Below are 115343 nucleotides of genomic sequence, written 5' to 3' on the forward strand. Positions count from 1 at the left end.
ACCAGGTGCAGGTGGCGGCCGAGGTGGCGGGGCGCATTACCCGTATCGCGTTCGAGTCGGGGCAGACCGTCACGGCCGGGCAGGTGCTGGTGCAGCTCAATGACGCCCCGGAGCAGGCCCAGCGCGTGCAGTTGCGGGCCAAACTGCGCAACGCCGAAGTGGTGTTGCAGCGCAGCCGCAAACTGCTGGCTATGCATGCCGTTTCGCAGGAACTGTTCGATAACGCCGCCACTGCCGTGGATGTGGCCAGTGGCGAGTTGCAGCACGTCGAGGCGTTGATCGCGCAGAAGGCCATCCGGGCGCCGTTCGCCGGCAAGCTGGGTATTCGCCGGGTGCATCAGGGCCAATACCTGGGCGCTGGCGAGACCATCGTCAGCCTGGCAGATACCCGACAGTTGCACGTCAACTTTTCCCTGGGCGAGCAGGCCGCGCCCGACGTGCAGGTGGGGCAGGTGCTGGCACTGGGTGTGGATGCCGTGCGCGGCCAAGGCTTCCAGGCCCAGGTAGTGGCGGTCGACCCGGTTGTCAGCAAGGCGCGCCTGGTGCAGGTGCAGGCCGCCTTGGCGAACCCGGACGGGCAGTTGCAACCGGGCATGTACGCCAGCGTGCGCCTGGACGCGGCACAGCCATCGACCGTGCTGGCCGTGCCGGAAACCGCAATTACCTACACCGCCTATGGGCAGACGGTGTTCGTCGCCACCCGGGATGCGGAACACGGCACCCGTGTGAAACGGGTGCAGGTCACCACCGGTGAGCGCTGGCAGGGGCGGGTGGAGGTGACCTCTGGTCTTGCGCCGGGTGATCAGGTGGTGGTCTCTGGCCAGCTGAAACTGAACGATGGCATGTCTGTCGAGCCGGTGGCCCAGGACAGCCTGCAGGCCAGCCAGGGAGGGCGGCAATCGTGAAGTTCACTGACGTCTTCGTGCGCCGCCCGGTGTTGGCGCTGGTGGTCAGCAGTCTGATCATCCTGCTGGGGCTGTTTGCCATGGGCAAACTGCCGATCCGCCAGTACCCGTTGCTGGAAAGCTCGACCATCACCATCAGCACCGAGTACCCCGGGGCCTCTGCCGAGCTGATGCAAGGCTTCGTGACTCAACCGATTACCCAGGCGGTGTCATCGGTGGAGGGCATCGACTACCTGTCCTCGTCCTCGCAGCAGGGGCGCAGCCTGATTACCCTGCGCATGGTGCTGAACCGCGACTCGACCCAGGCGCTGGCCGAGACCATGGCCAAGGTCAACCAGGTGCGCTATCGCCTGCCGGAAAAAGCCTACGACCCGGTGGTGGAGCTGTCGGCAGGTGACTCCACTGCCGTCGCTTACGTGGGCTTTGCCAGCGATACCTTGTCGATACCCGAGCTGAGCGATTACCTGTCGCGGGTGGTGGAGCCGCAGTTCTCCGGCATCGACGGCGTGGCCAAGGTGCAGTCGTTCGGCGGTCAGCGCCTGGCGATGCGCCTGTGGCTGGACAGCGAGCGCATGGCCGGGCGCGGGGTGACGGCAGCCGATGTGGCGCAGGCAGTGCGTGCCAACAACTACCAGGCGACGCCCGGCCAGGTGCGCGGCCAGTACGTGCTGGCCGATATCCAGGTGGACACCGACCTCACCCGGGTCGAGGACTTTCGCGAACTGATCATCCGTAACGCGGGCACCGACCTGGTACGCCTGCGCGATGTCGGCACCGTCGAGCTGAGTGCGGCGGCCACCCAGACCAGTGCCACCATGGATGGCAAACACGCCGTGCACCTGGGCTTGTTCCCCACGCCAACCGGCAACCCGCTGGTGATTGTCGAGGGCATTCGCCAGCTGCTGCCGCAGGTTCAGCAGACCCTGCCACCGGGCGTGCATGTGGCGTTGGCCTACGAGACCGCACGCTTCATCGACGCCTCCATCCACGAGGTGCTGCGCACCCTGGTAGAGGCGATGCTGATCGTGGTGCTGGTGATCTGGCTGTGCCTGGGTTCGCTGCGCAGTGTGTTGATTGCAGTGGTGGCCATCCCGTTGTCGATGCTCGGCGCTGCGGGCCTGATGCTGCTGTTCGGCTTCAGCCTCAACCTGCTGACCTTGCTGGCGATGGTATTGGCCATCGGCCTGGTGGTGGACGATGCCATCGTGGTGGTGGAGAACGTGCACCGCCATATCGAAGAGGGCAAGTCGCCGGTTGCTGCGGCATTGGCCGGGGCACGGGAAATTGCCGGGCCGGTGATTGCCATGACCCTCACGCTGGCGGCGGTGTATGCACCCATCGGGCTGATGGGCGGGCTGACCGGCACGCTGTTCCGCGAGTTCGCCCTGACCCTGGCGGGGGCGGTGATCGTGTCTGGCGTGGTGGCGCTTACCTTGTCGCCGGTGATGAGCTCACTGCTGCTGCAACCTGGTCAGCAGCACGGCGCAATGGCCAACCTGGCGGACCGGTTGTTCGGGGCGCTGACCGGGGCTTACGGGCGGGTGCTGGCTTACACCCTGTCTCATCGCTGGATCAGTGGCGGCGTGGCACTGCTGGTGTGCCTGAGCCTGCCCTGGCTGTACCTGCTGCCACAGCGCGAACTCGCCCCTCCCGAGGACCAGGCGGCTGTGCTCACGGCTATCAAATCGCCGCAGCATGCCAGCCTGGAATATGCGGAACGCTTTGCGCTGAAGCTCGACCAGGTGATGAAGTCCATTGCCGAAACCACCGACACCTGGATCATCAACGGCACCGACGGCCCGGCCGCCAGTTTCGGCGGCATCAACCTCAGTGCCTGGCAGGCTCGCGAGCGCTCTGCTGCGCAGGTGCAGGCGCAGCTTCAACAGGCAGTTGCGGACATCGAAGGCAGCAGCATTTTCGCCTTCCAGGTGGCCTCGCTACCGGGTTCCAGCGGAGGCTTGCCGGTGCAGATGGTGCTGCGCAGTGCCCATGACTACCCCGAGCTGTACCAGACCATGGAAGCCCTCAAGCAGCGTGCCCGCGACAGTGGTTTGTTCGCCGTGGTGGACAGTGACCTGGACTACAACAACCCGGTGGTGAAGGTGCGCATCGACCGGGCCAAGGCAGCCAGCCTGGGCATCAGCATGCAGGCCATCGGCGAGTCGCTGGGTGTGCTGGTGGGCGAGCAGTACCTCAATCGCTTCGCCCTGTTCGGGCGCTCCTACGACGTGATTCCGCAGAGCATTCAGGACCAGCGCCTGACGCCTGCGGCGCTCAACCGCCAATATGTGCGCGCCGAGGACGACAGCCTGGTGCCGCTGGCCACGGTGGTGCACCTGGATATCGAGGTTGCGCCTAATCGCCTGCTGCAATTCGATCAGCAGAATGCCAGCACCTTGCAGGCGATACCGGCGCCGGGTGTGTCGATGGGCAATGCCGTGGCATTTCTTGAGCAACTGGCCAGTGAGCTGCCGCCAGGCTTCAGCCACGACTGGCAATCGGAATCACGGCAGTACGTGCAGGAGGGCTTTGCCCTGATGTGGGCGTTTCTTGCCGCGTTGGTGGTGATCTATCTGGTGCTGGCGGCGCAGTACGAAAGCCTGGTGGATCCGCTGATCATCCTGGTGACCGTGCCGCTGTCGATCTGCGGTGCGCTGCTGCCGCTGGCGCTGGGCTGGGCCACGTTGAACATCTACACGCAGATCGGACTGGTGACGTTGATTGGCCTGATCAGCAAGCACGGCATCCTGATGGTGGAGTTCGCCAACGAGATCCAGGTGCGTGACAACCTTGATCGGGCGGCGGCTATCGTCCGTGCTGCGCAGATACGTTTGCGGCCTGTGCTGATGACCACGGCGGCGATGACCTTTGGCGTGCTGCCGCTGCTGTTCGCCAGCGGTGCCGGGGCCAACAGCCGCTTCGGGCTGGGAGTGGTGATTGTGTGCGGGATGCTGGTGGGCACCTTGTTCACGTTGTTCGTGCTGCCGACGGTGTATGGGTTGCTGGCGCGGGATCATCGGGTGGTGTCGGTGCGGAGTCAGCAGTTGCTGGAGGCTGAACGGGTTTTGGGTATGTGAAACGTAGGCACAGGGCTGCGCGTTGTGTTTGTCGGTCAGGGCCATTGGGGCTGCTTTGCAGCCCATCGCCGGCAAGCCAGCTCCCACAGGGACCGTGCCTGGCTTGAGGGCTGTGCAGTCCCTGTGGGAGCTGGCTTGCCGGCGATGGGCCGCACAGCGGCCCCAATCGTTTGATCAGGCGGGCGACCGGTCGCGTCGCATCTGGGTGACCAGGGTAAAGCGGTCATCCGGGTGCACGGTTTCGGAAACCGCCATCAAATCGCCGTTTTCCTCGCGATAATGGCGAATGATCTTCAACCCCGGTGAACCTGCATCGGCCTTCAGCGCCCGGGCCATTTCCGCCGTCAGCAACACCGCCCGCACCTGCTGGTCGACCACCGCGATCGCCCGGCCATAGTGCTGTTCGATCAACCCGGCAATCAGTTGGTCGGGGTGCTCGCGGGCCAGTTCGATGACATCGGCGTAGTCCCGCTGCGCATACACGTCGGTCCAGCACAGGGGCGCCGCATTGTGCAGGCGGTCGACGCGGATGCTGGACACGCAGAAGTAGTGCTCACCCGGTACCAGCCCCAGCCGCGCCGCTTCGCTCAAATCGGCAACGAAGTGCCGCACGTCCTGAATTTCCCGCTGCTGGGTTTCGGCCAGGTGCGCAAGGTCGGCCACGCTGGCCAGCGATTGCGAGTAGCCACCGCGCGGGCTGCTGGCTTCCACCCGGGTACCCACGCGCTTGCGCCGCGACACCAGCCCCTGGTTGAGCAACTGGTTGATGGCCGCGCGCACCGTGTGCCGGCTTACATCGTAAAGGTCGCACAGCTCGAACTCGGTCGGCAGCAGGCTGCCCACCGGGTAACGGCCGCTGGCGATGCCTTCCATCAAGTCCTTTGCCACGGTGGTGTAGCGCGTCGGGTTCATACCTTTGGTCTGTCTCGCAAATTTCATCGGTTGACAGTGTAACAGCGACAGGGCAAGAATTATGTACGGACATAAACAATATGTCCGATCAAAAACAACATTTCAGGATCCCTGCCCATGTCCACCACCGTTTTCGATTCCACCCTGTTCCGCGACATGTTCGGCACCGCCGAAATGCGTGCGGTGTTCTCCGACAAATCGCTGATCGAGCGTTACATCGAAGTGGAAGTGGCCTTGGCCAAGGCCGAAGCCCGCTGCGGCGTGATCCCTGCCGAAGCCGCCGTGCAGATTGCCGAGCTGTCGCGCTACGAAGCGCTGGACCTGGCACTGATGCAGCACGAGACCGAGATCGTCGGCTACCCGATCCTGCCCTTGGTCGAGCAGTTGTCGAAGCTGTGTGGCGAGGCGGGTCGCTACGTGCACTGGGGTGCCACTACCCAGGACATCATGGACACTGCCGTGGTATTGCAGGTGCGCGCCGCACTGGCCATCGTCGAGCGCGACATCCAGGCCGTGCGTGGCCTGCTGGCCGAGCTGGCGCTGCGCTACCGCGACACGCCAATGGCCGGCCGTACCCACCTGCAGCACGCGTTGCCGATCACCTTCGGCTACAAGTGCGCGGTGTGGCTGAGCATGTTCGACCGCCATGCCGAGCGCCTGGTGGAACTGCGCCCGCGGGTGGAAGTGGGGCAGTTTGCCGGTGCCGCCGGTACCTTGGCCTCGCTGGGCGACAAGGGCCTGGAAGTACAAGCCGCGCTGATGGACGAACTGGGCCTGGGCGTGCCGCAAGCCACCTGGCACGTGGCCCGTGACGGCCTGGCCGAAACCTTGAATTTCCTGGGCCTGGTCAGCGCCTCGTTGGGCAAGGTGGCGCTGGATATCATGATGATGATGACCAGCGAGCTGGGCGAAGCCTACGAGCCGTTCGTCAAGGGCCGTGGCGCCAGCAGCACCATGCCGCAGAAGCGCAACCCGATTTCCTGCGAGCTGATGTACGCCGCCGCCAAGGGCGTGCGCCAGCAGGCCGGGCTGATGCTCGACGCCATGATCCAGGACTTCGAGCGCTCCACCGGCCCGTGGCAGGCCGAATGGATCGCCATCCCCGAAGCCTTCGCCCTGACCGGTGCCTCGCTGGCCCAGGCGCGCTTCATGCTGGCCGGCCTGGATGTACGCACCGAGCGCATGCGCAAGAACCTGGACATGACCCAGGGCCTGATCGTGGCCGAGGCAGTGATGATGGGCCTGGCCCCGACGCTGGGCCGCCAGGTGGCGCACGACGTGGTCTATGCCGCCTGCCGTATGGCCAACGACCAGGGCATCAGCCTGTTGGACGCCTTGAAGGCCCAGGGTGAGGCCACTGCGCGCCTGGACCTGGCGACGCTGGAGCAACTGTGCGACCCGACCAACTACCTGGGCCTGGCGCCGCAGATGGTCGACCAGGCCCTGGCCCGCCCGGGTGCCGTTGCCCGCTGATACGCCCGGTGCCCGGCATGCCTGGGCCCCGACCTGTGCATACGTACAATAACAATGAGAACGCTACCATGGCTTCCACTTCGAAAAAGCCGCTGTACAAGGACCTGACTTTCCAGGTGCTTGCCGCGATGCTGCTGGGCATCGCTTTCGGTTTCCTCGCCCCCGAGCTTGCTGCCAAGTTCAAGATCCTCGGGGACATCTTTCTCAAACTGATCAAGACCGCTGTTGCGCCGTTGGTGTTCTTCACCGTGGTGCACGGCATTGCCTCGGCCGGTGATATCAAGCGGGTCGGCAAAGTGGGCTGGCGTGCGCTGGTGTACTTCGAACTGCTGTCTACCCTGGCGCTGGCGCTGGGCCTGCTGTGGGGCAACCTGATCAGCATTGGTTCGGGCATGCACGGGGCACACGCCAGCAGTGCCGCATCGGCCGCGGCCAGCGCTGCGGTCGCCAAAGGCCATGCGCCGACCTCGACCATGGATTTCATCTACAACATCTTCCCCGACAATTTCGTGGGTGCCTTTGCCGGTGGCCAGTTGTTGCAGGTGCTGGTGATCGCCGTGCTGTTCGGCTTTGCCTTGCTGGCCTTGAAGCATGATCGCCGGGCGGTGATCGAGGACGGCCTGAACCGGGTGTCGGAGTGCTTCTTCGAGTTCATCAACCTGATCATGAAGTTCGCCCCGCTGGGTGCGTTCGGCTCGGTGGCCTACGCGGTAGGCAGCAATGGCTCGGCGGTGTTGATGTCGCTGGCCAACCTGGTGCTGATGTTCTACGTGGCGGTCGCCTTCTTCCTGTTCGTGGTGCTGGGTGCAGTGTGCCGGTTGTCGGGGTTCAGCCTGTGGCGCTTCCTGAAGTACATCAAGGACGAGATTTTCATCGTGTTGGGGACCGCTTCGTCCGAGAGCGCACTGCCGCGCTTGCTGCAAAAGCTCGAACGCTTCGGCTGCTCGAAGCAGAGCGTGGGCCTGGTGCTGCCGACGGGTTATGCCTTCAACCTGGATGGCACCTCGATCTACATGTCGATGTGCGTGCTGTTCATTGCCAATGCCTACGGCGTGCCGTTGGGTTGGGAGCAGCAACTGGGCATTTTGGCGATCATGCTGGTGACCTCCAAAGGTGCGGCGGCGGTGTCGGGTGGCAGCTTCGTTGTGTTCGCTGCGACGGTAACGGCCATTGGTGTGCTGCCGGTTGAAGGGCTGGCGCTGCTGTTTGGCGTTTACCGCTTCATGTCGATGGCCATGGCTACCTGCAACACCATCGGCAACAGCGTGGCGACGGTGGTGGTGGCCAAGTGGGCGGGGGAGTTTACCGAACAGAGTGCGCGTGAAGAATATTCGCGGGTGCTGGGCCGCGCGCCCGGAGCGGCACTCTAAGCACATAGGGGCGTTACTTATTACCTTGTGGGAGCGGGCATGCCCGCGAAACAGGCGCCGCGGTGGATGGCACGGGCTGCGCCCGTGTTCGCGGGCATGCCCGCTCCCACAGGTACCGCGTAATCCGGTAGTTTGGTATCAAGCCTGCTGCCTGGTCCGCAACAGCAACGCCGCCAGTGCGCACCCGACCAACGCCAGGCACGCAAGGTAGAACGCATCACTGTAAGCCATCAGGTAAGCCTCCCTGCGAATGGTCCCCGCCAACCCTTCCAACACCTGCTGCTGGTGCGGCAACCAGCTCTGCACTGTCTGGTTGATACGTTCCTGCACACCAGGCTCGAACACCGTCACCTGCTCGTGAATACGCTCACTGTGAAAGCGCTCACGGGTCGCCACCAGTTGCGTCAACCCGGCCGTGCCAATGGCGCCCCCCAGGTTGCGCAGCATGGAGAACACCGCCGAGGCCGAGCCGGCCTCGCGCTTGTCCAGCCCGGCCACCGCCAGCACCGACAGCGCTACCATGATGAACGGCTGGCCAATACCCCGCACCACCGTGGACGGGATGATCACGTTGTCGGCACTGTCGGCGCTCAGGCTCGTCCCCAGCCAGCAACCCAGCGCCATGATCAGAAAGCCACTGGCGACCATGAACTTGGCGCTGGTCCAGCCCATCAGGCGTGGCATCAACGGCGCCAGCAGCAGCTGCACCACACCATAGGCAATCAGCGCCACGCCAACGTCGTGCGCGCTGAAGCCCTGCAACTGCGACAGGTAGTTGGGCACCAGGAACACCAGGCCGAATGTGGCGGCGCCAAAGATGAACATTGCCACGCTGGCGACACCGAAGTTGTAACGGCCAAGCAGCCGCAGGTTGATGAAGGTACGCTGGCCGAACAGTTGCGTTACCACGAACACCACCAGTGCGATACCGGCGATCACGCTCATGCCGACAATGAACGGCGAGCCGAACCAGTCCAGCCGGCCGCCTTCTTCCAGCACGATCTGCAGGCCACCCAGGCCGACCACCATGGCCGCGATACCCAGCCAGTCACCCTTGCGCAACAGTTCGAGCCTCATCGGTTTGGCCTCGATCGACCAGGCGATGGCGCACAGCAGCGCAATGCCGGGGAACAGTTGCAGGTAAAAGATCCAGCGCCATGAATAGGCGTCGGTCAGCCAGCCACCAATCGACGGCCCGGCCGCTTGCGCCACGCTGTTGGCCAGGCTGAACAGCGCCATGCCCATGGCCATCTTGCTGGCTGGCAGCTCGGTGATGATCAGCTGGAACGACAGCGGGATCAGCACCGCCCCCGCAGCGCCCTGGATAACCCGAATGGCAATCATCGCCTCCAGGTTGGGGGCCCATGAGCAGGCCACCGATGCCAGCAGGAAAACGAACGACCCCGTCCACATGACCCGGCGCAGCGAGAACACCTCCACCAGCCAGGCGGTCAGCGGAATCATCACGATTTCCGCCACCAGGTAGGCGGTGGAAATCCACGAGCCTTCCTCGAAGCTGGCGCCCAGCGAGCCGCGGATTTCCGGCAGGGCAGCGCTGGTGACGTGCACGTTCATGCCGGCCATGAAGCAGCCGAACAGGCCACCCAGCACCGCCACCCAGGCACGCAGCGAGACCGGTTGTTCAGTACGCATCGGTAACCTCTGCGGGGCGGGTGTCGACGGTGGTGACCACCGACATGCCGGGCAGCACCTGTGGGCCATCCAGCGGTTTGTCGAGCAGGATGCGCACCGGGAAGCGCTGGACGATCTTGGTGAAGTTGCCGGTGGCATTGTCGGACGGCAGCAGGGCGAAGACATTGCCGGAGGCTGGCGAGAAACTGGCCACATGACCGTGCAGTGGCTGGCTGGCGAAGGTGTCTACACGTATTTCTACCGGTTGCCCGGCGCGCATGTGGGCCAGTTGGGTTTCCTTGTAGTTGGCCACCACATAGGCCTGCTGCAGGGGCACCACGGCCAACAGTGGCTGGCCCGGCACCACATACTGGCCGGCGCGTACGCGGCGCTGGCCAACCACACCGTCGATGGGGGCGCGGAGCACGGTGTCCTGCTCATCCTGTTCGGCCAGTCGCTGGCGGGCCAGCGCGTGGGCCAGCGCTGCTTCTTTCTGTTTCAACGTGGCGTCGGCCTGGGCGGATCGTGCCTTGGCCATGGCCAACTGCGCGCGCTGTTCGCGCAATGCGGCCCGCGCGCCCTGCAGTGCGGCCTGGGCCTGCGAGGCAGCGGCACTGGCGCTTTCCAGGCGCTGTACCGTTGCGGCATCGTCACGCACCAGGCCACGGTAGCGTTGCATGTCCAGCTCGCTGCGCCGATGTTCGGCTGCAGCGCCCTGCACGGCGGCTTCTGCCTGCAGGATGGCGTGCTGCTGTTGGTTGATGCGCTCGGCCGCCACCTGCTGGCTGGCCTGGGTGGCGGTCAGCGCCGCCCGGGCTTCGGCCACGCCGGCCTGGGCCTGGTCGAGGCGGGCCTGATAGTCGCGGGCTTGCAGGCGCACCAGTACATCGCCGGCTTTTACCGGTTGGTCGTCATCGACCTCGACCTTGGCCACGTAGCCGGCGACGCGTGGGCTAAGGGCCACCCAGTCGGCGCGAATGTAGGCGTCGTCGGTGGTTTCCAGGTAGCGGCCGGTGGTGAGCCAGTAGCTGGTGGAGGCCAGTAGTGCGATTACTGCGAGGCTGCCACCTGTGATGTATGCCAGGCGGCGACGGATTTTGGACTTGGCCTGCTGCTCATCGGCAGTAGGTACGATTTGTTCTGCGGCAACATTCATGTTCGGTTATCACTCTTGAATAGTGGGGCTGCTGTGCAGCCCATCGCCGGCAAGCCAGCTCCCACCTCGACCTTGTTGATGTCACGACATGCTTCAGCCCATGGAACAACCATCAGGCATCCAGAGGCCTGCGCGGTCTCTGTGGGAGCTGGCTTGCCGGCGATGGGCCGCACAGCGGCCCCTGGGTTCTTGTTGGCTACCACCGCCCGCCCAAGGCGCGGAACAGGTTGACCTGTGCTTGTGCCAGGCGCCCTTGGGCCAGGACATGGCTACCCCGCAAGCGGATCAGTTCACGCTCGCTGTCGAGCAACGCCAACCCGTCCACGGTGCCGGCCCGGTAGTTGCTTTGGGCCAGGGCAAAGCCGCGCTGGCTGTGCGCCAGGGCCGCGTCCAGTGCCTGCAACCGCTGTCGCTCGCCGTCGTAACGCGCCAGCGTCTGGCGCACGTCTTTCAGTGCCCGCAACGCCACACCTTGGTAATGGGCCACCTGCGCTTGCTGCAATGCTTCGGCTTTGCCGACCCGAGCGCGGTTGGCCTTGACGTTGGGGAACTCCCAGCGGATCAGCGGGCCGATGCCGAACATCACCGCACGGCTGTCGCCCAGGTTGGCAAGGTGGTGGTCCGAGGACGTCAGCGACGCGCCGAAGCTGACCTTCGGGTACAGGTCGGCCCGGACGATTTCGGTCTCCAGCGTGGCAGCTTGCAGTTCCCGTTCGGCCTGGCGCACATCCGGGCGGCGTGCGAGTAACTGCCAGCCGTCGCCAACCGGCAAGGGCGCCGACAGCGAAGGGATGGACGTGCAGGTGCTGGCCTCGGCCAAAGAGGCCTGGCCGCTGAGCATGCCCAGCTCGTACAGCGCCATCTGCCGTCGGGCCTCCAGTATCGGCAACCGCGCCCGCACCTGTTCGCGCAGGCCCAGCAGGCGTTCGCTGTCCAGGGCCGTGGCAACGCCGGCCTGGTGCTGGCGCTCGCTGAGTTGCACGCTGTGGTCGAGGGTTTGCAGAGACTGGCGGGCTTCGACCAGGCGAGCCGTGTAGATGCACTGGTCGATATAGGCCCGGCTGGTCTGGGCCACCACCTGCAGGCGCAGCAGGTCCAGCGCGGCCTGGGTGGCTTCAGCCTGCACCTGTGCTCGCGCAATGGCGGCGCGTACCTGGCCCCAGACATCCACCTGGTACGCCAACTCGATGCCCGGGTTGAATTGCCATTGTGATGGCGCGTGGCTGTCAGTCGCTTCGGCCAGGGTCTGGTCATCGGCGCTCTTGCCGTACGTCGCGGCAAGGCCCACGGAGGTGGACGGCCAGCGCCTGGCATCGAATTCGCCGATGCCCGCCAGCATGGCCTGCACATTCGCTTCGGCCTGCTTCAGGTCCTGATTGTGCGCCAGGGCTTGCTGCACCCAGTGGTTGAGCTGTGAATCCCGGAACAGTGCCCACCAGCGCTCCGGCAGAGGTTGCTTGCTGGTGCCAGCCGGCAGGCTGGCCAGCGGGTCCGCTTGCAGTGCGGTGGGTGGCTCGGCCGGTGTGGGTTGCCGGGCGCAAGCCGCCAGCACGCTCAGCATGCCGATGGCGGCGCCAAGCCGGGCAGGAAAAGGGAATGATTGCAGTAGAGGCATCACACACGTCGCTTCAGGGGTGGTGATGCGAGGTTAACGATGGCGAGGCAGGCCTCGCTGCCGCAAGCAGGACAACCCTGCGCGCAAGTGGGACAACCTGTCAGTCAGTACCCGCGCGCGCAGCCGTTCTGCCAGTCGCTGGGGGCGTAACCGAGGATGCGCTTGAACATGGCGGCAAAGGCGCTGGCGCTCTGGTAGCCATGTTCCAGTGCCACATTCAGGATGGGCTGGCCGTTGGCCAGGCACTGCTGGCTGAGCATCACCCGGGCCCGGGCGCGCCATTCGCCATACGACATGCCCACCTCGCGCTGGAACAGCCGTGCCACGCTGCGGGCACTCATGTTCAGCTGTGCGCCGCATTGTTCCAGGGTCAGGTCCTGAGCCGGGTCCTGCAAGAAGCGCTCGCACCAGGCACGCAAACGCGCCTGGTGCGGCAGTGGCACAAAGGCATCGATGCGCCTGGCAGTGGCCAACTCACACTGGATCAACGCCCGCACGTGTTCGCCGTCTCGCAGGTCGAGCAGGCGCGCTGCAGCCAGGATCAGCTCGTGCAGCAGGCCGGACACCACGATCACCTGGCAATGCGCGACGCGTGCCTCAAGCAACAAGGTGCGCATGCTGACCACGCCCTCCATGCGAATGGCATGGCTGACACCGGCGGGCATCCATAACGCATGCCCGCCGGGGATCACCCAGCTACCGCCCTCGCTGCTGACCCGCATCACACCGCTGGCGGCGTAGATCAGCTGGTCTTCGGCGTGGCAGTGGCTGGCGACTTCATCACCGTGCCGGTAATCCATTCCCAGTGCTTGCATGTGGGCATCCTCGGTAGTGGATCCGAGTATACGGTGGTTGAGTGGTGCCCGGTTGCGAAGGGTTGCCGCATATTGGAAGTGGATTGTGCTTATGTTGCTATTTTTTTGTTAAATAAGACTTAAAATTGTTGGCGCGTAGGGATCTGCGAGTTTTCGTAGCAAAGAGTCCGACGCATTTGATGCGGCGTCTGTGAGATCGAGCGCCACGCGGGCGGCGCTCGTTTTCACAGGCGCTGGAGATGTTGTGGCAAGCATCTGCTGCGCGAAGGCGATATGGAGGACGACCACAAGTTCCTGGGCGCTGCCGATTAGCTCACAGCGTTGGCCAAGGCTTTGATGAACGAAATAGAGCTGACCAAAAATACCTTGCGCTGAACTGCTTTCCTTACGGCAGCAGCCTTGTCGGGGCCGCGTTGCGGCCCTTTTTTTTCACAAGGTGAGACCCCTTGCAACGCGTGCGTCGCAGTCACACCCTGTTGGGCAAGCCCATGTGCAGCAAGGGGAATGGCCGGCCCTCGCCATCCAGCGGCGAACGGCCTGTCTGGATGAAACCGTAATGCCGGTAGAAGCCCACAGCCTGCGGGTTTTGCTCGTTGACGTCGACACTCATTGAATGGCGCGATTGGCGGCCGAAGTCCAGCAGCGCGCGGCCAATGCCTTGCCCATGAAGGTCGGGGTCGACGAAGAGCATTTCCACGTGCTGCTCGTTGAAGCCGATGAAGCCCAGCGGCTGGTCATCCGTGTCGACTGCTACCCACAGCTCGACGGCCGGGAAGTAGATATCGCGCAGCTGTGGCAGCAATGCGTCGATGTCGGCGGGTTGCAGAAAGTGGTGCGTAGCGCGCACGGCGCGCAGCCAGATGTCCAGCAGCTGCGGGTAGTCGGCAGCGATGCCTTGGCGAATGATCATGAGGTCATCCTGAGTGGATTGATGGCGGGTGGGCGCGCCTGTGAGTGGCGGCCATGCAGGTGTCGGCATCATGAATGACCGCTTCGCGAATCAACGCCTGGGCGGTGCACGGCAGGGGAGGCCGGAAGGGAAGAGTGGGGAGGGTACCCGGATTGGGTTGTCTGGGCCAGCACCGGCGATACAAGTCTGCGCCTTTGACTCGGTCAGGATTACTGTCAATGCTGCAATTGAACCCGCAAAACAAGCATGGCCCCGGGAGCGCCAATGAACCGAAACGAACTGCGCAAAGCCGATATCAACCTGATGGTGGTGTTCGAAGCCCTGATGCAGGAGCGCAACCTCACCCGTGCGGCAGAAAAACTGTTCATCGCCCAGCCCACGGTCAGCGCCGCGCTGGCCAGGTTGCGGGCGATGTTCAACGACCCGTTGCTGATCCGTGTGGGCAACCGCATGGAACCGTCGGCCAGGGCCGAAGAGGTGATCAAGTACCTCACCCCGGCGCTGGATGCGATGTCCATCGCTCTCAGCCTTTCCCATGACTTCGACCCGGCGACCAGCAACATGACGTTCCGCATCGGTTTGTCCGATGACGTGGAGTCGGGCTTGCTGCCGCCACTGCTGCGGGCCCTGCGGGTGGAGGCGCCGAACGTGGTGGTGGTTGTGCAGCATGTGGATTACTGGCGCATACCGGATTTGCTGGCAGCAGGCGATGTTACGGTTGGCATCAGCCAGACCAGAGGGCTGCCAGCCAACGCCAAGCGCAAGGTGCTGCGCACCATGCAGGGCAGGGTGGTGCGGGCCGACAAGTCAGCCACCCCTCTGACACTGGATGAGTTTTGCGCCCGCCCGCACGTTCAGGTCTCGCCCACCGCCAATACGCAGGGCGTGGTCGACGACTGGCTGAAAGAAATCGGCCGTGAACGCAAGGTGGTGTTGTCGGTGCCGCAGTTCAGTTCATTGCCGGCAATTCTGGCCGGCACCGACCTGCTGGCCTGCTGCCCGGACTATGCCGCGCACGGCATGGAGCGCTGGGGCAACCTTCAGGCCGAGGCGCTGCCGTTCGAGGCCGCCGCGCTGGAATTGGCCATGGTCTGGTTGAGCACCACCGACAGCGACCCTGCCGAACGCTGGTTGCGCAGTCGCCTGGAGCAGTACATGGGCGGCGAGCGTGAGGTGGCCATCGGGCTCTGACTGCGACTGCCGGAATGTGGGGCCGCTTTGCAGCCCCAGTCAAATCAGCATTTGGCCTTGAACGCTGCCTGTGCCAACCCCTCGATCCAGTCCTGGTGACCATTGATCATGGGGTTGGGCTTGGTGCGGGCCAGCTCCGCAGCCGGTTTTCCTTTCTGCGTTTCTTGCGTGAGGATGCGCACCCGGTTGCCGGGCAGGTCTTCGATCAGCCAGGCGTGATGCACGTCCAGGCGCGTGTCGGCATCGCCCTCGACCCAGCCATGCCAGGCCACGCGTGCGGGTTGGCCTGGAGCAGGTGGCACATGCTCGGTAACTTGAGCCTCGACCGGGAAACCGAACGTGGTGAAGCGAAAGCGTGCGCCGTTGCTCAGGTTCGGGCCGGAGCCATCATGAAAACGGATGTCCGCTGCATTGCGGTAGTACGTTGGCCACGCCCGCGTGTCATCCAGTTGTTGCCAGACGGCTTCGGCAGTGAGGCCGGCGATGAAGATTTCGTTCGAGGCAAAGTTCTCGGTGGTGCCGGGCAGGTATTCGTCTGGCCATTCGATGTGATGCATGGTTGATCCTCGGGTAAGGGGCGCCTTGGCGGCTTTGACGAAACCATGGTGCGCGGCCACAATCCATAACGCCAATCACATCTCCTGAGCTAACCCATAAGCATGCGTAATATCAGGAACCTCGACCTGAACCTGCTGCGCACGCTCGATGCCTTGCTCGACGAAGGCAGCGTCACCCGAGCAGCAGAGCGTCTGGCGCTGACCCAGCCTGCGGTCAGCGGCATGTTGACCCGCTTGCGCGACAGCTTCGACGACCCGTTGTTTGTCCGTTCCCAGCGCGGACTGGTGCCCACTGCCCGTGCACAGGCGCTGGCCATTCCGATCAAGCGTGTGCTGGGCGAAATTGAAGGCCTGCTGCAACCGCCCGACTTTGACCCTGCCCAAGCCAGCCTCACACTTGCCGTGGCCGCCACCGACTATGCCCAGCGGACTTTGCTGATGCCTTTGCTTGCCGCGTTGCGCGATCAAGCCCCCGGTATACGCCTTGCCGTGCGTGCAATCGAAGAGCCACGGGTCGCTCAGCAGATGGCATCAGGGGAACTGGACATGGCCATCCTCACCCCCGACAGCGTCAGCCCGGGTTTGCAGGCCATGCACCTTTACGATGAGCAGTACGTCTGCGCCATGCGCGTTGGGCACCCAGCCACCGGGCACCTGGACCTCGACACCTTCTGTACGCTGGAGCACGCAATCGTCTCGCTGGGCAGCGGTGCCTTTCACGGCGTCAGCGATGAAGCGCTGGCGCGTATCGGCAGGGCGCGGCAGGTATGCCTGTCGGTGCCGAGCTTTCTGATGCTGCTGGAGGTGTTGCGCAGCAGTGACCTGATCGGTGTACTGCCCAGCCGCCTGGTGCAGCCGGGGGATGGCCTGCAGCTGGAGGAGCCGCCGCTGGCCATTGCGGGGTTCAGCAAGGTGCTGGCTTGGCATGAGCGCACGCATCATCACCCGGCGCATCGATGGGTGCGGGCGTTGCTTGCGAGTATCGGCGAGCAACATCAAGGCCTCATGCGTAGTTGAGAATTGTTAGCAACAAGTGATACCGTGCCGCCCATTACTCCGCCGCTGCGCAGGATGCTTGGCGAATGCCGCAAGATCGCGACCCTCTGACATCGACATTCCTGGACAACCGCGAAGCGCTGAAGGCTTACCTGGTGCGGCACTTCGGCAGTGCCACGATTGCTGACGACCTCACCCAGGAAACCTGGCTGCGCGTGGCCAGCCGCAAGGTAGGCGAGCGTATCGGCAACCCGCGTGCCTATATCTTCCGCATTGCCCGCAACCTCGGCATGGACATCCGCCGCCGCGAGGCCTTGGGCATCGAGGTGCAGGCCGACCCGGTGCTGGTTGAAGGTGTACCCGATGCCAAACTGGACCCGGCCCGCAAGACCGAGTTGAGCCGCGAGTTGCAACAGGTCATGCAGGTGATCGCCGAGCTGCCGCCGCGCTGCCGCGAAGTGTTCATCCTGTGCCGTATCGATGGCCTGGACCACCAGCAGGTTGCCGAGCGCCTGGGCATTTCCAAAAGCACCGTGGTTTCGCAGATGGTCAAGGCGATGCAGCGCATCGAGAAGGCAATGTCATGAAAGGCTGGTTACACTGCGCGCGTTTTAACTGCCACCTGCCTGCACTTGCATGATGAACGAAAACGACTCGCATACCCCCCTGGACCAGGCGCTGGAGTGGTGCGTGCGCCTGCAGGACGCGGGCGTGACAGCGGCCGAGCGCGAAGCATTCGCACGCTGGCTTGCCGCCGACCCCAGCCACCCGGCTGCCTGGCAGCGTGCCCGGCAGGTATGGGGGGTAGCCGGCGTGGCGGGCCATGCCCATGTTGCCGCCAGCCACACCCCGCTTCGGCGTTTGCCCCGGCGTAGGTTTGTAGGCCTGGCAACCGCAGCGGCGTTACTGCTGGCCTTTACGGTATTTGCCTCTTCTCCCGCACGTTGGGCGGATTACCGCACCGAGGTGGCTCAGGTGCGCAGCTGGACCTTGGACGACGGCTCGATCGTGCAACTGGCGCCGCACACTGCGTTGGACGTGAGCTTCAGTGCCGATGAGCGGCGGCTGCGCCTGTACCAGGGGGAGGCCTGGTTCAAGGTGGCGCCCAACCCGGCGCGGCCCTTTATCGTCGAGGCCGCAGGCGGTGATGTGCGCGCCTTGGGTACCGCGTTCGGCGTGCAGGTGCTGGAGGACGGCGCGAACGTAACGGTGACCGAGCACAGTGTGCGGGTCAGCCGTGCGGGGCAGCAGGCCGAAGCCGGGGAGGGCCAGGCACTGCACTACGACGCGCAGGGCATTGGCGCATTACGGCATGTCGACCCCGGCCAACAGTTGGCCTGGCGCGAGCAACGCCTGGTGTTTCGCGATGAGCCGCTGACGCAGGTGTTGCAGCGTCTGCAACCCTATTCCCGCGCGCACCTGCTGCTGACGGACAGCAGCCTCGCCCAGTTGCGGGTTACGGCTGCGGTGCAAGCGCGTGAAGCCGACGCGGCGTTGCAGAGCTTGCAGGTCATTCTGCCGATTCGTGTCACCACGGTGGGCCCGTGGCTGACCTTGGTACGCCCCGTACAACACTGATTGAAAAAAACTTGAAAACCGCGTCGTTGTGTTTGGCCGGTGGTCCGTCATTAGTCTTGATCGCAAACGAGAATGAATTGCGAGTATTGCCATCAGGACGGACTGGAAATTCGAATGCCCACCCCTAGCACCCCCATCAAACCCCTGCTGTTGGTCAGCGCCCTGAGCTGCGTTTTCACGCTCGCCGCCCTGCCGCAAGCACACGCGGCCAGCACCACCCAGGCGCAAACCCGCACCTACAGCATTGCCGCCCAGCCGCTGGAAGGCGCGATTGCGCAGTGGTCGGCCAGCAGCGGTATCCAGCTTTTTGCCGACGGCGCGCTGACCCGCGGCAAGACCAGCAGCGCCGTGAGCGGCCAGTACACGGCCAGCGCTGCACTGCAGCAGCTGCTGGCCGGTACCGGTCTGGGCTTTGTCATGGCCGATGGCAACCGCGCCTACCTGCAGCAACGCAATGACAACGAAACGGCAGTGCAGTTGGGTGCAACCACCATCCAGGGGCAGGGCCTGGGCATGACCAGCGAGCACACCGGCTCGTACACCACCGGTGCCATGCAGACGGCAACCAAACTGCCGATCTCACTGCGCGAAACCCCCCAGTCGGTTTCGGTCATTACCCGGCAGCGTATTGAAGACCAAGGCATGACGACGCTCAATGATGTGGTGAGGAACGCACCGGGGCTGACTTTGACCCAATGGGGCGCCGAACGGCCGCGTTTCAATTCCCGTGGCTTCGGCATCGAGAACATCATGTTCGACGGGCTGCCCGTCGCGTATGAAGAGGCGTCCTTGTCCACCGGGGCGCTGGCCATGTACGACCGGGTCGAAATCGTTCGCGGTGCGGCGGGTCTCATGGAAGGGGCCGGATTGCCCTCGGGCTCGATCAACCTGATCCGCAAGCGCCCTACGGTTGAGCCGCAGGTCATGGTGACGGGCAGCCTTGGTAGCTGGGACAATCGTCGTTTCGAGCTTGATGCAGGTTCTGCGCTCAATAGTGACGGTACGCTGCGAGGCCGCACGGTGTTGAGCTACCAGAACAAGAACGCGTTCACCGACGATTCGGGCAATGAACGTACTTTGCTGTATGGCATTGTTGAAGCCGACCTGAATGACGACACTACGGTCAGCCTTGGCTTGTCCTACAGCGATGAAAACAACCCCGGTGCCGACTGGAACGGCCTGGGTACCTACCCTGACGGCAGCTTCCTGCCCATTTCCCGCTCCGACCGCATGAGCCCGTCCTGGTCCTACTGGAACAAGGAAAGCAAAACGGTTTTCGCCGATATCGAGCACCGTTTCGACAACGGCTGGAAGGCCAAAGGCGCGGCCACCTACATCACCAGCGAAATGAACATGATGGGCACCTTCCTGGCCAACCCTACGGTTGATGCCAGCGGCAACCCGAGCATGTCGCTGCGCGGCGGCAAGTACGATTACGAGCGTAACCAGTCCAGCGTCGATGGCTACCTGACCGGCCCGTTCGATTTTGCCGGGCGGACCCATACGCTGGTGGTCGGCGCCAGCCATCGTGAAAGCGACTGGGATGACCGTGGCGGGCCGTTCGTGACCAATGGCAATTACGAACTGGTGCAGTTCAACCCCATTACCTGGGACCCGGGCTCGGTGGCCAAACCGGTCGGTGTCGACATGTCGCTCTACAACCGCCAGACCGAGGTTGAACAGAGCGGGGTCTACAGCACGGCACGCTTCAGCCTTGCCGAGCCATTGACGCTGATCGTCGGAGGGCGTGTCGACTGGTACGAGCAAGAGATCAAGAACACCTCGCACTTCAAGGCAAACCGTGAGGTCACGCCCTATGCCGGCCTGGTGTACGACCTGAACGATACCTACTCGGTGTATGCCAGCTGGACCCGGATCTTCCAGCCGCAGAACCTGGAGACCGCAAGCGGCACCCTGCTGGAACCGATTCAAGGTACCAACTACGAGGTCGGCCTGAAGGGCGAGCATCTTGGCGGCCGCCTCAATACCAGCGTGGCACTGTTCCAGATCGACCTGGAGAACCTGCCCGACCAGCTTCCGGCCAGCCAGTGCCAGGGTGGCACTACCTTGTGCTATGAGTCGGCAGGTGAAATCCGTAGCCGTGGTGTCGAGTTTGAAGTCTCCGGGGCGCTGACCGAGAACTGGCAGATGTCGGCCAGTTACACCTACAACACGGCCGAGCGCGTCAAGGATACGACCTACAGCCCGATTGGCTCGTTCACCAAAGGCAAGCGCTACGGCACCAACCTGCCCGCCAACCTGTTCAAACTGACCACCAGCTATCAATTGCCGGGTGAACTGGACCAGTGGCGGGTGGGCGGCGCGGTGCGGTCCCAGAGCCAGACTTACACCCAGTACGGTGTGCAGCAAGGCGGCTACACGCTGTATGACGTGTTCACCCGCTATGACGTGACCGCCAACCTGCAGGTCAATTTCAACCTGAACAACGTGTTCGACAAACGCTACTACTCGTCGGTCAGCTCCACGACCGGCAGCAACTTCTTTGGTGAGCCACGTAACTTCCTGGCGACTGCCCGCTACAAGTTCTGACGGCTCAGCTAAAAGGCGTACGCGTTTTCAAGGCGTTGTACAAGAAGACCGGAGGCTTCCATTTCAGTCAATACGGCGCGCAGCCGTCCAAGAATGCGCTGCGCAACAGGGTAATGGCTTCGTCCACTGAATACCCTTGTATCGCCGGTGGTTCAGGGCGCTCACAAAACTCACGCCAGACGTATAGCGTCAACTCGGCGCCGTCGGTTTGCGGTTGCACGCTATCGGTCCAGCCGAATGCCTGCAGCGCCCGGTATCGCTCGTCTGCCCAGAACAGCGCTTCGACCCAAGGGTAAACAGGGATGAAATGGAAGTGGATGGCATATCCCGCGTCATGGCCATACCGGCCCATGTACAAACGCGCCGGTTGCAGCCGTGCCTCCATCACCTGCTGCGTACGCGCCATGAGAATGCCCAGCTCGGCCTGGGCCTCCACGGGCAGGGCCGCCAGTGAGTTGACCGGCGCCCGTGCGCTGAGCATCAGGTAACCGGGCAGGGCGCTGTTCATGCGGTGGTTCAGCACCCAATGCCGGGTTTCGTGGATGATGAAGCGGGAGGGGATGTCCATATGGCTTTCCATGCGCGCCTTCGTCGCATCCTTTCAGGCCCCGAGGGCAAGGCAGTAAGGCTACAGCAATGCTGATGCTTTTCGCGATGCCCTGGTCGGTCAGCCTCAGAACGCCCCTTGCAACGTCACCATGAAGTTACGCGGTTCGCCATAGAAGTTGCCCCATGCCGGCGCGCCGATGGTGGAATAGTACTTCTTGTCGAACAGGTTGTTGCCGTTGAGGGCGACGGTCCAGTTCTGGTCAAGCCGGTATTGCACGCGGCCGTTCCACACGGTGTAGCCCGCCTGCTCGACGCGAGTGCCGCGCGTGGTGCGGAAGTTTTCGCTCTGGCTGTTCAGGCCGGCGCCGAGCGTCCAGCGTTCAAGTGCGCCGCCCAGTTGGTAGTCACCCCACACCTTGAGCATGTGCCGCGGGATGAAGCTGGAGGTGAAGGTCAGCTCGGTGGGGTCGGTGTCCTCGATGGTTTTCAGGTACTTGGTCTGGGTGTAGGTGTAACCCGCCAGCAGCTGCAGGCGCTCGATCGGCGAGCCGCTGATTTCGGCTTCGAAGCCCTGCGCACGGACCTTGCCGCTGTCGGTGTAGCAATAGCCGTCGCCTGACGGGCACGTCCCGACGAAATCGGTTTCCGCGCGGTGGTTCTCGATCGTGCGGAACAGGTTGAACGCCGTATTCAACGCACCCTCAAGCAGCTCGCCCTTGATGCCAATCTCGTAGTTGGCACCGGTCTTGGGCTGAAGTGACTGTTTTTCGGCGTTCTTCTTTTCGCTTTGCGGCTGGAAGATGTCGGCGTAGCTGGCGTAGGCGGTCCACTGGTCGTTCAGGTCATACAGCACGGCGGCGAACGGCGTGACCTGGCCGTTTTCCTGGCTGCGATTGTTTACCCAGTTTTCATAGCGCTGGGTGTAAGAATCGCTCTTGTTGCGGTACCAGCTGACTCGGGTGCCCAGTACCAGGGTCAGTGGTTCTGCCAGCTTCAGGCGCAGGTTGGCGTAGGTGCCATATTGGGTCGTGGTGGAGTCGGTGGGAATGCTACCGCCTCGCAGGGGGAGGACGAGGTAATCATCTTTGGACGGGTGCGGGAAGTCCGCCGATGGGGCGAACGGGTTCTGGCTACCGCTCAACCCCATCAGCGCGAAGTAGTCATGGGTTTTCTGACGGCTGGCGTTGGCACCGATGATCAGCTCGTGCTGCAGGCCGAAGGCTTCGAACTTGCCATCGACGTAGCTATCGAAGCCATAGTCGTCCTGGTCGTAGTCGAAACGGCCGGCATAGCGGCCGATGTTGGCGCTGGTGGCGCCGACCGGTACCGAACCTTCGGAATAGCCGTATTCGATGTTCTGGTTGTTGTGGGTGTAGACCGAGGCGAAGTTCAGCGTCCAGTCATCGTTGAAACGGTGCTTGAGGTCGGCAAAGCCGGTAATGCGCTGGCTTTGCAGGTCGTTCCAGCTAGCGCCCAGGCAGGTGGAGCGGGACAGCTTCAGGTCGCTGCCATCGGCATAGCGTGGCAGGCCGTGGTAGCACGGTGTGGCATCGACATCCTCGTAGGCCAGGCCAAAGCCCAGGGTAGTGTCGGGGTTGACATCCCAGTCGATGGCGCCGTACAGAATCTGGTCCTGGCGCTTGGCAATGTCATAGAAGTACTGGCGGTCCTGCAGCGCCGCTACGGCCCGGCCACGCACCGTGCCGGATTCGTTGAGCGGGCCGCCCACATCGACCTGGCCGCGGTAGTTGTCCCAGCTGCCGGCAGACAGGGTGACGGTGGTAGCGGCTTTTTCCTGGCCGCGTTTGCGCACGAAGTTGACGCCACCGGCGGAGGAGCCGGAGCCCTTCATCATGCCAGCCGCGCCCTTGAGAATTTCGACGCGGTCATAGAAGGCCATGTCGCTGGAAAAGCTGTTGGCCTGCACGTAGTTGCCACCCACATCCAGCGGCACGCCGTCGTACTGGTACTGGCCGTCCAGGTTGAAGCCGCGGGAATAGAAATACTTGCCGCCCATGGGCGAGTCGTACACGGTGATGCCCGGGGTCTTGTCCAGCACCTGTTCCAGGGTGTTGAGGTTCTGGTCGTCGAGCATCTTGCGGGTCATGACGGTGACCGACTGCGGGGTTTCCTTCAGCGTGTGCACACCCTTGCCGATGGTCACGGCGCGGGCGGTGTAAGACTGAGTGCCCTCGCTGGTCGCATCCAGCCGGTTGGCATCGATGTTCAGTGGCCCCAACTCCATTGCCGAGCCGTTGTCTGACGGCACCAGCACGTAACCGCCATTGCCCTGGCGCTGTGCCCGAAAACCACTGTTGCCCAGTAGGCGCACCAACCCTTCCTCAATGCTGTAGCTGCCCTCCAGGCCTGCGCTGTTCAGGTTGCGGGTTTGTTCGGTGTCGAACGAAATGGTGACGCCCGCCTGCACGCCAAACTGGGTGATGGCGTTGCCCAGTGGGCCTGCTGCAACATGGTAGGCGGTCTGACTCTGGGCCATTGCCTGGGCAGGCATCAGCAGCAGGCCTGGCGCGCTGGCCAGGGACATGCCGAACAGAACCAGGCGCACGGCCTGGCTCAGCGTGGTAGGGGTGGGGTGCAGGTGAGGCATTGGGTGATCCTTCCGTGTCATGGCAGAAAGTCGCTGTCGTCGCGGCTTGTGTCAGGGACGGACGAGAATCAAAATCAGCAAGATTTGAGCGAAAGTTTTTTCACCAGCCGTTCAGGCAGGTTCCACATTCACCCAGTAGCGGCTGAGGTAGCGCACCTTTACAGGCAGGGTTTTCGGCAGGTTGGCCAGCGCGATATCGGTATCGTCGATACGGAATGCGCCGGAAATGCTCATGGCCCGGATTGATGAGGCGCAGCGCAGCACGCCCGGCCGATAGCGGCCCAGCTCTTCGATGAAGTCGCCCAGGCGCCAGTCGTTCACGCTCAGCATGCCCTGTAGCCAGGCCGTGGAGTCGGCGGGCAGGGCATGGGCAAGGGTGAAGTCTTGCTGGTCAAAGCTGGTTTGCTGCCCGGCCTGCACGTGCAGCACCCGGTCAGGATGGCGCTGCGGGCGTACATCGACGCTGGCCTGCAACACGCCCACGCGTGTCTGCTGCGCCAGTTTGCGAACGCTGAACTCGGTACTGCGGGCCAGCACGCTGCCGTCGTCGGTGTGCACGATGAACGGGCGCTGCTGAATGTCGCTGGCCGGGCGCACGAGGATCTCCCCCTGGTACAGCTGGATTGCCCGCACTTTTCTGTCAAAGCGCACATCCAGCGCCGTACCCACGTTCAGTTCCAGCTGCGAGCCATCCGCCAGCTCTACAGCGCGCCGCTCGCCGGTACCGGTACGTTGTTGCGCCATCAAGGCGCGATAGGGCACCTGCTCGGTTGCCAGCCAGCCACCGCCGCCCATGGCCAGCAGCAGGCTCAGCACTTTCAGCACATCGCGCCGCTGCGTCTGCGCCGCGCCCAGGCTGGACAGCGCCGCGTGTGGCGGCACCATGGCCCATTGTTGCTGAAGCTTTTCAACGCGCGCCCAGGCAGCGGCATGCTGAGGGCTGGCCTGCAGCCACTGGCGCCAGGCGTGGGTGCGGGCTTCATTGCTGTCGCCATCGTTGAGCTGCACGTACCAGGTGGCAGCGGCTTCCAGGGTTTTGACGTCCATGCCGTTCAGCCTTCGACTGCCAGCAGGCAGCGGGTCATGGCCTTGATCAGGTGATTCTTCACCGTGGTGACCGACACACCGAAGCGCTCGGCCGCAGCACCGTAGGTCAGGCCTTCCAGTTGCACGGCGAGAAAGATGGCACGGGTCTTGGGGCCGAGTTCGTCGAGCAGGCTGTCCACGGCCATCAGCATTTCGATGATCGACAGGCGAACCTCGGGTGATACCTCCACCGGCTCCGGTCGCAGGGCCAGGGCTTGCAGGTAGGCTTTTTCGATGGCGCGGCGGCGCACTTTGTCGATCAGCAGGGAGCGGGCGATGGCGCTGAGGTAGCTGCGCGGTTCGCGAATGGGGAGCTGGCTGCGGGCCGTCATCACCCGCAGGAACGTATCGTGCGCCAGGTCGGATGCATCGGCTGCGTTTCCCAGGCGGGCGCGCAGCCAGCCTTTCAGCCAGCTGTTGTTTTCGCTGTATAGCTGGTGAAGGGCCTGGTGATCGAGCGTCGACATGGCGTCAAATTCGCAATATGAATAGGAATTGATCGCATTGTCGCGATGAGCCAAGGTGATTGCAAGGAGGGTTTGTCCATTGGGGCTGCGATGCAGCCCCAAGCACTGAGATTAGAACCCCGCCTCCAGGCCCAGCAGGTCCTGCACGGTCTGCCGCCGGCGAATCATGCGCAGCGCCCCTTCCTCGATCAGGAGCTCCGGCAGCAACGGCCGGCTGTTGTAGTTCGACGACATCGACGCGCCATAGGCCCCGGCATCGTGAATCACCAGCAAGTCGCCCACCTGCGCCTGGGGCAGGTCCTGTGGGGTCAGCTCCTGGTCGTCCTGGGTAAACACATCCCCTGACTCGCACAGCGGCCCGGCCACCACGGTCGGCTGGCGCGGGCGGTCCACTGGCTGGCCGTTGGCATCGAGCAGGGTCATGCCGTGGTACGCACCGTACATCGCCGGGCGCATCAGGTCGTTGAAGCCGGCGTCGATCATCACGAAGGTATTGCGCCCCACCTGCTTCACGGCGCGCACTTCGGCCACCAGGTAGCCGGATTCCGCCACCAGGAAGCGACCAGGCTCGATCTCCATGCGCACCGGGTGGCCGAGCATCGCTTCGATTTCCTTGCGTGCCACCGCCCAGGTCTGGGCGTAGCGCTGCAGGTCGACCGGTTTGTCGGTGCTGCGGTACGGGGTGGAGAGCCCGCCGCCGATGGAAAACGCTTCGATGTCCACGCCCAGGCGGCCAATCAGCTCGATCATCGAGCGAGCCACCTGCTCCAGGTGCTGGTAGTCCACACCGGAACCAATGTGCATGTGCACGCCCACCAGGTGCAGGCCATGGGCCTTGATGCAGGCCAGTGCCTCATCCAGCTCTTCGTGCCAGATGCCGTGCTTGCTGTTCTCGCCGCCGGTGTTGGTCTTGCGGCTGTGGCCATGGCCAAAGCCCGGGTTGATGCGGATCCACACACGGTGGCCGGGCGAGCGTTCACCCAGCTGGCGCAGCATGTCGATGGAACCCGCGTTCACTTCGATCTTCTCTGCTACCACGCGCTCCAGGGTCGGCCGGTCCAGCGCGTCGCAGGTCAGCACCACGCCGGCGGGGTCGCCGTCCACACTCGCACCGGCGGCAAAGGCCCGCTCCATCTCACCCAGCGACACCGCGTCCAGCACCAGGCCATGGGCACGCATCAGGCGCAGCACATGCAGGTTAGGGTTGGCTTTCTGGGCGAAGCGTACGGTGTCGAACACCTTCAGCTGCTCGACACGTTCGGCGATGGTGCTGGCGTCGTACGCCCACAGCGGCGAGCCGTGCTGGCGGACAGCTTCGGCCAGGAGGGAGAAAGGTGCGGTCATGGTGGCGCTACTCATATAAGGATGACCACGAGGATGAGCCAAACAAGGAATTCAGAAAAATAGCTATTTTTCTGACGGTCATTCATATCTGATATACCAATTGCTGACTTTGCCGGGTACTGCTGTGAAACTCTCCGTCCGCCATATCGAAGTGTTCCGCGCCATCATGGCCGCTGGCAGTGTGACCGGTGCTGCGCGCCTGCTGTTTACCTCGCAGCCCACTGTCAGCCGCGAGCTGGCGCGGCTGGAGCAGGTAACCGGGCTGAACCTGTTCGAGCGCGAGGGTGGGCGCCTGGTGGCGACTGCCCAGGCGTTGCTGTTGATCGAAGAGGTCGAGCGCGCCTACGTCGGGCTGGAGCGGATCGACCGTTTTGCCCAGGCCATTCGCAATTTCGAGCAGGGGAGGCTGGCCATCACGTGCCTGCCGCTGTTCTCCCAGACGTTGCTGCCCAAGGCTTGCCAGCGTTTCCACCAACAGCATCGGGGCGTGAGCGTGAGTATCCTGGCGCAGGAATCGCCATTGCTGGAAGAGTCTCTGGTGGCCCAGCAGCACGACCTTGGCCTGACCGAGGTCGAGCAGATACCGCGCGGTGCCTATGGCGAGCTGCTGTTCAGCGCCAACATGGTGTGCGTGCTGCCCGCGCATCACCCGCTACAGGCAAAAGCCGAGCTGGAACTTGCCGACTTTCATGAGGTGGACTTCATCAACCTGGCCTGCCTGGACACTTACCGCCAGCGCCTGGACCAGCACTTTCGCGCGGCGGGGGTAAACCGCCGCACGGTGATCGAGACCACCAGTGCCGCCTCGGTGTGTGCCATGGTCAGGCAAGGGTTGGGGGTGGCGATCATCAACCCGTTGAGCGGGCTGGAGGCGGCGCAGGGCGGGTTGCCGATTCGCAGGTTGCGGGTGTCGGTGCCGTACCAGGTGATGCTGATACGGCCGGATCACCGGCCGGCATCGGCGGCGGTGGAGCCGTTTTGCGAGGCGTTGCGGGTGCAGGCTAAAGAGATGCAACAAGCGTTGGCTTGAACCTTGTGGGAGCGGGCAAGCCCGCGAAGCAGGCGACGCGATGGATGGCACCGGCTGTGCCGGTGTTCGCGGGCACGCCCGCTCCCACAGAGACCGCGCTTGTGTTCAGGTAATCACAGCTCGCAGACGAAGGTCCCGGTCCCGGCCAGGATGTTCTCCAGGGTTTCTTTCACTTCATCCAGGTCGCTCAGGTCGCTGGTCAGGTTGATTTCCAGCACCTCATCCCCCTTCAGCGCATCGCGGTCGCCGGCGGCCACTTCAATCAGCAGGCGCTTGGCGCTCAGGGTCACTTTCAGCCCGTCCAGCGTCGATGGCTCGTCATCCAGGGTCAGGTCGACGGTGTCTTCGTCCGGGTAGCGGGTAAGCAGAAACATCTGGCCCTTGTCGCTGTGGCAGCACAGGGTCGCCATGTTGTCTTCCTCGTCATCGCAAGGGGTGGCGAAGAGCAGGGCGGTGTTGATTTGCATGAGCGGGCTCGGATCAAAGTGAATGGAAGGGAATTCTGACAGTCTTGCGTACAGGCATAAACGTAAAGTTACCGCCCCTTGACCGAAATTGTCGCAGCGCTGCAAGCCTTGATGACCGATCAGTCGTTAAGCTTCGGCGAGCCCTGGGCGTGCCCGCGCACGTTCAACGCCTGGTTTTACCGTCCGCCTTGCCACGGGTTGGCTATCGTTGATCCGTACACGGCGCACGCAGCGACGCTTCAACTATTACAAAGCCCAAGCGGAGTACCACAGATGGCGTTCTTCACCGCAGCCAGCAAAGCCGACTTCCAGCATCAACTGCAAGCGGCCCTGGCGCAGCACATCAGCGAACAGTCCCTGCCACAAGTGGCGCTGTTCGCCGAGCAGTTCTTCGGCATCATCTCTCTGGACGAACTCACCCAGCGCAGGCTTTCCGACCTGGCCGGCTGCACCCTGTCAGCCTGGCGCATCATCGAACGTTTCGACCCCGAATACCCGCAAGTGCGGGTATACAACCCTGATTACGAGCGCAACGGCTGGCAATCGACCCACACCGTGGTCGAGGTGCTGCACCACGACCTGCCGTTTTTGGTCGACTCGGTGCGCACCGAGCTCAACCGCCGTGGCTACAGCATTCACACCCTGCAAACCACCGTGCTCAGCGTGCGCCGTGGCGCCAAGGGCGAGCTGCTGGAACTGCTGCCCAAGGGTACCCAGGGCGAGGGCGTGCGCCACGAGTCGCTGATGTACCTGGAGATCGACCGCTGCGCCAATGCCGCTGAGCTGACCGTGCTGGCCCGCGAGATCGAGCAGGTGCTGGCCGAGGTGCGGGTGGCAGTCGCCGATTTCGAGCCGATGAAGGCCAAGCTGCGTGACGTGGTGGCCGAGGTGGAACAGACCGCCTTCGGCCCGGCGCAACACGAAAAGGGCGAGGTCAAGGCCTTCCTCGAGTGGCTGCTGGACAACCACTTCACCTTCCTGGGCTATGAAGAGTTCACCGTCAAGGGCGACGCCGATGGCGGCCAGATGGTTTACGACGAGCAGTCGTTCCTCGGCCTGCCGCGCCGCCTGCGCGTGGGCCTGACGGCTGAAGAGCTGCGCATCGAAGACTACGCCGTGGCCTACCTCAACGAGCCGCTGCTGCTGTCGTTCGCCAAGGCCGCGCTGCCTAGCCGCGTGCACCGCCCGGCCTACCCGGACTACGTGTCGATCCGCCAGCTGGACGCCGACGGCAAGGTCATCAAGGAACACCGCTTCATGGGCCTGTACACCTCGTCGGTGTATGGCGAAAGCGTGCATGCCATCCCTTACATCCGCGTCAAGGTAGCCGAAGTCGAGCGCCGCTCGGGCTTCGACCCCAAGGCCCACCTCGGCAAGGAACTGGCCCAGGTGCTGGAGGTGCTGCCGCGCGACGACCTGTTCCAGACGCCGATCGACGAGCTGTTCACCACCGTCATGGCGATCGTGCAGATCCAGGAGCGCAACAAGATCCGCGTGTTCCTGCGCAAGGACCCGTACGGCCGCTTCTGCTACTGCCTGGCGTACGTGCCGCGGGAGATCTACTCCACCGAAGTGCGACAGAAAATCCAGCAAGTACTGATGGAGCGCCTGAAGGCCAGCGACTGCGAGTTCTGGACCTTCTTCTCCGAATCGGTGCTGGCCCGTGTGCAACTGATTTTGCGGGTAGACCCGAAAAACCGCATCGACATCGACCCGCAGCAGCTGGAACGCGAAGTCATCCAGGCCTGCCGCTCGTGGCATGACGATTATTCGACGCTGGTAGTGGAGAACTTCGGCGAAGCCCAAGGCACCAACATCCTCGCCGATTTCCCCAAGGGCTTCCCGGCCGGCTACCGCGAACGCTTTGCCGCGCACTCGGCCGTTGTCGACCTGCAGCATGTGCTGGGCCTGTCGGAAAGCAAGCCGCTGGCCATGAGCTTCTACCAGCCGTTGACCCAGGTGGGTGAGCGCATCCTGCACTGCAAGCTGTACCACGCCGACACCCCGCTGGCGCTGTCCGACGTGTTGCCGATCCTGGAAAACCTCGGCTTGCGCGTGCTGGGCGAATTCCCGTATCGCCTGCGCCATGCCAGTGGCCGCGAGTACTGGATTCACGATTTTGCCTTCACCTACAGCGAAGGCCTGAGCCTGGATATCCAGCAGCTCAACGACACCCTGCAGGACGCCTTCATCCACATCGTGCGTGGCGATGCCGAGAACGATGCCTTCAACCGTCTGGTACTCACCGCTGGCCTGCCTTGGCGTGACGTGGCGCTGCTGCGCGCTTACGCCCGATACCTGAAGCAGATCCGCCTGGGCTTCGACCTGGGTTACATCGCCAGCACCCTGAACAACCACACCGACATCGCCCGCGAGCTGACCCGGTTGTTCAAGACCCGCTTCTACCTGGCGCGCAAGCTCACCCAGGATGACCTCGACGACAAGCAGCAGCGCCTGGAGCAGGCCATCCTGACTGCGCTCGACGACGTGCAGGTGCTCAACGAAGACCGCATCCTGCGGCGCTACCTGGACCTGATCAAGGCCACCCTGCGCACCAACTTCTATCAGCCGGATGCCAACGGCCAGAACAAGTCGTACTTCAGCTTCAAGTTCAACCCCAAGCTGATCCCCGAACTGCCCAAGCCGGTGCCCAAGTTCGAAATCTTCGTTTATTCGCCTCGGGTCGAGGGCGTGCACCTGCGCTTTGGCAACGTCGCCCGTGGCGGCCTGCGCTGGTCTGACCGTGAAGAAGACTTCCGTACCGAAGTGCTGGGCCTGGTCAAAGCCCAGCAGGTGAAGAACTCGGTCATCGTGCCGGTCGGCGCCAAGGGCGGTTTCCTGCCGCGCCGCCTGCCACTGGGCGGCAGCCGGGACGAAATTGCCGCCGAAGGCGTGGCGTGCTACCGCATCTTCATTTCCGGCCTGCTCGACATCACCGACAACCTCAAGGACGGTGGCGTGGTGCCGCCGGCCAACGTGGTGCGTCACGACGATGATGACCCGTACCTGGTGGTGGCGGCCGACAAAGGCACTGCCACCTTCTCCGACATCGCCAACGGCATTGCCATCGACTATGGCTTCTGGCTGGGCGATGCCTTCGCCTCGGGCGGCTCGGCCGGTTATGACCACAAGAAGATGGGCATTACCGCGCGCGGCGCCTGGGTGGGCGTGCAGCGCCACTTCCGCGAGCGCGGCATCAACGTGCAGGAAGACCCGATCACCGTTATCGGCGTGGGCGACATGGCCGGCGACGTGTTCGGCAACGGCCTGCTGATGTCCGACAAGCTGCAACTGGTGGCGGCATTCAACCACCTTCACATCTTCATCGACCCCAACCCCGAGCCTGCGTCCAGCTTTGCCGAGCGCAAGCGCCTGTTCGACCTGCCGCGTTCGGCCTGGAGCGATTACGACACCAGCATCATGTCTGAAGGCGGCGGCATCTTCCCGCGCAGTGCCAAAAGCATCGCCATCAGCCCGCAGATGAAAGAGCGCTTCGCCATCGAAGCCGACCGCCTGACCCCGACCGAGCTGCTCAACGCGTTGCTCAAGGCCCCGGTCGACCTGCTGTGGAACGGCGGCATCGGTACCTACGTGAAAGCCAGCAGCGAAAGCCACGCCGATGTCGGTGACAAGGCCAACGACGCGCTGCGGGTCAACGGCAATGAACTGCGCTGCAAAGTGGTGGGCGAGGGTGGCAACCTGGGCATGACCCAGCTTGGCCGGGTGGAGTTCGGCCTGAACGGCGGCGCCACCAACACCGACTTCATCGACAACGCCGGCGGCGTGGACTGCTCCGACCACGAGGTCAACATCAAGATCCTGCTCAACGAAGTGGTGCAGGGTGGCGACATGACCGAGAAGCAGCGTAACCAGCTGCTGGGCAGCATGACCGACGAAGTCGGCAACCTGGTGCTGGGCAACAACTACAAGCAGACCCAGGCGCTGTCGTTGGCGGCCCGCCGCGCCCGCGAGCGGATTGCCGAGTACAAGCGCCTGATGGCCGACCTGGAAGGCCGTGGCAAGCTGGACCGCGCCATCGAGTTCCTGCCGTCCGAAGAACAGTTGGCTGAACGCCTGGCTGCCGGCCAGGGCCTGACCCGCGCCGAGCTGTCGGTGCTGATCTCGTACAGCAAGATCGACCTCAAGGAGCAACTGCTCAAGTCGCTGGTGCCGGATGATGACTACCTGACCCGCGACATGGAAACCGCCTTCCCGCCGTCGCTGGTCAGCAAGTTCGCCGAGGCCATGCGCCGCCACCGCCTGAAGCGCGAAATCGTCAGCACCCAGATCGCCAACGACCTGGTGAACAACATGGGCATCACCTTTGTCCAGCGCCTGAAGGAGTCGACCGGCATGAGCCCGGCCAACGTGGCCGGGGCCTATGTGATCGTGCGCGACATCTTCCACCTGCCGCACTGGTTCCGCCAGATCGAGGCCCTGGACTACCAGGTGCCGGCAGAAATCCAGCTCACCCTGATGGACGAGCTGATGCGCCTGGGCCGCCGTGCCACCCGCTGGTTCCTGCGTAGCCGCCGTAACGAGCAGGACGCCGGGCGCGACACCGCGCACTTCGGGCCGAAGATCGCGCAGTTGGGGCTCAAGCTGGACGAGCTGCTGGAAGGCCCGACCCGCGAACGCTGGATGGTGCGTTACCAGAGCTTTGTCGACGCTGGTGTGCCGGAGTTGCTGGCGCGCATGGTGGCCGGTACCAGCCACTTGTACACCCTGCTGCCGATCATCGAAGCCGCCGACGTTACCGGCCATGAGCCGGCGCAGGTGGCCAAGGCGTTCTTCGCCGTGGGCAGCGCGCTGGACCTGACCTGGTACCTGCAGGAAATCAGCAACCTGCCGGTGGAAAACAACTGGCAGGCCTTGGCCCGCGAAGCGTTCCGCGATGACATTGACCTGCAGCAACGGGCAATCACCATCTCGGTATTGCAGATGGCCGATGCACCGGAAGACATGGACGCCCGCGTGGCGCTGTGGGCCGAGCAGCACCGGGTGATGGTGGAGCGCTGGCGCGCCATGCTGGACGACCTGCGCAATGCCACGGGCACCGACTATGCGATGTACGCGGTGGCCAACCGCGAGCTGGTCGACCTGGCCATGAGCGGGCAGGCGGCGGTGGTGCCGTCCTGAGCTTGAGTTGAAATAAAAAGCCCCGGCAGTGATGCCGGGGCTTTTTTGTATTACCTGTTCTGGCCCTATCGCCGGCAAGCCAGCTCCCACAGGTCATCCGCAGGTCTTGATAGCTGTGGAGAACCTGTGGGAGCTGGCTTGCCGGCGATAGGGCCAGGACAGGCTTACTTGAACCTGCGCTCCACGCCTTTCTCCACCAGAATCTTCGCCGAAATCTCCTCCACCGAAAAATGCGTGGAATTGATGTTGGGAATGTTCTCCCGGCGGAACAGGTTCTCCACCTCACGCACTTCGAACTCGCACTGGGCAAAGCTGGAATAGCGGCTGTTGGGCTTGCGCTCGTGACGGATGGCGGTGAGGCGATCGGGGTCGATGGTCAGGCCGAACAGCTTGTTGTGGTGCTTTTTCAGCACCGCCGGCAGCTGCAGGCGCTCCATGTCGTCCTCGGTGAGCGGGTAGTTGGCGGCGCGGATGCCGAACTGCATGGCCATGTACAGGCAGGTAGGGGTCTTGCCGCAACGCGACACGCCAACCAGAATCAGGTCGGCCTTGTCGTAGTAGTGGGTACGCGCGCCGTCGTCGTTGTCCAGGGCGAAGTTCACCGCCTCGATGCGTTCCATGTAGTTGGAATTACCGCCAATCGAGTGCGATTTACCCACGGAATACGACGAATGGGCGGTCAATTCCTGCTCGAGCGGGGATAAAAATGATGAAAAGATGTCGATCATGAAGCCATTCGACGTCGCCAGGATCTCACGGATGTCCTGATTGACGATGGTGTCGAAGATGATCGGGCGCACCCCGTCACGCTCGGCGGCGGCGTTGATTTGCTGGACCATGGTCCGCGCTTTGTCCGGCGAATCGATGTACGGGCGGGTAAATTTGTTGAACGGAATGCTCTCGAATTGCGCGAGCAAACTCTGGCCCAGGGTTTCGGCAGTGATACCGGTGCCGTCGGAGATGAAGAACGCGGTTCGTTTCATTTGCGATCTGGGCCTTAAGCTGATGACGTTTCTTGGATATGATAAGTTCGGTTTGCCGAATGCGGCTGTCGGCATTCTCACTTATTTTCCAGGTACAGGCCACAAACGCCCGGCCAAGTCACAGAAGACAGGCGGGCGCCTTTTTGAGCTTTTCCAACACAGTTAGTGGAGAGATCACCTTGGTAGAGTACGTAGTTTCCCTCGATAAGCTCGGCGTCCATGATGTGGAGCATGTGGGGGGCAAGAACGCATCCCTGGGCGAGATGATCAGCAACCTTGCCGGTGCTGGTGTATCGGTGCCGGGCGGCTTTGCCACTACGGCGCAGGCGTACCGCGATTTTCTCGAACAGAGTGGTCTCAACGACCGGATCCATGCCGCCCTCGACGCGCTGGACGTGGATGACATCAATGCCCTGACCAAGACCGGCGCGCAGATTCGCCAGTGGGTCATGGAAGCCGAGTTCCCGGCGCGTCTGGATTCGGAAATCCGAACCGCCTTCGCCGCGATGGCTGCCGGCAACGACAACATGGCGGTTGCCGTGCGCTCCTCGGCCACTGCCGAAGACCTGCCAGACGCCTCGTTCGCAGGCCAACAGGAAACCTTCCTCAACATCCGTGGCGTCGACAACGTGATCCGCGCGGCCAAGGAAGTGTTCGCCTCGCTGTTCAACGACCGCGCCATCGCCTACCGCGTGCACCAGGGCTTCGACCACAAGCTGGTGGCCCTGTCTGCCGGTGTGCAGCGCATGGTCCGCTCCGAAACCGGCACTGCCGGCGTCATGTTCACCCTCGACACCGAATCGGGCTTCCGCGACGTGGTGTTCATCACCGGCGCCTACGGCCTGGGCGAAACCGTCGTGCAGGGTGCGGTCAACCCTGACGAATTCTACGTGCACAAGAACACCCTGCAGGCCGGCCGCCCGGCCATCCTGCGCCGCAACCTGGGCAGCAAGGCCATCAAGATGGTCTACGGCGAAGAAGCCAAGGCCGGCCGTTCGGTCAAGACTGTGGAAGTGGACCGCGCCGAGCGCGCACGCTTCTGCCTGAGCGATGCCGAGGTCAGCGAGCTGGCCAAGCAGGCCATGATCATCGAGCAGCACTACCAGCGCCCGATGGACATCGAGTGGGCCAAGGACGGTGACGACGGCAAGCTGTACATTGTCCAGGCCCGCCCTGAGACCGTGAAGAGCCGTTCCAGCGCCAACGTCATGGAACGCTACCTGCTGAAAGAAAAAGGCACCGTACTGGTCGAAGGCCGTGCCATCGGCCAGCGCATCGGTGCCGGCAAGGTCCGCGTGATCAACGACGTTTCGGAAATGGACAAGGTCCAGCCGGGCGACGTACTGGTTTCCGACATGACCGACCCGGACTGGGAACCGGTGATGAAGCGCGCCAGCGCCATCGTGACCAACCGCGGCGGCCGTACCTGCCACGCGGCGATCATCGCCCGTGAGCTGGGCATTCCTGCTGTAGTGGGTTGCGGCAACGCCACCCAGGTGCTCAAAGACGGCCAGGGCGTGACCGTGTCCTGCGCCGAAGGCGATACCGGCTTCATCTTCGAAGGCGAGCTGGGCTTTGACGTCAAGCAGAACTCCGTCGACGCCATGCCGGAGCTGCCGTTCAAGATCATGATGAACGTCGGCAACCCGGACCGCGCCTTCGACTTCGCCCAGCTGCCCAACGCCGGTGTCGGCCTGGCGCGCCTGGAGTTCATCATCAACCGCATGATCGGTGTGCACCCCAAGGCGCTGCTGAACTATGCCGGCCTGCCTGCCGACCTGAAAGACAGCGTCGACAAGCGCATTGCCGGTTACAACGACCCGGTCGGCTTCTACGTCGAGAAACTGGTCGAAGGCATCAGCACCCTGGCGGCGGCCTTCTACCCGAAAAAGGTCATCGTGCGCCTGTCGGACTTCAAGTCCAACGAGTACGCCAACCTGATCGGCGGCAAGCTGTACGAGCCGGAAGAAGAAAACCCGATGCTGGGCTTCCGTGGCGCTTCGCGTTACATCAGCGAATCGTTCCGTGACTGCTTCGAGCTCGAATGCCGTGCCCTCAAGCGCGTGCGCAACGAGATGGGCCTGACCAACGTCGAGATCATGGTGCCGTTCGTACGCACCCTGGGCGAAGCCAGCCAAGTGGTCGACCTGCTCGCCGAAAACGGCCTGGCCCGTGGCGACAACGGCCTGCGCGTGATCATGATGTGCGAACTGCCGTCCAACGCCATTCTGGCCGAAGAGTTCCTGGAGTACTTCGACGGCTTCTCGATCGGCTCCAACGACCTGACCCAGCTGACCCTGGGCCTGGACCGCGACTCGGGCATCATCGCCCACCTGTTCGACGAGCGTAACCCTGCCGTCAAGAAGCTGCTGGCCAATGCCATCGCCGCGTGCAACAAGGCCGGCAAGTACATCGGCATCTGCGGCCAGGGCCCATCGGACCACCCGGACCTGGCCAAGTGGCTGATGGAGCAGGGCATCGAAAGCGTGTCGCTGAACCCGGACTCGGTACTCGAAACCTGGTTCTTCCTGGCCGAAGGCCAAGGCGCGGCCTGATGCAGTAAAACGCGGGGGGACGTCTGGCGTACCCCCGCCTGGTTTTTTCCAGGGCGAGTTCCAGCAATGGATCCCGCCCTTTTTTGTGCACCAAGCAACCTATGCAAAGCAGCAGCACTCTATTCCCCGTGGCCCTGCTCAGTGCCGAGCGCCGCGGCGACCTCAGCGAAGACGTGTACCGGATCAAGGCCGGCAACGGCCCGGACCCCAGCGTCGAGCTGGCCATCACCCGCCTGGGGCTGGCCGACCATGGCCGTGCCCAGGGCGTGCCGGTCATTCTCCTGCACGGCAGTTTTTCCAACCGGCGTTTCTGGTATTCGCCCAAAGGTATTGGCTTGGGCGCCTACCTCGCCCGTGCCGGTTTCGATGTGTGGATCCCGGAAATGCGCGGTCACGGCCTGTCGCCGCGCAACCATGCCTGGCAGCACAACAGCGTTGCGGCCTATGCCCGTGATGACCTGCCACTGATTGCCGCGTTCGTGCGCGAACAGTCGGGCCAGGCGCCGCACTGGGTTGGCCATTCCTTGGGCGGCACCACCCTGGTGGCGGCGCTTGGGGGTGGTTTCCTGGCTGCCGAACAGGTGGCCAGCGTGGCGCTGTTCGGCACCCAGATCAGCCGTGTCTACTGGCCGTTGAAGGTGCCACCGCTGGTGTGGGGGGCGAAGCTGGTGCTCAAGCGCTGGGGGCAGATATCCGGGCCACGCTTCAAGCGTGGGCCGGAAGACGAGCCGATTGGCCTGGCGCTGGAAAGCATGCGCTGGCATGGCCTGTTCGGGCGCTTTGGCGACAAGCAGCACGACTGGTGGGCGGGGCTGGCAGAGGTGGATGTGCCGCTGCTGGCGGTGGCCGGCGCGGGGGACTTCCAGGACCCGGTGTGGGCCTGCCGCAAGCTGTTCGAGCAGTTGGGGGGCGAGCGCAAGCAGTTCCTGCGGCTGGGGCGTGAGGAAGGTTTTGATGCCTTTGGGCATGTCGACATGCTGGTGAGCAAGGCTGCGCAGGCGCAGGTATGGCCGTTGGTGGAGCGCTGGTTGCGGGATCCATCGCTGCCGGTGCATGAATCCACGGTGGCTGTGGAGCCAGTGGCGGTCAGTTAATTTTGTATTGCCTGTAATGGCCCTATCGCCGGCAAGCCAGCTCCCACAAGTTCTCCACTGACCTCAAGGCCTGTGGTGTACTTGTGGGAGCTGGCTTGCCGGCGATAGGGCCGGTACAGGATGAATACAAATGACTGCCCGGTCCCGGATGACTGCAATGGCCTCCAAGGTGTAGCCTTGGCCGATACCCGCTTTCGTTGTGACTGACAGGAGCTTCCCATGCAGCATTACGTAACGCCCGACCTGTGTGACGCCTACCCCGACCTGGTACACGTGCTGGAACCCATGTTCAGCAATTTTGGCGGCCGCGATTCGTTCGGCGGCCAGATCGTCACCATCAAGTGCTTCGAGGACAACTCGCTGGTCAAGGAGCAGGTCGAACTCGACGGCAAGGGCAAGGTCCTGGTGGTCGATGGTGGTGGTTCGCTGCGCCGTGCGCTGCTGGGTGACATGCTTGCGGAAAAAGCCGCCAAAAACGGTTGGGAAGGCCTGGTGATCTATGGCTGCGTGCGTGACGTCGATGTGCTGATCCAGACCGACGTCGGCGTGCAGGCCCTGGCCAGCCACCCGATGAAAACCGACAAGCGTGGTATCGGTGACCTAAATGTGGTGGTGACCTTCGCCGGCGTGACCTTCCGCCCGGGCGAGTACGTGTATGCCGACAACAATGGCGTACTGGTTTCGCCAAGCCCGCTGAAAATGCCGGAGTGATGCGCCCCACGCGCTGATGGAGCTTTGATGTTCGAGGAAGACAACGCGCAGTGGGGGCTGGTGCATGCCTTGGTGCTCGATGGTAAAGGCGGCGCGCACTCGATTGCCCGTACCGAACTGGACAGCTTGCAACTGCAACCGGAGCAGAGCCTGTGGCTGCACTGGGACCGCAGCCATCCGCAAACCCGTACCTGGTTGCTGCAGGACAGTGGCCTGAGCGAGTTCGCCTGCGAGCTGCTGCTGGAGGAAAACACCCGGCCGCGCCTGCTGCCCATGGCGGACGAACAGCTGCTGCTGTTCCTGCGCGGGGTCAACCTCAACCCGGGTGCCGAGCCTGAAGACATGGTTTCGGTACGTATTTTCGCCGAGGCACAGCGGGTTATCTCGTTGCGCCTCAGGCCGTTGCGTGCCAGTGACGAAATTCTCCAGCAACTGGAACAGGGCAGGGGGCCGAAATCGGCCTCCGAACTGTTGCTGTTGATGGGCGAACTGCTGACTGAAAAGGTTCAGGGACTGGTGAGTGACCTGGCCGAACTGGTCGACCTGGAAGAAGAAAAGGTCGAAACCGACGAGCGGTACACCCCTGAGCATGGCAGCCTGCAGCAGATCCGCCGACGTGCCGCCGGCTTGCGCCGTTTTCTTGCTCCGCAACGGGAAATCTACGCCCAGTTGTCGCGCAGCAAATGGAGCTGGTTCGCCAATGCCGATGCCGATTACTGGAACGAGCTCAATAACAGCCTGATCCGCTACCTCGAAGAACTGGAGCTGACCCGCGAGCGCGCTGCGCTGGTGCTGGAAAGCGAAGACCGGCGGCGCAGCGAGCGGATGAACCGCACCATGTACCGTTTTGGCATCATCACCTGCATCTTTTTGCCCATGAGCTTCATCACCGGGCTGCTGGGCATCAATGTCGGCGGTATTCCGGGGGCGGATAACCCGTTGGGCTTTCTGTTCGCCTGCATCGTCGTGCTGGGGCTGGCGGTGGGGCAGTGGTGGCTGTTCCGGCGGTTGCGATGGGTTTAGGTGTGTATTTTGAAACATTCGTACCAATGGGATGTGTGACCCATTGCCCGGCCATCTCGTCTCTTGCTGACACTGCGCGAGGTGCCCATGCACGATCCGTTTGAAGAATCCCTGCGCGACCTGCTCAAGGCGTCACCCTCCGGCAATGACCGGGACGACCGGGACGACGCCGCTTGCCTGGGTCGCGTACTGAAAACCGCCAACCGCCAGGTTGGCGCGGGTGATCTGTTCAGCCTGCTTGGCCGCTGGAGCCAGGCGCTGCTCATCGCCGTCAATAATGGCTCGGCGCATGTCGCGCCGGTGCGTCGACACTCTTCCCGCAACGCTGCCACCGGCAGCAAAGCAGATAAGGCCGATTGAATATGGAACTCGATCTCTGGACCCAGAGCCTGGTCACCGCAATGACTGCCCTTTGGACCAAGGTAGCGAACTTCATCCCCAACCTGTTCGGCGCGCTGGTCGTGGTGCTGCTCGGTTTCGTGGTGGCCAAGCTGCTCGACACACTGCTGTCCAAGCTGCTGGCCAAGTTTGGCCTGGACCGCCTGATGGCCGGCACCGGCCTCACCAAGATGCTTGGCCGGGTCGGCATTCAGGTGCCGATCTCGACCCTGATCGGCAAGATCGTCTACTGGTTCGTGCTGCTCATCTTCCTGGTCTCGGCCGCCGAGTCGCTGGGCCTGGAGCGGGTGTCGGCCACCCTCGACATGCTTGCCCTGTACCTGCCCAAGGTGTTCGGCGCGGCCTTGGTGCTGCTGGCCGGCGTGCTGCTGGCACAGGTTGCCAATGGCCTGGTGCGCGGCGCTGCCGAAGGCATCGGCCTGGAATACTCGGCAGGGCTTGGGCGCATTACCCAGGGCCTGGTGATCATCATCAGCATCTCGGTGGCCATCAGCCAGCTGGAGGTGAAAACCGACCTGCTGAACCACGTTATCGTCATCGGGCTGATTACCGTTGGTCTGGCCGTTGCCTTGGCCATGGGCCTTGGCAGCCGCGAAATCGCCGGACAGATCCTGGCCGGCATTTACGTGCGCGAGCTGTATCAGGTCGGCCAGCAGGTGCGGATTGGAGAGGTTGAAGGGCACATCGAGGAAATCGGTACGGTCAAGACAACGCTGCTGACCGATGATGGCGAACTGGTGTCGCTGTCCAACCGCGAGTTGCTCGAGCAGCGTGTCAATAGCCGCTAACCGCACAAAAGCTGTTAATGTATGCCGCCGCGAAATTCGACCCACGGGGTCGCGCGGCGACATTGACCTGACTGTCGGCCAGATCCGTTTTGAATAAAGTTCATTCGCCGCCCATGCGTTATGACCCCCGCGAGCTCACCGACGAAGAGTTGGTGGCGCGTTCGCATGAGGAGCTGTACCACGTTACCCGCGCCTATGAAGAGCTCATGCGGCGCTACCAACGGACCCTGTTCAACGTCTGTGCGCGTTATCTGGGGAACGACCGGGACGCGGACGATGTCTGTCAGGAAGTGATGCTGAAAGTGCTGTACGGCCTGAAGAACTTTGAAGGTAAATCCAAGTTCAAGACCTGGCTCTACAGCATCACCTACAACGAGTGCATTACCCAGTACCGCAAGGAGCGCCGTAAACGCCGGTTGATGGATGCCTTGAGTCTGGACCCTGTCGAAGAGGCGTCCGAAGACAAGGCCCCGAAGCCGGAAGAAAAAGGCGGGCTGGACAAATGGCTGGTGCATGTGAACCCGATTGACCGGGAAATTCTGGTGCTTCGTTTTGTCGCAGAACTGGAATTTCAGGAGATTGCCGACATCATGCACATGGGCCTGAGCGCGACGAAAATGCGCTACAAGCGCGCGCTAGACAAGCTTCGGGAGAAATTTGCCGGCCTCGATGAAACTTAGTGGCGTGTAAATATCTCTAACGAATCGGCGAGTTCTGCTAGACTTGCCGTCGAGTTGTCCCCCGTGTTTGTGGTGGGACTGCTTAACTATCACCAGATGGGGATTTAACGGATGAAATTGAAAAACACCTTGGGCTTGGCCATTGGTTCGCTCGTAGCCGCCACTTCGATTGGCGCTATGGCACAAGGTCAAGGCGCCGTCGAGACCGAAGTTTTCTACAAGAAAGAATTCTTCGACAGCCAGCGCGACTTCAAGAACGACGGCAACCTGTTCGGCGGCTCGATCGGTTACTTCCTGACCGACGACGTTGAACTGCGTCTGGGCTACGACGAAGTACACAACGCTCGTGGCGAAGACGGCAAGAACATCAAGGGCTCGAACACCGCCCTGGACGCCGTTTACCACTTCAACAACCCGTACGACGCTATCCGTCCTTACGTTTCCGCTGGTTTCTCGCACCAGTCGCTGGGCCAGACCGGCCGTGGCGGTCGTGACCACTCCACCTTCGCCAACGTTGGCGCTGGCGCCAAGTGGTACATCACCGACATGTTCTACGCCCGTGCCGGCGTAGAAGCTCAGTACAACATCGACCAGGGCGACACCGAGTGGGCTCCAAGCGTTGGTGTTGGCCTGAACTTCGGCGGTAGCCCGAAGCAAGCCGCAGCCGCTCCGGCTCCAGTTGCTGAAGTCTGCTCCGACTCCGACAACGACGGCGTTTGCGACAACGTCGACAAGTGCCCAGACACCCCGGCCAACGTTACCGTTGACGCCGACGGCTGCCCGGCTGTTGCCGAAGTCGTTCGTGTTGAGCTGGACGTGAAGTTCGACTTCGACAAGTCGGTCGTCAAGCCAAACAGCTACGGCGACATCAAAAACCTGGCTGACTTCATGAAGCAGTACCCACAAACCACCACCGTGGTTGAAGGTCACACTGACTCCGTGGGTCCAGACGCTTACAACCAGAAGCTGTCCGAGCGTCGTGCCAACGCTGTCAAGCAAGTGCTGACCCAGCAGTACGGCGTAGAATCCAGCCGTGTTGACTCGGTAGGCTACGGCGAAACCCGTCCGGTTGCTGACAACGCCACCGAAGAAGGCCGTGCTATCAACCGTCGCGTTGAAGCTCAGGTAGAAGCTCAGTCCAAGTAATTGGCCTGATGTTTCATGAAAAACCCGGCCTCGGCCGGGTTTTTCTTTGCCTGAAGTTTTTCAGTCTGCGCGCACTCTGTGGGAGCGGCCTTGTGTCGCGAAAGGGCCGCTACGCGGCCCCACGGTTTCAGCATTGCTGCAACAGGGGCTGCTGCGCAGCCCTTTCGCGACGCAAGGCCGCTCCCACAGGTGTTCCAGCCACTTCACCGATTACTAACACCGCCGGGCTACGCAAACCAAATCCCTGCGCATCTTCGACCATCCCCCGCACATCGCTCCTGCACTCTCGCTGCTGCGGCAATGAGGCATTCTCGATCATCGCCACTGGCATTCCGGGTGCCATGCCACCCTCCAGCAACCCCTGGCGAATCTGCTCCAGTCGCGCAACCCCCATGTACACCACCAACGTTGTCCCGCCCTGGGCCAAGGCTGCCCAGTTCAGCTCGCTGTCGTCCTGCGTATGCGCCGTTACCAGCGTCACGCCTCGGCTCACCCCGCGTGAGGTCAGCGAAATCCCGCATTGCGTGGCGCCTGCCAGGCCCGCCGTGATGCCGTTGACCAGCTCCACTTCGATACCATGCCCCTGCAGCCACAACGCTTCTTCGCCGCCGCGACCGAAAATGCACGGGTCGCCGCCCTTGAGCCGTACCACGCAGCGTCCTTGCCGAGCATGGCGCAGCATCAGGCGCTGGATGAACGCTTGTGGCGTGGAGCGGCAGCCGCCACGCTTGCCCACGGCAATCACCCGGGCCTGCGGGCAATGCTCCAGCACTGCCGGGTTGACCAGGTCGTCGATCATTACCACTGCCGCTTGCTGCAAGGCACGCACGGCCTTGAGGGTGAGCAGTTCAGGGTCGCCAGGGCCGGCGCCTACCAGCCAGACTTTTGCATTCATCGGGTATTCCTCGTTGGCAGGGTGCGCTCAGCCTTTGAGCAGGCCAAGCAGCAGGATCAGGTTGAGTAGCAACGACAGCAGTGCCAGGGTGCGCCATACCTTCAACGGCTCGCGTTCCAGCAAGGGGCGTGGCCTGTCAGGCAGCTCTTGGCGGTCGCCACGCTCAAGCAGCAACAACCAGTGTTCGGCCGTTTCGAAGCGCTGCGCCGGATCGGCCGCCACCGCCTGCTGCAGGTTGTGCTGCAGCCATTCCGGCAAGTCGGGGCGGTAGCGTGCAGCGTTGACCGGCTGACCGAAGCGCGGGCGCTGAAAGGCTTCCACCTCGCCATACGGGTAGTGCCCGGTCAGCAGGTGATACAGCGTCACGCCCACGGCATACAGGTCCTGGCGCGGGCTGGGTGGTTGGCCGTCGAACGCTTCCGGGGCGATGTACGAGGGCGTGCCGGGCACGTCGTGCGGCGAGTCTTCGGAAAGGCCGGGGCAATAGGCCAGACCGAAATCCAGCAGGCGCAGCTGGCCATCGCTGCCCAGGTGCAGGTTGTCTGGCTTGATGTCGCGGTGCAGCAGGTTGCGCCGGTGCAACACGCCAACCGCCTGCAGCAGTTGCCGGGCCATCTCCAGCCACTGCGGCAGGGGCAGCGGGCCGTGCTCGGCCAGCAGGGTGGCAAGGCTTTGGCCGGGGTACTCGCGCATCACGTAGTACAGGTGTTGCCGCTGGCTGGCCGCATGCAACTCGGGGAAGTGGCGGCCTGCAACCCGGCGCAGGAACCACTCTTCGAGCAACAGCGCTTGCGCAGCACCGGGCTCTTGTTCGCGTTCGGCAGGCAGGGTCTTGAGAAGCCAAGGTTGGCCTTGGCTGTCGCGCACCCGGTACAGCAGCGACTGGCGGCTTTGTGAAAGCAGGCAGTCGGCCTGCCAGTCATCGATCACTTGGCCTGTTCGCAGCGCGCCGGGTACCGGCCACTGCTGCAATTGCGCCAGGGTATCGCCCAGGTTGGCGGTGCCCAACTGCTCGACGTGCACGAGCAAGGCACTGGCGTTGTCCTGGCTGCCATTGAGGTGCGCGCTGGCAACCAGTGTGTCGACGGCCAGTTGCAGGTTGGTTTGTTCGCGCAGCACGGCCTGGATGTGTTGGTCGCCCAGGCTGGCCCAGACCCCGTCGCTGAGCAGCAGGAAGCACTCACCCGGTTGCAGTTCGCCTTCGAGGTAATCCACCAGCAGGTGTTGGTCCAGGCCCAGCGCGCGTTTCAGCACATGCTGCATGCCCGGTTGATCCCACACATGGTCTTCGCTCAGGCACTGCAGGCGCCCGGCGTACCAGCGGTAAACCCGGCAATCACCCACATGGGCCAAGGTGAAGCGCCGGCCACGTAACACCAGTGCGCTGAGTGTGGTCAGCAAAGGCTGGCCGCTGCCCTGGGCGCGCAACCAGCGGTTCTGAGCCAGCAACAGGCGGTCCAGGGCCTGGGCCACGCTCCAGGTGGCGGGGGTGGCGTAGTAGTCCAGCGCCAGTGCCTGCAAACTGGCGCGTGCTGCCAGGCCACCATCGGCGCATTGGCTGACGCCGTCGGCGAGGGCGAACAGGTAGCCCTTGCTGGCGGCCAGCTCCGGCGCCGGGGTGACCAGGCGCAGGGCATCCTGGTTTTCCTCGCGAGGCCCGGTGGCGCTGGCTTGGGCGAACTTCAGTTGCAGGCTCATGGGTGTCCCTCAGACCCGTGCAGCGGTCGCGGCTGCCGAGCCCCAGGTGGTGCGCCAGCGTTGTTTCACGCCATGCAGGCCGAACCAGGCCAGCAGGCCCAGGCTGGCGAACAGCCACAACCCCAACTGGTAGTCACCGGTGTGCTGCTTGATGGTGCCAAGCCCGGCCGCCAGCAGGAAACCACCGATACCGCCGGCCATGCCGATCAGGCCGGTCATCACACCGATCTCCTGGCGGAAGCGCTGTGGTACCAACTGGAATACCGCACCATTACCGGCGCCCAGGCCAAGCATGGCGCTTACGAACAGCGCCAGTGCGGCGGCTGCGGACGGCAGGTTGAAACCGACTGCCGCAATGCAGATGGCTGCCACGCTGTACATGCCCAACAGGGTGCGGATACCGCCGAAGCGGTCGGCCAGGGCGCCGCCGAGCGGGCGCATCAGGCTGCCGGCGAATACGCAGGCGGCGGTGTAGTAGCCGGCGGTGACCGGGCTCAGGCCGTACTGGTCGCTGAAGTAGCCGGGCAGGGCGCTGGCCAGGCCGATGAAGCCGCCAAAGGTGACGCTGTAGAAGAACATGAACCACCAGCTGTCACGGTCGCCGAGGGCCTTGAGGTAGTCGGCCATCGCTTTTGGCTTGGGGCGTTGTGGCGCATTGCGCGCCAGCAGGGCGAACACCACCAGCGCCAGCGACAACGGAATCAGCGCGAAGCCGAACACATTGTTCCAGCCAAAGCCGGCAGCCAGCGCCGGGGCCAGCAGGGCGGCGAACACGGTGCCGGAGTTGCCGGCACCGGCGATGCCCATGGCCTTGCCCTGATGCTGCGGCGGGTACCACTGTGAAGCCAGCGGCAACGACACGGCAAACGACGCACCGGCAAAGCCGAGGAACACGCCCAGTAGCAGGGCCTGTTCGTAGCTGTGCACCCCCAGGTGCCAGGCGCACGCCAAGGCGACGATGACGACCACCTGGCCGATCAGCCCGGCTGTTTTGGGTGACAGGCGGTCAACCAGCACGCCCATGGCAAAGCGCAGGATCGCCCCGGCCAGGATCGGCGTGGCCACCATCAGGCCCCGTTGTTGTGCACTCAGCTGCAAGTCGGCGGCAATCTGCACCGCCAGCGGGCCCAGCAGGTACCAGACCATGAAGCTGAGGTCGAAGTACAGGAACGCGGCGAACAGCGTGGGCACATGCCCGGATTTCCAGAAGCTGGTACTCATCGAACACCTCACTCGGCAATGCAACGGAACGAAAAAGACGCCGCCACCCGCTCCACGGTTGTGGAGGGGAGAGCGACGTCTTTGTCGGGATTTAAGTGGGGCAACCGCCGTTGGCTACCGGTGATGTTTGTTCAGCAAGAGATGGGCCAACTTGGCCCATGCGGGAGCGTTGTCAGCCTAGCATTTCGTGCATGGCAATGATCTGCTCGGCCACCTGGATCAGCTTCTGCTGCCGGCTCATGGCCTGGCGGCGCATCAGGGTGTAGGCCTGTTCTTCGTTGCAATCCTTCATCTTCATCAGCAAACCCTTGGCCTGCTCGATACGCTTGCGCTCGGCCAGCTGCTGGTCGCGCGCCAGCAGCTGCGCCCTAAGCGCCTGGTCACTTTCAAAGCGGGCCATGGCCACATCCAGAATCGGCTGCAGCCGGGCAGCATGGATGCCTTCGACGATGTAGGCACTGACGCCCGCCTGGATCGCCTGGCGCATCACGCCAGGGTCGTGCTCGTCGGTGAACAGCACGATGGGGCGCGGCTGGTCGCGGCTGACCAGCACCACCTGTTCCATCACGTCGCGGTCCGGTGAGTCGGTATCGATCAGCACCACATCCGGGCGCACCGTTTCGACGCAGGCGGGCAGGTCGATAGTCAGGCCTGGGGCTTCGGTAACCTCGAAGCCGGCCTCGATCAACGCCGCCTTGAGGCGGCCGAGTTTGTTCTGGGTGTCGTCGATCAGCAGAATGCGCAACATGTTGGTCCCCCTCACGCGCCGACGCGGGCATCGGGCAGGTCGCCCAGGGCATGCAGGCTGAAGCTGCGGGCATAGCCATAAGGATCGCTGCCGTCCCAGCGGATGCCATCGATCAGCAGGCTGTTGCGCATCGGCTGTTCGGGGCACGCGACGCCCAGGCTTTGCGCCGCCTCGCTGTACAGCCCCAACTGCTGAACCTGCCGAGCCACACCGAGGTAGTCGGGGTCTTCGCGCAACAGGCCCCAGCGGCGGAACTGGGTCATGAACCACATGCCGTCGGACAGGTACGGCAGGTTGGCCCGGCCCTGGTCGAACAGGCGCAGGGCGTGCGGGTCTTGCCACTGGTTGCCTAGGCCATCCTGATAGTGGCCGAGCAGGCGGGGCTCGATGCTGTCCAGCGGGGTGTCCAGGTAGGCGTTGCCGCTAAGCAGTTGCGCAGTGCTGCGGCGGTTTTCGGGGCTTTGCTCGATGAACCGGCTGGCGGCGAGGATCGCCTTGATGAGCGCGCGGGCGCTGTTGGGGTAGTGTTCGGCGAAGGCGCGAGCACACGCCAGCACCTTTTCCGGATGGTCTGGCCATATCGACTGGCTGGTGGCCAGGGTAAAACCCTGGCCCTTGGCCACAGCATCGGCGGCCCAAGGCTCACCCACGCAGAAGCCGTCGATGCGCCCCGCCTGGATATGCGCGGCCATCTGGGCTGGCGGCACCACGACGCTGTCCACGTCGCGCAGCGGGTGGATGCCCTGGCTGGCCAGCCAGTAATACAGCCACATGGCGTGGGTGCCGGTGGGGAAGGTCTGGGCGAAGGTCAGGCGTGCGCCATGCTGGTGCACCAGGCGCGCCAATGCTTCAGGGTTGGTCACGCCTTTGCGCTGCAAGGCAGGGGAGAGGTTGATGGCCTGGGCGTTCTGGTTCAGGCCCATGAGCACCGCCATGTCACTGGCCGGTACGCCACCGATGCCCAGGTGCACGGCATAGACCAAGCCATACAGGCAGTGCGCGGCATCCAGCTTGCCGCTGACCAGCTTGTCGCGCAGCCCGGCCCAGGAGCCTTGGCGCTTGAGGTTGAGGGTAAGGCCGTATTGCTGGGCGAAGCCCTGGGTGGCGGCGACCACCACCGAGGCGCAGTCGGTCAGTGCCATATAGCCGATGTTCAGGCTGGGCTTTTCCGGCGCGTCACTGCCATTGACCCAGGCCAGGGGCGTTGCTCGGGGTACGGTGTTCACAAGGTTCCTCGCCTGTACTGATAAGGCTGTGGGCCAAACCGGTGCAACCGATGTGCCAAGGGTGGCCGGGGCGCGTAGCGGCCCCACGATTTGCTGTCCTGCCAGCCCCAGGCTGGCTATAATCGCCCCCTCACTCACCCCGAGCCTTGCCCGCCCATGTATACCCTGGCCCGCCAGCTGCTGTTCAAGCTTTCCCCGGAAACTTCCCACGACCTGTCCCTGGACCTGATCGGCGCCGGTGGCCGTCTTGGCCTCAATGGCGTGCTGTGCAAGCAGCCGGCGGCATTGCCGGTTTCGGTCATGGGCTTGAACTTCGCCAACCCGGTGGGCCTGGCCGCAGGCCTGGACAAGAACGGCGCGGCCATCGACGGCTTTGCCCAGCTGGGCTTCGGCTTTGTCGAAATCGGCACCGTCACCCCGCGTCCGCAACCGGGCAACCCCAAGCCACGGCTGTTCCGCCTGCCGGAAGCGACGGCCATCATCAACCGCATGGGCTTCAACAACCTGGGCGTCGATCACCTGCTCGGCCGTGTGCAGGCGTCGCGTTACAACGGCGTGCTGGGCATCAACATCGGCAAGAACTTCGACACCCCGGTCGAGCGCGCCGTGGATGACTACCTGATCTGCCTGGACAAGGTGTACACCGCCGCCAGCTACATCACCGTCAACGTCAGCTCGCCGAATACCCCGGGCCTGCGCAGCCTGCAGTTCGGCGATTCGCTCAAGCAGTTGCTCGATGCCCTGGCCGAACGCCGCGAGCAACTGGCGGCTACCCATGGCAAGCGTGTACCGCTGGCCATCAAGATCGCCCCGGACATGAGCGACGAAGAAACTGCGCTGGTGGCTGCCGCGCTGATGGCGTCGGGCATGGATGCGGTGATCGCCACCAACACCACGCTGGGCCGTGAAGGTGTCGAGGGGCTGCCGTATGGCGGCGAGGCGGGTGGCCTGTCGGGCGCGCCGGTGCTGGAAAAGAGCACCCACATTGTCAAGGTGCTGGCAGGCGAGCTGGGCGGCAAGTTGCCGATCATTGCTGCAGGTGGCATTACCGAAGGCCGTCACGCTGCCGAGAAGATCGCTGCCGGTGCGAGCCTGGTACAGATCTACTCGGGCTTCATCTACAAGGGGCCGGCATTGATTCGTGAAGCGGTCGATGCCATTGCGGCATTACCGCGCGGTTAAACGGCAGGCATAAAAAAGGGCCCCGTCAAGGGGCCCCTGGGCCGCAGCCCGCCGCCCGGATAGGGCGCGCATGGTGACTCGAATTCAGTGTCCTCGTTCAGCCAAAGGCGTGATTTTCGGAGAGCCTGTGGATGCCAGCGATGCCGGTCTCGCCGGCGCACCTGGCATCAAAACCTTCTCGCCAGCCATTATTCCAGTTGAATTGTTTTTCACCCTCGTAAGGGCAAAGCTCTTTGGATTTGCCGGCCATCCCGTACAGGAAACCACGTTTATAAGCTCTTTCCAACGGATCACGCTTAAGTCTTCTCATAGGGTGCTGCCCTCACTTGTTGACTGTAATGTCCCGTCGGCCTCTCCGAGGCCGGGCAGAATCTTTCTGCCGGTGTGCGCCCGCTGCCGGCGTGGCGGGCTGAAGGTGCCGCCTCGTTGCGAAGCGACCTGAGACCAGTTCTAACGAATGCGAGTCACGGTGTGAATGATCGATTTGTCATAAGCACGTAACCTTTCCTAGGGTGAGGGGATAAGTAAATAAATGCGACTCAACCTTGTTTGGCGTTGAGCCCGCTGTGATCGGGGTTTGCTGAACATTGACGTCATTTCGCCAGCGTTGCTTGCGGATGACAGAAATAATTTGAAATGCGACGAAGGGTCACATCGCCCCGGTTATCGCCAGAATTTTTCATACTGCCTGATGATCTAAGCTGTCTTGGCCACCGGGCTGAGTGCAGATCGGTCAGGTGGCCTGGCCTTTCGCGGCACGTTCATGTGCCAGGAAGGGCCACCCGCACGCCTGCTGGAAAGGCCTGCGGGCAAACATCGCGGGGTGATGCGTCGCCTCGTCAGTCAATAGCCCAAGGCTCTGGAATACTCATGTCGGACCGTTTCGAACTCTACCTCACCTGCCCCAAAGGCCTTGAAGGCCTGCTTGCCGAAGAGGCCAAAGGCCTTGGCCTGGACGAAGTGCGTGAGCACACCTCGGCCATTCGCGGCGCCGCCGACATGGAAACCGCCTACCGCCTGTGTGTCTGGTCACGCCTGGCCAACCGGGTGTTGCTGGTGCTCAAGCGCTTCTCCATGAAGAACGCCGACGACCTTTACGATGGCGTGCACGCGGTCGACTGGGCCGACCACCTGGCAGCCGATGGCACCCTGGCGGTGGAGTTCAGTGGCCATGGCTCGGGCATCGACAACACTCACTTTGGTGCGCTGAAGGTCAAGGACGCGATCGTCGACAAGTTGCGCAACCGCGAAGGCCTGCGCCCGTCGGTGGAAAAGATCGACCCCGACGTACGCGTGCACCTGCGCCTGGACCGTGGCGAGGCCATTCTCTCCCTCGACCTGTCCGGCCACAGCTTGCACCAGCGTGGCTACCGCCTGCAGCAAGGCGCTGCGCCGCTGAAGGAAAACCTGGCGGCTGCGGTGTTGATCCGCTCCGGCTGGCCGCGCATTGCCGCCGAAGGTGGCGCGTTGGCCGACCCGATGTGCGGTGTGGGTACCTTCCTGGTCGAGGCCGCGATGATCGCCGCCGACATTGCGCCCAACCTCAAGCGTGAGCGCTGGGGCTTCAGTGCCTGGTTGGGCCATGTGCCGGCGCTGTGGCGCAAGGTGCATGACGAAGCGCAGGCGCGTGCACAGGCTGGCCTGGCCAAGCCGCCGCTGTGGATCCGTGGCTACGAGGCCGACCCGCGGCTGATCCAGCCGGGCCGCAACAACGTCGAGCGTGCCGGCCTGGGTGACTGGGTGAAAATCTACCAGGGCGAAGTCAGCACCTTCGAGCCGCGCCCGGACCAGAACCAGAAAGGCCTGGTCATCAGCAACCCGCCCTACGGCGAGCGTCTGGGTGATGAAGCCAGCTTGCTGTACCTCTACCAGAACCTCGGCGAGCGCCTGCGCCAGGCCTGCATGGGCTGGGAGGCAGCGGTGTTCACCGGTGCGCCGCAGCTGGGCAAGCGCATGGGCATTCGCAGCCACAAACAGTACGCGTTCTGGAACGGCGCCTTGCCGTGCAAGCTGCTGCTGTTCAAGGTGCAGCCTGACCAGTTCGTCACCGGCGAGCGTCGCGAAGCACAACCTGAGGGCGCGCAAACCCGCCAGCAACCCGCCGTTGCCAGCGAACCGGCACGCCTTTCGGAAGGCGCGCAGATGTTTGCCAACCGGTTGCAGAAAAACCTCAAACAACTGGGCAAATGGGCTCGCCGCGAACAGGTCGACTGCTACCGCCTGTACGATGCCGACATGCCCGAGTACGCGTTGGCTGTTGACCTGTACCAGGACTGGGTACATGTGCAGGAGTATGCCGCGCCACGCTCGATCGACCCGGACAAGGCCCAGGCACGCCTGCTCGATGCGTTGGCAGCCATCCCGCAGGCGCTGGGCATTTCGCCGCAGCGCGTAGTGCTCAAGCGCCGTGAGCGTCAGAGCGGCACCCGCCAGTACGAGCGCCAGGCGACCGAGGGCCGTTTCCAGGAGGTGAACGAAGGTGGCGTCAAGCTGCTGGTCAACCTCACCGACTACCTCGACACCGGGCTGTTCCTCGACCATCGCCCGATGCGCATGCGCATCCAGCGCGAGGCGGCCGACAAGCGCTTCCTCAACCTGTTCTGCTACACCGCCACCGCCACCGTGCATGCGGCCAAGGGCGGTGCGCGCAGCACCACCAGCGTCGACCTGTCGAAAACCTACCTGGACTGGGCGCGGCGCAACCTGGCGCTTAATGGCTTCTCTGAGCGCAACCGCCTGGAGCAGGGTGATGTGATGGCGTGGCTGGAGGGTAACCGCGACAGCTACGACCTGATTTTCATCGACCCGCCCACCTTCTCCAACTCCAAGCGCATGGAAGGCGTGTTCGACGTGCAGCGTGACCACGTTCAAATGCTGGACCTGGCCATGGCCCGTCTGGCGCCGGGCGGTGTGTTGTACTTCTCCAACAACTTCCGCAAGTTCCAGCTGGACGAGCACCTGATGGCGCGTTATGCGGTGGAGGAAATCACCGCCCAGACCCTGGACCCGGACTTCGCCCGTAACAACCGGATTCACCGGGCCTGGCGCCTGCAGCTGCGCTGAACCGACGAGGTACATTGCGCGGCTAATGGCCAATAGCTATAAATGTGGGCAGGGCAAGATAATCCGCAGGACGCTGACGTGACGAGATGGGTGTATGTCAAAGTGTGGCGTGCGTGCGCGGTTATCTGGCCTGTGCACAGAGACGGTGTCCGCGTGGGCGGTGGCGCTGGTGGCCTTGGTGGCGGGCGGTCTGTTGACGGCCGCCTTGGCACTGGCCGCGCAGGCGTTTTACAAGCAGCAGTTGCGCCAGCGCTTCGAGTTGCTAGCCAGCGAACGCTACAGCCGTATTGCCGAGCGTTTTGATGAACAACAGCAGCGCCTGGATGGCCTGCGGCGGTTCTTCAGCTTTTCCAACGAAGTGACACCACGCGAATTTGACGGTTACGCCCGGCCGTTGCTGCAGCGTACCTTGGCCTACGCCTGGGCGCCGCGTGTGGAAGCCGCGCAGCGTGCCGAGTTCGAGCAGCATGCCCGCGAGCATTCCGGCCCGGGCTATGTGATCCGTGACCAGGATGCGCAAGGCCAGTGGCACCCCGCGCCGTTGCGCGACCATTACTTCCCTGTGTTGTATACCCAATCCGGTGAAATGCCCGGGCTGCCCTATGGGCTGGATCTTGCCGGCCAGGGTGAGCCCCAGGCTGCCCTGGCGCGGGCGCTCGGGCCTGGCAGCATGGCGGTGTCCGAGCCCTTGGCCATGTACGATATTCCTTCCTATGCGCGCGGCCTGGTGCTGGTAGCCCCCGTGTTTTCCGATGCCAACCCGCATGGCGCTGCAGTGGGCTATGTGGTGGCGTTGTTGAGCATGCGCGAGATGGTCAGCGATGGACGCCCTGTGGCAGCGGATGACAACCTGGTGGTGCGTATCGTCGACCCGTCCGGGTTGCAAGGGCCGCAAGTACTGTACGACTCGCAGAACCAGGTTGCCCCGTTGTCGCTGAGCAGCAACCAGCTGCTGCACCTGGCAGACCACCACTTCCAGCTGAGCATCCTGCCGAGCCAGGCCTTCGTGCGGGCCAATCGCTCATCGGCGGTACTGGCGGTCGGGCTGCTGGGCGGGTTGTTGAGCCTGCTGCTCAGTGCCTTGCTCTACAGCCTGTTCAGCCAGCGCCAGCGTGCCCTGGCCCTGGTCGAGCAGCGTACCGCCGAGTTGCGGGTCAGCGAGCAGTCCTTGCGCGGCACCCATAATCAGTTGCGCAGTGTATTGGAGGCCGCGACCCAGGTGGCCATTATTGCCACCAACCTCAAGGGCGAAGTCAGCACGTTCAACACGGGGGCCGAGCGTATGCTGGGTTATCCGGCCAACCAGGCCATCGGCCAGTTGCGCCTGGAGGACCTGGTGCTGCAGGACGAATTGAGCCTGCGTGCGCATGCGCTCAGCCAGCGTTTTGGCCGGCACATTGCCGGTGGACAGGCGCTGTTTGCAGAAACCGTTTACGAGCGAGGCGCCGAGCCGGGTGAGTGGACCTTGCTACGCGCCGATGGCAGCCAGTTGGTGGCCAACATGCTGGTCACGGCCATGCTTGACGAACAGGGCCTGTGGGTTGGCTACCTGGCCATCTGCATCGATGTCACCGAGCGGCGTCGGGTACACGAGGCACTGGCGGCGCGCGACCGGCTGCTGGAAAAGCTCAGTGCCGAGGTGCCGGGCGGTATTTATCAGTATCGCCTGGATGCCGATGGGCATTCGTGTTTCCCCTATGCCAGCAAAGGCCTTTACGACATCTACGAAGTGGACCTGCAGCAGTTGCGCGAAGATGCCTCGGTGGTGTTCGAGCGTATCCACCCCGATGACCTGGAGCGCGTGCGCCGTTCGGTACGTTACTCGGCCGAGCACCTGGCACCCTGGCGCGAGGAATACCGGGTGTGCCTGCCACGTGCCGGCCTGCGCTGGGTGCGTGGCGAAGCGACGCCGGAAGTGGGTGAGCAGGGCTGTACCTTGTGGCATGGCTACCTGACGGACATCTCGGACCTCAAGGGTGTGGAGGAAGAGTTGCGGGCGCTGTCGGTGACCGATTCACTGACCGGCATTCATAACCGCCGGTACTTTCAGGAACGGCTCAAGGTCGAACTGGAGCGGGCTCAGCGTGATGGCTTGGCGCTGGCCGTGATCATGCTCGATATCGATCACTTCAAGCACATCAACGACCGCTTCGGCCATGCCGTCGGCGACCGGGTGCTGCGCAGCCTGTGCCAGCGTATCGGCCAGCGCTTGCGGCGCACCGATGTATTCTGCCGGTTGGGCGGAGAGGAATTCATGGTGCTGTGCCCGGGCAGTGATGCCGAGCAGGCGCGGCTGCTGGCACTGGAGTTGTGGCATGGGCTACGCAATGTGCCGGTGGACGGCGTGGGCAAGGTGACGGCCAGTTTTGGTGTGGCGGGATGGCGGCCGGGGGAGGGCGCCGATGCCCTGTTGTTGCGGGCGGATGCGGGGGTGTATGCAGCCAAGCAGGCTGGGCGGGACAGGGTGGAGGGCGAGTCAGCCTGACAGCTGACGCGGTCGTTGTGGGAGCGGCCTTGTGTCGCGAAAGGGCCGCATAGCGGCCCCCAGGATTCGGCATCAACGCCGAAATTGATGGGGCTGCTATGCAGCCCTTTCGCGACGCAAGGCCGCTCCCACAGTGGCAGTGTATGGCTGCAGGATCAGTTGGCTGCAGTGCTGCCCGCCAGCTTCGGCTGGCGATACAGGTCCAGCAACACCTGGTCGAGCACCTGCGAAGCCCCCCATGGTTTCGGGTCGTTGAGGATTGCCGCCACCGCCCAGGTATGGCCGTTGCTGTCACGGCTGAAACCGGCAATCGCCCGCACGGTGTTCAGCGTGCCGGTCTTGATGTGCCCTTCGCCGGTCATGGCTGTGCGCTTGAGGCGCTTGCGCATGGTGCCGTCCATGCCCACCAGCGGCATCGAGCTCATGAACTCGGCGGCGTAGGGGCTCTTCCAGGCGGCCTGCAGCATCTCGGCCATTTCCCGGGTGCTGACCCGTTCGGCACGCGACAGCCCTGAGCCGTTTTCCATCACCAGGTGCGGCGCGGTAATGCCTTTCTTCGCCAGCCACTGGCGGACCACGCGTTGCGCGGCACGGGCGTCGTCGCCGTCGGCATCGGTGCGGAACTGCGCGCCAAGGCTCAGGAATAGCTGCTGGGCCATGGTGTTGTTGCTGTACTTGTTGATGTCGCGGATCACTTCCACCAGGTCTGGCGAGAAGGCGCGGGCCAGCAGGCGTGCACCTTTGGGCACGTTCTCGATGCGGTCGCCACCCTGGATGTTGCCACCCAGCTCGTTCCAGATCGCGCGCACGGCACCGGCGGCGTAGGTCGGGTGGTCGAGCAGCGACAGATAGGTCTGCGAGTTGCAGCCGTCACCCAGCTGGCCGCTGACGGTGACGCTGATGCCATCGGCCTGAGGTACCGGGTTGTAGCGCACATCACCCGTGCACTGCTTGGACGCCACGGCCTTGACCTGGTTGTCGATGCGAATGCTGGCAATAGGGGGTTCGACCGCGATGGTAACCTTGCCACCATCGTTGCGGGCCACGAAGCGCAGGGCCTTGAGGTTGACCAGCAGCGAGTCGGGTTTGACCAGGAACGGCTTGTTTTCATCGCCGCCGTCATCGTTGAACTGCGGCAGGTTGGGCTGCACGAAGTGGCTGCGGTCCAGCACCAGGTCACCGGTGATGGTGCGCACGCCATTGGCGCGCAGGTCACGCATCAGCAACCAGAGCTTTTCCATGTTCAGTTTCGGGTCGCCGCCACCTTTGAGGTACAGGTTGCCGTTGAGCACGCCATTGCTCAGGTTGCCGTCGGTGTAGAACTCGGTTTTCCACTGAAAGGTGGGGCCGAGCAGTTCGAGGGCGGCATAGGTGGTAACCAGTTTCATGGTCGAGGCCGGGTTCACCGAAACATCGGCATTGAACACGGTCGGGGTACCTGGCCCGTCCAGCGGCAGCATTACCAGTGACAGCGCTGTGTCCTGCAGCTTGTTGGCTTTGAGCGCCTGCTGCACTTTGGCGGGCAGGGTGGTATTGACGGCGGCGGCGTGGCTGGGCAATGCGAGTGGCAACAGCAGGCCGGCAAGAACGAGGGGACGAAGCGTTTTGATCATAATGAATAAATACCCTGCAGCGAGGGGAAAGGGCATAGGGGCTGTAAGAGATGATGGCCCCAGGACGAAAGAGTACGCATTATGCCCCAAGCGCAGCGACGATGCGCCACGTTCGACGGAAAAGCATGGCGGATAAAAAGCATCGGCAATAAAAAAGGCCACCCATGCGGGTGGCCTTTTCAGCGATCAGACAGGCACGTATCACTCAGCCTTGTTGATCGGCTTTTCCGGGTACCAGGCGTCCAGCAGCGGGCTGACTTCGATTTTGGTCAGTTCGCTGCGGCCCTTGAGCCAGGCTTCTACGGCGGCGCGTTGTTCTTCGCTGACCGAACCGCGCTTGACCGAGCACACCAGGCCGAAATCGTCACCGCCTACATAGTCCAGGCCGTTGGCGTCCATGGCTTCTTCCAGGAACGCATCGAGGAAAGCATCGATTGCCTGGTCATCCAGATCTTCCTTGAATTCCAGGTTCAGCTCGAAGCCCAATTCCTGAAACTCGTCGACACACAGCTTCTTGCGCAGACGACGGGAGCGGTTTGTGGCCATGAAACAATCCTCTTAGGTAATAACGCCGCGCAGTCTACCAGTTGTAGCTCACCTCGGCCACGACAGTACGCCCCTCACCCATGTTGCAGGCCAGGGCGAAGAAGCAGGATGCCACGTAGTACTTGTCGGTGATGTTCTTCAGGTTCACGCTGGCCTTGACGCCTTGCAGGCTGGCGTCCAGGTGCCCCAGGTCATAACGCACGGCGGCGTCGTAGAGGGTGTAGGAGGGCACCTTGAAGGTATTCATGCTGTCGCCGTAGCTGAACCCGGTGTAGCGCGCGCCCATGCCAATGCTCAAGCCTTGAAGTGGATCGAACGGCACGCTGTAGTCAGCCCACACCGAGGCCAGCCGGGCTGGCACTTTGAACGGGTGCTTGCCCTCGTCGCCGCCATTGCTCTTGGTAACCTCGACGTCGCTGTACGACAGAGAGCCGATCAGCTTGAGCTGCTGGGAGACGCTGGTGATGGCTTCCAGCTCAACACCACGCGAACGGGTTTCCCCTGTCTGAATGCTGTAGCTGGTGTTCTGCGGGTCGGTCGTGGTTGCGTTCTGTTTGCGCAGGTCATAGACGGACAGGGTAACCTGCGTGTCGCTGCCGGGCGGCTGGTAGCGCACGCCCACCTCATACTGCTTGGCGGTTTCCGGATCGAACGGCTTGCTGCCTCGGGCCGGGGAGGTGCTGCCGCTGACGGGGTTGAATGACTCGGCGTAGCTGATGTAGGGCGCCAGGCCATTGTCGAACAGGTAGACCAGGCCTGCCCGGCCCGTGAAGGCATCCCAGTCCTGGTCCGCGGTTTCCTGGCCTGTCCAGCGGTCGGTGGTACGGGTTCTGGCGCGGTCCTGGCGGCCGCCCAGGGTCAGCACCCATTGCTCGTACTTCAGCTGGTCCTGGAAGTAGTAACCCAGCTGGGTGGTGCGTTGCCGGGTATTGACCCAGGCGGTGTAGGCCGAGGTGTCCACCGGTGCGCCGTAGGCCGGGTCGAAGACATTGATCGGCGTGGCGTTGCCCCATTTTTCGTTGCGTGTCGATTTGCTCCAGCTGTAGTCGACGCCAAACAATGCAGTGTGTTCGACCGGCCCTGTAGCGAAGCGGGCCTGCAACTGGTTGTCCAGCGCCAGGTGGTCACCGTAGGCGTGGCGGAGCTGGTAATTGCGGTTGATCGAGGCGTTCGGTACGCCGTCGCTGCCAGTGACCAGGCCGCTGACCCTGGCCAGGTAGTTTTCCTGGTTGTCGTAGGTGCTGTACCGGACGTTTTGGCGCACGGTCCAGACTTCGTTGAAGTCATGCCGGAATTCGTACCCCAGCGAGCTGCTTTCGACCTCTTCGAAATCGAACGACGGTTCACCGATGAAGCGGTCCATCGGTACCCGGCCATAGGGGCTGCTGCCGTTCACTGCCGCCCACGGGATGTTGCTGGGGGCCAGGGCCTTGTTTTTCTGGTAGGCCGCCAGCAAGGTCAGGCTGGTGGCATCGTTGGGTTTCCACGTGAGGCTGGGTGCGACATAAGTGCGGTCGTCAGCGGTGTGGTCGTACACGCCATCCGCTTCACGGCCAAGGGCAACCAGGCGGTAGCTGAGTGTTTCGCTCAACGGGCCGCTGCTGTCGAAGGTCAGCTGCCGGCGGTGGTCGCTACCGAATGACACGCCAACCTCGCCGCGGGCGTAATCGGTGGGGCGCTTGGAAACTGTATTGATCAACCCGCCAGGCTCGCTTTGGCCATACAGGATCGAGGACGGGCCTTTGAGTACTTCCACGCGTTCCAGGCCGTAGGGTTCTTCGGCGAACATGCCGAAAAAGCCCAGCGGGCGCAGGCGCAGGCCATCCTTGTAGGTGAAGGACACCGCATAGCCACGCAGGAAAATGTTGTCTGCGGCGTTGTTGGCGCCGCCAGAGTCGGAACGCACGCCTGAGGTGTAACGCAAGGCTTCATCCAGGCGTTGCACGCCCATGTCGTCCAGGCGCTCGCGGGTTACCACCGAGACGGCCTGGGGCGTTTCCAGAAAGGCACTGTCGGTTTTGGTGGCCGTGGTGCTGCGGCGAGCGATGTAGCCGTCACCGGGGCCAAAGGGGTCATCCCGATAGCTGTCAGCCTGAACGCTGGTGGCGTCGAGTTCCAGTGCGCCGGCATCATTCGCCCGTACAACGAGCCGATAACGCCCGGCACCGGTCATCACCGCTTGTAACCCGGTGCCCTCAAGCAACAGGGCCAAGGCCTGGGCCACCGGGTAGTGCCCTTTCAGGCCTGCGGTGCGCAGCCCCTGTGACAGTTGCGAGTCGACCGCAACCATCACGCCGGCCTGTTGGCCAAATTGCCCCAGCGCGTTGTCCAGTGCGCCGGCCGGAATATCGAAAGCGCTGGCAGCACTGAGCTCGGCTTTGGCTTCTGCTGCCAGTAGCGGCGGTGTGATCGCAGCCAGGGTGAGGCCGAGCAGTAAGGGGCGCATGGCGGCGGCGAGCGGGGTAGGGGGGCTGTACATCGAGACAATCCTTGGCGGGTGGGGGGCTTCACGCTGTGGAGTCAGCGCCTTTCCCTTGTCTTGATGCATGAGTGGGCAAAACCTGCCTGCAATTTTGAAAAAATCATGCAGGCAGTACGTTTGCCCAGTAGCCGAAGACCTTGTTTACGCGCACAGGCAGCACCTTGGTCAGCAAGTCCAGGCTTGCCTCTGGTTGATCGATGGAAAACGCGCCGCTGACCAACAAAGGCGCAATGGCCGGGTCGCAGCGCAAGAAACCAGGGCGGTAGCGGTCAAGCTCGGCCAACAGCTCGCCAAGCGGCATGCGCTCGGCAAGCAACTGCCCGTGAACCCAGGCACTGGCAGCGGCGGTAAGGGGCGTGGCTGGGCCTGCCTGGTCAATGCCGAATGCCTGCTGCCAGCCGCCACTCAATTCGAAGCGTTGCCCTTGTGCCTGCTCGACCAGCGCCTCGCCTTGCAGCAACTGCACGCGGGTATCGATCACGCCGGGCAGGCCATGACTGATCATCAGCTGCGACCCACCTGCAGGCTGGATCGATACTTCGGGTGTGACCACGCGCACGGATGCTGACGCATTCAGCGTCAGCAGTATCCGGCCACTGTTGAGGGTCAGTAGCCTGCCATTGGCAAGCAATTCGCTGTCCAGGGCGGTGCGCGTGTCCAGCTTCAGGTCCAGCCCCCCGGGCAGGGCCCAGCTGCGGCGTTCACCTGTGGCGGTGGCATAGTCGCTGAACAGGCTCGGCAACAGGCTACGTTGGTGTATGGCCTGGCCTGTGGCGAGCACGACGGCAACCCCGGCCATGCCTTTGAGTACACTGCGTCGCGACAGGTGGGTGCGTGCGTTCAGCAACTGCCGTGCATTGGGTGCGGCAAGCGCATGGGTGCTTTCACGCAAGCCTTGGCCAATACCGTTCAGGCGTTGCCAGGCCCGCTCGTGCTCGGCGTTTTGCTGGCGCCACTGCTGGCAGGCCATCTGTTCGTCCTGGCTGCTCAACCCGGATTGCATGCGCACCATCCACAACATGGCTTGCTCCAGCACCTCGGGGTCGAGCGCCTGGGCATCGCTGCAAGGCTGCGTATTCATGGGCCGTACACGGCAGCGTAGCAATGCCGGTAGGCCTTGAGCATGGCCTTCTGCACGACGTTGGTGGTCAGCCCGAGGTGCTCGGCGATTTGCGGGTAGGTCCAGCCGTCGAGTTGCGAAAGCAGGAAAATTTCGCGCACCTTGCTGCCAAGCCCGTCCAGCACCTGGCCCACTGCATCCAGCGCCTCCAGTACCAGGAGGCGCGTTTCTTCGTCGGGCTGATGCTGCGGTTCCAGCAGTGCCAGGCTGTTCAGGTAAGCCCGTTCCAGTGCTTGCCTTCGAAAATGCTGAAGGCATAACCGGTTGGCCACTGTGCCCAGGTAGGCCCGGGGCTCGCGCAGCAACGAGGGCATCTCGCTGCGTAACAGCCTGACAAAGGTGTCCTGGGCCATGTCCAGTGCCTGGTCGCGGTTGCCCAGTTTGCGCCGGAGCATACTCACCACCCAGCTATGGTGCTGGATGTAGAGCTCGCCGATGTCGTGCGGGCTTGGCATTTGCTGAGACTCTCAGGGAAAGGGTTGAAAATGCCAGCATGCTAATGCTTCTCATTAGAAAATCAAACTGCTTGTCGTCTCTCCTGCGAGGTCCCTGGAAAGCGCCAGCTCCACCCGCCGCATATGCCGCGCCAGTGCCTGACGCCGCAGGCGCAACTGGGCAGTAGGCAAGCCACCAGGCTCCAGTGCTTCGCAGGCGGCCATCAGGTCGGGCGCTTCGAGCATGCGCGCGGCGCTGAGCACTTTGTGGGCCTGTTCGGCAATGGCATCGGCGTCGTGCTCTGGGTGCAGCGCCATCAAGGTGGAAAAATCGGCCTGCAGGCTCTGCTGCAGAGTCTGCAGAAAACGTCGTCGGTCGGCGGGGTCATGCCCGACCACTGCAGCCAGGCCATCCAGGTGATACAGGAGGCGTCGGCGCTTGCGCTGCCGGCGCGGGTTGATGCCGGCCAGGCGCTGGCTGAGGGTGCTCAGGCTGATGGGCTTGAGCAGGCAGTCGTCCATGCCGGCGCTCAGGCACTTGCGGCGTACTTCTGGCTGAGCGTTGGCGGTATAGCCAAGAATGGTGCAGCGTGGCCGGTTGCCATGGCGCTCTTCGGTGCGCACGGCTGTCGCCAACTGGTAGCCGTTCATGTGCGGCATGTTGCAGTCAAGTACCAGCACATCGAAGTTGCCCGCCCGCCAGGCAGCCAGGCCTTCACGACCATCGCGGGCGCTGGCGTGTTCCAGGCCCAGGTAGGCAAGCTGCTGCGCCATCAGTTGCAGGTTGGCCGGATGGTCGTCGATCACCAGCACGTTCAGCCGCGGGTCGGGCACATCAAGTTTTTCGATCAGGGGGGCCGACTGCACTTGCGCATCAACCTGTTGCAGCGGCATTTTCAGGCAGACTTGGGTGCCGACCCCTTCGAGGCTTTTGAGGGTCAGGTCGCCACCCATCATTTCGCACAGGTTGCGGCAGATGGTCAGGCCCAACCCGGTACCCGCGCGCGCGCCCTGGCTATGCGGGTTGGCCTGGACGAACGGGGTGAACAGGCGTTGCAGGTCGTCGGCGTGGATGCCGATGCCACTGTCACGCACTTCCAGTTGCAGTACGGCGGGCGTGCTGGTGCCGGTGTCGGTGTCCCGCAGGTCGGCGCTGATACGCACCTGGCCATGCTCGGTGAACTTGATGGCGTTGCTGAGCAGGTTGGACAGCACCTGTTTGAAGCGCAGGGGGTCGAGCAAGGCATGGCAGCGCGCGGCCGGCGTGATCATCACCTCAAGTGCCAGACCTTTCTGGCGCGCCTGGCCCTCGAAGATACGCCCCACCGACTCCACCAATGCGGCCAGGTCTACGGCCTCCGGCGCCAGGGTCAGGTGCCCGGACTCGATGCGCACGATATCGAGGATATCGCCGATCAGGCCCAGCAGGTCTTTGGCCGAATGGTGGGCAAGCTCCAGTGCGCTACGGTCCAGCCGACCTTGGTCGGCGCGTTTCACCGCCAGTTCGAGCATGCCGATCACGGCATTCATCGGCGTGCGTATTTCGTGGCTGATGGTGGCCAGGAAGGTGCTTTTGGCGCGGTTGGCATCGTCGGCCTGTTGTTTGGCCTGGCGCAGCTCCAGCACCAGCTGGCGGCGATCGCTGATGTCGATCCAGCCGCCGATGATGCCCTGGATTTCTCCCAGTGAGTCGCGGTACGGCAGAATCCAGTGATAAATGGTCAGCTCGCGTCCCTTGATCCGCAGGGGGCGGTCCATGATCAACGGCGACCCGGCGGCCATGACTTTCAGGTAGTCGGCCTGGATTTGACGGGTTTGCTCGGGATTGGCGAACAGGCTGTTTTCGAGCTGCTTTCCAATAACCTCATCGGCCCGGGCCTGCACGGCTTCCAGGTAGCTGTAGTTGCAGCTTTTCAGGCAGCCCTCGCGGTCACGCACATACATGGGGTGGGGGGTGCCGTTGAGCAGTGCGCGCATGAATGCCAGTTGGTCGTTCAGGGCGCGTTCGGCGCGGTGGCGCTGGCGAATCTGCAGGCGCAGGCGAGCGTTCCAGAGCAAGGCCAGCAGCAGAAGCACGGCAGTGCCCAGCACCACCTGCAGGGCGAGGCGGCTGTAACCCTTGGCGTTGCTGTCTTCGTGCCGGCCAAACCCGCGCCAGCGGTTGTTGATAACCCCCAGCTCCTCCGGTGAGATGCTGAGCAGTGCCTTGTCGAGGATCGACAGCAGGGCCGGTGAAGGGGCCATGGTGGCCATGGCGAAGTTGGCGGGTTCGCTGCCCACCGACGAGCGGATCACCAGGTCCGGGTTGCTGGCCAAGGCGTGGTTGGCATCGATCAGGGTGGTAATCACTGCATCGACGGCACCACTGTTGAGCAACGCCATGGAGTAGAATGCGCTTTCGGTCTCGACCCAGCCGATCTGCGGATAGTACCGGGACAGCATGGCATCCATGGCGCTGTAGCGGGTAATGGCGATGCGATGCCCTTGCAGTTGTTCCAGCGAGCCCAGTGCCTTGTTGTCCTTGTGGCTGACCAGTACGTAGGCGCTTTCCAGGTAGGGGCGGCTGATTAGCATGTCGTCCCCCGCCGCCCCGGCGCTGGCCAATGCGGCGATGACATCGGCCCGGCCATCCTTGAGGCGGGCAATCATGTCGGCAATGCCACTGGCACGTTGTACTTCGAAGCGCAACCCCGTGCGCAGGCGGATGAGCTCCAGCAGGTCGGCAGTGATGCCGCGAAAATGCCCCGAATCATCGAAATAGGAAAGTGGTGCAGCCGTGTCATCAATCGCCACGCGCATCACCGGGTGCTGCTGCAGCCACTGTTGCTCGGCCTCGCTCAATTGCAGTTGGCGGTCGCTCAGCAGTTGGTCGCTGCCAGCGCTCCAGCGCTTGAAGATGCTGGTGCGCATGGCCGGGGTCTGGCTGTCGAGGACAACGTTCACCAGCTCCAGCAGCAGTGTGTCTTGCTGGCGCAAGGCAAAGCCGAAGCCGATGGCCTCGTGCTTGCCGAAGTTGGCCATGCGCAGGCGTGGCAGGTGGCCGCGATTGAGCTGGTAGTGCGTGGAGATGGTGTCGCCGATGAACACGTCGGCCTGGCCGAATGCCACGGCATTCAGTGCCTGGCTGGAAGAGCCGAAGGCCAGCAGCTCGGCCTTGGGGTAGGCGCTGTGGACTTCCTGTTTGGGCAGGTAGTGGTAGAGCATGCCCAGGCGCATGCCGGTCAGGTCCGTGTCCATCGCCCGGTTTTCATCTTCGCGCGTTACCAGTACCGGTTGGTCGATGGCATAGGGCTGTGACAGCGCCAGGCCGTCGTTGGCTGCTTCGTAGCCATTGGCGCTGCCGAGCAAATCGATATCACCCTGCCTGAGCGCCTCCACCGCCGCCTGCCGGCTGGAAAAGCGCAGTACCCGGACGGGTAACTGCAGGGCCTTGCCGACCAGGCTTGCATACTCGGCAGTCAGGCCTTGGTAGTCGCGGCCGCCACTGGTGATGTCGAACGGCGGGTAGTCGGGTGCCGACGTCCCCAGTACCAGCTCCTGACGGCCTTCAAGCCATAACCGTTGTTCGGGCGTGAACAGGAGCTGGGCTGGCCCGGCCGATGACCGTGCCAGCAACGTGTAGGACGATGCTTCGCGATTGGTAGCGTGTGTCGCGCCGCTTGACAGCAGCAGGGCGAGCAGCAGGCGGGCGATAGTGCGGCCCATGGCCACCTTCAGACAAGCGCGTTGCGCTTGGCCATCTCGATCAGGTCCACCAGCGTGTTGACCTGAAGCTTGTGCATGAGCCGCTTTTTGTAGGTGCTGACGGTTTTGCTGCTGAGGAACATGCCTTTGGCAATTTCCTTGTTGCTGCGGCCTTGGGCGAAGAGTTGCAGTACCATCAGTTCGCGGTCATTCACCTGGCGGAAAAGTTGCAAGTCGGTACCGGTAGTCGGGTTGTTATTGATGGCCTGGCTGGGGAAATAGTTATATCCAGCCAGAACCGCCTTGATCGCACTGAGCAGTTCACCCAGGTCTTCTTGCTTGCACACGTAACCCGCAGCACCTGAATGCATGCAGCGCACGGCAAACAATGCCGGAGACTGTGCAGTCAATACCAGAACCTTCAAGGGCAGGGCCATCGACTGAAAACGGGCAAGTACCTCCAGGCCGTCTAACTTGGGGATGCTGATGTCGAGGATGACCAGGTCGGGGTTGCTCTCCCGGATCATCTGCATGGCGTCCACGCCGTTGTCCGACTCGCCGGCAATCTTGCAGTTCTGGTTTTCCAGCAGCATACGGACGGCCAGGCGAATGACCGGATGGTCGTCAACAATAAATATGGAGTGCATGTTCAACTTCCCTGCGGTCGTTTGGGGTGACAGGTGGCACCTTATCGCAGTTGGAAGTCGCCGGGCATGCGAGGATGGGCTGTTAGCCCTATATGGGAAATGGCTTACAAGATAAAACAAAACCGGCTACGAAATGGGTATGTTTAACTCGATGTCAAAGCACATTTGGTAACTTTTCATTGATTTTTATTCGTGTTGTTTAATTTGCCGTCAGTATATGTAGGAAGTTTCCTGCAATGAGCGGTGCAGCCGAGGCAGGCTGCACCGAAAGCTCAACTCACGTAGGGCTGGAGCGCCCGGTCATTTCGCTGGCCATTTCGCTGGCGTAGCTGTCGGTCATGCCAGCGATGAAGTCGATCATGCGCAGGAAGGCACTGTGCAACGAGGCATGGGGGTCTGGAGCATTGTTGCCGATCAGGTCCAGCACCCGGCGGCTCTTGAACGATGGCGTGCGCCCACCGTGCTGTTCAAGGGCTGCACCGCAGAAGGTGTTCAGCAGAATCTCCAGGGTGGTGTAGGCACCGATTTCATGCAGGGTCTTGCGCTTGTCCTGGAAGATCTTGTTGCGCGCCATGTCCTTGGCCTGCAGCACGCAGCGCTTGGCCGGGCCGTGCATGTGCTCGACCAGGTCGCCCGCCAGTTGCCCGGCCAGCAAGGCGTGTTGCTGCTCGACGAAGGCGTGGGCGGCAGCGTTGGTCAGGTGCTCGATGGCCTTGCCACGCAGAATGGCCAGCTTACGCCGGCGCGAGTCGCGTGGGCCTAGCTGGCGGTAGGTTTCCGGCAGGTCATCACCGACCAGGTCGAGCAGCAACGCTTCGACTTCGGCGTATTGCAGCAGCTCCATTTCCAGGCCGTCTTCGAGGTCGATCAGTGCATAGCAGATGTCGTCGGCAGCCTCCATCAGGTACACCAGCGGGTGGCGTGCCCAACGTTGGTCTTCCAGTTGTGGCAGCCCCAGTTTGCGGGCGATCTGTTCGAGCAGGGGCAGTTCGCTCTGGTAGCTGCCGAACTTGTGCTTCTTGTAACCCATGGCATCGGCGTGGCGGGCGCTCCAGGGGTACTTGAGGTAGGTGCCGAGGGTGGCATACGTCAGCCGGGTGCCGCCGTCGAACTGGTGGTACTCCAGCTGGGTAAGCACGCGAAAACCCTGTGCGTTGCCTTCGAAGTTGAGGAAGTCGGCCCGCTCGTCGTCGTTCATGTCGTCCAGCCAGCCACGCCCGGCGGCTTGCTGGAACCAGTGGCGAATGGCGTCTTCGCCGGAGTGGCCGAATGGCGGGTTGCCTATGTCGTGGGCCAGACAGGCCGACTGTACGATCATTCCGAGATCACTGGGGGCGCACCAGTCCGGCAGGCTGTCGCGCAGGGTTTCGCCGACGCGCATGCCCAGCGAGCGACCGACACAGCTGACTTCCAACGAATGGGTCAGACGCGTGTGGATATGGTCGTTGCTGGAAACCGGGTGTACCTGGGTCTTGCGCCCAAGGCGACGGAAAGCGCCGGAGAAGATGATGCGGTCGTGGTCTTTGTGGAAGGGGCTGCGCCCGAGTTCATCGGCGCTATAGAGGGCTTTGCCCAGGCGTTCGCGGGTGAGCAGGGTGTGCCAGTCCAAGGCGCGGTCTCCTGTGGATCGAAGGCTTTAGCTTCCCGTGTCGTGTTCATCTGCGCAAGGGGCAGGGTGGTACCGCCCCTGGGTGGGGGCGGGTCATTCAAAACTCAGGGGCGGCGGCTGCCTTGCAGGTACAGGCGCACCAGCGGCAGCAAGCTGCTCCCCAGCCGCACCAGGCGCGCCAGATTGCCGCTGCGCACGCCTTTGCCGGTGAGGAAACCCAGCGCTACCACGGCGCCAATCCCCCACAAGGGCGCGTGTTTGATCCCCAGGCCATCGTGCAGCGAACTGCCCATGCCGCGCACACGGCGCAGCGGTTCCATCAGTTGTCCCGACTCGTGACGGATTTCCTGGCGGTGCATTTCCATGCGCAGGCGCAGCAGCGCCTTGCGCAGTTCGCGCGGGTTACGCGTGTTTGGCAGTTCTGGCAGGCTCATGGCAACAGGCGCTCCCGGTCCTTGGCAAGTTCTTCGAGGGTGGCGCCGAACGGCGATGATTCGTCGAACACCGCCGCCTTCAGGCGTAGCCCGCAGTACAGCGCGGCCATGCCATAGAACACGCACAGGCCGATGATACCGGCCAGGCGATAGCTGTCCCACAGCAGCACCAGCAACAGCCCGGACAGCGCCGTCAGCAGCAGCAGCGCAAATACCAGCGCCAGGCCGGCGAACAGCAGCAGGCTCAAGGTGCGTCCCTTTTGCTCCTGCAATTCGATGCCGAACAGTTCGATGTGGCTGTGCAGCAGGCCCAGCGCTGCGGCGCCCAGGCGCCTGCCCGAGGCGCTGGCGCCGTTGGCGTCATTCTCCATGGGAACCCCTTAGCGCCGGTTGGCCAGCAGGCCGATCAACAGGCCGACGCCGGCGGCGATGCCGATCGCCTGCCACGGGTTTTCCTGCACATACTGCTCGGCGTTGCCCAGCGCGGCCTGGCCGCGCTCGCGCACCGAGTCCTGGGTCAGTTGCAGGGTTTCGCGGGCCTGGGCCAGGCGGTCGTGAATCTGTTCACGCAACTCGTCGGCCTGGTCGCCGGCCAGGTTGGCAGTGTCGGCCAGTAGTTTCTCGGTGTCGCGCACCAAGGCCTGGAAGTCAGCCATCAATATCTCTTGTGCAGTCTTTGCCGATTTGCTGGCCATGGGTCTCTCCCTGTCGATTGAGTGTTGGTAATTCGAGTGATAGCACGCGCGGAAGGTTCAAGTGCCCGTGCTGGTATGGGCCTTGCTAAGTGTTTGCCACGTTGCGGGGCACCGCTGTCGCGCCTTGCGCCGATTCAGGGCGCCCATGCAGCGAATACCGATAAACCTTAACCCAATCCACGACAAACCCAAGAAAAAACCACGCAGGCTCCGCCCCGTTCGCCAAAACAGGGCAGGGGGCTGGCACCGATTCGGTGCAGGGATGCAGGTTCTTGAACTGTCCTGGTGCCTTTTTCAGCAGGTCTGCCTATTTCATGGAAAACATGCACAGCGCGATGGACTCCCTGGTCCACGGTTCCAATACCCTGTTCATTCTGATGGGCGCCATTCTGGTGCTGGCCATGCATGCCGGCTTCGCGTTCCTCGAAGTGGGCACGGTGCGCCACAAGAACCAGGTCAACGCCTTGTCGAAGATCCTCAGCGATTTTGCCATCTCGGCGCTGGTGTACTTCTTTATAGGCTACTGGATCGCCTATGGCGTCAACTTCTTCCAGCCAGCGGCGACGCTGGCTGCCGATCATGGCTATGCGCTGGTCAAGTGCTTCTTCCTGCTGACGTTCGCGGCGGCGATACCGGCGATCATCTCCGGCGGCATTGCCGAGCGGGCGCGCTTTGTGCCACAGCTGTGCGCCACGGCGTTGATCGTGGCGTTCATCTACCCGTTTTTCGAAGGTGTGGTGTGGAACGGCAACCTTGGTGTGCAGGCTTGGCTGCAGGCACGCTTCGGCGCGCCGTTCCATGACTTTGCGGGGTCCGTGGTGGTGCATGCCATGGGCGGCTGGCTGGCGCTGGCGGCGGTGCTATTGCTGGGTGCGCGCCGCGGGCGCTACCGCGATGGCCGGCTGGTGGCGTTTGCGCCGTCGAGCATTCCCTTCCTGGCGCTGGGTTCGTGGATCCTGATCATCGGCTGGTTCGGCTTCAACGTCATGAGCGCCCAGACCTTGCAGGGCGTCAGCGGCCTTGTGGCGATCAATTCATTGATGGCCATGGTCGGTGGCACCCTGTCGGCCCTGCTGGCCGGGCGCAACGACCCGGGCTTCTTGCACAACGGGCCGTTGGCCGGCCTGGTGGCCATCTGCGCCGGCTCCGACCTGATGCACCCGATCGGTGCGCTGGCCACAGGCCTGGTGGCGGGCGCGCTGTTTGTCTGGACTTTCACCGCAGCGCAAAACCGCTGGAAGATCGACGACGTGCTGGGTGTGTGGCCGTTGCACGGGCTGTGCGGCGTCTGGGGGGGAATCGCCTGCGGCGTATTCGGTCAGACAGCCCTGGGTGGGATGGGCGGTGTCAGCCTGGCCAGCCAGTTGTTGGGCAGCCTGATGGGTGTGGTTGTGGCCTTGGCCGGTGGCTTTGCCGTGTACGGGGCAATCCGCGCGTTGCATGGCCTGCGCTTGAGCCATGAGCAGGAGTTCCAGGGCGCGGACCTGTCACTGCACCGCATTGGCGCCACCAGCCAGGATTGAGCCAGGTCAGGTGCACGGATGGCGGGACGGACCTAGAATAGGTTTTTCCCAGCCATACCGGAACGTACCCCATGCTGCCTGAATGCCAACTGTTCGGCACCCTCGGCTGCCACCTGTGCGAAGTGGCCGAGGCCGTGCTGATGCCCTTTGTCGATCATGGCCTGCTGGTTGAACTGGTCGACATCGCCGAGAACGAGGCCCTGTTCGAGCGTTATGGCCTGATCATTCCGGTGCTGCGGCGCTGCGACAACGGCGGCGAGTTGCACTGGCCGTTCGATGCCGAGCAGGTGGTGGCGTTTCTCGCGCAGTGATGGCTCCAGGGGAGCTGCGTCCCTGCTCCAAGGTGATGACTGTGAGCTGATGATCCGGTGCCTACATTCAGTCATCGGGAGCCTCGCCATGTTGATCACCCCGCATTTCACGCTTGATGAGATGACCGTTTCACAGCTTGCCGCCAGGGACGGATTCAGTAACATCCCTCCACCCGAGGCCAGGGCCAACCTGCAACTGCTGTGCTGCGCGCTGGAACAAGTGCGCGCAATGTTCGGCATGCCAATCATCGTCAGCAGCGGTTTTCGGAGCGAGAGAGTCAATCGGCTGATCGGCGGCGCCGCGAACAGCCAGCATGTGCAGGGGCTGGCGGCAGACTTCACGGTAGTCGAAGTTACCCCTCGGGAAACCGTGCGCCGAATCATGGAAAGTACCGTGCCCTTCGATCAGCTCATCCTGGAGTTCGATGACTGGGTGCATTTCTCCGTGACACGCGGTAAGCCGCGTCGGGAGGTGTTGACCATTCATAAAGGTGGTCGCTATCTGCCGGGGCTGCAATGAACCGCATTGACGGCAGCAAGGGGATGTTCGTATGCTGTATATAAATACAGTATCGAGGTGAACCCATGCTCAATGTCGAGCAACTCAAGTACAGCGTCAACCGCATGCCCGTGGAGCGGGTGGCCGATGCCGTGCTGGAACTGCGCCTCGAAGGCCTGGTCACCGATGACCGTACCCCGTTCGGCAAGGTCCACTTCAATACCTGTTTCGCCGAGATCGAGGCCCTGTTCCAGCGTGCCGGTTACCACCGGGGGCTGGATGTAGTGGGTTACCAAGGGTTGCTGTACGCCCTCTACGACCCAGGCCGCTGGGAGCCGGTGCAGGTGCTGCGCTGGCTGAAGGAGCGCAGCGAGGCCATAGGCCAGGCTGGTTGAGGGCGCGGGCTTGGGGGATAATGCGCGGCCGTGAACGTTTCGAGCCCTGCCATGACCACGCCTTTCGACCCCGCCCGCCAGCAAGCCAGCACGGTGTGCCTGCCCCCCGGTAACTGGGCGACGGTGCTCGATTGCCTGTGTGACCATTTCAAGGCTATCGATCGCGCCCAGTGGCTCGACCGTTTTGCCCGTGGCCGGGTGCTGGATGCCGAGGGGCGGGCGGTTTCTGCCGGGTTGCCTTACAAGCGCGGTATGCGTTTGCACTATTTCCGTGAAGTGCCGAACGAGCGACCAATCCCGGTGCAGGAAACGGTCCTGCATGTGGATGAGCACCTGGTGGTGGCCGACAAGCCGCATTTCCTGCCGGTGACGCCAACCGGTGAATACGTCGAGCAGACCTTGCTGCGCCGCCTGATCCGTCGTCTGGATAACCCGCACCTGGTGCCGCTGCACCGTATCGACCGTCACACCGCCGGGCTTGTGCTGTTTTCTGCCAACCCGCACAGCCGCAGTGCCTACCAGCGCCTGTTCCCCGAGCGGCGTATCGACAAGCGCTACCAGGCCATTGCCGCAGCCATGCCGCAGCATGAGTATCCGCTGGTACACAAAAGCCGGCTGGTGCATGGCGAGCCGTTTTTCCGCATGCATGAGGTAGAAGGGGAGGCCAACAGCGAGACCTTGGCCGAAGTGTTGGAGAAGAACGGTGAGCTGTGGCGCTATGGGTTGTCGCCGGTAACCGGCAAGACCCACCAATTACGCGTGCACATGGCGGCGTTGGGGGCGGGGATCAGCAACGACCCGTTCTATCCGCAGTTGCTGAACGAAGAAGATGACTATCAGCGGCCTCTGAAACTGCTGGCGCAGAGCCTGCGCTTCGAAGACCCGTTGAGCGGGGAAGAGCGGTATTTCGAGAGCCGGTTGCGGCTGGATTGGTAGCGCAGATAATCAGGCTTGCGCGGTTCTTGTGGGAGCGGGCATGCCCGCGAACACCGGCGGAGCCGGTGCCATACACCGAGTTGCCGGCTTCGCGGGCATGCCCGCTCCCACAGGGATAGCGTGTGCCTGAAGCCTGCGCTATGCCTGTCGGTGCTGCACGATGCCTTAACGGTTGAAGCGCTCCACCAGCGAATACTGGCTCCCCGCCGTGCTGGTCAACTCTTCGCTGAGCAGTGCCGAGTGCAAGGCCTGTTCGGCGGTCTGGTCGGCCAGTTCGGCAATGGTGCTGATGTTGCGGCTGATCTCGTCGGCCACTGCGGTCTGCTCTTCGGTCGCTGCAGCAATCTGGGTGGCCATGTCGGTGATGTTGGCGACCGCTTCACTGATCCCTACCAGTGCCTCGTCAGCCTGCATCACCCGGTCGACGCCTTCCTGCGCCTGGCGGTGGCCGGTTTCCATGGTCAGTACGGCGTTGCTGGCAGTTTGTTGCAGTTTGGCAATCAGACCATGGATCTGACCGGTGGACTCAGCAGTGCGCTGAGCCAGTTGGCGCACTTCATCAGCCACCACGGCAAAACCACGGCCCATTTCCCCGGCGCGCGCCGCTTCGATCGCTGCGTTAAGCGCCAGCAGGTTGGTCTGGTCGGCGATGCCCTTGATCACGTCGACCACACCGCCAATTTCGTCGCTGTCCTTGGCCAGCTGGGTCACCGTCTGGCCGGTTTCACCCACCGCTGCCGACAGGCGCTCGATGGCATCGCGGGTTTCCCCGGCAATCTGCCGCCCCTGGCTGGTCAGGCGGTTGGCTTCCTGGGTGGCGTCGGCGGTGCGCTGTACATGGTTGGCCACTTCCTGCGTGGTGGCGGCCATCTGGTTGACTGCAGCGGCGACCTGCTCGGTTTCTACCCGCTGACGCTCAAGCCCCGAGGAGCTCTTGTGCGCCAGGGCGTCGGACTGGCGCGCCTGGTCGCTGAGGTGTTCGGCACTGTCCTGCAGGCGGGTCAGGCAGGTTTTCAGGCGGGCGTCCTGGCTGAGCATGGCCATTTCCAGGCGCGCCTGCACACCACGGCTGTCGGTAAACATCTGTGCGATCAGCGGGTCGGAGGTGGTCTGTTCGGCCAGGCGCAGCAAGCGCTTCAGGCCGCGCTGCTGCCAGCCCAGGCCAAGCAGGCCCAACGGTACGGAAAGCCCGGCGGCCAGGGCGAAGCCCCAGGAGTGGCCAAGCCAGTTACCGATCAGGAAGCCTACCTGGCTGATCAGGATGAACGGCAGCCAGTCCTGCAACACCGGCAGCCACTTGTCGCGGCGCGGTACTGGCGGCTTGCCCTGATTGATGCGCTGGTACAGCGCCTCGGCGCGACGGATCTGCTCGGCGGTGGGCTTGACCCGCACGGACTCGAAGCCCACGACCTGGTTGTTGTCGTAGATCGGCGTGACATAGGCGTTGACCCAGTAGTGGTCGCCAGACTTGCAGCGGTTTTTGACAATGCCCATCCAGGGTTGGCCCTGCTTGAGCGTTTGCCACATATGGGCGAACACGGCAGGCGGCACGTCGGGGTGACGCACCAGGTTGTGCGGCGCACCGGTCAGCTCTTCGCGGGTGAACCCACTGATTTCGATGAAGGCATCGTTGCAGTAGGTGATCACACCCTTGGCATTGGTGGTGGAGATCAACCGCTGCTGGGCAGGGAAAGTCCGTTCTCTCTGGGTAATCGGCTGGTTGTTACGCATGGGTTGATAGTCCGCAAGGCTTTCGACAGGTATCGGCAAGGGACTGGTTTTATTGAATGATTATTTAATGTGAACGATTGCAGGCATGCCAGCCTTGCCTGGGGCCGCTGTGTGGCCCCAGGCTTTGCTGACTTAGCCGGCAATCAGCTGTCGCAGCACATAATGCAAAATCCCCCCTGCCTTGAAGTACTCCACCTCATTCAGGGTATCGATACGGCACAGCACCTCGATCTGCGCCTGCTGCCCATCCTCGCGGGTGATGCGCAAGGGCAGGCTCATGCCCGGGCGGATCTGCGCGCCATTCAAACCCAGCACATCGATTTGCTCCTTCCCGGTCAGCCCCAGTTGCTTGCGGTCGTCACCGGCCTTGAACTGCAGCGGCAGCACGCCCATGCCCACCAGGTTGGAGCGGTGAATACGCTCGAAGCTTTCCGCCAGCACGGCCTTGACCCCCAGCAGGTTGGTGCCCTTGGCTGCCCAGTCGCGGCTTGAGCCGGTGCCGTATTCCTGGCCGGCAATCACCACCAGCGGGGTGCCTTCCTGCTGGTAGCGCATGGCCGCGTCGTAGATCGACAGCTTCTCGCCGCTGGGCACATGCAAGGTGTTGCCGCCTTCTTCACCCGCCAGCATTTCGTTGCGAATGCGGATGTTGGCGAAGGTGCCGCGCATCATCACTTCATGGTTGCCACGCCGCGAACCGTAGGAGTTGAAGTCGCGTGGCTCCACCCCCTGCTCACGCAGGTAGCGCCCGGCGGGGCTGTCGGCCTTGATGTTGCCGGCCGGTGAGATGTGGTCGGTGGTCACCGAGTCGCCCAGCAGCGCCAGCACACGCGCACCCTGGATGTCGACGATCTGTGGCGGCGGGCCGCTGATGCCGTCGAAGAACGGCGGGTGCTGGATATAGGTAGAGTCGGGCTGCCACACGTAGGTGGCGGCCTGCGGCACCTCGATGGCCTGCCATTGCGCATCGCCGGCGAACACTTCGGCATATTCCTTGTGGAACATCGCCGTGTCGACCTTGGCTACGGCTTCGGCAATTTCCTGCTGGCTGGGCCAGATGTCGCGCAGGTAAACCGGCTGACCGTCCTTGCCGGTACCCAGCGGGTCACGCGTCAGGTCCAGCCGTACGCTGCCGGCCAGGGCGTAGGCCACCACCAGGGGCGGCGAGGCCAGCCAGTTGGTCTTGACCAGTGGGTGCACACGGCCTTCGAAGTTACGGTTGCCCGACAGCACTGACGCCACGGTGAGGTCGGCGCTGCCGATGGCTTTCTCGATCGCTTCATCCAGCGGGCCGGAGTTGCCAATGCAGGTGGTGCAGCCATAGCCGACCAGGTCGAAGCCCAACTGGTCGAGGTAGGGGGTGAGCCCGGCGGCCTTGAAGTAGTCGGTGACCACCTTGGAGCCCGGTGCCAGCGAACTCTTGACCCAGGGTTTGCGTTGCAGGCCCTTTTCCAGCGCCTTTTTCGCCACCAACCCGGCGGCCATCATCACACTGGGGTTGGAGGTGTTGGTGCACGAGGTGATCGCGGCAATCACCACTGCACCATCGCGCAGGGTGTGGGTCTGGCCTGCATGGTTGTAGTCGATCTCGCCGGCCTGGTCGGCGTTGCCCACCGCTACGCCGCCACCACCCTCGCTTTCCAGGCGGCCGACGTCCTTGGCCAGCGGTTTGGGTTGCAGCTCGATGAAGTGGTCAAATGCCTGGCTGACCTGGCCCAGCGCTACCCGGTCCTGTGGCCGTTTAGGCCCGGCCAGGCTGGCTTCGACCTCGTGCATGTCCAGCGCCAGGCTGTCGCTGAACAGCGGCTCCTGGCCAGGCAGGCGCCACAGGCCTTGGGCTTTGCAGTAGTGCTCGACCAGTTGCACGGTCGCTTCGGGGCGGCCCGACAGGCGCAGGTAGTCCAGGGTCACCTGGTCGACCGGGAAGAAACCGCAGGTGGCGCCGTATTCCGGCGCCATGTTGGCAATGGTCGCCCGGTCGGCCAATGGCAGCTCGGCCAGGCCATCGCCGTAAAACTCGACGAACTTCCCGACCACGCCTTTCTTGCGCAGCATTTGCGTAACCGTCAGCACCAGGTCGGTGGCGGTGATGCCTTCGCGCAGCTTGCCGGTCAGCTTGAAACCGATCACTTCGGGGATCAGCATCGACACGGGTTGGCCGAGCATGGCCGCCTCTGCCTCGATGCCTCCGACACCCCAGCCGAGCACGCCCAGGCCATTGATCATGGTGGTGTGCGAGTCGGTACCCACCAGGGTGTCGGGGAAGGCGTAGGTGCGGCCATCGGCTTCACGGGTCCATACCGTGCGGCCCAGGTACTCCAGGTTGACCTGGTGGCAGATGCCGGTGCCCGGCGGCACCACGCGGAAGTTGTCGAAGGCGCTCTGGCCCCAACGCAGGAAGGCATAGCGTTCGCCATTGCGCTGCATTTCGATGTCGACGTTCTCGTTGAAGGCTTGCGGTGTGCCATAACGGTCGACCATCACCGAGTGGTCGATCACCAGGTCCACCGGTGACAGCGGGTTGATCCGCTGTGGGTCGCCACCGGCCTTGGCCATGGCCGCGCGCATGGCGGCCAGGTCGACCACGGCCGGCACGCCGGTGAAGTCCTGCATCAGCACCCGCGCCGGGCGGTACTGGATCTCGCGGTCGGAGCGCCGCTCGCCCAGCCACTGGGCAAGGGCGCGCAGGTCGTCGCCGGTGACGGTATGGCCGTCCTCCCAGCGCAGCAGGTTTTCCAGCAGCACCTTCAATGACATGGGCAGGCGTTGCAGGTCACCCAGCTGGCGGGCGGCTTCGGTGAGGCTGAAATAGTGGTAGGTCTGGTTGCCGACCTGGAGGGGCTTGAGGGTGTTCAGGCTATCGAGCGAGGGCATTGCCAACTCCTTCTGCGCCGGTGCCCGGCAAATACTCAAGGTTTACCGGTGTCACCGCTCTGTTTCGGTCCGCACGGTACGGACCTGGCTGAAAGGTCAGGTTAGACCGCTTTGCGGCCCCTGACCCTTTTCTGGACCGATGGGGCATGTCGCAGGTTCCGATCTTCCTTTATCATCGCCGCCCTGCCGGCGCCTGTTGCGCGCCAGCCGTAGTGGAGTGAGAGATGAATACCCTGTTCATGCATTGCCGGCCCGGTTTCGAGGGCGAGGTTTGCGCCGAAATCAGCGAACATGCCGCCCGCCTGGGCATTGCCGGCTATGCCAAAGGCAAGCCACAAAGTGCCAGCGCCGAGTTTGTCTGCAGTGAAGACGGCGGTGCCGAGCGGTTGATGGGGGCGCTGCGCTTCAACGAGCTGATTTTCCCTCGGCAGTGGGCCCGTGGCGGTTTTGTCGAGTTACCGGAAAGTGACCGGATCAGTGTGCTGCTGGCGCAGTTGGCCGACTTCCCGGTGTTCGGCAGCCTGTGGCTGGAAGTGCTGGACAGCAACGAAGGCAAGGAAGTGTCCACCTTCTGTCGCAAGTTCGAAGTGCCGCTGCGCAAGGCCCTGGAAAAGGCCGGCCGCCTGGTCGACGATGCCAGCCGCCCACGGCTGCTGCTCACCTTCATCAGCGGCCGGCGGGTGTTTGTCGGCCTGGCCCCGGCCAACAACAGCGCGTTGTGGCCCATGGGCATCCCGCGCCTGAAATTCCCCCGCGAGGCACCCAGCCGTTCGACCCTCAAGCTGGAAGAGGCCTGGCACCAGTTCATCCCGCGTGAGCAGTGGGAACAGCGCCTGGGCGATGACATGACCGGTGTCGACCTGGGCGCCTCGCCGGGTGGCTGGACCTACCAGCTGGTACGTCGTGGCATGCTGGTGACGGCCATCGACAACGGGCCGATGGCCGAAAGCCTGATGGACACCGGCCTGGTGCAGCACTTGATGGCCGACGGTTTCACCTGGCAGCCGAAGCAGCCGGTGGACTGGATGGTGTGCGACATTGTCGAGAAGCCGGCGCGCACCACTTCGCTGATCGAAACCTGGCTGGGTGAGGGGTTGTGCCGCGAGGCAGTGGTCAACCTGAAGCTGCCGATGAAGCAACGCTATGCCGAAGTACGCCGGTTGCTCGACCGCATGGAGGCGACGTTCAAGGCGCGCAAGATCCGGGTATCGATTGCCTGCAAGCAGCTGTATCACGACCGTGAGGAAGTGACTTGCCATCTGCGCAGACTGGACCTGAAGCCGCGCTGATTTCGGGGGCTGCAAGCCAGCCCCTTGGTCGAAACGGCCCTATGCGCGACAATAACGATCATTTGTGGAGCCCCCCATGACCGATTTCACCCCCGACGCCATCCTCGACGCCACCGGCCTGAACTGCCCGGAACCGGTAATGATGCTGCACCAGCATGTGCGCAACCTGGCCGCTGGCGGCCTGCTGAAAGTCATCGCCACCGATCCGTCGACCCGTCGTGACATTCCCAAGTTCTGCAACTTCCTCGGCCACGAATTGCTGCAGCAGCAAGAGGACGCCGGCACCTTCCTGTACTGGATCCGCAAAAAAGCCGACTGAAGCGCTCTGGAACACGCCCCGCGTTGCGCCTACACTGCGTTCCCCAGACAGGAGAGCGCCATGCTGATAGTTGCCGACGAGAACATCCCGCTGCTCGATGCCTTCTTCCAGGGTTTCGGTGAAATTCGCCGCTACCCGGGCCGAAGCCTCGATGCCGCCAGCGTCAAGGACGCCGATATCCTGCTGGTGCGCTCGGTGACCAAGGTCGACCGCCAGCTGCTCGAAGGCAGCCGCGTACGCTTTGTCGGCACTTGCACCATCGGCACCGATCACCTGGACCTGGACTACTTTGCCGAAGCCGGCATCCGCTGGAGCAGTGCGCCAGGCTGCAATGCACGCGGCGTGGTCGACTACGTGCTGGGCAGCGTACTGACCCTGGCCGAGCTGGATGGCGTGGCACTGCCCGAACGCGTGTATGGCGTGGTGGGTGCGGGTGAGGTGGGCAGCCGCTTGGTGCGGGTGCTTCACGGCCTGGGCTGGAAGGTACTGGTGTGCGACCCGCCGCGCCAGGCCGCCGAAGGTGGCGACTACGTCAGCCTCGAGACGATTTTGCAGCAGTGCGATGTGATCAGCCTGCATACCCCGTTGCAGCGTGCCGGCGAGCACCCGACCTGGCACTTGTTGGGCCAGGCGCAGCTGGCGCAGTTGCGCCCAGGGGCCTGGCTGATCAACGCCAGTCGTGGCCCGGTGGTAGACAACGCCGCCTTGCGCGAGCTGCTGCTGGACCGTGAAGACGTGCATGCGGTGCTGGATGTGTGGGAGGGCGAGCCGCAGGTCGACCTGCAACTGGCCGACCTGTGCACGCTGGCTTCGCCGCACATTGCCGGCTACAGCCTCGATGGCCGCCAGCGTGGCACGGCGCAGATCTATCAGGCGTTGTGCCGCTTCCTCGGCGTGGACGAGCAGGTGCAACTGGCAGACTTGCTGCCCCGGCCGCCACTGGCACAAATCGAACTGGATGCCAGCACCGACCCGGCCTGGGCCTTGGCGACCCTGTGCCGCGCCGTGTACGACCCGCGCCGCGACGATGCGGACTTCCGCCGCAGCCTGAGCGACGACCCGCAGCTGCAGCGGGCGGCGTTCGACCAGTTGCGCAAGCAGTACCCGCCACGTCGCGAGATCGAAGGGCTGGCGGTGCGCTTGCGGGGTGAGTCGCCGCAGCTGGCACAGCTGGTCAGTGCCTTGGGTGGGGTGCTGGCCTGATTCAGGCCAATAAAAACCCGGCGCAAGCGCCGGGTTGCAAGTAATTCGCAGATCAACCTTCGCGTACGCGCTTGACCCGGCTCTTCTCCAGCGCCTCGCAGGCCTGCTGGATCATCTGCTCGGTAATCGGCACTTCGCGCCCTTGGGCGTCGATGATCGAGCCACACACCTTAGGTTGCGGGGTGGTCTTGGGCTTTTGGTTGTCGCTGCCATGCTGCAAGCTCATTCGGTGTCTCCTCATCAGGTTCTGGCCCAGGTTAGCCCTGAGCCGTGACTGGCCTGTGACTGTTTCCGTATCACGCTGGAAACAGTCCAACAGAAACGCTGTGAAAGCTCCATAGTCTGGTTAGACCGATGGGCTATAGCAACCTGCAGGCATTCCCACAGCCTGGATGAGTGGTAGTCTGCGGCTTCCCCCGCATTGTGGTCGTCGCCATGCCCGAATCGGTTTCCCCACGTCAGCGCCGCGCCTTGCGCCTGGCCTGGCAGTTCGTCCGCCCCTATCGCCGGCAAGTGCTGCTGGCCTTCCTGGCCCTGGTGGTCACTGCCGCCATCACCCTGTCGATGGGCCAAGGTATCCGCCTGTTGGTGGATCAGGGCTTCATGACCCGCTCCGCGCACCAGCTCAACCAGACCATCGGGTTGTTCCTGCTGCTGGTGCTGGCCCTGGCGGTGGGCACTTTCAGCCGCTTTTACCTGGTCTCGTGGATTGGCGAGCGGTGTGTGGCCGATATCCGTCGCGCCGTTTTCGATCACCTGATCGGCCTGCACCCCGGCTTTTTCGAAGACAACCGCAGCTCCGAGATCCAGTCGCGGCTGACGGCGGACACCACCTTGCTGCAGTCGGTCATCGGCTCATCGTTGTCGATGTTCCTGCGTAACGCGTTGATGGTCATCGGCGGCGTGGTGTTGCTGTTCATCACCAACCCCAAGCTCACCAGTATCGTGGTGGTGGCCCTGCCGTTGGTGCTGGCACCTATCCTGCTGTTTGGCCGTCGGGTGCGTAGCCTGTCGCGGCAGAGCCAGGACCGGGTGGCCGATGTGGGCAGCTACGTGGCCGAAACGCTGGGGCAGATCAAGACGGTGCAGGCCTACAACCACCAGGCGCACGACCGCGAACTGTTCGCGGGCACGGTCGAAGCCGCGTTTAGCGTGGCCCGCAAGCGGATTGCCCAGCGTGCCTGGCTGATCACCCTGGTGATCGTGCTGGTGTTGGGGGCGGTGGGGGTGATGTTGTGGGTCGGCGGCATGGACGTGATTGCCGGGCGTATTTCTGCAGGCGAGCTGGCTGCATTCGTGTTCTACAGCCTGATCGTCGGTAGCGCCTTCGGTACCCTCAGTGAGGTGATCGGCGAGCTGCAGCGTGCCGCCGGTGCCGCCGAGCGTATTGCCGAACTGTTGGCTGCGCGCAGTGCAATCCTGCCGCCCGGGCTGGCGCAGGCGCTACCAAAACAGCGGGCCAGCGGGCACATCGAATTGCAGCAGGTGGTGTTCGCCTACCCGTCACGGCCTACGGTGGCGGCCGTCGATGGCCTGAGCCTGGCCATCGAACCAGGGCAGACCGTTGCCCTGGTTGGCCCCTCGGGTGCAGGCAAGTCGACCCTGTTCGATTTGTTGCTGCGTTTTTACGACCCACAGCAAGGGCGCATCCTGCTCGATGGCCAGGCGATTACCGCCCTCGACCCTGACCAGCTGCGCCGCCAGTTCGCCCTGGTGGCGCAAAACCCCTCGCTGTTCCGTGGCACGGTGGAGGCCAACATCCGCTATGGCCGGCCCGAGGCAACCCTGGCGGAAGTCGAGGCAGCCGCCCGCGGTGCCTATGCCGATGAATTCATCCGGCAGCTGCCGCAAGGCTACCAGACGCCCTTGGGCGAGGGCGGCATCGGGCTTTCCGGTGGGCAGCGGCAGCGCCTGGCGATTGCCCGGGCGTTGCTGGTGGATGCGCCGATCCTGTTGCTGGATGAAGCCACCAGCGCCCTCGACGCACAGAGCGAGCACCTGATCCAGCAGGCGTTGCCCAGCCTGATGGCCGGGCGCACCACGCTGGTGATCGCCCATCGCCTGGCCACGGTGCAGCATGCCGAACGAATCGCGGTCATCGACAAGGGGCGGCTGGTGGCAGTGGGCACACACCGTCAGTTGATCGAGGAAAGCCCGCTGTATGCGCGGTTGGCGGCCTTGCAGTTCACCACAGGGTAGGGTGTCGCGGTTTTGTAACATTTTTGTAGCAATTGCCTGAGAGTATCTGCCTCAACTGTTGCGTAAGTGCTCGACCTGGCTGCCATTGCTTGATGGCAGCTTTTTTTTGGCCTGCCAGTCATGGGGGCTGCACAGCGGCCCCAGCCCTCTCTCTCTGGTTCCGAGACCCTAGATGTTGCGTAAATCCCTCAGAGTGCAAATTCTCTCGCTGCTCGGCGGCAGCCTGGCGGCGATGTTGCTGATCGCCCTGGTGTGTTTCCAGTTCCTGTCGTCCAGCGTGCGCGGTTATGCCGAGCTGGTCGACGGGCCGCTGCGGGCCTCGCAATTGATCGACGAAGCCAACCTGCAATTCAAGATTCAGGTACAGGAATGGAAGAACGTGTTGCTGCGCGGGCGTCAGCCGGCAGACATGGACAAGTACTGGCAGCAGTTCCAGGCCCGTGAACAACAGGTTCAAGCGCTGCTCGGGCAATTGATCGACAGCAGCGACGCCAGGCTCAAGGCGCCGTTGCAGCAGCTGCGTGACAGCCACCGGCAGTTGGGCCAGGCCTATGCGCAGGGCCGCCAGGCCTTCCTTGCCGCAGGTGGTGACCCGGTAGCCGGCGACCAGGCGGTCAAAGGCGTGGACCGCGCCGCCAGCGAGCAGATGAGCGAGCTGGTCGAGCAGTTGCGTGCCGATGCGCGCCAGCGTGCGGCCAGCATCAGCGCCAGCGCCGAGCGCACGGTATGGCTGGGCTTGCTGGTGATGTTGGCTTCGGCGGTGCTGGTGGGGCTGCTCAGCCTGTGGCTGGTCAACCGTAGCCTGATCGAGCCGATCCGCCAACTGATCGAGTATGTCGCGCAACTGAGCCAAGGGCGTTTCGCCGCCCGGGTCGATAGCCGCCGTGAAGATGAACTGGGGCGCCTGGCGCGGGCTGCCAACACGCTGCGCGACTTCCTTGCCGAGACCGTTGGCCGCCTGCAGGACAACGCGCAGGAGCTGGAAGGCGCCAGTGGCCAGTTGCGCAGCATCGCCGGCGACATGGCCCGTGGCACCCACGACCAGTTCCAGCGTACCGACCAGGTGGCCACGGCCATGCACGAGATGTCCGCCACCGCCCAGGAAGTCGCCCGCCATGCCGCCGAGGCCGCTCGCGCGGCAGATGACGCCGACCACAGCGCCCAGGCTGGCGAACAGGTGATGCAGCAGACCATCGACATCATCGGGGTGGTCAACCGCGAAATCGCCGGCACGGCGGCGGTAATCCGCGACCTGGAGCACGACAGCACGCGCATTGGCAAAGTGCTGGAGGTGATCCGTGGCATCGCTGAGCAGACCAACCTGCTGGCGCTCAACGCAGCCATCGAAGCGGCCCGTGCTGGCGAAGCCGGGCGTGGTTTTGCGGTGGTTGCCGATGAGGTGCGCAGCCTGGCCCAGCGCACGGCTGCGTCGATTGCCGAGATCCACCAGATCATCGAAGCCGTGCAGTCGGGGGCGGTGGAAGCGGTCAAGGCGATCGAAAGCGGCCAGCAGCGCAGCGAGGAAGGGGCCGAGCAGGTGCAGCAGGCCGGGCAGATGCTGCAGCGCATCACCCAGTCCGTAGAGGCGATCCGCGACATGAACCGACAAATCGCCACGGCGGCCGAAGAGCAGACCAGCGTAGCCGAAGACATTTCGCGCAACCTGATCGAAATCACCCGTATTGCCACGGCCAACCAGCAGGCCGTGCAGCATACCGAGCAGGCCGGGCAGCGCTTGCATGGGTTGTCGGGGCAGTTGGGTGAGGTGACCTCGCGCCTGACGGCCTGACCGTTTTCAGGCACAACAAAAAGCCCGCACAAGGCGGGCTTTTCGAGCAGGATCTGGTCGGAGAGACAGGATTCGAACCTGCGGCCTTCTCGTCCCGAACGAGACGCGCTACCTGGCTGCGCTACACTCCGATGAACAAAATCCTACTGCATCCCGTTTTTGCACACAAGCCCTTGTTGTTTAAAGGGGCTTTGCAAAACGGGCGCCTGGATCACAGCTCTTTGACGGTGCGGATCTGGTCCTTGTTCAGGCGGGTGCGCTTGCCATCCAGTTGCTCGAATTCGTAGAAACCGGAGTCTTCATCGTACTTCGGGGTGTCCGTGGCCTGGATTTCGCGGCCATCGTTCAGGGTAATGACGGTCGGCGAAGCGCAGCCGGCAAGGGCGCCCAGGCCCAGGGCGAGCAGGAAGGCGGGTAGGGTCCGTTGAATCATCGTGTTTCTCCAGTGCGATGGTGCTAGTTGTCAGTTAAGACGCAGGGTGTCCATGCAAGTTCCTTCTTTAGTGCAGCATAGCGGCAAACCCGGCCTATTGACCGAGGGCAATCGCCATGGGCGCAACGTCGGGAAAGGTGCGCTGTGATATAACTGCGGGCATCTCATCCTGTTGTGACGGACACCCATGAAAGCCAAGGCAGATACCCCCTTCGTGGCGCTGAACATCGCCGTGCTCACGGTCAGCGACACCCGTACTTTCGACACCGACACCTCCGGGCAGCTGTTCGTCGACCGCCTGAGTGCGGCCGGCCACCGTTTGGCCGAGCGCGTGCTGCTCAAGGATGACCTGTACAAGATCCGCGCCCAGGTTGCCACCTGGATCGCCGATGACAACGTGCAGGTAGTGTTGATCACGGGGGGGACCGGCTTTACCGGCCGCGACAGCACCCCCGAGGCGGTGGCCTGCCTGCTGGACAAACAGGTAGAAGGGTTTGGAGAGTTGTTCCGGCAGATCTCCGTGGCCGACATTGGCACCTCCACGGTGCAGTCGCGTGCCTTGGCCGGGCTGGCCAACGGTACCTTGGTGTGCTGCCTGCCGGGCTCGACCAACGCCGTGCGCACCGGTTGGGATGGCATCCTTGCCGAACAGCTCGATGCCCGCCATCGCCCGTGCAACTTCGTTGCGCACCTGAAGCAGGCAGCGGCCTGTGACAGCCGTGGCTGAGGCCGGCCAGGCCCGGCCGCTGATGCCGGTGGAGCAGGCCCTGGAGCAACTGCTGGCGCTGGCCGAGGCGGCGCCCATCCGCGAGACCGAGAACCTGCCGCTGGCCGAGGCCGAAGGCCGCGTGCTGGCCACCGACCTGGTGGCCTCGCTCGACCTGCCGCCCTGGCCGAACAGCGCCATGGACGGTTATGCCTTGCGCAGCGCCGACTGGCAGGGCCAGCCGCTGCCGGTCAGCCAGCGCATTTTTGCCGGGCATGCGCCACAGCCGCTGCAGCCAGGCACCTGCGCGCGCATCTTTACGGGTGCGCCGGTGCCGGAAGGGGCCGACTGCGTCGAGATGCAGGAAAACACCGAGGTGCTCGAAGATGGCCGGGTACGCTTTCTTGAAACGTTGCAAACCGGGCAGAACATACGCCCTCAGGGCCAGGAAACCCGCAAGGGTGAGCAGGTAATGAGCGCCGGCACCCGCCTTGGGCCGATCGAACTGGGCCTGGCGGCGACCCTGGGCCATGGTCGCCTGGATGTGGTGCGCAAGGTACGGGTGGCGGTGCTGTCCACCGGTGACGAACTGGTCGAGCCCGGCCTGCCGCTGGGCCCTGGGCAAATCTACAACAGCAACCGTCGGCTGCTGGTCAGCTGGTTGCAGCGACTGGGCTGCGACGTGGTCGATGCGGGCATCCTGCCGGATGACCTTGCACGTACCCGTGCCTGCCTGGCGTCGCTGGGCGACGTTGACCTTATCTTGTCTACCGGCGGTGTCTCGGTGGGGGAGGCCGACTACCTCGGTGCTGCCCTGCGCGAAGCCGGCGAGCTGGCGTTGTGGAAGCTGGCGATCAAACCGGGCAAACCGCTGACCTTCGGTCACTTCCAGGGCGTGCCGGTGATCGGCCTGCCGGGCAACCCTGCCTCGACCTTGGTCACCTTTGGCCTGCTGACCCGGCCCTACTTGCTTCGTCGTCAGGGGGTGGCCGATGTCACGCCGCTGCGTTTCGACATGCCGGCGGGCTTCGACTGGCCCAAGCCTGGCACGCGCCGCGAATACCTGCGCGCGCGCATCGAACAGGGCCAGGTGCGCATCTACAAGAACCAGAGCTCGGGGGTGCTGCGCAGTGCCGCCTGGGCCGAGGGCCTGGTGGAGGTGCGCGAAGGCAGTACGCCAAAACCGGGCGATAGCGTGCCGTTCATCCCCTTCAGCGAGCTACTTGGCTGAGCGGCCCAGCCAGGCACTGCCCAGCGGCGCGGCCTCGGCGGGCGCTGCCTGGGCCAGGCGCATGTGCACGTTCTCCAGTTGCTGGGCCGCCACGCTCCAGTCGTGGCGTAGTCGGGCGAATTGCCGCCCGGCATCGCTCAGTTGGCTCATGCGCCAGGGCTGGTTGAGCAGTTGGGTGATCAGCAGGGCGAGCTGGTCACCGTCATCACTGCCCAGGTAGTGCTCACCGTTGTTCGCGGCCAGGCCCGATACGCCTTTGCCGGTGGTGATCACCGGCAGGCCGGCGGCCATGGCCTCGAGGATTTTTACTTTGGAGCCGCCGGCATAGCGCAGCGGGGCGAAGAACAGTGCCGAACGCTTTTGCAGCTCGCGCAGGTCAGGGCGGTAACCGAACCATTCGATGCGCGGGTCGTTCCAGTGCAATTTCCAGCTGATCGGCAGCGCATGCCCGGCTATCGCCAGGCGCACCGCCGGGTTGCTCATCCACACTTGCGGCATGATGTCTTCCAGCGCCCACTCGATGGCTTCCAGGTTGGCGCCATACTCGAAGTTGCCCACGAACAACAAGCGCTGGCTATGCAGCGCCGGTTGCACGTGCTGGTAGAAATCACAATCCACACCATTGACCACCACGTTCACCGGGCGCCCGCTGATTTGCGCGATCAGCTCGGCATCGTGGGCGCTGACCGCCACCAGCTCGGTAGGTTGGCGCAGCACCCGCTGTTCCCAGCGCCGGTAGCGCCAGCGGTCAAAGGCATTGAGCGGGCGCAGCCAGAGCGGCAGGCGGTCGTGGCAGGCACCGCCCATCACGGACTCCAGCGTGTGCTCGCTGAGCATGTAGGGCAGCCCGCGCGCCTGCAGAGCCTTTTCGAACGGCTGGAAGCTGTAGCTGTGCTCGATCTGGATCACGTCCCACGGTTCGTCCAGCAACTGCTCGAAGCGGTGCCGCAGGCAAGGGGACAGGCCATTGATGATCGCCCGCATGGGGTAGTCGATGATCGGCGAGGCCAGCAAGTTCAGCGGGCTGTGCAGTGGCCGGCGGGGTAGCACGATCAGCCGTTCGAGTAGCGGCTCCAGGGCTTCGCGGGCCGCATCGCTAAGCGGGATTTTCGACTGCACCAGCAGGGTAATGCGGTGGCCTTGCTGTGCCAGTGCGCGCATCAGGTGGTATTGCCGGGTCTTGCTGCCGCTGGTCGTTGGCCAAGGCAGGTACGGCAGTGTCCAGAGAATGCGCATGACCCGGAATCCTCGCTGAAGGCTGCGGATGAAAAGACGCGCCCATCGGCAGCGCTATGCACTCCACTGCCGGGGGGCGCGTCCATGGCCAGGATCGAGATTGGCCCGGCGAACAGAAGTCAAAAGGCTGACCTCCCTAGGAAAAATGTTGGCCTGGGTCAAAAACTTGTCAAAAGTTCATTTTCTGAGCATAGCCGCGCATTGTCGGGTGTGGGAAAAAGACCGCGCCGGCTTCGTTATTTTTTTGCACCCATGCAACGATCCGTGGCTGCGCATGGTCGAGATCTGGGTGGTTCAACTTCACGGAGACGCGCAATGCAAGGGCGCAAGGCAATGCTGATCCTGCACGGCAAGCAGGCGATGAACGAAGAACTGCGCAGCGCCGTGCACGACCTGCGCGATACCGGCTGGGCACTGGATGTACGTGTCACCTGGGAGGCGGGTGATGCGCAGCGGCTGGTCGGTGAGGCGCTGAGCGCAGGCTACAGCCATATCGTCGCCGGTGGTGGGGATGGCACTTTGCGCGACGTGGCCGAAGCCATGGGGCTGGCCGGCGCCGATGCCAGCCTGGCGCTGTTGCCCCTTGGCACTGCCAACGACTTCGCCCGAGCCGCAGGTATACCGCTGGAGCCTGCTGCGGCTCTGGCGTTGCTGAACACGCCGGCCCAGGCGATAGACCTGGGCCAGGCTGGCGACCAGTTGTTCCTTAACATGGCCACAGGCGGATTTGGCAGCCAGGTTACCGCCAACACCTCCGAAGACCTGAAAAAAGTGCTGGGGGCGGCCGCCTACCTGTTCACCGGCTTGTCGCGCTTCAGCGAACTGCAGGCAGCTTCGGTGGAACTGCAAGGGCCTGATTTTCAGTGGCAAGGGAGCTTGCTGGCACTGGGTATCGGTAATGGCCGCCAGGCTGGGGGAGGGCAGGTGCTATGCCCTGAAGCGGTGGTGAACGACGGTTTGCTGGACATCGCCATCCTGCCTGCGCCGCAGGAAGTGGTCGGGGCTCTGCGCGATCTGCTGGCCGGTGATGGCCTGTTCGTTCGGGCCCGGCTGCCCTGGGTGGAAATCAAGAGTTCGCAGGGGCTGGATATCAACCTCGATGGCGAGCCGTTGCAGGCCGACAACCTGCGCTTTCAGGCCAGGCCAGCCGCGATACGCCTGCACCTGCCGGCCGGGTCGCCATTGCTCAGTCGTCCAGGCTGATGATTTTCTCGCGTACGGCAAACAGTACCAGGCCAGCCACGTCATGAATCTGCAGCCGCTTCATGATTTGCGAACGGTGGGTTTCGACCGTCTTGATAGACAGGCCAAGGCCCGCAGCGATTTCCCGGGTGGACTTGCCGCGCACGATCAGGCGCAGGATTTCCAGTTGCCGGGCCGTGAGGTTATGCCGCTCGCCAGCGGCCTGCTTGCCCTGTTTGGTGTGCCGTAGCGCCTGGTTGATGACGGTGTGGGCGATGGCCGGGCTGAGGTAGCGCTCGCCGTTGCGCACTGCGCTCAGGGCCTGCTCCAGTTCGGTGGCGCTGGTGTCCTTGAGCAGATAGCCGTGGGCGCCGCTTTCCAGCGCCCGCATGATCAGGTCGGGGTCGGTGTGCATCGACAGAATCAGCACTTTGCAGGCGTTGCCGCTGGCCCGCAGTTGAGTCAGGGCGTCCAGGCCGCTGGTGGAGCGCATCGAAATGTCCAGCAAGACGATGTCGGGCGCCAGCGTGCGCACCTGTTCGAGCAGTTGGCCGCCATCGTCAGCTTCGCCGATCACGTCATAGCCAGGAATGTCACAGACCAGCGCGCGCACCCCGGCGCGGATCAGCGAATGGTCGTCAACCAGCAGCAGTCTACAGGTCATGGGTGGCAGTACTCCGGGCGCGTTGCTGGCTGCGCGGGGGCCAGGGGAACATCGCTTCGATCTGCGTGCCCAGGCCAGGCTGGCTGGTGATGTCGAGGCTGCCCTGCAACGCGGTTACCCGCTCCTGCATGCCGGCAAGGCCGCGCTGGCCTGCCTCGGCCGGGTGTCGGACGGGGATGAAGCCACGGCCATCGTCGTGGATCGACAGTGCCAGCCCTTCAGGGGTGCGCTGCAGGCGGATGACCAGGTTGTGTGCCTGGGCGTGGCGCAACATGTTGGTCACCGCCTCCTGGGTAATGCGGAACACGGCCATGGCCACGGCTTCGTCGATGCCGCCCAGGCGCTGGTTGCACGCCAGGCTCCAGTGCACGCTGCTGCTGGCCAGGGTACGTACCAGGTGCGCGCGCAGGCTGGCTTCCAGGCCAAGGCTGGCGAGCTGCCGAGGGTTGAGCAGGGCGGACACATCGCGCACGTTGCCCAGGGTGTCATCCAGCGTGCCGCGCAGGGCATCGCAGTGGCCCTGCAGCTCGTCGGGCATACGCCGCTGCAGCCACTGCAACTGCAGCTTCGCAGCGGTGAGCAATTGGCCGATATCGTCGTGAAGTTCCCGGCTCAGGTGCTGACGTTCGTCTTCCTGCACCTTGAGCATGCGCTCGGCCAGTTCGGCCGGGCGCAGGCTGATCGACCTGGCGCCCAGCCCCAGTTGAACGGCGGCGCCCAGCGTGGCGGCCAGCTGCAGCACCAGCAGGCTGGCCGGGATGGCCTGGCTGGCCAGGTACAGCGCCAGGTTCGCAACCAGCGAGGCCACGCACAGCCCGACCGTTGCCCAACGCAGCAGGGCAGCGCGGGAGCAGCAACGCAGAGAAGTCTTCAAGCGTGGGAACATAAGTAGGAAAGCCACTGAAGTATTGCTGATGGAGGCCTTGCACAATGCTGGTCAGAGGCTTTGGCGCAGTACTTTCGATGTTTTTTCGAATGCGTGATCTTGCAACCTTGCTTCAGGTTGCAAGCCTTTGTGGGGGCGCATATTACCACTTTGCATTGCATCGGTCGCGGCTGGGAAACGCTTTGAAACGCCTGCTGGTCCGGTCTTTTCGGGTAGCAAAGTGCCACCCTTTAATCGTGCTGTACGCACTTGTACTGCAACTAGCGGGGGCAGGGTTCAACTTGGGCCACTGAAAACCTGGAGAACTTTCCAAGTTTGACCATGGTGGGGCTTGAACAACGGTACTTAGTTGCACTATGCGTCAATTAAAGCGCCGGGTTAGACCGGTCAGGGCGGCTGCTGGCTGCCACTTCACCCTGGGTGTGAATGCACACGCTGCCTTGCTCATCGCATGACGTACAGGCTGACGCAAAAGGTTGTTGCACGACCTTTGCCAATTCACCCAGTAGCACCAGTTGCTCGCCGATGTCCAGGTTCAGCCGCCCGGTACGGGTGTCGACCAGTTCCAGTTGCCAGGCCAGCAGGGTCAGGCACTCCCCTATCGCGGGTAGGGCTACACGTTGCAGGCAACCACCGTGGCAGGCCGGGGCGAGCAACTGTTGAAGGGCAGTGGTGTAATGGGCGACTTCACGCAGGCCCAGGCGTGTGGCCTGACGGGCGAGGCTGTCGAGGGCGTTGCCCAGGCAGCGGCAGGCATCCGGATCATTGTCGATCAGTTCCAGATGCTGCAGGCATTCCTGCGCCTGGGTCAGCAGTACCTGGGCATCCAGCAGGAAGCCCTGCAGGGCATCGTCGAACGATAAGGCAGTGTCCATTGTCAGGTCCCCGCGCGTGGGGTAGGCGCAGGGGGCGGGCACGCCGAAACGATAGCTAGCAAAAGCCTGACTCCATTCATGCAGTGAGAATGGCGTCACATTAATGGCTAAAGGATATCGCGAACATCAGGTTGCGCCCGATTGCGACTAAGGGTTTCCCTGATGCGGGGCCAGGGTGGGGAACTTTTGCAGCCCCCTCGGTTTATCCCGGTGTGCCCGCAGTAAAGCATGATGGTAAAGTGATATCAATTGCCTTGGCGGTATTTTCCCGCAAGGGTCAAGGTGTGCGTGAAACCGCCGATACAGGGTAGATGATTTCACCTTTTCCGACTCAAGCCTGGGGGGTTTCCAATGGCTGGCATTCTCGACACGGTAGACCAACGCACGCAATTGGTGGGTGAGAACCGCCTGGAAATTCTGATGTTTCGCCTGGCCGGTCGCCAGTTGTTCGCGATCAACGTGTTCAAGGTGCAGGAGGTGCTGCAACTGCCCAAACTGACCTTGATGCCCCAGCGCCACGCCTTCGTCTGCGGTGTGGTCAACCTGCGCGGGCAGACCCTGCCGGTGATCGACCTGTCCCAGGCGATTGGCATGCGCCCGCTGCAGCCGGGGCCGGACAGCACCATCATCGTCACCGAGTACAACCGCTCGGTGCAGGCTTTCCTGGTCGGTGGTGTGGACCGCATCGTCAACATGAACTGGGAGTCGATCATGCCGCCGCCTTCCAGTGCCGGGCGCCAACACTACCTGACCGCCATCACCAAGGTCGATGACAAGCTGGTGGAGGTTATCGACGTAGAGAAGGTGCTGGCCGAGATCGTGCCGTACAACGCCCGGGTCTCTGGCGACAAACTCGCCGACCCGGTGCTGGCCCGGGCGCGTGGCCGCGAGGTGCTGCTGGTGGATGACTCCAGCGTGGCCTTGGCGCAGTTGCGCGATACGCTGTCCCAGTTAGGCGTGAAACTGCATGTGGCCAGTGATGGCCTGAAAGCGCTACGTATGCTCAAGGGCTGGGCCGATGCCGGCGAAGACGTGTGCGAGAAGCTGCTCATGGTATTTACCGATGCCGAAATGCCGGAAATGGACGGCTACCGGCTGACCACCGAGATCCGCAGTGATGCACGCCTGCGCCAGCTTTACGTGGTGCTGCACACCTCGCTGTCGGGCAGTTTCAACGAGTCCATGGTGAAAAAGGTGGGTTGCGACAACTTCCTGTCCAAGTTCCAGCCCGATCGCCTGGTCGACGTGGTCAAGCAACGCCTGCTACTGGACACCGCCACTGCGTGAACCTTGGGCCGGCCAGGTATAAGCTTGGCTTTTGGCATGACGCGAGGCAGCAGGGATGTTTCTCAGTGAGTTGTATCGATACCCGGTGAAGTCGGGGCAGGCGCAAAGCCTGCAGGCTTCACCGGTTGGGTTGCTGGGGTTGCAGGGTGACCGGCGCTGGATGGTGGTCGAGGAAGAAAACGGACGCTTCCTGACCCAGCGCGCATGGCCACAACTTGGCCAGTTGCAGGCGTGTGAAGACGACAGTGGCGAGTTGCTGCTGCAGGCGCCCGGGCAGGCACCATTGCGGGTACCTGTACCCGCTGCCGACGAAGCCCTGCGTGGCGTGACCATCTGGCGCGATACGTTGCGAGTGCCTGATGCAGGCGATGAAGTGGCGGCCTGGCTGAGCGAACTGCTGGGCAAGGCCGTGCGCCTGGTGCATTGCCCGGAGCAGCGTGCGCGCTACCTGCCCAATGGTTATGGTTTCAACAGTGACCGGGCGGCGTTTCCGGATGGTTTCCCCTTGCTGCTGATTGGCCAGGGCTCGCTCGATGAGCTCAGTCGGCGTGTTGGCCGGCCCATGGAGATGCTGCGCTTTCGGCCCAACCTGGTGGTGCAGGGGGCTGAGCCCTTCGCCGAAGATGGCTGGAAGCGGGTTCGCATAGGCAGCTTGGAGTTTCGTGTGCTCAAACCGAGTGTGCGCTGCATCTTTACCACGATTGACCCGGCTACCGGGGAGCGAAGTGCCGACCGGGAGCCTATGGCCACGCTCAAGACCTTCCGCGAGAAAGAGGGGGATGTGCTGTTCGGGCAGAACCTGGCGGTGGATGGCAGTGGGTGGCTTGAGGTAGGGATGGAAGTCGAAGTTCTGGAGTAACTTGGTTTGCTGCACTGGCCTCTTCGCGGGTTTACCCGCGAAGGGGCCGGTTCAGGCTCAGCAAACCTTACATGTCATCGAAATACCGCTCGTGCCAATCCACCAGCGGCTGCGGCGAATTCAGCTTCTGCCCGTAGATCACCGAATACGACAGCACGTTTTGCACATACTGGCGTGTTTCGTCGAACGGGATCGACTCCACCCACACATCGAAGCTCAGGTGCTTGGCGCCTTTCAGCCACTGGCGAACGCGCCCGGGCCCTGCGTTGTAGGCCGCCGAAGCCAGCACACGGTTGCCGTTGAACTGGCTGTGCACCTGGCTCAGGTACGCGGCGCCCAGCTGGATGTTCTTGTCCGGGTTCAGTACCTGCGCCGGTGACGCCAAGGGGATGCTGAACTTGCGCGCGGTTTCCTTGGCTGTGGCCGGCATCAGTTGCATCAGGCCGCTGGCACCCACCGGTGAGCGCGCATCCTCCATGAATGCACTTTCCTGGCGGGTGATGGCAAATACCCAGCTCGAATGCAGGCCGCGGACCTTGGCTTCGCGCACCAGCGTGTCGCGGTGGGCCATCGGGAAGCGGATGTCCAGATCGTCCCAGTACTGCGCCTGGCTGATGGTGCGGATGGCCGGGAAGTACCAACGCAGCTCATAGCCCAGGCGCGCCTGGGCAACCATTTCGTCGCGGGTGAAGTGGCGGCTCACGTGGTACCACTCGCGGCGGCCTTCGACGATCTGGCCGCGGGCGTGGAACTCCAGTGCGCGCTGGATACCGGGCGTGTTGCGTACCTTCTTGACCAGTTGCGGGCTCAGCAGCAGTGGCTTGTTGTTCAGCTGGTAAGGCGTCTGCGCCCGGTCGGCGGCGAGGAAGCCGTAGAAATCGCGCTCACGTGCCACGGTCTTGTACAGCAGCGGGATCTGCGGGTTATTCGGCTGTGCCAGCTCCAGGCTGCGTGCTTGCCAGTACTTCCAGCGGCTGCTGCTGGCCAGGTCCTGGGGTAGGCGTTTGGTCAGCTCGTAGGCGTCTTCCCAGCGGCCCAGGCGCAGCAGCAGGCGCAGGCGCCATTCGCTGACGGTGTTGTCGCGCAGTTCTGGGTCGTAGCGGGTCATCAGGTCGAGGGCGCGGGGGTCGTAGCGGCGTGCCAGGGTCAGGCCGATTTCGCGGGCGATAGCGACCTTCTCGTCGCGGGAAAAGTGCATGCGCTGGGCGTAATCGTCCAGCAAGGCCATGGCCCGCTCCGGGTCCTGGCGGGCCAGGCGGCGCAGGCCGAGGCTGACCACGTCGGACATGGCTTCGTTGACCGGGGTGAAGCGCGACGGCTGGTTGAGCAGCTCCGGTTTTTGCGCTACGTCGACCAGCAGGCGCCCTTGCGGGCCGAGGGTGGTCAGGGTCTTGACCAGGTTGTTGGCCAGGGCGTAGTTGCGCGCCTGGGCCGCCAGCTTGGTGCGTTCCCAGCGCTTGGCCTCGGTCAGCTGGCCTTCGGCGGCCCACATGCCGAACAGTGTGTCGCACGCGGCAGGTTGAGACTTGCCGACGTTCCACAGTTTGTCGGCCGTGGCGTAGCCCTCGGCACGCAACCCGTGGCTGAGCTGGTACTGGCCGTTGAGGCAGTCCAGTTCGGTGAAGTTGAGCTTGGGGTCGTAATATTTGACGAAGGTGTCCCACTCGCCCCGTTCGGCCAGCCAGCGCAACCAGCGCAGTTTCATCCAGTTGGCCTGAGGCAGGTCGCCGTGCTTGGCGAGGAAGCCTTCGATTTCCTGGTTGCTGGCGCTTTTCAGGCGGGCGGTAAGTTCGTCGTAGGCCAGGTAGGGCGTCAGCGGGTAGTCGTTCAGGGCCTGGGCGTAACGCAGGTACGGGCCTTTGTCGCCTTTGGCCAGCGCACGCTTGGCTTCGTCGTAGTACTGGCGTTGCAGGGTCAGGTCGGTGGCCTGCGCCGCGCAGGTGGCAGCGGTAAGCAGCAGGCAGGATGCAATATGTAACAGGCGGCTGCGCATGATACGTCCGGGCAGTAGAACCATGGGGAAGTGACGGCGGAGCCAGCACTGTTGAAAGCTATTGCCTTAGCTTAGCTGTTTGCCGGCAGCGGGTGAAAGCACTGTGCTTGTATCGGGATATTAAGTTCGACCAGATGTCGCCCGGCACTCGCCGGTTGGCCTGGCGGATGCCGTCGAGGGCCAAGTCAGGTAGAATGCGCGCCCGATTTATGGAGACCAACATGACCCTGCTCAAATTCAGCGATGTGTCCCTCGCATTCGGCGCCATGCCGCTGCTGGACAAAGTGTCCTGGCAGATCGCTCGTGGCGAGCGGGTGTGCATCATCGGCCGCAACGGCACCGGCAAGTCGAGCATGCTGCGCCTGGTCAAGGGCGAGCAGAAGGGCGATGACGGTGAAATCTGGCGTGCCCCGGGCCTGAAGATCGGCGAATTGCCGCAGGAACTGCCGGTGGCCGACGCGCGTACGGTGTTCGATGTGGTGGCCGCTGGCCTGGACGGCGTGGGCGAGTTGCTGGCGCAGTTCCATCACCTGAGCATGAACATCCAGGGTGACGAAGACCTGGAAAAGCTCATGCACGTCCAGCACGAGCTGGAAGCCCGCGATGGCTGGCGCCTGCAGCAGGTGGTAGAGAGCACCCTCAGCCGTCTGCAACTGCCCGCGGACAAGACCCTGGCCGAGCTGTCCGGTGGCTGGCGCCGCCGCGTGCTGCTGGCCCAGGCGCTGGTGTCCGAGCCCGACCTGTTGCTGCTCGACGAGCCCACCAACCACCTGGACATCGGTGCCATCGCCTGGCTCGAAGAAGCCCTGCGCGGCTTCAACGGTGCGGTGCTGTTCATTACCCACGACCGTTCCTTCCTGCAGAATCTGGCCACCCGTATCCTTGAGCTGGACCGTGGCGGCCTGATCGACTGGAACGGCGACTACGCCAGCTTCCTGGTGCACAAGGAGGCCGCACTGGCCGCCGAAGAAACGGCCAATGCGCTGTTCGACAAGCGTCTGGCCCAGGAAGAAGTGTGGATTCGCCAGGGCATCAAGGCCCGTCGTACCCGCAACGAAGGCCGTGTGCGTGCGCTGAAAGCCTTGCGTGTGGAGCGTGGCGAACGCCGTGAGCGCCAGGGCAAGGCCAACATCCAGATCGAGGCGGCGGAAAAGTCCGGCAAGCAGGTGATGGTGCTGGAAAACGTCAGCTTCCATCACCCTGACGGGCCGATGCTGGTCAAGGACTTCTCCATGGTCCTGCAGCGCGAGGACCGTATCGGTCTGCTGGGCGCCAACGGTACCGGCAAGACAACCTTGCTGAAGATGATGCTCGGCGACCTTGAGCCGACCGCAGGCAAGGTAGAGCGCGGCACCAAGCTCGAAGTGGCCTATTTCGACCAGATGCGCCACCAGCTCGACCTTGAAAAGACCGTGATCGACAACCTGGCCGAAGGCCGTGACTTCATCGAGATCGACGGCCAGAACCGCCACGTGCTGAGCTACCTGGGCGACTTCCTGTTCAGCCCGCAGCGTGCGCGCACGCCAGTCAAGGCGCTGTCGGGTGGTGAGCGTGCTCGCCTGCTGCTGGCCAAGCTGTTCAGCAAGCCGGCCAACCTGCTGGTGCTCGACGAACCCACCAACGACCTGGACGTGGAAACCCTCGAGTTGCTCGAAGAGGTGCTGTCCAACTACAAGGGCACTGTGCTGATCGTCAGCCACGACCGGGCCTTCCTCGACAACGTCGTCACCAGCACCCTGGTGTTCGAAGGCGAGGGCAAGGTGCGCGAGTATGTCGGTGGTTATGAGGACTGGATTCGCCAGGGTGGCTCGCCGAAGCTGCTGGGCGTGACCGAGAGCAAGGGCGGCAAGTCGGCCCTCAACAGTGCGGTGGTGGAGAAGGTCGAGGCCAAGCCTGCGCCTGTTGCTGCGCCGGTGGTGGAAGAGGCCTCGAAGAAGAAGCTCAGCTACAAGCTGCAGCGTGAGCTGGAGATGCTGCCGGGGCAGATCGACGCGCTGGAACAGCGCATGGCTGAAGCCCAGGAAGAAGTGAATGCGGCGGGCTTCTATCAGCGGCCGATTGCGGAGACTTCGGCGGTGCTGGCCAAGATCGAGAAGCTGCAGGGTGAGCTGGATGTACTGGTAGAGCGCTGGGCTGAGCTGGAAGGCTGATCGGAGCTGGCCTGTACCGGCCCTGTCGCCGGCAAGCCAGCTCCCACAGGTGCGCCACAGGCTTCAAGACTTGTGGTGTCCCTGTGGGAGCTGGCTTGCCGGCGATAGGGCCGGAACAGGTTAAATCATTCCTTCTTCAGCAACCGCACCGCCAGCACATCACACGGCGCCCCATGCAGCACGTCATTGGCCGTGGAACCCAGCAACAACGCCAGACCGTGACGGCCATGGCTGCCGACCACGATCAGGTCGCATTTCTGGTCCTTGGCCAGCTGGTGAATTTCCTGGCGCGGTTGGCCGTAGGTCAGGTGCGAGTCACCGCGCTGGATGTCCGGGTACTTGTTGAACAGTCGGTCCATGCGCTCCTTGGCCTGATCGAACTGTTGCTGTTGCAGTTGCGACAGGTCCATCGGCACGTCACCGCCAAATGCCATGGCCATCGGTTCGACGATGTGTACCAGTGACACCTTGGCGTTCGAAGGCGCGGCCAGCGCCATGGCGCGTTTGATCACCGGGTCGCATTCTTCGGTCAGGTCGACGGCGACCAACAAATGTTCGTATTGCATGAGCGGTACTCCTGACAATCGCGATAGAAGAAGTATGGTCGCTTTCGGGCGGGTCTTCCGTGAAAAATGGCTAACCAGCTCATTTGCAACGCTTTATGGGATCTACTGATATGACGGTATTGCTGGTGGTGTCAATCCTTGCGCTGATTCTCAGCCCGCTTTCCTGGCTGCGTTCCTCGCGCAAACAGAGTGAGCAGATGAAGCTGCGCCTGGAAGCAAGGCGCATGGGCCTGGCCATGCAGCTGGCGCCGCAGCAATGGCCGCACTGGCTGGAAAAGGAGCCGCCAAGCCCTTGCCCGCAGTACCACCGCGCCCGGCGCCGTGGGCACGAGGACAGCTTCAGCTTCTGGCAGGTCAGCCCGGGGGTGTGGTGGAACCAGTGGCGTGAACCCTGCGAAGACCCGCGCTTCGTGGAGGCCCTGGCGCGCTTGCCGGCGAGCGTTTACAAGGTCGAGGCGGATGCTCGGATGATCGCGTTGTACTGGACTGAGCGGGGCGATACGGCTGTATTGCAGGATGTTGCCTACGTCCTCGAAACCCTTGCCTGATACCTGCCTTGCACGGTCAGTGTAGGAGCGGGTTCACCCGCGAACACCGGCAAAGCCGGTGCCAGGCACCGCGGTGTCTGCTTCGCGGGTAAACCCGCTCCTACAGGGTGCGATGTAAATTCCAGATCATTGAACGACAAAGCGGCGGCTTGGCAGAACCCTGAAGGGGTGGGGTGCCAAGTCGCCGCTTTGCGTTCTGCTGCGCAGAAAAGGCCAGGCAGGCCGGGTATTCATTCAAGCAAGTGCCAGTGTAGCCGCCCGGGGTTGCCGTGCAAGCGGAAAGTTGCAGCACGCTGCAAGTGGCTGTGGTCAATCGCTGACATGAATGGCCGGCGATCACTGTCATCATGTTTTGTACCAAGACGATACAAAATGACTGGAAAGTCGCGTTTTCGCCATGCTCGTGAGCATTTGACAACGCCGATCTTTTCGGAGAATGTGTGCACACCCAAATCAAACGGGCGTATGAATTGAGCGTTTGTATGTCGTGACGCCAAGCCATACTTCCGACTAGCGCGCTGACGGGTGTGCCTGGGGCGGGGCAGTTAGGCCTGCTTTTGCTGCAGCGATCGGCGTGTACAGTTCAGCTTCCATATCGTGGAGATCAGTTGATGATTTACGAAGGTAAAGCCATCACGGTTAAGGCTCTTGAAAGTGGCATCGTCGAGCTCAAGTTCGACCTCAAGGGTGAGTCCGTCAACAAGTTCAACCGCCTGACCCTGAACGAGCTGCGCCAGGCCGTCGATGCCATCAAGGCCGACGCCTCGGTCAAGGGCGTGATCGTCAGCAGTGGCAAGGACGTGTTCATCGTCGGCGCCGACATCACCGAGTTCGTCGACAACTTCAAGCTGCCCGAGGCCGAACTGGTCGCCGGCAACCTGGAAGCCAACCGCATCTTCAACGCCTTCGAAGACCTCGAAGTGCCGACCGTTGCCGCCATCAACGGCATCGCCCTGGGCGGTGGCCTGGAAATGTGCCTGGCCGCCGACTACCGGGTCATGTCCACCAGCGCCAAGATCGGCCTGCCGGAAGTCAAGCTGGGTATCTACCCAGGCTTTGGCGGCACCGTGCGCCTGCCACGCCTGATCGGCTCGGACAACGCCATCGAGTGGATTGCCGCCGGCAAGGAAAACCGCGCCGAAGACGCCCTGAAAGTGGGGGCCGTCGACGCTGTGGTCGCCCCTGAGCTGCTGCTGGCCGGTGCCCTGGACCTGATCAAGCGCGCCATCAGCGGCGAGCTGGACTACAAGGCCAAGCGCCAGCCGAAGCTGGAAAAGCTCAAGCTCAATGCCATCGAGCAGATGATGGCCTTCGAAACCGCCAAGGGCTTTGTCGCTGGCCAGGCCGGCCCGAATTACCCGGCACCGGTCGAAGCCATCAAGACCATCCAGAAAGCTGCCAACTTCGGCCGCGACAAGGCGCTGGAGGTCGAAGCCGCAGGCTTTGCCAAGCTGGCCAAGACTTCGGTTGCCGAAAGCCTCATCGGCCTGTTCCTGAACGACCAGGAGCTCAAGCGCAAGGCCAAGGCGCATGACGAAATCGCCCACGACGTGAAGCAGGCTGCCGTGCTCGGCGCTGGCATCATGGGTGGCGGTATCGCTTACCAGTCGGCGGTCAAGGGCACCCCGATCCTGATGAAGGATATCCGCGAGGAAGCCATCCAGCTGGGCCTTAACGAGGCTTCCAAGCTGCTCGGCAACCGCGTCGAGAAGGGCCGCCTGACCCCGGCCAAGATGGCCGAGGCGCTCAACGCCATTCGCCCGACCCTGTCCTATGGCGATTTCGCCAATGTCGACATCGTCGTCGAAGCCGTGGTCGAGAACCCGAAAGTGAAGCAGGCCGTGCTGGCTGAAGTGGAAGGCCAGGTTAAGGACGATGCGATTCTCGCCTCCAACACCTCGACCATCTCCATCAACCTGCTGGCCAAGGCGCTCAAGCGCCCGGAAAACTTCGTCGGCATGCACTTCTTCAACCCGGTGCACATGATGCCGCTGGTGGAAGTGATCCGTGGCGAGAAGTCCAGTGAAGTGGCGGTCGCCACCACCGTGGCCTACGCCAAGAAAATGGGCAAGAACCCGATCGTGGTCAACGACTGCCCGGGCTTCTTGGTCAACCGTGTGCTGTTCCCGTACTTCGGCGGCTTCGCCAAGCTGGTCAGCGCCGGTGTCGACTTCGTGCGTATCGACAAGGTGATGGAAAAGTTCGGCTGGCCGATGGGCCCAGCGTACCTGATGGACGTGGTCGGCATCGACACCGGCCACCACGGCCGCGACGTGATGGCCGAAGGCTTCCCGGACCGTATGAAAGACGACCGCCGCTCGGCCGTCGACGCGCTGTACGAAGCCAACCGCCTGGGCCAGAAGAACGGCAAGGGCTTCTATGCCTACGAAACCGACAAGCGCGGCAAGCCGAAGAAAGTCTTCGACGCCACCGTGCTGGACGTGCTCAAGCCGGTCGTCTTCGAGCAGCGTGAAGTCACCGACGAAGACATCATCAACTGGATGATGGTCCCGCTGTGCCTGGAGACCGTGCGTTGCCTGGAAGACGGCATTGTCGAAACCGCCGCCGAAGCCGACATGGGCCTGGTCTACGGCATTGGTTTCCCTCCCTTCCGCGGTGGTGCGCTGCGCTACATCGACTCGATCGGTGTGGCCGAATTCGTTGCCCTGGCCGATCAGTACGCCGACCTGGGGCCGCTGTACCACCCGACCGCCAAGCTGCGTGAAATGGCCAAGAACGGCCAGCGCTTCTTCAACTGAGCGGTCAACGAGCTAGAGCGAGAGATTTGATATGAGCCTGAATCCAAGAGACGTGGTGATTGTCGACTTCGGTCGCACGCCAATGGGCCGCTCCAAGGGTGGCATGCACCGCAATACCCGCGCCGAAGACATGTCGGCGCACCTGATCAGCAAGCTGCTGGAACGCAACGACAAGGTCGACCCGAAAGAGGTCGAGGACGTGATCTGGGGCTGCGTCAACCAGACCCTGGAGCAGGGCTGGAACATCGCCCGCATGGCCTCGCTGATGACCCAGATCCCGCACACCTCCGCAGCCCAGACCGTCAGCCGCCTGTGTGGCTCGTCGATGAGCGCGCTGCACACGGCTGCCCAGGCGATCATGACCGGCAACGGTGATGTGTTCGTGGTCGGTGGCGTGGAGCACATGGGCCACGTCAGCATGATGCACGGCGTCGACCCCAACCCGCACCTGTCCTTGCACGCCGCCAAGGCTTCCGGGATGATGGGCCTGACTGCGGAAATGCTCGGCAAGATGCACGGCATCACCCGTGAGCAACAGGACCTGTTCGGCCTGCGTTCGCACCAGCTGGCCCACAAGGCCACGGTCGAAGGCAAGTTCAAGGACGAGATCATCCCGATGCAGGGCTACGACGAGAACGGCTTCCTGAAGGTGTTCGATTTCGACGAAACCATTCGCCCGGAAACCACCCTCGAAGGCCTGGCATCGCTCAAGCCTGCGTTCAACCCGAAAGGCGGTACCGTCACTGCCGGTACCTCGTCGCAGATCACCGACGGCGCATCGTGCATGATCGTGATGTCCGGCCAGCGCGCCATGGACCTGGGTATCCAGCCATTGGCGGTGATTCGTTCGATGGCGGTGGCCGGTGTCGACCCGGCAATCATGGGCTATGGCCCGGTGCCGTCGACCCAGAAAGCCCTCAAGCGTGCCGGCCTGACCATGGCCGATATCGACTTCATCGAGCTCAATGAAGCCTTCGCCGCACAGGCTCTGCCAGTGCTGAAAGACTTGAAAGTGCTCGACAAGATGGATGAGAAGGTTAACCTGCACGGCGGCGCCATTGCCTTGGGCCACCCGTTCGGTTGCTCCGGGGCACGTATTTCGGGCACCCTGCTCAACGTCATGAAGCAGAATGGCGGTACCCTGGGGGTGGCGACCATGTGCGTCGGCCTCGGCCAAGGTATCACCACTGTCTTCGAACGCGTCTGATCGCGTAGCGGGACAGCAGCCGGGGCCTTGTGCCCCGGTTTTTGTTTTTTTCAGGTTCAAGTCAAGAGGGTGGGCAACATGCAGATACAACCAGGCGTATACCGGCATTACAAAGGGCCTGAGTACCGTGTCTTCAGTGTTGCACGGCACTCCGAGAGCGAAGAGTGGATGGTGTTCTACCAGTGCCTGTATGGTGATTACAGCTTCTGGGTACGGCCACTTTCGATGTTCCAGGAGTCTGTCGAGGTTGACGGCGAGCAGGTGCCACGCTTTGCTTTGGTCAAGGCCGAAGAGGGGCTGCCCGGGTTGCTGGGCAAGTCGCACGCATGATCGTTCGAGCTTGACCTCACACTTTTGCCACTATATATAGCGGTGCCGCGTCTGGCACCTGACGCGTTTTTCATCTTCAGATTCAGGAATACTCCGATCCATGGGCAAATCGCTGGTCATTGTGGAATCCCCGGCCAAGGCCAAGACCATCAACAAGTACCTGGGCAACCAGTACGTGGTGAAGTCGAGTATCGGCCATATCCGAGACCTCCCCACCAGCGGTTCGGCCAGCGCGAGCAAAGAGCCAGCCGCCAAGCGTGGCAAGGCCGCGGGTGAGGCTCCGGCCCTTTCGCCAAAAGAAAAGGCCCGTCGCCAGCTGGTGGCACGCATGGGTGTCGACCCTGACCATGGCTGGAAGGCCAAGTACGAGATCCTGCCTGGCAAGGAAAAGGTGATCGAAGAGCTGCGCCGCCTGGCCAAGGATGCCGACACCATCTATCTCGCAACCGACTTGGACCGCGAAGGGGAAGCCATTGCCTGGCACCTGCGCGAAGCCATCGGTGGTGACGACACCCGCTACAAGCGCGTGGTGTTCAACGAAATTACCAAGAAGGCCATCCAGGAGGCCTTCTCGCAGCCAGGCGAGCTGGATATCGACCGGGTCAACGCCCAGCAGGCGCGCCGTTTCCTCGACCGTGTGGTCGGTTACATGGTTTCGCCGCTGCTGTGGGCCAAGATTGCCCGTGGCCTGTCTGCCGGCCGCGTGCAGTCGGTGGCGGTAAAGCTGGTGGTGGAGCGCGAGCGCGAAATCCGCGCGTTCATCCCGGAAGAGTACTGGGAGATCCACGCCGACCTGGGCACCGCCAAAAACGCCAAGGTGCGTTTCGAGGTGGCGCGCGAGAAGGGTGAGGCGTTCAAACCGCTGAACGAAGCCCAGGCCATGGCGGCGCTGGAGAAGCTCAAGGCTTCCAGCTACAGCGTGGTCAAGCGTGAAGACCGCCCGACCAGCAGCAAGCCATCGGCACCGTTCATTACCTCCACCCTGCAGCAGGCGGCCAGTAACCGCCTGGGCTTCGGGGTGAAGAAAACCATGATGATGGCCCAGCGTTTGTACGAAGCCGGCTACATCACGTATATGCGTACCGACTCGACCAACCTGTCGGCCGATGCCCTGGACATGGCGCGCAGCTACATCGAGCGCGAGTTCGGCAAGCAGTACCTGCCGGAAGCACCGCTGGTATACGGCAGCAAGGAAGGCGCTCAGGAAGCGCACGAAGCGATTCGTCCTTCTGACGTGAATACCCACCCGACCAAGCTCAGTGGCATGGAGCGTGACGCCGAGCGCCTGTACGAGCTGATCTGGCGCCAGTTCCTGGCCTGCCAGATGCCGCCGGCGCAGTACCTGTCCACCAGCGTCACCGTGGCGGCTGGCGACTTCGAGCTGCGTGCCAAGGGCCGCATTCTCAAGTTCGACGGTTACACCCGCGTGCTGCCACAGCAGAGCAAGCCGGGCGAAGATGACGTGCTGCCAGAAATGGTCCAGGGCGAAGCGCTGAAGCTGATCCAGATCGACCCGAGCCAGCACTTCACCAAGCCGCCGGCGCGCTTCACCGAAGCCAGCCTGGTCAAGGAAATGGAAAAGCGCGGCATTGGCCGGCCCTCGACCTATGCGGCGATCATCTCGACCATTCAGGACCGTGGTTATGTGACCTTGCACAACCGCCGCTTCTATTCCGAGAAGATGGGCGACATCGTCACCGAGCGGTTGTCCGAGAGTTTCTCCAACCTGATGGACTACGGCTTTACCGCCGACATGGAAGAGAACCTCGACGACGTGGCCCAGGGTGAGCGGGACTGGAAAAACGTGCTCGACGAGTTCTACGGCGACTTCAGCAAGAAGCTGCAGACTGCCGAGTCCAGCGAAAACGGCATGCGCGCCAACCAGCCGACCATGACCAACATTGCCTGTAAGGAGTGTGGCCGGCCGATGATGATCCGCACCGCTTCCACGGGTGTGTTCCTGGGTTGCTCGGGTTACAGCCTGCCGCCGAAAGAGCGCTGCAAGGCCACCGTCAACCTGGTGCCGGGTGACGAGATTGCCGCTGATGACGAGGGCGAATCGGAATCCCGCGTGTTGCTGGGCAAGCACCGCTGCCCGATTTGCGCCACGGCGATGGATGCCTACCTGCTCGATGAGAAGCACAAGCTGCACATCTGCGGTAACAACCCGGATTGCGCTGGCTACGAGATCGAGGAAGGCAACTACCGCATCAAGGGCTACGAAGGGCCGAGCCTGGAGTGCGACAAGTGCGGCAGCGAGATGCAATTGAAAACCGGCCGGTTCGGCAAGTTCTTCGGTTGCACCAATGCAACGTGCAAGAACACCCGCAAGCTGCTCAAGAGTGGTGAGGCTGCCCCGCCGAAGATGGACAAGGTGGACATGCCGGAGCTCAAGTGCGAAAAGGTCGACGACACCTACGTGCTGCGTGACGGCGCTTCGGGGTTGTTCCTGGCCGCCAGCCAGTTCCCGAAAAACCGCGAAACCCGTGCGCCGTTGGTGCTGGAAATTGTGCCGCACAAGCATGAGATCGACCCCAAGTACCACTTCCTGTGCGAAGCGCCGCAGAAAGACCCGGAAGGCCGCCCGGCGGTAATCCGCTACAGCCGCAAGACCAAGGAGCAGTACGTGCAGTCCGAGGTCGATGGCAAGCCGACCGGCTGGAAGGCGTTCTACGACGGGAATGCGTGGAAGGTTGAAGACAAGCGCTGATTCTTCAGTGCAGTAATTGGGGCCGCTTTGCGGCCCCAATCATTTATGATGCATGTACTCGCCTTGCAGCCTTAGGGAGGCCACTGAAATGGCCCAGGAACTGTATACCCGTACCAACCAGAAACTGTTCTTCGCCGGCCTCGCCCTGGAGTCCATGGCCAAGGCCGAGCAAAGCCAGGCCATGAACGCTCAAGGCCTGGTGCAGGCCGAGCGCGAATCGGCGCTGTTCCACCTGTACGGCGCGCTGCTGGGCTTGTGCCATGAAATCGGTGGTTTCTATCGCTTGCCGGTTGTGGCAACGGTTGAGCAGGCACTGGCTGACGACGCGCTGAATGGCATCGCCATCCCGGAAGTGGCTGAGCTACTGGAAATCGCCCGTCAGCGCGAAACCTGGCTGGCGCAAATGCTGGGTGCTTATGCCGATTTGTTCCGACCACCTGTCGCGAAGAAGGCGCCGAAAACTGACGTTACCCAACCCCTGATCCAGGCCGTCAATCTCGATGAGCCCGAGCATCCTGCACTGTCGCGTGCTGAGCTGGAAAGCTGGCGCAACAACCTCAAGGGCTTGGTGAGACGTTTCCGCGACGCGTTGAGTGAGTGCTGATAGCCGCAACGGCTGGTACACTAGCGGCCTTTCGCGGAGAACTGCCATTTATGTCTACGTCGTTTCTGGAAATTGTCGAGTTGCCTGATGGCCGCATCGAACTGCGTCGCGCCGAGGATGAGGGCTCTCTGGTAACCCTGGATTTCTCGGAAGACGCCAAGGTGTTCCTGCAGGGCCAGCATGTGGAAGTGGCCAAGGCCATGCTCAGTGTGGGCGTGCAGATGGCCGGTCGCCTGATGGATGGCGAGCTTGAGCGTGATGAAGGGCCGCGTGTGCTGCACTAAGGGTGCAGCAACGTGTCAGGCTTTTTGAAGTGACAGGCAAAGCCTGAACATCAGCCGAGGCGGATGTTCAGGCTTTGTGCATTTCCGGCACTGGCCGCGCGTAGCAACTGTTGGCGTGCAGTGGCATTGACGCTACCCAGCCAGCTCACCACGGTGTGGCTGAGGCCAAGGCGCAAGGCCTCGCAGGCTAGTTGCAGCGGGCTTTGATTGCTGCGAGGTTGCAGCAGCAAGATACGTTCACGGTTGAGCCCGGCATCGCGCAACCAGGCCTGGGTCAGGCTGGAGGGTGGAGCGATCAGGGTCATCCAGCGGGCCTCGTCTTCTTCGCTCAGCTCGCGCAGTACCGGTGCCAGCAGGCTTTGGCAGTGCCCAGGGGCGCCGCGCAGCGACAGTTCGCTGAACAGCTCGGGTTGGCTGCTCTTGCGTGCCAGTTCACTGGCTTTCAGGCCCGGTAGCACGGGCTGGGCGAGAAATGCTTCGAACAGGGGCAACTGGGCTTGCTCGGGTGCGTGAATGAACTGCTGCATGACGCCTCCTGGATCAGCGGCGAATGACGCCGACGCTCAAGCCCTCGATCACCAGCTCCTGTTCTTTCAGGTCGACTTCGATGGGGGCGAATTCGGGGTTCTCGGCAAGCAGCCATACCTTGCTGCCTTCACGCTTGAAGCGCTTGACGGTCACTTCGTCGCCGATGCGCGCCACCACGATCTGGCCGTTGCGGGCTTCGCGGCAGGTGTGTACCGCCAGCAGGTCGCCGTCGAAGATGCCGACGTCTTTCATGCTCATGCCGTGTACGCGCAACAGATAGTCGGCTTGGGGGTGGAAGAAGGCGGGGCTGATGTTGCAGGATTGCTCGATGTGCTGTTCGGCAAGGATTGGCGCGCCGGCAGCAACCCGGCCGATGATCGGCAGGCCGCTTTCTTCGGCTTTGGCTTCCAGGCCGGGAATGCGGATGCCGCGTGAGGCGCCCGGGGTCATCTCGATGGCGCCTTTGCGGGCGAGGGCCTTGAGGTGCTCCTCGGCGGCGTTGGGCGATCTGAAGCCCAGCTCCTGAGCGATCTCGGCGCGCGTCGGCGGGAAGCCGTTGTCTTCCAGGCAGCGTTTGATGAACGCGAGAATTTCGGCTTGGCGTGGCGTCAGTTTCAACATGGTGAGCGCTCTGTCTTTTTGTACAGTGACTGGGATTATATACAGTACTGGATGCGCTGCAAGCCAAAAGGCGCAATAAACAGCAGAGGTGGCGCTTGCAGCCGGCCGTCTGGCGCTTTTAAATGGCGACCGCCCGGTCACCGAGCCTTGACAGAAGCAGGGCTGAAACGTATGTTTCAAACACCTGTTTGTCTGGCGGAGTACCCGGAGTAGTCATGGCCCAATCGGAAACCGTTGAACGCATTCTCGATGCTGCCGAGCAGTTGTTCGCGGAAAGGGGGTTCGCCGAAACCTCGTTGCGGCTGATTACCAGCAAGGCCGGGGTCAACCTGGCGGCTGTCAACTATCATTTCGGCTCCAAGAAGGCGCTGATCCAGGCGGTGTTCTCGCGCTTCCTCGGCCCGTTTTGCGCCAGCCTGGAGCGTGAGCTGGAGCGGCGTCAGGCCAAGCCGGAACAAAAGCCCAGCCTTGAAGAGCTGCTGGAAATGCTGGTGGAGCAGGCGCTGGTGGTGCAGCCTCGCAGCAACAATGACCTGTCGATCTTCATGCGCTTGCTGGGCCTGGCTTTCAGCCAGAGCCAGGGCCACCTGCGGCGCTATCTGGAAGACATGTACGGCAAGGTATTCCGCCGCTACATGCTGCTGGTCAACGAGGCCGCGCCACGCATTCCACCGCTGGAGCTGTTCTGGCGTGTGCACTTCATGCTCGGTGCTGCGGCCTTCAGCATGTCTGGTATCAAGGCCCTGCGGGCGATCGCCGAGACCGACTTCGGCATCAATACCTCGATCGAACAGGTGATGCGCCTGATGGTGCCGTTCCTGGCGGCCGGCATGCGTGCCGACAGCGGTGTCACCGATGACGCCATGGCCAGCGCCCAGCTGCGCCCGCGTACCAAGACCAGCGTCAGCGCTACCACCGCCAAAGCCTGAAGGCTGGGCGGGGCGGGGCGCTTCGGCTAAGCTAGCGCCCATGCCCGACCTCGATCTGTTGCACATTTCCCTTGCCGACCAATGCCTGTACGGTTTTGCCCGTGGCCAGTTGCGCGTGCGCGTGCCCGTGTCCACGGCGCGTAACGGCGCCGGCGAGCGCAACGGTTCGGGGTGCACGCCGCGCGGCCTGCATCAGGTGCGGGCAAAGATTGGCGCAGGCCTGCCGCTGAACGCGGTACTGGCCGGGCGGCGCTGGACGGGTGAGGTGTGGTCGCCGGAACTGCACGCGCAAAACCCGGAGCGCGACTGGATCCTCTCCCGCATCCTCTGGCTCAGCGGCTGCGAACCCGGCGTCAACCGCTTGGGCGCGGTCGACACGTTCCGCCGCTATATCTACCTGCACGGCACTGCGGATACGGAACCCATGGGCGTGGCGTTGTCCCATGGCTGCATACGCCTGCGTAACACCGACTTGCTAAGCCTGTTCGAGCGGGTGCCGGTCCATTGCCCGGTGCGCATCGAACAAGCCGCCTGCCCCCAGTGGGCTTCTCTCAGTCTTCAATGAAGGATTACCCATGACCGTCAGCCTGCAAGGCTCCCTGATGGTGGATATCGCCGGTAAATGGCTGACCGCCGAAGACCGTCACTTGCTGCGCCAGCCCGAAGTGGCTGGCCTGATCATCTTTGCCCGCAACATCGATAGCCCGCGCCAGGTGCGTGAGCTGTGTGCGTCGATCCGCGCCATTCGCCCCGACCTGATCCTGGCGGTAGACCAGGAAGGTGGCCGTGTGCAGCGCCTGCGTCAGGGCTTTGTGCGCCTGCCGGCCATGCGTGCGCTGGCCGACAATGACAATGCCGAGTACCTGGCCGAGCAATGCGGCTGGCTGATGGCGACCGAGGTGCTGGCGGTTGGCCTGGACCTGAGCTTTGCGCCGGTGCTCGACCTGGACCACCAGCGTAGCGCCGTGGTTGGCAGCCGCGCCTTCGAGGGTGACCCGCTGCGTGCCACGCAACTGGCCGGGGCCTTCATTCGCGGCATGAATGCGGCGGGCATGGCCGCCTGTGGCAAGCATTTCCCGGGGCATGGCTGGGCCGAGGCCGACTCGCATGTGGCCATCCCTACCGATGAGCGCAGCCTTGAGCAGCTGCGCCAGGCCGACCTGGTGCCGTTCACCCGCCTGAGCGGGCAACTGGCAGCGGTGATGCCGGCGCATGTCATCTACCCGCAGGTCGACAACCAGCCGGCCGGCTTCTCGCGGCGCTGGCTGCAGGACATCCTGCGTGGCGAGCTGGGCTTTGACGGGGTGATCTTCAGTGATGACCTGTCGATGGCCGGGGCGCATGTGGTGGGTGATGCGGCCAGCCGTATCGAAGCGGCGCTGAGTGCCGGCTGTGACATGGGCCTGGTGTGTAACGACCGGGCGGCGGCTGAGCTGGCGCTGAGTGCGGCGCAACGGATGAAGGTGAAGCCCTCGCCGCGAATTGCGCGGATGCGTGGGCAAGGGTTTGCGCGGACCGACTACCGACAGCAGCCGCGCTGGCTGCAGGCGTTGGGGGCGCTGAAAGAGGCCCAGTTGGTCGATTGACCGCGTTGGCTTCTTCGCGGGCATGCCCGCTCCCACAGGTACAGCATCGCCCTTGAGGGCATTGATAATCCTGTGGGAGCGGGCGAGCCCGCGAAGAGGCCAGTACAGGCAACAGAAGATGAAAGGTTTAGCGCCCGCGCTTGCCTGGCAATGGCGCAAACAACGCCTCGATTTCCTCATCCCCCATGCGCCATTGTCCGGCCTGCCCGCCATCCAGCAGGCTGGCCGCCAGCGCCGCCTTCTCTTCTTGCAGCAACTGGATCTTCTCCTCCACCGTCCCCCGGGTAATCAGCTTGAACACGAACACCGGCTTGTCCTGGCCAATGCGGTAGGCGCGGTCGGTGGCCTGGTTTTCACTCGCCGGGTTCCACCAGGGGTCGAAGTGGATCACGGTGTCCGCAGCCGTCAGGTTCAGCCCGACACCCCCGGCCTTCAGGCTGATCAGGAACACTTCGCTGTCACCCTGCTGGAATTGCTGCACCGGCGTGCGCCGGTCGCGGGTGTCGCCGGTCAGCAGGCTGTAACGGATCTTGCGCTTCTGCAGTTCTTGCTCGATTAGCGCCAGCATCGAGGTGAATTGCGAGAACAACAGTACCCGGCGCCCTTCGCTGAGCAGTTCTTCGAGCATTTCCAGCAGCGCACCCAGCTTGCCCTTGTCGGCCTGGTTACCCTTGCTTTCCACACCCTTGACCAGGCGCAGGTCGCAACACACCTGGCGCAGCTTGAGCAGGGCGTCGAGAATGACGATCTGGCTGCGGGCGGCGCCATTGCGGGCGATTTCGTCGCGCACTTTCTTGTCCATCGCCACGCGCACGGCCTCGTAGGTGTCGCGCTGGGCGTCGCTCAGCTCCACCCAGTGCACCATCTCGGTCTTGGCTGGCAGCTCGGTGGCCACCTGTTCCTTGGTGCGGCGCAACAGGAACGGGCGAATGCGTGTAACCAGGTGAGCCAGCCGCTCGCTGTCGCCGTGGCGTTCGATGGGGGTGCGGTAGTCCTGGTTGAAGCGCTTCAGGTCACCCAGCCAGCCGGGCATCAGGAAGTGGAAGATCGACCACAGCTCGCCCAGGTTGTTTTCCATCGGCGTGCCGGTCAGGCACAGGCGCTGGTTGGCCTGCAGCTCACAGACGGCGAGTGCGGCCTTGCTGGTGCTGCTCTTGATGTTTTGTGCCTCGTCCAGCACCAGTACATGCCAGGGTTGGCTGCGCAGGTGTTCGAGGTCGCGTGGCACCAGGGCATAGGTGGTCAGCACCAGGTCGTAGTCGTGCAGCGTGGCGAAATGCTTGTTGCGCCCCGGGCCTTGCAGGGCCAGCACGCGCAGGTCGGGGGCGAAACGCTGGGCTTCGTCCAGCCAGTTGGGCACCAGGCTGGTCGGCATCACTGCCAGGGCGGGAGCGGTCAGTCGCCCGGCCTGCTTTTCCAGCAGCAGGTGCGCCAAGGCCTGCAGGGTCTTGCCCAGGCCCATGTCGTCGCCCAGGATGCCGCCGGTGCCCATTTCGCGTAGTGCCTGCAGCCAGTTAAGGCCCTGTTGCTGGTAGGGGCGCAGGCTGGCCTGCAGCCCTGTCGGCGGGGCTACCTGCAAGTCGCGGGCGTCGCGCAGGCGGCGGCCCAGATCCCGCACATGTGCACCACCTTCCCAGTGCAGGGGCAGGCCTTCGATATCGTTCAGGCGTGCAGCATCGGCGCGGTCCAGGCGCAGGGACGGGCCGGCTACGTCTTCGTGCAGGTACAGCTCGCCCAGGGTGCCCATTACGGCCTTGATGCGGCCGTAGGGCAGGGCAACGCGCAGGGCCGAGGCATCGAGGCGGCCGCGGTTGAGGTCGATCAGCAGGTGCTCGTCGTCGCTGCGCCTGGCCAGTTCGCTGGGGCGCAGCAATTCCGGGTTGCTGCGCAGCAGTTGCAGCACGATCGGCAGCAGGCTGTGGCGCTGGCCATCGACCACGATACCGAGCTCCAGGTCGAACCATTCATGGCCGGGGGCTTCGTCGATGGTGGCGTACCAGTCGTCCACCTCTTGCAGGTTGAAGGCGAAGTCGCGGTGGATGTCGATGTCCCACCCGGCCTCGCGCAGGCGTGGCAGGCCTTCGCGGGCAAAGCGCAGCCAGGCTTCGTCGTCTGGCAGCTGGAACATTTCGCCGGCGCTGTCGGGCAGGGCCTTGCTTTGTCGGGTGGCGGCCTTGAAGCCCAGGTCGCGCAGCACTTTGCGCAGCGCCTGCTCGGCCTGCGGCTGGCGGCGGATGCGTTGGCTGGTGTTGTCGATCAGGCGGGTCAGCGGTTTTTCGTCGCTGCCGCTGGCGCGTAAACCGTCATAGTCGAACGCCAGTGCGGCCCGATGCTGCATCTGCCGCTGCATACGGCCGGTCTTGGGCATGTAGGCGCTGAATTCGAGGCTGCCCAGCGTCAGGTGCGGCCTGGGTTGAACACTGTCGATCTCTTCACTGCGTACGCTTGTAGGCGTTGGCACCTGGCGATTCAGCGCATTCAACCGGTGGCTCAGAGGGATGATCAAGTGTTCGGGCACCGTAGGTGCGCTTGCCAGTTGGCTGGCAATGAACGGGTCAAGATCATGCGCAAGCTTGCCAGTCATGCCCGTCTGGGTATCGATGTAATAGAGCGGGTCGAGCGGCAGTGCCATGTCATGCATCCGCTCATCATGGTGCCACGCACCACGATAGCTGCCGTTCTCAAGCCTCATCCAGCGAAACTCGGCCGGCAGTGTCGGTCCGGGGGCTAGTGGCAACAATTGCTCGCCATAGATCAGACGGCCACTGGCCAATGCGAACTCGTACAGCTCTGCGCCTTGCTTTCCTTCCAGTCTTGCGATTGGCATGTTGGTGTTTTTGCCAAGGGCGTCAATCAGCCTGAGGATGCGCAGGTCCTCATCAGTTACGTAACGTGGCGTGTAGTAGAGCATCTCAGGCAGCGAGCTGGCACGGGCGAGTTTCAGCTGGCCATCGGCTTCGCGGGTGCCTTTGGATACGCTGAGCGTGCAAAGGCCGCGCTCATTAACGACCTTGTAGTAGAGCGACGGGCCTTTGCGCTTGGCAGGCTCGGCAGGCTTTGCCGGAGCTTCCAGGGCCTCGACCCAATGGGCGAGTTCAGGTGGGAGGTCCAGAGAGTGCCGGGATGCGTCAACAGGTGGGTGAGGGGCATCATGGCTGCCTTCGGCGTAATCCGGCCCCCGCTCCAGCAAATAGAGCGCAGCTGCGCAATGCTTGCAATTTTCTCCTACCGGGCATGAGCAAGTGCCCTCGCACTCCAGGCCATCTTCGGTCATGTCCAGCGTAATGCGCTGGTAGTAGGTCCGGCCTGCAGAGCCTGCGCACTGGGCGCGAATCGTCATGTCGAGGATGGATACGATTTCGCTTCTGCCTTCCTCGGCATAATCCAGGCCGCGTTGCAGAGACTTGCGGTCAAACGCAAACGTCCAGCCGTCGTGCGCCCGCACAAAGAACTGCGCATCGCTCTCGCTCACATCACTGCTCCATCATTTCCGGGTCCATCACCGGCATTTTCGGCGTGCCCGGCGGCGTCACCTTCAGCAGCACGGCCAGGTGGCCGCCGTCGAGGAAGGTCAGCTGGCCGCCCTTGACGTTGCTGTTGCTTTGTTTGAACTGCTCGCTTTGCAGCACGCTGCCGTTGCCGTCCAGCTGGTTGACCCAGAAATTGGCGTCGACCGTGATGAAGCGGCCTTCAGCGATGCTGAGGTTGCCTTCGATGGGGAAGTGGCCGAACTGCTCGGTGCCTTCGCCCAGGGCAATGCGGCTTGGCTCGCTGCCCACCTGTTGCTGCCAGGCTTTGTGCATTAACACGGTGTAGTCGGCAGTGGCTTCCAGGCGGGTGGCTTCGTCTTCCAGCGCCAGGCGGCGCTCGGCGTCCTTTTCCAGGCGTGGGGCGCCGGCGCTCCAGTTTTCCGGGGCGAACGGGCTGGTGAAGGCGGGCACGCTGTTTTGCCGCACCAGGATCATTTCAACCTGATACAGGCCTTCGGCGAAGGCGGCTGGCGCAAACAGCGCCAGCAGCAGGGTCAGGCTACGGATGGCACGCATGGATCTTCCTTAGGCAGGCTGTGGGGTCAGGCGCTCGAACAGCGCCTCCAGGGTGTTGAAACGTTCGTCGGGGCGCTCCATCGGCACCAGGAAACGGAACTGGGTCGCACCTTCGAACTTGTAGCGTTTGGGCTGGCCCTGGATCAGCTTGATCAGGGTCAGCGGGTCGACCGGGGTTTCGGCCTCGAACTCGAGCTTGCCGCCATTGGGGCCGGCGTCGACTTTCTTGATGCCGAGCTTTTCCGCAAGCAGCTTGAGCGAGGTCAGGCGCATCAGGTTCTTGGTCGGCTCCGGCAGCAGGCCGAAGCGGTCGATCATTTCCACTTGCAGGTCTTTGAGGCCTTCTTCGTCGGCCGCCGAGGCAATGCGCTTGTACAGGATCAGCCGTGCGTGCACGTCGGGCAGGTAGTCTTCGGGGATCAGCGCCGGCAGGCGCAGGTTGATCTCCGGGCCGCCGCCCAGTGGCTGTTCGAGGTTCGGCTGGGTGCCTTTGCGAATCGCCTTCACCGCCCGTTCGAGCATCTCCATGTACAGGGTGAAGCCTACCGCCTGGATCTGCCCGCTTTGACCTTCGCCCAGCAGCTCGCCCGCACCGCGGATTTCCAGGTCGTTGGTTGCCAGCACGAAACCGGCGCCCAGGTCCTGGGTGTTGGCGATCGCCTCCAGGCGTTTTTCGGCGTCGGCGCTGACTTTTTGCCGGGTGGGCGTGAGCAGGTAGGCGTAGGCCTGGTGGTGGCTACGGCCGACCCGGCCACGCAACTGGTGCAACTGGGCCAGGCCGAACTTGTCGGCACGCTCGATGACGATGGTGTTGGCGCTGGGCACGTCGATGCCGGTTTCGATGATGGTCGAGGCCACCAGCACGTTGAAGCGCTTGTGGTAAAAGTCGCTCATCACCTGTTCCAGCTCGCGTTCGCGCATTTGCCCGTGGCCAATGCCGATGCGCGCCTCGGGTACCAGTTCGGCGAGGTCGGCGGCGCATTTTTCGATGGTTTTCACATCGTTGTGCAGGTAGTACACCTGGCCACCGCGCAGCAGTTCACGCAACAGCGCTTCCTTGACCGTGCTCTTGTTCTGTTCCATGACGAAGGTGCGCACCGACAGGCGGCGCGCCGGCGGGGTGGCGATGATCGACAGGTCGCGCATGCCCGCTACCGCCATGTTCAGCGTACGCGGAATCGGCGTGGCGGTGAGGGTAAGGATGTCGACCTCGCTGCGCAGGGCCTTCAGTTGCTCCTTCTGGCGCACGCCAAAACGGTGTTCTTCGTCGATGATGGCCAGGCCCAGGTCCTTGAAGCGCACATCGTCCTGCAACAGCTTGTGGGTGCCGATGAGGATGTCGATCTTGCCTTCGGCCAGGTCGGCGGCGGCGGTGGCCACTTCCTTGGCGGATTTGAAGCGGCTCATCACTTCCACGGTCACCGGCCAGTCGGCGAAGCGGTCGCGGAAGCTGTTGTAGTGCTGTTG

Annotated in this window: 94 protein-coding genes, 1 tRNA gene and 1 pseudogene (2 of these 96 running past the window's edge); 49 read left to right on the top strand and 47 right to left on the bottom strand. The window is 63.2% G+C overall.

From position 1 onward, the window contains the following. Both N436_RS01890 and N436_RS01895 read left to right on the top strand, forming a co-directional pair. Positions 1 to 905 carry the 3' portion of an efflux RND transporter periplasmic adaptor subunit gene (locus N436_RS01890; RefSeq protein WP_105945285.1) on the top strand. 193 nt of this gene lie to the left of the window's left edge, so the window shows 905 of its 1098 coding nt (coding positions 194-1098); its start codon lies off the left edge, out of view; the stop codon is at positions 903 to 905. Beyond that, entirely contained in the window at positions 902 to 3982 is a 3081-nt protein-coding gene (locus N436_RS01895; RefSeq protein WP_110740280.1) for a MexW/MexI family multidrug efflux RND transporter permease subunit, read from the top strand. Before N436_RS01890 ends, N436_RS01895 begins: the two co-directional genes overlap by 4 nt. Before the next feature lie 174 nt (positions 3983 to 4156). On the opposite strand, the gene N436_RS01905 is transcribed toward N436_RS01895, so the two are convergent. Then, positions 4157 to 4894, bottom strand: a complete 738-nt coding sequence (locus N436_RS01905; RefSeq protein ID WP_110740282.1) for a GntR family transcriptional regulator — start codon at positions 4892 to 4894, stop codon at positions 4157 to 4159. Between the two features lie 117 nt (positions 4895 to 5011). Here N436_RS01905 and N436_RS01910 point away from each other — a divergent pair, with 117 nt between their 5' ends. Together N436_RS01910 and N436_RS01915 are read left to right on the top strand one after the other, a co-directional pair. Beyond that, on the top strand, positions 5012 to 6367 hold the full coding sequence (locus tag N436_RS01910) for an adenylosuccinate lyase family protein (protein ID WP_110740283.1): 1356 nt from the start codon (positions 5012 to 5014) through the stop codon (positions 6365 to 6367). 68 nt (positions 6368 to 6435) lie between these two features. Continuing rightward, the gene (locus N436_RS01915; protein WP_110740284.1) at positions 6436 to 7737 is read left to right on the top strand and encodes a cation:dicarboxylate symporter family transporter; all 1302 of its coding nucleotides are present in this window, start codon (positions 6436 to 6438) and stop codon (positions 7735 to 7737) included. A 138-nt stretch (positions 7738 to 7875) separates the two neighbouring features. Here the strand turns inward: N436_RS01915 and N436_RS01920 are convergent, their stop codons facing one another. The 5 genes from N436_RS01920 to N436_RS01940 all read right to left on the bottom strand — a co-directional run bounded on the left by N436_RS01920 (position 7876) and on the right by N436_RS01940 (position 13865). Continuing rightward, entirely contained in the window at positions 7876 to 9390 is a 1515-nt protein-coding gene (locus N436_RS01920) for a DHA2 family efflux MFS transporter permease subunit (protein ID WP_110740285.1), read from the bottom strand. Beyond that, positions 9380 to 10525, bottom strand: a complete 1146-nt coding sequence (locus tag N436_RS01925; protein ID WP_110740286.1) for an HlyD family secretion protein — start codon at positions 10523 to 10525, stop codon at positions 9380 to 9382. The genes N436_RS01920 and N436_RS01925 overlap by 11 nt, the downstream gene beginning before the upstream one ends. Before the next feature lie 196 nt (positions 10526 to 10721). Beyond that, entirely contained in the window at positions 10722 to 12140 is a 1419-nt protein-coding gene (locus N436_RS01930) for an efflux transporter outer membrane subunit (protein WP_105945277.1), read from the bottom strand. A gap of 104 nt (positions 12141 to 12244) precedes the next feature. Further along, positions 12245 to 12955: a helix-turn-helix transcriptional regulator gene (locus N436_RS01935; RefSeq protein WP_105945276.1), complete on the bottom strand. Its 711-nt coding sequence runs from the start codon at positions 12953 to 12955 to the stop codon at positions 12245 to 12247. Positions 12956 to 13421: 466 nt separating this feature from the next. Further along, complete coding sequence (locus tag N436_RS01940) at positions 13422 to 13865, bottom strand: acetyltransferase (protein WP_105945275.1); 444 nt, start codon at positions 13863 to 13865, stop codon at positions 13422 to 13424. Positions 13866 to 14129: 264 nt separating this feature from the next. Here N436_RS01940 and N436_RS01945 point away from each other — a divergent pair, with 264 nt between their 5' ends. Then, complete coding sequence (locus N436_RS01945; RefSeq protein WP_105945274.1) at positions 14130 to 15056, top strand: LysR substrate-binding domain-containing protein; 927 nt, start codon at positions 14130 to 14132, stop codon at positions 15054 to 15056. Between the two features lie 44 nt (positions 15057 to 15100). Here the strand turns inward: N436_RS01945 and N436_RS01950 are convergent, their stop codons facing one another. After that, on the bottom strand, positions 15101 to 15613 hold the full coding sequence (locus tag N436_RS01950) for an SRPBCC domain-containing protein (RefSeq protein WP_110740287.1): 513 nt from the start codon (positions 15611 to 15613) through the stop codon (positions 15101 to 15103). 102 nt (positions 15614 to 15715) lie between these two features. Here N436_RS01950 and N436_RS01955 point away from each other — a divergent pair, with 102 nt between their 5' ends. The 4 genes from N436_RS01955 to N436_RS01970 all read left to right on the top strand — a co-directional run bounded on the left by N436_RS01955 (position 15716) and on the right by N436_RS01970 (position 20737). Beyond that, a complete protein-coding gene (locus N436_RS01955) occupies positions 15716 to 16630 on the top strand; it encodes a LysR family transcriptional regulator (RefSeq protein WP_110740288.1) in 915 nt (304 codons plus the stop codon). A 65-nt stretch (positions 16631 to 16695) separates the two neighbouring features. Beyond that, positions 16696 to 17196: an RNA polymerase sigma factor gene (locus N436_RS01960; RefSeq protein ID WP_105945271.1), complete on the top strand. Its 501-nt coding sequence runs from the start codon at positions 16696 to 16698 to the stop codon at positions 17194 to 17196. A 49-nt stretch (positions 17197 to 17245) separates the two neighbouring features. Further along, positions 17246 to 18187: a FecR domain-containing protein gene (locus N436_RS01965; protein ID WP_110740289.1), complete on the top strand. Its 942-nt coding sequence runs from the start codon at positions 17246 to 17248 to the stop codon at positions 18185 to 18187. 114 nt (positions 18188 to 18301) lie between these two features. After that, entirely contained in the window at positions 18302 to 20737 is a 2436-nt protein-coding gene (locus tag N436_RS01970) for a TonB-dependent receptor (RefSeq protein WP_110740290.1), read from the top strand. A 67-nt stretch (positions 20738 to 20804) separates the two neighbouring features. Here N436_RS01970 and N436_RS01975 read toward each other — a convergent pair whose 3' ends face one another. The 5 genes from N436_RS01975 to lysA form a co-directional block, all read right to left on the bottom strand. After that, on the bottom strand, positions 20805 to 21305 hold the full coding sequence (locus tag N436_RS01975; RefSeq protein WP_105945269.1) for an HIT family protein: 501 nt from the start codon (positions 21303 to 21305) through the stop codon (positions 20805 to 20807). A gap of 105 nt (positions 21306 to 21410) precedes the next feature. Next, entirely contained in the window at positions 21411 to 23894 is a 2484-nt protein-coding gene (locus tag N436_RS01980) for a TonB-dependent receptor (RefSeq protein WP_110740291.1), read from the bottom strand. 111 nt (positions 23895 to 24005) lie between these two features. Further along, the gene (locus N436_RS01985) at positions 24006 to 24941 is read right to left on the bottom strand and encodes a FecR domain-containing protein (protein ID WP_110740292.1); all 936 of its coding nucleotides are present in this window, start codon (positions 24939 to 24941) and stop codon (positions 24006 to 24008) included. A gap of 5 nt (positions 24942 to 24946) precedes the next feature. Next, a complete protein-coding gene (locus N436_RS01990) occupies positions 24947 to 25447 on the bottom strand; it encodes a sigma-70 family RNA polymerase sigma factor (protein WP_060498830.1) in 501 nt (166 codons plus the stop codon). Between the two features lie 111 nt (positions 25448 to 25558). Beyond that, the gene (gene lysA / locus N436_RS01995) at positions 25559 to 26791 is read right to left on the bottom strand and encodes a diaminopimelate decarboxylase (RefSeq protein WP_110740293.1); all 1233 of its coding nucleotides are present in this window, start codon (positions 26789 to 26791) and stop codon (positions 25559 to 25561) included. Positions 26792 to 26915: 124 nt separating this feature from the next. Here lysA and N436_RS02000 point away from each other — a divergent pair, with 124 nt between their 5' ends. Next, positions 26916 to 27821, top strand: coding sequence for a LysR family transcriptional regulator (locus tag N436_RS02000; RefSeq protein ID WP_105945265.1), 906 nt, complete (start codon positions 26916 to 26918; stop codon positions 27819 to 27821). Between the two features lie 113 nt (positions 27822 to 27934). Here the strand turns inward: N436_RS02000 and N436_RS02005 are convergent, their stop codons facing one another. Continuing rightward, positions 27935 to 28288, bottom strand: a complete 354-nt coding sequence (locus tag N436_RS02005; RefSeq protein WP_009684028.1) for a hypothetical protein — start codon at positions 28286 to 28288, stop codon at positions 27935 to 27937. A gap of 273 nt (positions 28289 to 28561) precedes the next feature. Here N436_RS02005 and N436_RS02010 point away from each other — a divergent pair, with 273 nt between their 5' ends. Then, positions 28562 to 33427 (top strand): NAD-glutamate dehydrogenase, encoded by a 4866-nt coding sequence (locus N436_RS02010; protein WP_105945264.1) that lies wholly within the window; start codon positions 28562 to 28564, stop codon positions 33425 to 33427. A 164-nt stretch (positions 33428 to 33591) separates the two neighbouring features. On the opposite strand, the gene N436_RS02020 is transcribed toward N436_RS02010, so the two are convergent. After that, complete coding sequence (locus tag N436_RS02020; protein WP_016714844.1) at positions 33592 to 34410, bottom strand: pyruvate, water dikinase regulatory protein; 819 nt, start codon at positions 34408 to 34410, stop codon at positions 33592 to 33594. Positions 34411 to 34589: 179 nt separating this feature from the next. Here N436_RS02020 and ppsA point away from each other — a divergent pair, with 179 nt between their 5' ends. From ppsA to N436_RS02060, 8 genes are all read left to right on the top strand, one after another. Beyond that, positions 34590 to 36965 (top strand): phosphoenolpyruvate synthase, encoded by a 2376-nt coding sequence (gene ppsA / locus N436_RS02025; RefSeq protein WP_025754479.1) that lies wholly within the window; start codon positions 34590 to 34592, stop codon positions 36963 to 36965. A gap of 101 nt (positions 36966 to 37066) precedes the next feature. Further along, a complete protein-coding gene (locus N436_RS02030; RefSeq protein WP_110740294.1) occupies positions 37067 to 38059 on the top strand; it encodes an alpha/beta fold hydrolase in 993 nt (330 codons plus the stop codon). Positions 38060 to 38278: 219 nt separating this feature from the next. Next, positions 38279 to 38770 carry a ribonuclease E activity regulator RraA gene (gene rraA, locus N436_RS02035; RefSeq protein ID WP_016714847.1) on the top strand — a complete coding sequence of 164 codons (492 nt, stop codon included), beginning with the start codon at positions 38279 to 38281 and terminating at the stop codon, positions 38768 to 38770. Positions 38771 to 38797: 27 nt separating this feature from the next. Continuing rightward, complete coding sequence (locus tag N436_RS02040) at positions 38798 to 39793, top strand: zinc transporter ZntB (protein ID WP_105945262.1); 996 nt, start codon at positions 38798 to 38800, stop codon at positions 39791 to 39793. A gap of 87 nt (positions 39794 to 39880) precedes the next feature. Further along, positions 39881 to 40153: a hypothetical protein gene (locus N436_RS02045; protein ID WP_014591816.1), complete on the top strand. Its 273-nt coding sequence runs from the start codon at positions 39881 to 39883 to the stop codon at positions 40151 to 40153. A 2-nt stretch (positions 40154 to 40155) separates the two neighbouring features. Further along, the gene (locus tag N436_RS02050) at positions 40156 to 40980 is read left to right on the top strand and encodes a mechanosensitive ion channel domain-containing protein (RefSeq protein WP_004376138.1); all 825 of its coding nucleotides are present in this window, start codon (positions 40156 to 40158) and stop codon (positions 40978 to 40980) included. Between the two features lie 113 nt (positions 40981 to 41093). Further along, positions 41094 to 41660: an RNA polymerase sigma factor SigX gene (gene sigX, locus N436_RS02055; RefSeq protein ID WP_003248665.1), complete on the top strand. Its 567-nt coding sequence runs from the start codon at positions 41094 to 41096 to the stop codon at positions 41658 to 41660. A gap of 111 nt (positions 41661 to 41771) precedes the next feature. Continuing rightward, positions 41772 to 42806, top strand: coding sequence for an OmpA family protein (locus N436_RS02060; RefSeq protein ID WP_016714850.1), 1035 nt, complete (start codon positions 41772 to 41774; stop codon positions 42804 to 42806). Positions 42807 to 42933: 127 nt separating this feature from the next. Here N436_RS02060 and cobA read toward each other — a convergent pair whose 3' ends face one another. The 5 genes from cobA to N436_RS02085 all read right to left on the bottom strand — a co-directional run bounded on the left by cobA (position 42934) and on the right by N436_RS02085 (position 48594). Then, positions 42934 to 43701: a uroporphyrinogen-III C-methyltransferase gene (cobA, locus tag N436_RS02065; RefSeq protein WP_256589870.1), complete on the bottom strand. Its 768-nt coding sequence runs from the start codon at positions 43699 to 43701 to the stop codon at positions 42934 to 42936. 27 nt (positions 43702 to 43728) lie between these two features. Continuing rightward, on the bottom strand, positions 43729 to 45399 hold the full coding sequence (locus tag N436_RS02070; RefSeq protein WP_110740295.1) for a bifunctional protein-serine/threonine kinase/phosphatase: 1671 nt from the start codon (positions 45397 to 45399) through the stop codon (positions 43729 to 43731). A gap of 9 nt (positions 45400 to 45408) precedes the next feature. Continuing rightward, complete coding sequence (locus tag N436_RS02075) at positions 45409 to 46620, bottom strand: NarK/NasA family nitrate transporter (protein WP_105945260.1); 1212 nt, start codon at positions 46618 to 46620, stop codon at positions 45409 to 45411. A 172-nt stretch (positions 46621 to 46792) separates the two neighbouring features. Continuing rightward, positions 46793 to 47368, bottom strand: a complete 576-nt coding sequence (locus tag N436_RS02080; protein ID WP_019096172.1) for an ANTAR domain-containing response regulator — start codon at positions 47366 to 47368, stop codon at positions 46793 to 46795. A gap of 11 nt (positions 47369 to 47379) precedes the next feature. Then, entirely contained in the window at positions 47380 to 48594 is a 1215-nt protein-coding gene (locus tag N436_RS02085; protein WP_110740296.1) for a CmpA/NrtA family ABC transporter substrate-binding protein, read from the bottom strand. A 156-nt stretch (positions 48595 to 48750) separates the two neighbouring features. On the opposite strand from N436_RS02085, the gene N436_RS02090 reads away from it, so the two are divergent. Continuing rightward, positions 48751 to 49776, top strand: coding sequence for a quinone-dependent dihydroorotate dehydrogenase (locus N436_RS02090; protein ID WP_110740297.1), 1026 nt, complete (start codon positions 48751 to 48753; stop codon positions 49774 to 49776). A 97-nt stretch (positions 49777 to 49873) separates the two neighbouring features. On the opposite strand, the gene rmf is transcribed toward N436_RS02090, so the two are convergent. Next, positions 49874 to 50086, bottom strand: coding sequence for a ribosome modulation factor (rmf, locus tag N436_RS28510; RefSeq protein ID WP_177410239.1), 213 nt, complete (start codon positions 50084 to 50086; stop codon positions 49874 to 49876). Positions 50087 to 50646: 560 nt separating this feature from the next. Here rmf and rlmKL point away from each other — a divergent pair. Further along, entirely contained in the window at positions 50647 to 52839 is a 2193-nt protein-coding gene (gene rlmKL, locus N436_RS02100; RefSeq protein WP_110740298.1) for a bifunctional 23S rRNA (guanine(2069)-N(7))-methyltransferase RlmK/23S rRNA (guanine(2445)-N(2))-methyltransferase RlmL, read from the top strand. A 94-nt stretch (positions 52840 to 52933) separates the two neighbouring features. Next, complete coding sequence (locus tag N436_RS02105) at positions 52934 to 55324, top strand: diguanylate cyclase (protein WP_110740299.1); 2391 nt, start codon at positions 52934 to 52936, stop codon at positions 55322 to 55324. A 155-nt stretch (positions 55325 to 55479) separates the two neighbouring features. Here N436_RS02105 and dacB read toward each other — a convergent pair whose 3' ends face one another. The 11 genes from dacB to N436_RS02160 all read right to left on the bottom strand — a co-directional run bounded on the left by dacB (position 55480) and on the right by N436_RS02160 (position 68588). Further along, positions 55480 to 56937, bottom strand: a complete 1458-nt coding sequence (gene dacB / locus N436_RS02110; protein ID WP_110740300.1) for a D-alanyl-D-alanine carboxypeptidase/D-alanyl-D-alanine-endopeptidase — start codon at positions 56935 to 56937, stop codon at positions 55480 to 55482. Positions 56938 to 57138: 201 nt separating this feature from the next. Beyond that, positions 57139 to 57483, bottom strand: coding sequence for a YggL family protein (locus tag N436_RS02115; protein ID WP_003248695.1), 345 nt, complete (start codon positions 57481 to 57483; stop codon positions 57139 to 57141). A gap of 34 nt (positions 57484 to 57517) precedes the next feature. After that, on the bottom strand, positions 57518 to 59962 hold the full coding sequence (locus N436_RS02120) for a TonB-dependent siderophore receptor (RefSeq protein ID WP_158286267.1): 2445 nt from the start codon (positions 59960 to 59962) through the stop codon (positions 57518 to 57520). 103 nt (positions 59963 to 60065) lie between these two features. Continuing rightward, the gene (locus N436_RS02125; RefSeq protein ID WP_110740302.1) at positions 60066 to 61046 is read right to left on the bottom strand and encodes a DUF4880 domain-containing protein; all 981 of its coding nucleotides are present in this window, start codon (positions 61044 to 61046) and stop codon (positions 60066 to 60068) included. Beyond that, positions 61043 to 61540: a sigma-70 family RNA polymerase sigma factor gene (locus N436_RS02130; RefSeq protein ID WP_110740303.1), complete on the bottom strand. Its 498-nt coding sequence runs from the start codon at positions 61538 to 61540 to the stop codon at positions 61043 to 61045. The genes N436_RS02125 and N436_RS02130 overlap by 4 nt, the downstream gene beginning before the upstream one ends. A 54-nt stretch (positions 61541 to 61594) precedes the next feature. Continuing rightward, a complete protein-coding gene (locus N436_RS02135; protein WP_110740304.1) occupies positions 61595 to 65224 on the bottom strand; it encodes an ATP-binding protein in 3630 nt (1209 codons plus the stop codon). An 8-nt stretch (positions 65225 to 65232) separates the two neighbouring features. Next, positions 65233 to 65850, bottom strand: a complete 618-nt coding sequence (locus N436_RS02140; protein ID WP_110740305.1) for a response regulator transcription factor — start codon at positions 65848 to 65850, stop codon at positions 65233 to 65235. Between the two features lie 277 nt (positions 65851 to 66127). Beyond that, complete coding sequence (locus N436_RS02145; RefSeq protein ID WP_105945251.1) at positions 66128 to 67459, bottom strand: deoxyguanosinetriphosphate triphosphohydrolase; 1332 nt, start codon at positions 67457 to 67459, stop codon at positions 66128 to 66130. Positions 67460 to 67563: 104 nt separating this feature from the next. Then, the gene (locus N436_RS02150) at positions 67564 to 67893 is read right to left on the bottom strand and encodes a hypothetical protein (RefSeq protein WP_105945250.1); all 330 of its coding nucleotides are present in this window, start codon (positions 67891 to 67893) and stop codon (positions 67564 to 67566) included. Beyond that, entirely contained in the window at positions 67890 to 68264 is a 375-nt protein-coding gene (locus tag N436_RS02155; RefSeq protein ID WP_016714868.1) for a phage holin family protein, read from the bottom strand. The genes N436_RS02150 and N436_RS02155 overlap by 4 nt, the downstream gene beginning before the upstream one ends. Positions 68265 to 68273: 9 nt before the next feature. Further along, positions 68274 to 68588: a YqjD family protein gene (locus tag N436_RS02160; protein ID WP_105945249.1), complete on the bottom strand. Its 315-nt coding sequence runs from the start codon at positions 68586 to 68588 to the stop codon at positions 68274 to 68276. 314 nt (positions 68589 to 68902) lie between these two features. Here N436_RS02160 and N436_RS02165 point away from each other — a divergent pair, with 314 nt between their 5' ends. The 5 genes from N436_RS02165 to N436_RS02185 all read left to right on the top strand — a co-directional run bounded on the left by N436_RS02165 (position 68903) and on the right by N436_RS02185 (position 72252). After that, positions 68903 to 70111, top strand: a complete 1209-nt coding sequence (locus N436_RS02165; protein ID WP_016714870.1) for an ammonium transporter — start codon at positions 68903 to 68905, stop codon at positions 70109 to 70111. A 71-nt stretch (positions 70112 to 70182) separates the two neighbouring features. Continuing rightward, positions 70183 to 70422 (top strand): glutaredoxin family protein, encoded by a 240-nt coding sequence (locus tag N436_RS02170; protein WP_019096182.1) that lies wholly within the window; start codon positions 70183 to 70185, stop codon positions 70420 to 70422. A gap of 88 nt (positions 70423 to 70510) precedes the next feature. Continuing rightward, a complete protein-coding gene (locus N436_RS02175) occupies positions 70511 to 70942 on the top strand; it encodes a D-Ala-D-Ala carboxypeptidase family metallohydrolase (protein ID WP_110740306.1) in 432 nt (143 codons plus the stop codon). Positions 70943 to 71007: 65 nt separating this feature from the next. Next, positions 71008 to 71316: a hypothetical protein gene (locus N436_RS02180; protein WP_019096184.1), complete on the top strand. Its 309-nt coding sequence runs from the start codon at positions 71008 to 71010 to the stop codon at positions 71314 to 71316. Between the two features lie 51 nt (positions 71317 to 71367). Continuing rightward, positions 71368 to 72252 (top strand): pseudouridine synthase, encoded by an 885-nt coding sequence (locus N436_RS02185; RefSeq protein WP_105945247.1) that lies wholly within the window; start codon positions 71368 to 71370, stop codon positions 72250 to 72252. 165 nt (positions 72253 to 72417) lie between these two features. Here N436_RS02185 and N436_RS02190 read toward each other — a convergent pair whose 3' ends face one another. Continuing rightward, a complete protein-coding gene (locus tag N436_RS02190; protein ID WP_016714875.1) occupies positions 72418 to 73983 on the bottom strand; it encodes a PAS domain-containing methyl-accepting chemotaxis protein in 1566 nt (521 codons plus the stop codon). 132 nt (positions 73984 to 74115) lie between these two features. Further along, positions 74116 to 76857: an aconitate hydratase AcnA gene (gene acnA / locus N436_RS02195; protein ID WP_110740307.1), complete on the bottom strand. Its 2742-nt coding sequence runs from the start codon at positions 76855 to 76857 to the stop codon at positions 74116 to 74118. Between the two features lie 224 nt (positions 76858 to 77081). Between acnA and rlmM the strand changes: the two genes are divergently transcribed. The 3 genes from rlmM (at position 77082) to pdxB (ending at position 79668) form a co-directional block, all read left to right on the top strand. After that, on the top strand, positions 77082 to 78146 hold the full coding sequence (rlmM, locus tag N436_RS02200; protein WP_110740308.1) for a 23S rRNA (cytidine(2498)-2'-O)-methyltransferase RlmM: 1065 nt from the start codon (positions 77082 to 77084) through the stop codon (positions 78144 to 78146). A 76-nt stretch (positions 78147 to 78222) separates the two neighbouring features. Further along, entirely contained in the window at positions 78223 to 78465 is a 243-nt protein-coding gene (gene tusA, locus N436_RS02205) for a sulfurtransferase TusA (RefSeq protein WP_003248727.1), read from the top strand. Between the two features lie 60 nt (positions 78466 to 78525). After that, positions 78526 to 79668 (top strand): 4-phosphoerythronate dehydrogenase PdxB, encoded by a 1143-nt coding sequence (pdxB, locus tag N436_RS02210; RefSeq protein ID WP_110740309.1) that lies wholly within the window; start codon positions 78526 to 78528, stop codon positions 79666 to 79668. A 52-nt stretch (positions 79669 to 79720) separates the two neighbouring features. On the opposite strand, the gene N436_RS28515 is transcribed toward pdxB, so the two are convergent. After that, positions 79721 to 79894 carry a PA1571 family protein gene (locus N436_RS28515; protein ID WP_177410238.1) on the bottom strand — a complete coding sequence of 58 codons (174 nt, stop codon included), beginning with the start codon at positions 79892 to 79894 and terminating at the stop codon, positions 79721 to 79723. A gap of 209 nt (positions 79895 to 80103) precedes the next feature. On the opposite strand from N436_RS28515, the gene N436_RS02215 reads away from it, so the two are divergent. The 3 genes and pseudogenes from N436_RS02215 to N436_RS28870 all read left to right on the top strand — a co-directional run bounded on the left by N436_RS02215 (position 80104) and on the right by N436_RS28870 (position 83656). Further along, positions 80104 to 81867 carry an ABC transporter transmembrane domain-containing protein gene (locus N436_RS02215; RefSeq protein ID WP_110740310.1) on the top strand — a complete coding sequence of 588 codons (1764 nt, stop codon included), beginning with the start codon at positions 80104 to 80106 and terminating at the stop codon, positions 81865 to 81867. Between the two features lie 745 nt (positions 81868 to 82612). Continuing rightward, positions 82613 to 82723, top strand: a pseudogene (locus N436_RS28865) (hypothetical protein); the annotation flags it as partial. 228 nt (positions 82724 to 82951) lie between these two features. Next, positions 82952 to 83656 (top strand): methyl-accepting chemotaxis protein, encoded by a 705-nt coding sequence (locus N436_RS28870; RefSeq protein ID WP_371105374.1) that lies wholly within the window; start codon positions 82952 to 82954, stop codon positions 83654 to 83656. A gap of 54 nt (positions 83657 to 83710) precedes the next feature. Here N436_RS28870 and N436_RS02225 read toward each other — a convergent pair. Together N436_RS02225 and N436_RS02230 are read right to left on the bottom strand one after the other, a co-directional pair. Then, positions 83711 to 83787: transfer RNA gene (locus N436_RS02225), tRNA-Pro, on the bottom strand. A gap of 80 nt (positions 83788 to 83867) precedes the next feature. Beyond that, entirely contained in the window at positions 83868 to 84089 is a 222-nt protein-coding gene (locus tag N436_RS02230; RefSeq protein WP_013971697.1) for a YgdI/YgdR family lipoprotein, read from the bottom strand. Between the two features lie 187 nt (positions 84090 to 84276). On the opposite strand from N436_RS02230, the gene moaB reads away from it, so the two are divergent. Beyond that, the gene (gene moaB, locus N436_RS02235; protein ID WP_016714883.1) at positions 84277 to 84816 is read left to right on the top strand and encodes a molybdenum cofactor biosynthesis protein B; all 540 of its coding nucleotides are present in this window, start codon (positions 84277 to 84279) and stop codon (positions 84814 to 84816) included. Continuing rightward, positions 84800 to 86026, top strand: a complete 1227-nt coding sequence (gene glp, locus N436_RS02240) for a gephyrin-like molybdotransferase Glp (protein WP_105945241.1) — start codon at positions 84800 to 84802, stop codon at positions 86024 to 86026. Before moaB ends, glp begins: the two co-directional genes overlap by 17 nt. Here the strand turns inward: glp and N436_RS02245 are convergent. Continuing rightward, positions 86015 to 87262, bottom strand: coding sequence for a glycosyltransferase family 4 protein (locus N436_RS02245; RefSeq protein WP_110740311.1), 1248 nt, complete (start codon positions 87260 to 87262; stop codon positions 86015 to 86017). The genes glp and N436_RS02245 overlap by 12 nt on opposite strands. Positions 87263 to 87577: 315 nt before the next feature. Here N436_RS02245 and yegS point away from each other — a divergent pair, with 315 nt between their 5' ends. After that, positions 87578 to 88465, top strand: coding sequence for a lipid kinase YegS (gene yegS / locus N436_RS02250; RefSeq protein WP_105945239.1), 888 nt, complete (start codon positions 87578 to 87580; stop codon positions 88463 to 88465). Here yegS and N436_RS02255 read toward each other — a convergent pair. The 3 genes from N436_RS02255 to N436_RS02265 form a co-directional block, all read right to left on the bottom strand. Beyond that, complete coding sequence (locus N436_RS02255) at positions 88449 to 89108, bottom strand: response regulator transcription factor (protein WP_016714887.1); 660 nt, start codon at positions 89106 to 89108, stop codon at positions 88449 to 88451. The two genes, yegS and N436_RS02255, sit on opposite strands and share 17 nt — an antisense overlap. Then, positions 89098 to 89994, bottom strand: coding sequence for a sensor histidine kinase (locus N436_RS02260; RefSeq protein ID WP_105945238.1), 897 nt, complete (start codon positions 89992 to 89994; stop codon positions 89098 to 89100). The genes N436_RS02255 and N436_RS02260 overlap by 11 nt, the downstream gene beginning before the upstream one ends. A gap of 365 nt (positions 89995 to 90359) precedes the next feature. Then, on the bottom strand, positions 90360 to 90869 hold the full coding sequence (locus N436_RS02265) for a histidine kinase (RefSeq protein WP_110740312.1): 510 nt from the start codon (positions 90867 to 90869) through the stop codon (positions 90360 to 90362). A 351-nt stretch (positions 90870 to 91220) separates the two neighbouring features. Here N436_RS02265 and N436_RS02270 point away from each other — a divergent pair, with 351 nt between their 5' ends. Together N436_RS02270 and N436_RS02275 are read left to right on the top strand one after the other, a co-directional pair. Next, positions 91221 to 92156 carry a chemotaxis protein CheV gene (locus tag N436_RS02270; protein WP_016714890.1) on the top strand — a complete coding sequence of 312 codons (936 nt, stop codon included), beginning with the start codon at positions 91221 to 91223 and terminating at the stop codon, positions 92154 to 92156. A gap of 55 nt (positions 92157 to 92211) precedes the next feature. Next, the gene (locus tag N436_RS02275; protein ID WP_105945236.1) at positions 92212 to 93015 is read left to right on the top strand and encodes an MOSC domain-containing protein; all 804 of its coding nucleotides are present in this window, start codon (positions 92212 to 92214) and stop codon (positions 93013 to 93015) included. A gap of 67 nt (positions 93016 to 93082) precedes the next feature. Here the strand turns inward: N436_RS02275 and N436_RS02280 are convergent, their stop codons facing one another. Beyond that, complete coding sequence (locus N436_RS02280; protein WP_019096199.1) at positions 93083 to 95008, bottom strand: transglycosylase SLT domain-containing protein; 1926 nt, start codon at positions 95006 to 95008, stop codon at positions 93083 to 93085. 221 nt (positions 95009 to 95229) lie between these two features. Between N436_RS02280 and N436_RS02285 the strand changes: the two genes are divergently transcribed. Further along, positions 95230 to 97158, top strand: coding sequence for an ATP-binding cassette domain-containing protein (locus N436_RS02285; RefSeq protein WP_105945235.1), 1929 nt, complete (start codon positions 95230 to 95232; stop codon positions 97156 to 97158). 125 nt (positions 97159 to 97283) lie between these two features. On the opposite strand, the gene N436_RS02290 is transcribed toward N436_RS02285, so the two are convergent. Continuing rightward, complete coding sequence (locus tag N436_RS02290; RefSeq protein WP_105945234.1) at positions 97284 to 97724, bottom strand: universal stress protein; 441 nt, start codon at positions 97722 to 97724, stop codon at positions 97284 to 97286. Between the two features lie 110 nt (positions 97725 to 97834). On the opposite strand from N436_RS02290, the gene N436_RS02295 reads away from it, so the two are divergent. The 7 genes from N436_RS02295 to N436_RS02325 all read left to right on the top strand — a co-directional run bounded on the left by N436_RS02295 (position 97835) and on the right by N436_RS02325 (position 106166). Continuing rightward, positions 97835 to 98272: a hypothetical protein gene (locus N436_RS02295; protein WP_019096202.1), complete on the top strand. Its 438-nt coding sequence runs from the start codon at positions 97835 to 97837 to the stop codon at positions 98270 to 98272. 611 nt (positions 98273 to 98883) lie between these two features. Next, positions 98884 to 101031, top strand: a complete 2148-nt coding sequence (gene fadB / locus N436_RS02300) for a fatty acid oxidation complex subunit alpha FadB (protein ID WP_105945232.1) — start codon at positions 98884 to 98886, stop codon at positions 101029 to 101031. Positions 101032 to 101062: 31 nt separating this feature from the next. After that, positions 101063 to 102238 (top strand): acetyl-CoA C-acyltransferase FadA, encoded by a 1176-nt coding sequence (gene fadA / locus N436_RS02305; protein WP_013971712.1) that lies wholly within the window; start codon positions 101063 to 101065, stop codon positions 102236 to 102238. 78 nt (positions 102239 to 102316) lie between these two features. Next, entirely contained in the window at positions 102317 to 102568 is a 252-nt protein-coding gene (locus N436_RS02310; protein ID WP_025754461.1) for a DUF1653 domain-containing protein, read from the top strand. A gap of 100 nt (positions 102569 to 102668) precedes the next feature. After that, complete coding sequence (gene topA, locus N436_RS02315) at positions 102669 to 105278, top strand: type I DNA topoisomerase (protein ID WP_110740313.1); 2610 nt, start codon at positions 102669 to 102671, stop codon at positions 105276 to 105278. Between the two features lie 88 nt (positions 105279 to 105366). Beyond that, a complete protein-coding gene (locus N436_RS02320) occupies positions 105367 to 105882 on the top strand; it encodes a DUF6586 family protein (protein WP_060498881.1) in 516 nt (171 codons plus the stop codon). Between the two features lie 50 nt (positions 105883 to 105932). Beyond that, the gene (locus N436_RS02325; protein WP_003248777.1) at positions 105933 to 106166 is read left to right on the top strand and encodes a hypothetical protein; all 234 of its coding nucleotides are present in this window, start codon (positions 105933 to 105935) and stop codon (positions 106164 to 106166) included. A gap of 50 nt (positions 106167 to 106216) precedes the next feature. On the opposite strand, the gene sulA is transcribed toward N436_RS02325, so the two are convergent. After that, positions 106217 to 106693, bottom strand: coding sequence for an SOS-induced cell division inhibitor SulA (gene sulA / locus N436_RS02330; RefSeq protein WP_110740314.1), 477 nt, complete (start codon positions 106691 to 106693; stop codon positions 106217 to 106219). 13 nt (positions 106694 to 106706) lie between these two features. After that, positions 106707 to 107315, bottom strand: coding sequence for a transcriptional repressor LexA (lexA, locus tag N436_RS02335; protein ID WP_105945229.1), 609 nt, complete (start codon positions 107313 to 107315; stop codon positions 106707 to 106709). Between the two features lie 215 nt (positions 107316 to 107530). Between lexA and N436_RS02340 the strand changes: the two genes are divergently transcribed. The 3 genes from N436_RS02340 to nagZ are packed head-to-tail and all read left to right on the top strand — an operon-like array spanning position 107531 to position 109830. After that, on the top strand, positions 107531 to 108244 hold the full coding sequence (locus tag N436_RS02340; protein WP_110740315.1) for a TetR/AcrR family transcriptional regulator: 714 nt from the start codon (positions 107531 to 107533) through the stop codon (positions 108242 to 108244). A 40-nt stretch (positions 108245 to 108284) separates the two neighbouring features. Continuing rightward, positions 108285 to 108809, top strand: coding sequence for a L,D-transpeptidase (locus tag N436_RS02345; protein ID WP_110740316.1), 525 nt, complete (start codon positions 108285 to 108287; stop codon positions 108807 to 108809). A gap of 22 nt (positions 108810 to 108831) precedes the next feature. Next, positions 108832 to 109830 (top strand): beta-N-acetylhexosaminidase, encoded by a 999-nt coding sequence (nagZ, locus tag N436_RS02350; RefSeq protein WP_177410240.1) that lies wholly within the window; start codon positions 108832 to 108834, stop codon positions 109828 to 109830. 127 nt (positions 109831 to 109957) lie between these two features. Here nagZ and N436_RS02355 read toward each other — a convergent pair whose 3' ends face one another. The 3 genes in view from N436_RS02355 to mfd are tightly spaced (at most 9 nt apart) and all read right to left on the bottom strand, a layout consistent with a single transcriptional unit that may run on beyond the window. Beyond that, positions 109958 to 113302: a DEAD/DEAH box helicase gene (locus N436_RS02355; protein WP_110740317.1), complete on the bottom strand. Its 3345-nt coding sequence runs from the start codon at positions 113300 to 113302 to the stop codon at positions 109958 to 109960. A 1-nt stretch (position 113303) separates the two neighbouring features. Then, positions 113304 to 113876, bottom strand: a complete 573-nt coding sequence (locus N436_RS02360) for a CsiV family protein (protein ID WP_110740318.1) — start codon at positions 113874 to 113876, stop codon at positions 113304 to 113306. Positions 113877 to 113885: 9 nt separating this feature from the next. After that, positions 113886 to 115343, bottom strand: the 3' portion of a protein-coding gene (mfd, locus tag N436_RS02365) for a transcription-repair coupling factor (RefSeq protein WP_110740319.1). It continues 1992 nt past the right edge of the window; 1458 of the gene's 3450 nt are visible here — the last part of the coding sequence; its start codon lies off the right edge, out of view — the gene reads right to left on this strand; it ends in the stop codon at positions 113886 to 113888.

Source organism: Pseudomonas sp. RV120224-01b (assembly GCF_003208145.1).
Lineage (GTDB): Bacteria > Pseudomonadota > Gammaproteobacteria > Pseudomonadales > Pseudomonadaceae > Aquipseudomonas > Aquipseudomonas monteilii.

What these genes read in the sequence shown, in the direction of transcription:
- N436_RS02285 (WP_105945235.1), top strand. Translation starts at nt 95,230, where the DNA reads ATGACCCTGCTCAAATTCAGCGATGTGTCCCTCGCATTCGGCGCCATG.
- fadA (WP_013971712.1), top strand. Translation starts at nt 101,063, where the DNA reads ATGAGCCTGAATCCAAGAGACGTGGTGATTGTCGACTTCGGTCGCACG.
- N436_RS02275 (WP_105945236.1), top strand. Translation starts at nt 92,212, where the DNA reads ATGTTTCTCAGTGAGTTGTATCGATACCCGGTGAAGTCGGGGCAGGCG.
- N436_RS02125 (WP_110740302.1), bottom strand. Translation starts at nt 61,046, where the DNA reads ATGAATACGCAGCCTTGCAGCGATGCCCAGGCGCTCGACCCCGAGGTG.
- N436_RS02050 (WP_004376138.1), top strand. Translation starts at nt 40,156, where the DNA reads ATGGAACTCGATCTCTGGACCCAGAGCCTGGTCACCGCAATGACTGCC.
- N436_RS02295 (WP_019096202.1), top strand. Translation starts at nt 97,835, where the DNA reads ATGACGGTATTGCTGGTGGTGTCAATCCTTGCGCTGATTCTCAGCCCG.
- N436_RS02340 (WP_110740315.1), top strand. Translation starts at nt 107,531, where the DNA reads ATGGCCCAATCGGAAACCGTTGAACGCATTCTCGATGCTGCCGAGCAG.
- N436_RS02245 (WP_110740311.1), bottom strand. Translation starts at nt 87,262, where the DNA reads ATGCGCATTCTCTGGACACTGCCGTACCTGCCTTGGCCAACGACCAGC.
- fadB (WP_105945232.1), top strand. Translation starts at nt 98,884, where the DNA reads ATGATTTACGAAGGTAAAGCCATCACGGTTAAGGCTCTTGAAAGTGGC.
- lexA (WP_105945229.1), bottom strand. Translation starts at nt 107,315, where the DNA reads ATGTTGAAACTGACGCCACGCCAAGCCGAAATTCTCGCGTTCATCAAA.
- N436_RS02255 (WP_016714887.1), bottom strand. Translation starts at nt 89,108, where the DNA reads ATGACCTGTAGACTGCTGCTGGTTGACGACCATTCGCTGATCCGCGCC.
- tusA (WP_003248727.1), top strand. Translation starts at nt 78,223, where the DNA reads ATGACCGATTTCACCCCCGACGCCATCCTCGACGCCACCGGCCTGAAC.
- N436_RS01905 (WP_110740282.1), bottom strand. Translation starts at nt 4,894, where the DNA reads ATGAACCCGACGCGCTACACCACCGTGGCAAAGGACTTGATGGAAGGC.
- topA (WP_110740313.1), top strand. Translation starts at nt 102,669, where the DNA reads ATGGGCAAATCGCTGGTCATTGTGGAATCCCCGGCCAAGGCCAAGACC.
- N436_RS02160 (WP_105945249.1), bottom strand. Translation starts at nt 68,588, where the DNA reads ATGGCCAGCAAATCGGCAAAGACTGCACAAGAGATATTGATGGCTGAC.
- pdxB (WP_110740309.1), top strand. Translation starts at nt 78,526, where the DNA reads ATGCTGATAGTTGCCGACGAGAACATCCCGCTGCTCGATGCCTTCTTC.
- rlmKL (WP_110740298.1), top strand. Translation starts at nt 50,647, where the DNA reads ATGTCGGACCGTTTCGAACTCTACCTCACCTGCCCCAAAGGCCTTGAA.
- N436_RS02040 (WP_105945262.1), top strand. Translation starts at nt 38,798, where the DNA reads ATGTTCGAGGAAGACAACGCGCAGTGGGGGCTGGTGCATGCCTTGGTG.
- N436_RS02045 (WP_014591816.1), top strand. Translation starts at nt 39,881, where the DNA reads ATGCACGATCCGTTTGAAGAATCCCTGCGCGACCTGCTCAAGGCGTCA.
- cobA (WP_256589870.1), bottom strand. Translation starts at nt 43,701, where the DNA reads ATGAATGCAAAAGTCTGGCTGGTAGGCGCCGGCCCTGGCGACCCTGAA.
- N436_RS02230 (WP_013971697.1), bottom strand. Translation starts at nt 84,089, where the DNA reads ATGATTCAACGGACCCTACCCGCCTTCCTGCTCGCCCTGGGCCTGGGC.
- N436_RS01975 (WP_105945269.1), bottom strand. Translation starts at nt 21,305, where the DNA reads ATGGACATCCCCTCCCGCTTCATCATCCACGAAACCCGGCATTGGGTG.
- N436_RS01930 (WP_105945277.1), bottom strand. Translation starts at nt 12,140, where the DNA reads ATGCCTCTACTGCAATCATTCCCTTTTCCTGCCCGGCTTGGCGCCGCC.
- N436_RS02185 (WP_105945247.1), top strand. Translation starts at nt 71,368, where the DNA reads ATGACCACGCCTTTCGACCCCGCCCGCCAGCAAGCCAGCACGGTGTGC.
- N436_RS02030 (WP_110740294.1), top strand. Translation starts at nt 37,067, where the DNA reads ATGCAAAGCAGCAGCACTCTATTCCCCGTGGCCCTGCTCAGTGCCGAG.
- N436_RS01960 (WP_105945271.1), top strand. Translation starts at nt 16,696, where the DNA reads ATGCCGCAAGATCGCGACCCTCTGACATCGACATTCCTGGACAACCGC.
- rraA (WP_016714847.1), top strand. Translation starts at nt 38,279, where the DNA reads ATGCAGCATTACGTAACGCCCGACCTGTGTGACGCCTACCCCGACCTG.
- N436_RS01965 (WP_110740289.1), top strand. Translation starts at nt 17,246, where the DNA reads ATGATGAACGAAAACGACTCGCATACCCCCCTGGACCAGGCGCTGGAG.
- N436_RS01970 (WP_110740290.1), top strand. Translation starts at nt 18,302, where the DNA reads ATGCCCACCCCTAGCACCCCCATCAAACCCCTGCTGTTGGTCAGCGCC.
- N436_RS02175 (WP_110740306.1), top strand. Translation starts at nt 70,511, where the DNA reads ATGTTGATCACCCCGCATTTCACGCTTGATGAGATGACCGTTTCACAG.
- N436_RS01990 (WP_060498830.1), bottom strand. Translation starts at nt 25,447, where the DNA reads ATGTCGACGCTCGATCACCAGGCCCTTCACCAGCTATACAGCGAAAAC.
- N436_RS01920 (WP_110740285.1), bottom strand. Translation starts at nt 9,390, where the DNA reads ATGCGTACTGAACAACCGGTCTCGCTGCGTGCCTGGGTGGCGGTGCTG.
- N436_RS02280 (WP_019096199.1), bottom strand. Translation starts at nt 95,008, where the DNA reads ATGCGCAGCCGCCTGTTACATATTGCATCCTGCCTGCTGCTTACCGCT.
- N436_RS02060 (WP_016714850.1), top strand. Translation starts at nt 41,772, where the DNA reads ATGAAATTGAAAAACACCTTGGGCTTGGCCATTGGTTCGCTCGTAGCC.
- N436_RS01940 (WP_105945275.1), bottom strand. Translation starts at nt 13,865, where the DNA reads ATGATCATTCGCCAAGGCATCGCTGCCGACTACCCGCAGCTGCTGGAC.
- N436_RS28870 (WP_371105374.1), top strand. Translation starts at nt 82,952, where the DNA reads ATGTCCGCCACCGCCCAGGAAGTCGCCCGCCATGCCGCCGAGGCCGCT.
- N436_RS28515 (WP_177410238.1), bottom strand. Translation starts at nt 79,894, where the DNA reads ATGAGCTTGCAGCATGGCAGCGACAACCAAAAGCCCAAGACCACCCCG.
- N436_RS02115 (WP_003248695.1), bottom strand. Translation starts at nt 57,483, where the DNA reads ATGGCCACAAACCGCTCCCGTCGTCTGCGCAAGAAGCTGTGTGTCGAC.
- lysA (WP_110740293.1), bottom strand. Translation starts at nt 26,791, where the DNA reads ATGACCGCACCTTTCTCCCTCCTGGCCGAAGCTGTCCGCCAGCACGGC.
- N436_RS02155 (WP_016714868.1), bottom strand. Translation starts at nt 68,264, where the DNA reads ATGGAGAATGACGCCAACGGCGCCAGCGCCTCGGGCAGGCGCCTGGGC.
- N436_RS02140 (WP_110740305.1), bottom strand. Translation starts at nt 65,850, where the DNA reads ATGCACTCCATATTTATTGTTGACGACCATCCGGTCATTCGCCTGGCC.
- N436_RS02345 (WP_110740316.1), top strand. Translation starts at nt 108,285, where the DNA reads ATGCCCGACCTCGATCTGTTGCACATTTCCCTTGCCGACCAATGCCTG.
- N436_RS02170 (WP_019096182.1), top strand. Translation starts at nt 70,183, where the DNA reads ATGCTGCCTGAATGCCAACTGTTCGGCACCCTCGGCTGCCACCTGTGC.
- yegS (WP_105945239.1), top strand. Translation starts at nt 87,578, where the DNA reads ATGCAAGGGCGCAAGGCAATGCTGATCCTGCACGGCAAGCAGGCGATG.
- rmf (WP_177410239.1), bottom strand. Translation starts at nt 50,086, where the DNA reads ATGAGAAGACTTAAGCGTGATCCGTTGGAAAGAGCTTATAAACGTGGT.
- dacB (WP_110740300.1), bottom strand. Translation starts at nt 56,937, where the DNA reads ATGATCAAAACGCTTCGTCCCCTCGTTCTTGCCGGCCTGCTGTTGCCA.
- N436_RS01980 (WP_110740291.1), bottom strand. Translation starts at nt 23,894, where the DNA reads ATGCCTCACCTGCACCCCACCCCTACCACGCTGAGCCAGGCCGTGCGC.
- N436_RS02105 (WP_110740299.1), top strand. Translation starts at nt 52,934, where the DNA reads ATGTCAAAGTGTGGCGTGCGTGCGCGGTTATCTGGCCTGTGCACAGAG.
- N436_RS02130 (WP_110740303.1), bottom strand. Translation starts at nt 61,540, where the DNA reads ATGCCAAGCCCGCACGACATCGGCGAGCTCTACATCCAGCACCATAGC.
- sulA (WP_110740314.1), bottom strand. Translation starts at nt 106,693, where the DNA reads ATGCAGCAGTTCATTCACGCACCCGAGCAAGCCCAGTTGCCCCTGTTC.
- N436_RS01925 (WP_110740286.1), bottom strand. Translation starts at nt 10,525, where the DNA reads ATGAATGTTGCCGCAGAACAAATCGTACCTACTGCCGATGAGCAGCAG.
- N436_RS02260 (WP_105945238.1), bottom strand. Translation starts at nt 89,994, where the DNA reads ATGTTCCCACGCTTGAAGACTTCTCTGCGTTGCTGCTCCCGCGCTGCC.
- N436_RS02020 (WP_016714844.1), bottom strand. Translation starts at nt 34,410, where the DNA reads ATGAAACGAACCGCGTTCTTCATCTCCGACGGCACCGGTATCACTGCC.
- N436_RS02070 (WP_110740295.1), bottom strand. Translation starts at nt 45,399, where the DNA reads ATGAGCCTGCAACTGAAGTTCGCCCAAGCCAGCGCCACCGGGCCTCGC.
- N436_RS02320 (WP_060498881.1), top strand. Translation starts at nt 105,367, where the DNA reads ATGGCCCAGGAACTGTATACCCGTACCAACCAGAAACTGTTCTTCGCC.
- moaB (WP_016714883.1), top strand. Translation starts at nt 84,277, where the DNA reads ATGAAAGCCAAGGCAGATACCCCCTTCGTGGCGCTGAACATCGCCGTG.
- N436_RS01915 (WP_110740284.1), top strand. Translation starts at nt 6,436, where the DNA reads ATGGCTTCCACTTCGAAAAAGCCGCTGTACAAGGACCTGACTTTCCAG.
- N436_RS02010 (WP_105945264.1), top strand. Translation starts at nt 28,562, where the DNA reads ATGGCGTTCTTCACCGCAGCCAGCAAAGCCGACTTCCAGCATCAACTG.
- N436_RS02310 (WP_025754461.1), top strand. Translation starts at nt 102,317, where the DNA reads ATGCAGATACAACCAGGCGTATACCGGCATTACAAAGGGCCTGAGTAC.
- acnA (WP_110740307.1), bottom strand. Translation starts at nt 76,857, where the DNA reads ATGCCCTCGCTCGATAGCCTGAACACCCTCAAGCCCCTCCAGGTCGGC.
- N436_RS02270 (WP_016714890.1), top strand. Translation starts at nt 91,221, where the DNA reads ATGGCTGGCATTCTCGACACGGTAGACCAACGCACGCAATTGGTGGGT.
- rlmM (WP_110740308.1), top strand. Translation starts at nt 77,082, where the DNA reads ATGAATACCCTGTTCATGCATTGCCGGCCCGGTTTCGAGGGCGAGGTT.
- N436_RS02135 (WP_110740304.1), bottom strand. Translation starts at nt 65,224, where the DNA reads ATGGGCCGCACTATCGCCCGCCTGCTGCTCGCCCTGCTGCTGTCAAGC.
- N436_RS02265 (WP_110740312.1), bottom strand. Translation starts at nt 90,869, where the DNA reads ATGGACACTGCCTTATCGTTCGACGATGCCCTGCAGGGCTTCCTGCTG.
- N436_RS02190 (WP_016714875.1), bottom strand. Translation starts at nt 73,983, where the DNA reads ATGCGTAACAACCAGCCGATTACCCAGAGAGAACGGACTTTCCCTGCC.
- N436_RS02325 (WP_003248777.1), top strand. Translation starts at nt 105,933, where the DNA reads ATGTCTACGTCGTTTCTGGAAATTGTCGAGTTGCCTGATGGCCGCATC.
- N436_RS02075 (WP_105945260.1), bottom strand. Translation starts at nt 46,620, where the DNA reads ATGAGTACCAGCTTCTGGAAATCCGGGCATGTGCCCACGCTGTTCGCC.
- N436_RS02150 (WP_105945250.1), bottom strand. Translation starts at nt 67,893, where the DNA reads ATGAGCCTGCCAGAACTGCCAAACACGCGTAACCCGCGCGAACTGCGC.
- N436_RS01935 (WP_105945276.1), bottom strand. Translation starts at nt 12,955, where the DNA reads ATGCAAGCACTGGGAATGGATTACCGGCACGGTGATGAAGTCGCCAGC.
- N436_RS02080 (WP_019096172.1), bottom strand. Translation starts at nt 47,368, where the DNA reads ATGTTGCGCATTCTGCTGATCGACGACACCCAGAACAAACTCGGCCGC.
- N436_RS02165 (WP_016714870.1), top strand. Translation starts at nt 68,903, where the DNA reads ATGGAAAACATGCACAGCGCGATGGACTCCCTGGTCCACGGTTCCAAT.
- N436_RS02360 (WP_110740318.1), bottom strand. Translation starts at nt 113,876, where the DNA reads ATGCGTGCCATCCGTAGCCTGACCCTGCTGCTGGCGCTGTTTGCGCCA.
- N436_RS02005 (WP_009684028.1), bottom strand. Translation starts at nt 28,288, where the DNA reads ATGCAAATCAACACCGCCCTGCTCTTCGCCACCCCTTGCGATGACGAG.
- N436_RS02180 (WP_019096184.1), top strand. Translation starts at nt 71,008, where the DNA reads ATGCTCAATGTCGAGCAACTCAAGTACAGCGTCAACCGCATGCCCGTG.
- N436_RS01950 (WP_110740287.1), bottom strand. Translation starts at nt 15,613, where the DNA reads ATGCATCACATCGAATGGCCAGACGAATACCTGCCCGGCACCACCGAG.
- N436_RS02215 (WP_110740310.1), top strand. Translation starts at nt 80,104, where the DNA reads ATGCCCGAATCGGTTTCCCCACGTCAGCGCCGCGCCTTGCGCCTGGCC.
- N436_RS01985 (WP_110740292.1), bottom strand. Translation starts at nt 24,941, where the DNA reads ATGGACGTCAAAACCCTGGAAGCCGCTGCCACCTGGTACGTGCAGCTC.
- N436_RS02090 (WP_110740297.1), top strand. Translation starts at nt 48,751, where the DNA reads ATGTATACCCTGGCCCGCCAGCTGCTGTTCAAGCTTTCCCCGGAAACT.
- N436_RS01910 (WP_110740283.1), top strand. Translation starts at nt 5,012, where the DNA reads ATGTCCACCACCGTTTTCGATTCCACCCTGTTCCGCGACATGTTCGGC.
- N436_RS02290 (WP_105945234.1), bottom strand. Translation starts at nt 97,724, where the DNA reads ATGCAATACGAACATTTGTTGGTCGCCGTCGACCTGACCGAAGAATGC.
- N436_RS01945 (WP_105945274.1), top strand. Translation starts at nt 14,130, where the DNA reads ATGAACCGAAACGAACTGCGCAAAGCCGATATCAACCTGATGGTGGTG.
- sigX (WP_003248665.1), top strand. Translation starts at nt 41,094, where the DNA reads ATGCGTTATGACCCCCGCGAGCTCACCGACGAAGAGTTGGTGGCGCGT.
- N436_RS02120 (WP_158286267.1), bottom strand. Translation starts at nt 59,962, where the DNA reads ATGTACAGCCCCCCTACCCCGCTCGCCGCCGCCATGCGCCCCTTACTG.
- N436_RS01955 (WP_110740288.1), top strand. Translation starts at nt 15,716, where the DNA reads ATGCGTAATATCAGGAACCTCGACCTGAACCTGCTGCGCACGCTCGAT.